The organism is Pseudomonas sp. NPDC089396, assembly GCF_044749545.1.
Taxonomy (GTDB): Bacteria; Pseudomonadota; Gammaproteobacteria; order Pseudomonadales; family Pseudomonadaceae; genus Aquipseudomonas.
The window spans coordinates 1-111686 of the sequence record NZ_JBIVIC010000002.1; the positions used below are offsets into that span (position 1 = coordinate 1).

General features: G+C 63.3%; 103 protein-coding genes, 6 tRNA genes and 2 rRNA genes (1 of these 111 running past the window's edge). 58 read left to right on the top strand and 53 right to left on the bottom strand.

What is annotated here, in order from left to right:
- The 5 genes from ACIPZB_RS02995 to ACIPZB_RS03015 form a co-directional block, all read left to right on the top strand.
- A 23S ribosomal RNA gene (locus ACIPZB_RS02995) occupies positions 1 to 74 on the top strand; the annotation flags it as partial.
- 135 nt (positions 75 to 209) lie between these two features.
- Positions 210 to 325, top strand: a 5S ribosomal RNA gene (rrf, locus tag ACIPZB_RS03000).
- Between the two features lie 154 nt (positions 326 to 479).
- Positions 480 to 1130 (top strand): paraquat-inducible protein A, encoded by a 651-nt coding sequence (locus ACIPZB_RS03005; RefSeq protein WP_400638951.1) that lies wholly within the window; start codon positions 480 to 482, stop codon positions 1128 to 1130.
- Positions 1117 to 1740: a paraquat-inducible protein A gene (locus tag ACIPZB_RS03010; RefSeq protein WP_400638952.1), complete on the top strand. Its 624-nt coding sequence runs from the start codon at positions 1117 to 1119 to the stop codon at positions 1738 to 1740. The genes ACIPZB_RS03005 and ACIPZB_RS03010 overlap by 14 nt, the downstream gene beginning before the upstream one ends.
- Positions 1733 to 4033: an MlaD family protein gene (locus ACIPZB_RS03015; RefSeq protein ID WP_400638953.1), complete on the top strand. Its 2301-nt coding sequence runs from the start codon at positions 1733 to 1735 to the stop codon at positions 4031 to 4033. Before ACIPZB_RS03010 ends, ACIPZB_RS03015 begins: the two co-directional genes overlap by 8 nt.
- A 186-nt stretch (positions 4034 to 4219) precedes the next feature.
- On the opposite strand, the gene rpsT is transcribed toward ACIPZB_RS03015, so the two are convergent.
- A complete protein-coding gene (gene rpsT / locus ACIPZB_RS03020; RefSeq protein ID WP_003247625.1) occupies positions 4220 to 4498 on the bottom strand; it encodes a 30S ribosomal protein S20 in 279 nt (92 codons plus the stop codon).
- Positions 4499 to 4747: 249 nt separating this feature from the next.
- On the opposite strand from rpsT, the gene murJ reads away from it, so the two are divergent.
- The 6 genes from murJ to ispH all read left to right on the top strand — a co-directional run bounded on the left by murJ (position 4748) and on the right by ispH (position 12083).
- Entirely contained in the window at positions 4748 to 6286 is a 1539-nt protein-coding gene (murJ, locus tag ACIPZB_RS03025) for a murein biosynthesis integral membrane protein MurJ (protein WP_400638954.1), read from the top strand.
- A gap of 118 nt (positions 6287 to 6404) precedes the next feature.
- Complete coding sequence (ribF, locus tag ACIPZB_RS03030) at positions 6405 to 7355, top strand: bifunctional riboflavin kinase/FAD synthetase (RefSeq protein ID WP_008090097.1); 951 nt, start codon at positions 6405 to 6407, stop codon at positions 7353 to 7355.
- Positions 7352 to 10183 carry an isoleucine--tRNA ligase gene (ileS, locus tag ACIPZB_RS03035; protein WP_400638955.1) on the top strand — a complete coding sequence of 944 codons (2832 nt, stop codon included), beginning with the start codon at positions 7352 to 7354 and terminating at the stop codon, positions 10181 to 10183. Before ribF ends, ileS begins: the two co-directional genes overlap by 4 nt.
- Positions 10176 to 10691, top strand: coding sequence for a signal peptidase II (gene lspA / locus ACIPZB_RS03040; protein WP_008090100.1), 516 nt, complete (start codon positions 10176 to 10178; stop codon positions 10689 to 10691). Before ileS ends, lspA begins: the two co-directional genes overlap by 8 nt.
- Positions 10684 to 11121: an FKBP-type peptidyl-prolyl cis-trans isomerase gene (gene fkpB, locus ACIPZB_RS03045; RefSeq protein WP_008090102.1), complete on the top strand. Its 438-nt coding sequence runs from the start codon at positions 10684 to 10686 to the stop codon at positions 11119 to 11121. Before lspA ends, fkpB begins: the two co-directional genes overlap by 8 nt.
- A 14-nt stretch (positions 11122 to 11135) precedes the next feature.
- Complete coding sequence (gene ispH, locus ACIPZB_RS03050; protein ID WP_400638956.1) at positions 11136 to 12083, top strand: 4-hydroxy-3-methylbut-2-enyl diphosphate reductase; 948 nt, start codon at positions 11136 to 11138, stop codon at positions 12081 to 12083.
- Here ispH and ACIPZB_RS03055 read toward each other — a convergent pair whose 3' ends face one another.
- Entirely contained in the window at positions 12084 to 12560 is a 477-nt protein-coding gene (locus ACIPZB_RS03055) for a GspH/FimT family pseudopilin (protein WP_400638957.1), read from the bottom strand.
- A gap of 109 nt (positions 12561 to 12669) precedes the next feature.
- Between ACIPZB_RS03055 and ACIPZB_RS03060 the strand changes: the two genes are divergently transcribed.
- Genes ACIPZB_RS03060 through thiO form a run of 5 tightly spaced genes read left to right on the top strand, consistent with a single transcriptional unit; the run spans position 12670 to position 15510 of the window.
- Positions 12670 to 12861, top strand: coding sequence for a prepilin-type N-terminal cleavage/methylation domain-containing protein (locus tag ACIPZB_RS03060; RefSeq protein ID WP_400638958.1), 192 nt, complete (start codon positions 12670 to 12672; stop codon positions 12859 to 12861).
- Complete coding sequence (locus ACIPZB_RS03065; protein WP_400638959.1) at positions 12851 to 13498, top strand: PilW family protein; 648 nt, start codon at positions 12851 to 12853, stop codon at positions 13496 to 13498. Before ACIPZB_RS03060 ends, ACIPZB_RS03065 begins: the two co-directional genes overlap by 11 nt.
- Positions 13495 to 13968: a hypothetical protein gene (locus tag ACIPZB_RS03070; RefSeq protein WP_400638960.1), complete on the top strand. Its 474-nt coding sequence runs from the start codon at positions 13495 to 13497 to the stop codon at positions 13966 to 13968. The genes ACIPZB_RS03065 and ACIPZB_RS03070 overlap by 4 nt, the downstream gene beginning before the upstream one ends.
- Before the next feature lies 1 nt (position 13969).
- Positions 13970 to 14359, top strand: a complete 390-nt coding sequence (locus ACIPZB_RS03075) for a type IV pilin protein (protein ID WP_400638961.1) — start codon at positions 13970 to 13972, stop codon at positions 14357 to 14359.
- 53 nt (positions 14360 to 14412) lie between these two features.
- Positions 14413 to 15510, top strand: a complete 1098-nt coding sequence (gene thiO, locus ACIPZB_RS03080) for a glycine oxidase ThiO (protein ID WP_400638962.1) — start codon at positions 14413 to 14415, stop codon at positions 15508 to 15510.
- A 124-nt stretch (positions 15511 to 15634) separates the two neighbouring features.
- On the opposite strand, the gene ACIPZB_RS03085 is transcribed toward thiO, so the two are convergent.
- From ACIPZB_RS03085 to ACIPZB_RS03130, 10 genes are all read right to left on the bottom strand, one after another.
- Complete coding sequence (locus ACIPZB_RS03085) at positions 15635 to 17044, bottom strand: amidase (RefSeq protein ID WP_400638963.1); 1410 nt, start codon at positions 17042 to 17044, stop codon at positions 15635 to 15637.
- Position 17045: 1 nt separating this feature from the next.
- Complete coding sequence (locus tag ACIPZB_RS03090) at positions 17046 to 18323, bottom strand: Zn-dependent hydrolase (RefSeq protein WP_400638964.1); 1278 nt, start codon at positions 18321 to 18323, stop codon at positions 17046 to 17048.
- A 154-nt stretch (positions 18324 to 18477) separates the two neighbouring features.
- Positions 18478 to 19173, bottom strand: a complete 696-nt coding sequence (locus ACIPZB_RS03095) for an ABC transporter ATP-binding protein (protein ID WP_400638965.1) — start codon at positions 19171 to 19173, stop codon at positions 18478 to 18480.
- The gene (locus ACIPZB_RS03100; RefSeq protein WP_400638966.1) at positions 19173 to 19925 is read right to left on the bottom strand and encodes an ABC transporter ATP-binding protein; all 753 of its coding nucleotides are present in this window, start codon (positions 19923 to 19925) and stop codon (positions 19173 to 19175) included. The genes ACIPZB_RS03095 and ACIPZB_RS03100 overlap by 1 nt, the downstream gene beginning before the upstream one ends.
- Positions 19925 to 20944, bottom strand: a complete 1020-nt coding sequence (locus ACIPZB_RS03105) for a branched-chain amino acid ABC transporter permease (protein ID WP_400638967.1) — start codon at positions 20942 to 20944, stop codon at positions 19925 to 19927. The genes ACIPZB_RS03100 and ACIPZB_RS03105 overlap by 1 nt, the downstream gene beginning before the upstream one ends.
- Before the next feature lies 1 nt (position 20945).
- On the bottom strand, positions 20946 to 21806 hold the full coding sequence (locus ACIPZB_RS03110) for a branched-chain amino acid ABC transporter permease (RefSeq protein WP_400638968.1): 861 nt from the start codon (positions 21804 to 21806) through the stop codon (positions 20946 to 20948).
- A gap of 65 nt (positions 21807 to 21871) precedes the next feature.
- Positions 21872 to 23074: an ABC transporter substrate-binding protein gene (locus ACIPZB_RS03115; RefSeq protein WP_400638969.1), complete on the bottom strand. Its 1203-nt coding sequence runs from the start codon at positions 23072 to 23074 to the stop codon at positions 21872 to 21874.
- Positions 23075 to 23164: 90 nt separating this feature from the next.
- The gene (locus tag ACIPZB_RS03120) at positions 23165 to 23929 is read right to left on the bottom strand and encodes a FadR/GntR family transcriptional regulator (RefSeq protein WP_400638970.1); all 765 of its coding nucleotides are present in this window, start codon (positions 23927 to 23929) and stop codon (positions 23165 to 23167) included.
- A 242-nt stretch (positions 23930 to 24171) separates the two neighbouring features.
- A complete protein-coding gene (locus ACIPZB_RS03125; protein WP_008090119.1) occupies positions 24172 to 24402 on the bottom strand; it encodes a PP0621 family protein in 231 nt (76 codons plus the stop codon).
- Positions 24403 to 24495: 93 nt separating this feature from the next.
- Positions 24496 to 25515 carry an outer membrane protein assembly factor BamD gene (locus ACIPZB_RS03130; RefSeq protein WP_008090121.1) on the bottom strand — a complete coding sequence of 340 codons (1020 nt, stop codon included), beginning with the start codon at positions 25513 to 25515 and terminating at the stop codon, positions 24496 to 24498.
- A gap of 147 nt (positions 25516 to 25662) precedes the next feature.
- On the opposite strand from ACIPZB_RS03130, the gene rluD reads away from it, so the two are divergent.
- The 6 genes from rluD to ACIPZB_RS03160 all read left to right on the top strand — a co-directional run bounded on the left by rluD (position 25663) and on the right by ACIPZB_RS03160 (position 30872).
- A complete protein-coding gene (rluD, locus tag ACIPZB_RS03135) occupies positions 25663 to 26625 on the top strand; it encodes a 23S rRNA pseudouridine(1911/1915/1917) synthase RluD (protein WP_043272812.1) in 963 nt (320 codons plus the stop codon).
- The gene (gene pgeF, locus ACIPZB_RS03140; RefSeq protein WP_400638971.1) at positions 26622 to 27362 is read left to right on the top strand and encodes a peptidoglycan editing factor PgeF; all 741 of its coding nucleotides are present in this window, start codon (positions 26622 to 26624) and stop codon (positions 27360 to 27362) included. The genes rluD and pgeF overlap by 4 nt, the downstream gene beginning before the upstream one ends.
- Positions 27363 to 27610: 248 nt before the next feature.
- Complete coding sequence (gene clpB, locus ACIPZB_RS03145) at positions 27611 to 30175, top strand: ATP-dependent chaperone ClpB (protein WP_400638972.1); 2565 nt, start codon at positions 27611 to 27613, stop codon at positions 30173 to 30175.
- Between the two features lie 458 nt (positions 30176 to 30633).
- A tRNA-Asn gene (locus ACIPZB_RS03150) sits at positions 30634 to 30709 on the top strand.
- Positions 30710 to 30713: 4 nt separating this feature from the next.
- Positions 30714 to 30790: transfer RNA gene (locus tag ACIPZB_RS03155), tRNA-Pro, on the top strand.
- 6 nt (positions 30791 to 30796) lie between these two features.
- Positions 30797 to 30872: transfer RNA gene (locus ACIPZB_RS03160), tRNA-Lys, on the top strand.
- A 315-nt stretch (positions 30873 to 31187) separates the two neighbouring features.
- Here the strand turns inward: ACIPZB_RS03160 and ACIPZB_RS03165 are convergent.
- The 3 genes from ACIPZB_RS03165 to ACIPZB_RS03175 all read right to left on the bottom strand — a co-directional run bounded on the left by ACIPZB_RS03165 (position 31188) and on the right by ACIPZB_RS03175 (position 33503).
- The gene (locus tag ACIPZB_RS03165) at positions 31188 to 32483 is read right to left on the bottom strand and encodes an NAD(P)/FAD-dependent oxidoreductase (protein WP_008091950.1); all 1296 of its coding nucleotides are present in this window, start codon (positions 32481 to 32483) and stop codon (positions 31188 to 31190) included.
- A gap of 84 nt (positions 32484 to 32567) precedes the next feature.
- Positions 32568 to 32741 (bottom strand): DUF3094 family protein, encoded by a 174-nt coding sequence (locus ACIPZB_RS03170; protein ID WP_400638973.1) that lies wholly within the window; start codon positions 32739 to 32741, stop codon positions 32568 to 32570.
- A gap of 132 nt (positions 32742 to 32873) precedes the next feature.
- A complete protein-coding gene (locus ACIPZB_RS03175) occupies positions 32874 to 33503 on the bottom strand; it encodes a DUF1780 domain-containing protein (RefSeq protein ID WP_008091953.1) in 630 nt (209 codons plus the stop codon).
- Positions 33504 to 33577: 74 nt separating this feature from the next.
- Here ACIPZB_RS03175 and ACIPZB_RS03180 point away from each other — a divergent pair, with 74 nt between their 5' ends.
- Positions 33578 to 34285, top strand: coding sequence for an energy-coupling factor ABC transporter permease (locus tag ACIPZB_RS03180; protein WP_400638974.1), 708 nt, complete (start codon positions 33578 to 33580; stop codon positions 34283 to 34285).
- 174 nt (positions 34286 to 34459) lie between these two features.
- On the opposite strand, the gene yacG is transcribed toward ACIPZB_RS03180, so the two are convergent.
- The 4 genes from yacG to ACIPZB_RS03200 are packed head-to-tail and all read right to left on the bottom strand — an operon-like array spanning position 34460 to position 37354.
- The gene (gene yacG, locus ACIPZB_RS03185; RefSeq protein WP_008091956.1) at positions 34460 to 34660 is read right to left on the bottom strand and encodes a DNA gyrase inhibitor YacG; all 201 of its coding nucleotides are present in this window, start codon (positions 34658 to 34660) and stop codon (positions 34460 to 34462) included.
- Positions 34657 to 35280 carry a dephospho-CoA kinase gene (gene coaE, locus ACIPZB_RS03190; protein ID WP_400638975.1) on the bottom strand — a complete coding sequence of 208 codons (624 nt, stop codon included), beginning with the start codon at positions 35278 to 35280 and terminating at the stop codon, positions 34657 to 34659. Before coaE ends, yacG begins: the two co-directional genes overlap by 4 nt.
- Positions 35280 to 36146, bottom strand: coding sequence for a prepilin peptidase (locus ACIPZB_RS03195; RefSeq protein ID WP_400638976.1), 867 nt, complete (start codon positions 36144 to 36146; stop codon positions 35280 to 35282). The genes coaE and ACIPZB_RS03195 overlap by 1 nt, the downstream gene beginning before the upstream one ends.
- The gene (locus ACIPZB_RS03200; RefSeq protein WP_400638977.1) at positions 36146 to 37354 is read right to left on the bottom strand and encodes a type II secretion system F family protein; all 1209 of its coding nucleotides are present in this window, start codon (positions 37352 to 37354) and stop codon (positions 36146 to 36148) included. The genes ACIPZB_RS03195 and ACIPZB_RS03200 overlap by 1 nt, the downstream gene beginning before the upstream one ends.
- 215 nt (positions 37355 to 37569) lie before the next feature.
- Here ACIPZB_RS03200 and ACIPZB_RS03205 point away from each other — a divergent pair, with 215 nt between their 5' ends.
- Positions 37570 to 37980, top strand: a complete 411-nt coding sequence (locus ACIPZB_RS03205; protein ID WP_400638978.1) for a pilin — start codon at positions 37570 to 37572, stop codon at positions 37978 to 37980.
- A 70-nt stretch (positions 37981 to 38050) separates the two neighbouring features.
- Positions 38051 to 38126, top strand: a tRNA-Thr gene (locus tag ACIPZB_RS03210).
- A 1605-nt stretch (positions 38127 to 39731) separates the two neighbouring features.
- Here ACIPZB_RS03210 and ACIPZB_RS03215 read toward each other — a convergent pair.
- The 4 genes from ACIPZB_RS03215 to ACIPZB_RS03230 form a co-directional block, all read right to left on the bottom strand.
- The gene (locus ACIPZB_RS03215) at positions 39732 to 40688 is read right to left on the bottom strand and encodes an arsenic resistance protein (protein WP_400638979.1); all 957 of its coding nucleotides are present in this window, start codon (positions 40686 to 40688) and stop codon (positions 39732 to 39734) included.
- Positions 40689 to 40818: 130 nt separating this feature from the next.
- Entirely contained in the window at positions 40819 to 41412 is a 594-nt protein-coding gene (locus tag ACIPZB_RS03220; RefSeq protein ID WP_400638980.1) for a hypothetical protein, read from the bottom strand.
- Between the two features lie 133 nt (positions 41413 to 41545).
- Positions 41546 to 42799: a serine hydroxymethyltransferase gene (gene glyA / locus ACIPZB_RS03225; RefSeq protein ID WP_400638981.1), complete on the bottom strand. Its 1254-nt coding sequence runs from the start codon at positions 42797 to 42799 to the stop codon at positions 41546 to 41548.
- 314 nt (positions 42800 to 43113) lie between these two features.
- A complete protein-coding gene (locus tag ACIPZB_RS03230; RefSeq protein WP_400638982.1) occupies positions 43114 to 46944 on the bottom strand; it encodes an EAL domain-containing protein in 3831 nt (1276 codons plus the stop codon).
- Positions 46945 to 47195: 251 nt separating this feature from the next.
- Here ACIPZB_RS03230 and ACIPZB_RS03235 point away from each other — a divergent pair, with 251 nt between their 5' ends.
- The 3 genes from ACIPZB_RS03235 to gdhA all read left to right on the top strand — a co-directional run bounded on the left by ACIPZB_RS03235 (position 47196) and on the right by gdhA (position 51187).
- The gene (locus tag ACIPZB_RS03235) at positions 47196 to 47591 is read left to right on the top strand and encodes a hypothetical protein (RefSeq protein ID WP_008091995.1); all 396 of its coding nucleotides are present in this window, start codon (positions 47196 to 47198) and stop codon (positions 47589 to 47591) included.
- A gap of 262 nt (positions 47592 to 47853) precedes the next feature.
- Positions 47854 to 49521 carry an energy-dependent translational throttle protein EttA gene (gene ettA, locus ACIPZB_RS03240; RefSeq protein WP_400638983.1) on the top strand — a complete coding sequence of 556 codons (1668 nt, stop codon included), beginning with the start codon at positions 47854 to 47856 and terminating at the stop codon, positions 49519 to 49521.
- Between the two features lie 325 nt (positions 49522 to 49846).
- The gene (gdhA, locus tag ACIPZB_RS03245; protein WP_400638984.1) at positions 49847 to 51187 is read left to right on the top strand and encodes an NADP-specific glutamate dehydrogenase; all 1341 of its coding nucleotides are present in this window, start codon (positions 49847 to 49849) and stop codon (positions 51185 to 51187) included.
- Positions 51188 to 51307: 120 nt separating this feature from the next.
- Here the strand turns inward: gdhA and ACIPZB_RS03250 are convergent, their stop codons facing one another.
- The 4 genes from ACIPZB_RS03250 to ACIPZB_RS03265 all read right to left on the bottom strand — a co-directional run bounded on the left by ACIPZB_RS03250 (position 51308) and on the right by ACIPZB_RS03265 (position 54859).
- Entirely contained in the window at positions 51308 to 51805 is a 498-nt protein-coding gene (locus ACIPZB_RS03250) for a GreA/GreB family elongation factor (RefSeq protein ID WP_400638985.1), read from the bottom strand.
- A 68-nt stretch (positions 51806 to 51873) separates the two neighbouring features.
- Positions 51874 to 52230 carry a hypothetical protein gene (locus ACIPZB_RS03255; RefSeq protein ID WP_400638986.1) on the bottom strand — a complete coding sequence of 119 codons (357 nt, stop codon included), beginning with the start codon at positions 52228 to 52230 and terminating at the stop codon, positions 51874 to 51876.
- Between the two features lie 214 nt (positions 52231 to 52444).
- A complete protein-coding gene (locus ACIPZB_RS03260; protein WP_400638987.1) occupies positions 52445 to 54298 on the bottom strand; it encodes a DUF4105 domain-containing protein in 1854 nt (617 codons plus the stop codon).
- A 72-nt stretch (positions 54299 to 54370) separates the two neighbouring features.
- Positions 54371 to 54859, bottom strand: coding sequence for a DUF3015 domain-containing protein (locus ACIPZB_RS03265; protein ID WP_400638988.1), 489 nt, complete (start codon positions 54857 to 54859; stop codon positions 54371 to 54373).
- Positions 54860 to 55113: 254 nt separating this feature from the next.
- Here ACIPZB_RS03265 and ACIPZB_RS03270 point away from each other — a divergent pair, with 254 nt between their 5' ends.
- The 5 genes from ACIPZB_RS03270 (at position 55114) to ACIPZB_RS03290 (ending at position 59950) form a co-directional block, all read left to right on the top strand.
- Positions 55114 to 57552 (top strand): Lon protease family protein, encoded by a 2439-nt coding sequence (locus ACIPZB_RS03270; protein WP_400638989.1) that lies wholly within the window; start codon positions 55114 to 55116, stop codon positions 57550 to 57552.
- A gap of 163 nt (positions 57553 to 57715) precedes the next feature.
- Positions 57716 to 58054, top strand: coding sequence for a hypothetical protein (locus ACIPZB_RS03275; RefSeq protein ID WP_008092007.1), 339 nt, complete (start codon positions 57716 to 57718; stop codon positions 58052 to 58054).
- Between the two features lie 148 nt (positions 58055 to 58202).
- Positions 58203 to 58691 carry a TIGR00645 family protein gene (locus tag ACIPZB_RS03280; RefSeq protein WP_008092009.1) on the top strand — a complete coding sequence of 163 codons (489 nt, stop codon included), beginning with the start codon at positions 58203 to 58205 and terminating at the stop codon, positions 58689 to 58691.
- A gap of 250 nt (positions 58692 to 58941) precedes the next feature.
- Complete coding sequence (locus tag ACIPZB_RS03285; RefSeq protein ID WP_008092011.1) at positions 58942 to 59247, top strand: DUF6482 family protein; 306 nt, start codon at positions 58942 to 58944, stop codon at positions 59245 to 59247.
- Positions 59248 to 59332: 85 nt separating this feature from the next.
- Positions 59333 to 59950 carry an FKBP-type peptidyl-prolyl cis-trans isomerase gene (locus tag ACIPZB_RS03290; protein ID WP_008092012.1) on the top strand — a complete coding sequence of 206 codons (618 nt, stop codon included), beginning with the start codon at positions 59333 to 59335 and terminating at the stop codon, positions 59948 to 59950.
- A gap of 91 nt (positions 59951 to 60041) precedes the next feature.
- Here ACIPZB_RS03290 and ACIPZB_RS03295 read toward each other — a convergent pair whose 3' ends face one another.
- The 3 genes from ACIPZB_RS03295 to ACIPZB_RS03305 form a co-directional block, all read right to left on the bottom strand.
- Positions 60042 to 60287 (bottom strand): hypothetical protein, encoded by a 246-nt coding sequence (locus ACIPZB_RS03295; RefSeq protein ID WP_008092014.1) that lies wholly within the window; start codon positions 60285 to 60287, stop codon positions 60042 to 60044.
- A gap of 82 nt (positions 60288 to 60369) precedes the next feature.
- Positions 60370 to 60711: a zinc ribbon domain-containing protein YjdM gene (locus ACIPZB_RS03300; RefSeq protein WP_008092017.1), complete on the bottom strand. Its 342-nt coding sequence runs from the start codon at positions 60709 to 60711 to the stop codon at positions 60370 to 60372.
- 162 nt (positions 60712 to 60873) lie between these two features.
- A complete protein-coding gene (locus ACIPZB_RS03305; RefSeq protein ID WP_400638990.1) occupies positions 60874 to 61842 on the bottom strand; it encodes a polyprenyl synthetase family protein in 969 nt (322 codons plus the stop codon).
- Positions 61843 to 62087: 245 nt separating this feature from the next.
- Between ACIPZB_RS03305 and rplU the strand changes: the two genes are divergently transcribed.
- The 5 genes from rplU to ACIPZB_RS03330 all read left to right on the top strand — a co-directional run bounded on the left by rplU (position 62088) and on the right by ACIPZB_RS03330 (position 65779).
- Complete coding sequence (rplU, locus tag ACIPZB_RS03310) at positions 62088 to 62402, top strand: 50S ribosomal protein L21 (protein WP_008092021.1); 315 nt, start codon at positions 62088 to 62090, stop codon at positions 62400 to 62402.
- A 38-nt stretch (positions 62403 to 62440) separates the two neighbouring features.
- Complete coding sequence (gene rpmA / locus ACIPZB_RS03315) at positions 62441 to 62698, top strand: 50S ribosomal protein L27 (RefSeq protein ID WP_008092023.1); 258 nt, start codon at positions 62441 to 62443, stop codon at positions 62696 to 62698.
- Positions 62699 to 62888: 190 nt separating this feature from the next.
- The gene (gene cgtA, locus ACIPZB_RS03320) at positions 62889 to 64115 is read left to right on the top strand and encodes an Obg family GTPase CgtA (RefSeq protein ID WP_008092024.1); all 1227 of its coding nucleotides are present in this window, start codon (positions 62889 to 62891) and stop codon (positions 64113 to 64115) included.
- 87 nt (positions 64116 to 64202) lie between these two features.
- Positions 64203 to 65321, top strand: coding sequence for a glutamate 5-kinase (proB, locus tag ACIPZB_RS03325; RefSeq protein WP_400638991.1), 1119 nt, complete (start codon positions 64203 to 64205; stop codon positions 65319 to 65321).
- A gap of 17 nt (positions 65322 to 65338) precedes the next feature.
- Entirely contained in the window at positions 65339 to 65779 is a 441-nt protein-coding gene (locus tag ACIPZB_RS03330; protein WP_177324902.1) for a CreA family protein, read from the top strand.
- A 122-nt stretch (positions 65780 to 65901) separates the two neighbouring features.
- On the opposite strand, the gene mksF is transcribed toward ACIPZB_RS03330, so the two are convergent.
- The 3 genes from mksF to mksB are packed head-to-tail and all read right to left on the bottom strand — an operon-like array spanning position 65902 to position 70704.
- Positions 65902 to 68733 (bottom strand): Mks condensin complex protein MksF, encoded by a 2832-nt coding sequence (gene mksF, locus ACIPZB_RS03335; RefSeq protein WP_400638992.1) that lies wholly within the window; start codon positions 68731 to 68733, stop codon positions 65902 to 65904.
- Complete coding sequence (gene mksE, locus ACIPZB_RS03340; RefSeq protein WP_008092029.1) at positions 68730 to 69437, bottom strand: Mks condensin complex protein MksE; 708 nt, start codon at positions 69435 to 69437, stop codon at positions 68730 to 68732. Before mksE ends, mksF begins: the two co-directional genes overlap by 4 nt.
- Positions 69427 to 70704, bottom strand: a complete 1278-nt coding sequence (gene mksB / locus ACIPZB_RS03345; protein ID WP_008092032.1) for an Mks condensin complex protein MksB — start codon at positions 70702 to 70704, stop codon at positions 69427 to 69429. The genes mksE and mksB overlap by 11 nt, the downstream gene beginning before the upstream one ends.
- Before the next feature lie 285 nt (positions 70705 to 70989).
- On the opposite strand from mksB, the gene ACIPZB_RS03350 reads away from it, so the two are divergent.
- The 3 genes from ACIPZB_RS03350 (at position 70990) to ACIPZB_RS03360 (ending at position 72895) form a co-directional block, all read left to right on the top strand.
- On the top strand, positions 70990 to 71778 hold the full coding sequence (locus ACIPZB_RS03350) for an energy transducer TonB (RefSeq protein ID WP_400638993.1): 789 nt from the start codon (positions 70990 to 70992) through the stop codon (positions 71776 to 71778).
- A complete protein-coding gene (gene rimI, locus ACIPZB_RS03355) occupies positions 71775 to 72230 on the top strand; it encodes a ribosomal protein S18-alanine N-acetyltransferase (protein WP_008095185.1) in 456 nt (151 codons plus the stop codon). Before ACIPZB_RS03350 ends, rimI begins: the two co-directional genes overlap by 4 nt.
- 83 nt (positions 72231 to 72313) lie before the next feature.
- Positions 72314 to 72895: a D-Ala-D-Ala carboxypeptidase family metallohydrolase gene (locus tag ACIPZB_RS03360; protein ID WP_400638994.1), complete on the top strand. Its 582-nt coding sequence runs from the start codon at positions 72314 to 72316 to the stop codon at positions 72893 to 72895.
- Here ACIPZB_RS03360 and ACIPZB_RS03365 read toward each other — a convergent pair.
- A complete protein-coding gene (locus tag ACIPZB_RS03365; protein WP_400638995.1) occupies positions 72835 to 73749 on the bottom strand; it encodes a LysR substrate-binding domain-containing protein in 915 nt (304 codons plus the stop codon). The two genes, ACIPZB_RS03360 and ACIPZB_RS03365, sit on opposite strands and share 61 nt — an antisense overlap.
- 227 nt (positions 73750 to 73976) lie before the next feature.
- Here ACIPZB_RS03365 and ACIPZB_RS03370 point away from each other — a divergent pair, with 227 nt between their 5' ends.
- Positions 73977 to 74588: a LysE family translocator gene (locus ACIPZB_RS03370; RefSeq protein ID WP_400638996.1), complete on the top strand. Its 612-nt coding sequence runs from the start codon at positions 73977 to 73979 to the stop codon at positions 74586 to 74588.
- Between the two features lie 69 nt (positions 74589 to 74657).
- Here ACIPZB_RS03370 and ACIPZB_RS03375 read toward each other — a convergent pair.
- Both ACIPZB_RS03375 and ACIPZB_RS03380 read right to left on the bottom strand, forming a co-directional pair.
- Positions 74658 to 74734 (bottom strand) — tRNA-Met (locus tag ACIPZB_RS03375).
- Between the two features lie 94 nt (positions 74735 to 74828).
- Positions 74829 to 75761 (bottom strand): FecR family protein, encoded by a 933-nt coding sequence (locus ACIPZB_RS03380; protein ID WP_400638997.1) that lies wholly within the window; start codon positions 75759 to 75761, stop codon positions 74829 to 74831.
- A 182-nt stretch (positions 75762 to 75943) separates the two neighbouring features.
- Here ACIPZB_RS03380 and ACIPZB_RS03385 point away from each other — a divergent pair, with 182 nt between their 5' ends.
- The 4 genes from ACIPZB_RS03385 to ACIPZB_RS03400 all read left to right on the top strand — a co-directional run bounded on the left by ACIPZB_RS03385 (position 75944) and on the right by ACIPZB_RS03400 (position 81461).
- Positions 75944 to 77155 (top strand): MFS transporter, encoded by a 1212-nt coding sequence (locus tag ACIPZB_RS03385; RefSeq protein ID WP_008095194.1) that lies wholly within the window; start codon positions 75944 to 75946, stop codon positions 77153 to 77155.
- 185 nt (positions 77156 to 77340) lie between these two features.
- Entirely contained in the window at positions 77341 to 77484 is a 144-nt protein-coding gene (locus tag ACIPZB_RS03390) for a hypothetical protein (protein WP_176512188.1), read from the top strand.
- A gap of 86 nt (positions 77485 to 77570) precedes the next feature.
- Positions 77571 to 78740: an MFS transporter gene (locus ACIPZB_RS03395; RefSeq protein WP_008095196.1), complete on the top strand. Its 1170-nt coding sequence runs from the start codon at positions 77571 to 77573 to the stop codon at positions 78738 to 78740.
- A 318-nt stretch (positions 78741 to 79058) separates the two neighbouring features.
- The gene (locus tag ACIPZB_RS03400) at positions 79059 to 81461 is read left to right on the top strand and encodes a DUF3772 domain-containing protein (RefSeq protein ID WP_400638998.1); all 2403 of its coding nucleotides are present in this window, start codon (positions 79059 to 79061) and stop codon (positions 81459 to 81461) included.
- A gap of 103 nt (positions 81462 to 81564) precedes the next feature.
- On the opposite strand, the gene ACIPZB_RS03405 is transcribed toward ACIPZB_RS03400, so the two are convergent.
- From ACIPZB_RS03405 to ACIPZB_RS03420, 4 genes are all read right to left on the bottom strand, one after another.
- Positions 81565 to 82782: a DUF3422 domain-containing protein gene (locus tag ACIPZB_RS03405; protein ID WP_400638999.1), complete on the bottom strand. Its 1218-nt coding sequence runs from the start codon at positions 82780 to 82782 to the stop codon at positions 81565 to 81567.
- Between the two features lie 217 nt (positions 82783 to 82999).
- A complete protein-coding gene (locus tag ACIPZB_RS03410; protein WP_400639000.1) occupies positions 83000 to 84430 on the bottom strand; it encodes an aldehyde dehydrogenase family protein in 1431 nt (476 codons plus the stop codon).
- A gap of 13 nt (positions 84431 to 84443) precedes the next feature.
- Complete coding sequence (locus tag ACIPZB_RS03415; RefSeq protein ID WP_400639001.1) at positions 84444 to 85943, bottom strand: purine-cytosine permease family protein; 1500 nt, start codon at positions 85941 to 85943, stop codon at positions 84444 to 84446.
- Between the two features lie 91 nt (positions 85944 to 86034).
- Positions 86035 to 86424, bottom strand: coding sequence for a YybH family protein (locus tag ACIPZB_RS03420; RefSeq protein ID WP_400639002.1), 390 nt, complete (start codon positions 86422 to 86424; stop codon positions 86035 to 86037).
- A gap of 360 nt (positions 86425 to 86784) precedes the next feature.
- Between ACIPZB_RS03420 and ppk2 the strand changes: the two genes are divergently transcribed.
- From ppk2 to ACIPZB_RS03450, 6 genes are read left to right on the top strand one after another with little or no spacing between them, the layout of a single operon-like run.
- Positions 86785 to 87603, top strand: a complete 819-nt coding sequence (gene ppk2 / locus ACIPZB_RS03425) for a polyphosphate kinase 2 (RefSeq protein ID WP_400639003.1) — start codon at positions 86785 to 86787, stop codon at positions 87601 to 87603.
- Between the two features lie 35 nt (positions 87604 to 87638).
- Positions 87639 to 88835, top strand: a complete 1197-nt coding sequence (locus ACIPZB_RS03430) for a monovalent cation:proton antiporter-2 (CPA2) family protein (RefSeq protein ID WP_400639004.1) — start codon at positions 87639 to 87641, stop codon at positions 88833 to 88835.
- 40 nt (positions 88836 to 88875) lie between these two features.
- Positions 88876 to 89973 carry an AI-2E family transporter gene (locus ACIPZB_RS03435; RefSeq protein WP_400639005.1) on the top strand — a complete coding sequence of 366 codons (1098 nt, stop codon included), beginning with the start codon at positions 88876 to 88878 and terminating at the stop codon, positions 89971 to 89973.
- Positions 89970 to 91487: an efflux transporter outer membrane subunit gene (locus tag ACIPZB_RS03440; protein WP_400639006.1), complete on the top strand. Its 1518-nt coding sequence runs from the start codon at positions 89970 to 89972 to the stop codon at positions 91485 to 91487. Before ACIPZB_RS03435 ends, ACIPZB_RS03440 begins: the two co-directional genes overlap by 4 nt.
- Positions 91484 to 92587: an HlyD family secretion protein gene (locus ACIPZB_RS03445; protein ID WP_400639007.1), complete on the top strand. Its 1104-nt coding sequence runs from the start codon at positions 91484 to 91486 to the stop codon at positions 92585 to 92587. Before ACIPZB_RS03440 ends, ACIPZB_RS03445 begins: the two co-directional genes overlap by 4 nt.
- Positions 92577 to 93587, top strand: a complete 1011-nt coding sequence (locus tag ACIPZB_RS03450; protein WP_400639008.1) for a DUF2955 domain-containing protein — start codon at positions 92577 to 92579, stop codon at positions 93585 to 93587. Before ACIPZB_RS03445 ends, ACIPZB_RS03450 begins: the two co-directional genes overlap by 11 nt.
- A gap of 104 nt (positions 93588 to 93691) precedes the next feature.
- Here the strand turns inward: ACIPZB_RS03450 and ACIPZB_RS03455 are convergent, their stop codons facing one another.
- The 9 genes from ACIPZB_RS03455 to ACIPZB_RS03495 form a co-directional block, all read right to left on the bottom strand.
- Positions 93692 to 95413 (bottom strand): SulP family inorganic anion transporter, encoded by a 1722-nt coding sequence (locus tag ACIPZB_RS03455; protein ID WP_400639009.1) that lies wholly within the window; start codon positions 95411 to 95413, stop codon positions 93692 to 93694.
- 209 nt (positions 95414 to 95622) lie between these two features.
- Positions 95623 to 96723 (bottom strand): redox-regulated ATPase YchF, encoded by a 1101-nt coding sequence (ychF, locus tag ACIPZB_RS03460; protein WP_008099042.1) that lies wholly within the window; start codon positions 96721 to 96723, stop codon positions 95623 to 95625.
- Between the two features lie 22 nt (positions 96724 to 96745).
- Positions 96746 to 97330 (bottom strand): aminoacyl-tRNA hydrolase, encoded by a 585-nt coding sequence (gene pth, locus ACIPZB_RS03465; protein ID WP_008099045.1) that lies wholly within the window; start codon positions 97328 to 97330, stop codon positions 96746 to 96748.
- A gap of 76 nt (positions 97331 to 97406) precedes the next feature.
- Entirely contained in the window at positions 97407 to 98003 is a 597-nt protein-coding gene (locus ACIPZB_RS03470) for a 50S ribosomal protein L25/general stress protein Ctc (protein WP_400639010.1), read from the bottom strand.
- 118 nt (positions 98004 to 98121) lie between these two features.
- Entirely contained in the window at positions 98122 to 99063 is a 942-nt protein-coding gene (locus ACIPZB_RS03475) for a ribose-phosphate pyrophosphokinase (protein WP_016391678.1), read from the bottom strand.
- A gap of 48 nt (positions 99064 to 99111) precedes the next feature.
- Positions 99112 to 99186, bottom strand: a tRNA-Gln gene (locus tag ACIPZB_RS03480).
- 19 nt (positions 99187 to 99205) lie between these two features.
- Complete coding sequence (gene ispE / locus ACIPZB_RS03485; RefSeq protein WP_400639011.1) at positions 99206 to 100066, bottom strand: 4-(cytidine 5'-diphospho)-2-C-methyl-D-erythritol kinase; 861 nt, start codon at positions 100064 to 100066, stop codon at positions 99206 to 99208.
- Between the two features lie 3 nt (positions 100067 to 100069).
- The gene (gene lolB / locus ACIPZB_RS03490) at positions 100070 to 100687 is read right to left on the bottom strand and encodes a lipoprotein insertase outer membrane protein LolB (RefSeq protein WP_400639012.1); all 618 of its coding nucleotides are present in this window, start codon (positions 100685 to 100687) and stop codon (positions 100070 to 100072) included.
- A gap of 4 nt (positions 100688 to 100691) precedes the next feature.
- On the bottom strand, positions 100692 to 102413 hold the full coding sequence (locus tag ACIPZB_RS03495; protein WP_400639013.1) for a tetratricopeptide repeat protein: 1722 nt from the start codon (positions 102411 to 102413) through the stop codon (positions 100692 to 100694).
- A 201-nt stretch (positions 102414 to 102614) separates the two neighbouring features.
- Between ACIPZB_RS03495 and ACIPZB_RS03500 the strand changes: the two genes are divergently transcribed.
- Positions 102615 to 102776, top strand: a complete 162-nt coding sequence (locus ACIPZB_RS03500; protein WP_400639014.1) for a hypothetical protein — start codon at positions 102615 to 102617, stop codon at positions 102774 to 102776.
- 476 nt (positions 102777 to 103252) lie between these two features.
- Here the strand turns inward: ACIPZB_RS03500 and ACIPZB_RS03505 are convergent, their stop codons facing one another.
- Together ACIPZB_RS03505 and ACIPZB_RS03510 are read right to left on the bottom strand one after the other, a co-directional pair.
- The gene (locus ACIPZB_RS03505; protein ID WP_400639015.1) at positions 103253 to 104227 is read right to left on the bottom strand and encodes a hypothetical protein; all 975 of its coding nucleotides are present in this window, start codon (positions 104225 to 104227) and stop codon (positions 103253 to 103255) included.
- Between the two features lie 10 nt (positions 104228 to 104237).
- Positions 104238 to 104726 (bottom strand): Hcp family type VI secretion system effector, encoded by a 489-nt coding sequence (locus tag ACIPZB_RS03510; protein ID WP_400639016.1) that lies wholly within the window; start codon positions 104724 to 104726, stop codon positions 104238 to 104240.
- Between the two features lie 531 nt (positions 104727 to 105257).
- On the opposite strand from ACIPZB_RS03510, the gene hemA reads away from it, so the two are divergent.
- From hemA to murI, 5 genes are read left to right on the top strand one after another with little or no spacing between them, the layout of a single operon-like run.
- The gene (gene hemA, locus ACIPZB_RS03515) at positions 105258 to 106535 is read left to right on the top strand and encodes a glutamyl-tRNA reductase (RefSeq protein ID WP_400639017.1); all 1278 of its coding nucleotides are present in this window, start codon (positions 105258 to 105260) and stop codon (positions 106533 to 106535) included.
- Entirely contained in the window at positions 106532 to 107614 is a 1083-nt protein-coding gene (prfA, locus tag ACIPZB_RS03520) for a peptide chain release factor 1 (RefSeq protein WP_008099067.1), read from the top strand. The genes hemA and prfA overlap by 4 nt, the downstream gene beginning before the upstream one ends.
- Positions 107614 to 108444, top strand: coding sequence for a peptide chain release factor N(5)-glutamine methyltransferase (prmC, locus tag ACIPZB_RS03525; protein ID WP_400639018.1), 831 nt, complete (start codon positions 107614 to 107616; stop codon positions 108442 to 108444). The genes prfA and prmC overlap by 1 nt, the downstream gene beginning before the upstream one ends.
- A complete protein-coding gene (locus tag ACIPZB_RS03530) occupies positions 108438 to 109193 on the top strand; it encodes a molybdopterin-synthase adenylyltransferase MoeB (protein WP_400639019.1) in 756 nt (251 codons plus the stop codon). The genes prmC and ACIPZB_RS03530 overlap by 7 nt, the downstream gene beginning before the upstream one ends.
- A complete protein-coding gene (gene murI, locus ACIPZB_RS03535) occupies positions 109186 to 109983 on the top strand; it encodes a glutamate racemase (RefSeq protein WP_400639020.1) in 798 nt (265 codons plus the stop codon). The genes ACIPZB_RS03530 and murI overlap by 8 nt, the downstream gene beginning before the upstream one ends.
- Before the next feature lie 10 nt (positions 109984 to 109993).
- On the opposite strand, the gene ACIPZB_RS03540 is transcribed toward murI, so the two are convergent.
- Positions 109994 to 110692: an SDR family oxidoreductase gene (locus tag ACIPZB_RS03540; protein ID WP_400639021.1), complete on the bottom strand. Its 699-nt coding sequence runs from the start codon at positions 110690 to 110692 to the stop codon at positions 109994 to 109996.
- A 20-nt stretch (positions 110693 to 110712) separates the two neighbouring features.
- Positions 110713 to 111686: the 3' portion of a deoxyribodipyrimidine photo-lyase gene (gene phrB, locus ACIPZB_RS03545; protein WP_400639022.1), read on the bottom strand. It continues 445 nt past the right edge of the window; the window shows 974 of its 1419 coding nt (coding positions 446–1419); its start codon lies beyond the right edge, outside the window — the gene reads right to left on this strand; it ends in the stop codon at positions 110713 to 110715.

Below are 111686 nucleotides of genomic sequence, written 5' to 3' on the forward strand. Positions count from 1 at the left end.
GTTGATAGGTTGGGTGTGTAAGCGCTGTGAGGCGTTGAGCTAACCAATACTAATTGCCCGTGAGGCTTGACCATATAACACCCAAGCAATTTGCTTCTGCAGATTGCGGTGGTGAAGACGAAAGAACCGAAAGTTCGAAACGTAACCCACAAATATCGCATATCCGAATTCGCTGGGCTGTCCATCTGGACATTCTGGCTACCGAATTTCTTGACGACCATAGAGCATTGGAACCACCTGATCCCATCCCGAACTCAGTAGTGAAACGATGCATCGCCGATGGTAGTGTGGGGTTTCCCCATGTGAGAGTAGGTCATCGTCAAGATTCATTTCGCAAAACCCCTATCTGCGCGAGCAGGTAGGGGTTTTGTCTTTTCTGCCCGAAAAACACGCTATCTGCCAAACCTGTGCCTTGGTCATCTCCCACAATTCGAGCTGGGCCACTAGAATAGTCCGACGTACCTATTCAGAATTCCGAGATGCCTGAAACCGAAGCCCTAGAGCAGTTGCCACTGGATGAGCTGGTCGCCTGTCACGAGTGCGACCTGTTGATGCGTAAACCTTCCCTGCAGCATGACGAAAAGGCCCAATGCCCTCGTTGTGGCTATGAGCTGTACGCCCACCGGCACAATGTGGTCAACCGTAGCCTGGCCCTGGTGCTGACGGCCCTGCTGCTTTTCGTACCCGCCAATTTCCTGCCAATCATGCAGTTGCACCTGCTAGGCCAGACTTCAGACGATACGGTCTGGAGCGGTGTGGTGGGCTTGTACAACTCCGAGATGCGCGGCGTCGCTGTCGTTGTATTCCTCTGCAGTATGGCCATCCCGTTGCTCAAGCTGTTGTGCCAACTGGCAGTGTTGCTGAGCATTCGCCTGAACATAGGGCGCAGCTATGGCCTGCTGTGTTACCGCATTTATCACCACCTACGTGACTGGGGCATGCTCGAGGTCTACTTCATGGGCGTGCTGGTCGCGATCGTCAAACTGGTGGATCTGGCTGAGCTGAGCGTCGGCTTGGGCCTGTTCTGCTTCATCAGCCTGCTGTTGGTTCAGGTCTGGCTCGAGGTAGTGATGTCTCCACACCAGATCTGGAGCGCGTTGTCGGGGGAGGATCTCCATGCGGGCGATTGATGCAGGCATCCTGGTCTGCAATGAATGTCATGAATTGAACCGTCAGGAAGGCGAGGGCAGTTCGCAGACCTGTACGCGTTGCGGGGCCATCGTGCACGCGCGCCGGCCCAACAGCATCGTGCGGACCTGGGCGCTGCTCATAGCCGCGTCGATCCTGTACATCCCGGCCAACGTGTTGCCGATCATGACCATCAGTGCCTTGGGGCAAGGTAGCCCGGACACCATCATGTCCGGCGTCATTGCCCTGCTCAAGCACGGCATGGTGCCGATTGCCGCGGTGGTTTTCATCGCCAGCATTCTGGTGCCGACGTTCAAGCTGATCGGTATCGGCCTGCTGCTGTATTCCGTCCAGCGTCGCCAACCGCTGTCGGCGCGGCAACGGATCCTGATGTACCGCTTCATCGAGTTCATAGGGCGCTGGTCAATGCTGGACATCTTCGTCATTGCCATTTTGGTGGCGGTGGTGAATTTCGGCCGCATCGCCAGTGTCGAAGCCAACCTGGGCGCTGTCGCCTTCGCAACTGTGGTGATTCTCACGATGCTCGCTGCTTTAACTTTCGATCCCCGACTGATTTGGGATAACACGGAGTCGGATGACGACCATGAGTGACTTGCCTACGGCCAAAACCCGCCCCGCCTCCAATTGGTCGGCAATCTGGATTCTGCCGCTGATCGCGCTGATGATCGGCGGCTGGCTGGCCTGGCAGGCTTACCGCGATGCCGGCGTGGAAATCGAGGTTCGTTTCGAGAGCGGCGAGGGTATCGTCGCCAACAAGACCGAAGTCATCTACAAGGGTATGCCGGTCGGCAAGGTGAAGAGCCTGGTGCTCGATGCCAAGGGCGAAAAGCAGGGCGTCATCGCCACCATCGAGATGAACAAGGCTGCTGAGCCGCACCTGACCAAAGGCACGCGTTTCTGGCTGGTCAAACCCAGCGTCAGCCTGGCGGGTATAACCGGTCTTGAGACATTGGTGTCCGGCAACTACATTGCCGTCAGCCCGGGGGAGGGTGAGCGGACCAAGCGCTTTACTGCGTTGAAGGTGGCGCCGCCGCTTTCGGACAGCGAGCCGGGCCTGCACCTTACGCTCAAAGCCGATCGGCTGGGATCGCTCAATCGCGATAGCCCGATCTTCTACAAGCAGATCCAGGTCGGCCGGGTAAAGAGCTACCGCCTCTCCGATGACCAGAGCACGGTCGAGGTCAAAGTCTTCATCGAGCCGGCCTATGCCAGCCTGGTGCGCAAACACACGCGCTTCTGGAATGCCAGCGGCATCAGCATCGACGCCGACCTGTCCGGTGTGAAGGTGCGCAGCGAGTCGCTGTCCAGCATCGTCGCTGGCGGTATTGCCTTTGCTACCCCGGAATACCGCAAGGACAGTCCGCCCACCGACCCCAGCTTGCCGTTCCGTCTCTACGAAGACTTCGATGCGGCCCAGGCGGGGATTCGGGTAAAGGTCAAGTTGAACGATTATGAGGGCCTGCAAGCCGGTCGCACGCCGGTGATGTACAAGGGCATTCAGGTCGGTTCGCTGAAAGCGCTGAAGATGGAAAACAACCTGTCCGTCGCCATGGCCGAGCTGACGCTTGACCCGCTGACCGAAGACTACCTGGTTGATGGCACGCAGTTCTGGGTGGTCAAACCGTCCATCTCGTTGGCGGGAATCACCGGCCTGGAAGCCTTGGTCAAAGGCAACTACATCGCCATCCGCCCCGGTGAGAAGGGCGCAACGCCTCAGCGCGAGTTCGAGGCCAGGCCCAAGGCGCCACCGCTCGACCTCAGGGCGCCAGGCCTGCACCTGGTGCTGTTCGCCGATACCCTGGGTTCGTTGGAGGTCGGCAGTCCGGTCATGTATCGCCAGGTCAAGGTCGGCAGCGTGCAGAGCTATCAGTTCGCCCACAACAGCAATCGCATCCTGATTGGCGTGCATATCGAGAAAGAGTACGAAAAGCTGGTCAACGGCTCCTCGCGCTTCTGGAACGTCAGCGGCATTACCCTCACCGGCGGCCTGTCTGGTATCAAGATCAAGAGTGAGTCACTGCAGACCCTCATGGCGGGCGGTATCGCGTTCGACACACCGACCCCGAACGTAGCGCTCAAGCGCCACATTCCGCGTTTCCGCCTGTTGGAAAGCCAGGAAGCGGTGAACCGCAGCGGCACCTTGGTCACGATCCGTGTCGATCGCGCTGACGGCCTCAAGGCAGGCACGCCAATCCGTTTCCGTGGCCTGGATGTGGGCAGTGTCGAGCGTGTCGACCTGACCAAAGACCTGCAAGCAGTGCTGCTGCGTGCGCGCATCACCGAAGCGGCCGACCGCATCGCGCGGGTGGGTACTCAGTTCTGGGTAGTCAAGCCGGCACTTGGCCTGGTGCGTACCGAGAACCTCGACACCCTGATTGGTGGGCAGTACCTGGAAGTGCAGCCGTCAGCCAAGGATAGAGGCCCGCAGCGCGATTTCATCGCCTTGGCCGAAGCGCCCGAGGTGGTGGGGCAGGAGATCGGTTTGCCGCTGACCCTGAGTGCGCCTCGACGTGGCTCGATCAAGCCAGGGGTGCCAGTGACCTATCGTGAAGTCGCCGTAGGCAAGGTCACCGGCTATGAACTGGGCCAGAGTGCTGACCGGGTGCTGATCCATATCCTGATCGAGCCGCGTTATGCCGCCTTGGTGCGCAGTGGCAGCCGATTCTGGAACAGCAGCGGGTTCGGTTTCGACTGGGGGCTGATCAAAGGGGCTACGGTGCGTACCGAGTCGCTGGAAACGCTCATGGAAGGCGGCATTGCGTTCGCCACGCCCGATGGCGAGCAGATGGGCAACCCGGCCCGACCGCAGCAGACCTTTGCCCTGTTCGACCAGGCGCAGGATGAGTGGCTGCAGTGGGCGCCTAAGATCCAGATCGCCAAGTAGTGCAGGGGGGGGGCGCTATGCGCCCCAATCGCCGGCAAGCCGGCTCCCACAGGAATGTCACAGTTACAAGAACTGTGGAGTACCTGTGGGAGCCGGCTTGCCGGCGATGAGGCCGGTACAGGCAAGATCATCAAATCGCAGGCAATAAAAAACCGACCCTAGGGTCGGTTTTTCGACAAGCGTCGCTTAGGCAGCTGCTGCTTCTTTCAGCGCCTTGATGTGGCCATTCAGACGGCCTTTGTGGCGAGCTGCTTTGTTCTTGTGGATGATACCCTTGTCGGCCATACGGTCGATTACAGGTACAGCCAGAACGTAAGCGGCTTGCGCTTTTTCGGCGTCTTTTGCGTCGATGGCTTTAACTACATTCTTGATGTAGGTGCGGACCATGGAACGCAGGCTGGCGTTGTGGCTGCGACGCTTCTCAGCCTGTTTTGCACGTTTCTTGGCGGAAGGTGTGTTGGCCACCGTCGAGCTCCTCGAAAGACTTTAGGTAAATAGCAAACAAAATAGGCCGCGAATCATGCCGATCAGTCGAGCGGATGTCAAGGCCACCTGCAGGGTTCCGCCGAGCGGTGCGCCAACAGGAGGGAAAGATTCCTTTCTGCTGCGCGACCTGTAAACTCGGGAATTTTGGCTTCCCTGCGAAGGCGCGGGAGTATCGCACATTCGGACGCTGTCTGGCAGCGTCCTCTGTCTCTGGCGTGAATCTTTTCGATGAATCTGCTCAAATCACTGGCTGCAGTCAGCTCCATCACCATGATTTCCAGGGTGTTGGGCTTCGTGCGCGATACCATTCTGGCCCGTGTATTCGGTGCCGGAATCGCCACCGACGCGTTTTTCATCGCTTTCAAACTGCCCAACCTGTTGCGTCGCATTTTTGCCGAAGGGGCCTTTTCCCAAGCATTCGTGCCGATTCTTGCCGAATACAAGACTCAACAGGGCGAGGAGGCGACGCGTACTTTCATCGCTTATGTCAGCGGCCTGCTGACGCTGGTCCTGGCCCTGGTCACGGCCATCGGCATTCTCGCAGCCCCCTGGGTGGTCTGGGTGACCGCACCCGGGTTTGTCGACAACGCCGAGAAATATGAGCTGACCACCGACCTGCTGCGGGTGACCTTCCCTTATATATTGCTGATTTCCCTGTCGTCCCTGGTAGGCGCCATTCTCAATACCTGGAACCGCTTCTCGGTGCCGGCCTTCACGCCGACGCTGCTGAACGTGGCGATGATCGCGTTTGCCGTGCTGCTCACGCCCTATTTCAACCCGCCGATCATGGCTCTGGCCTGGGGCGTGCTGGCAGGGGGGCTGGCCCAGTTGCTGTACCAGCTGCCGGCGCTGAAGAAAATCGGCATGCTCGTGCTGCCACGCCTGAACCTGCGCGACACGGGCGTGTGGCGGGTGCTCAAGCAGATGCTGCCGGCGATCCTCGGCGTCTCGGTGAGCCAGATCTCGCTGATCATCAATACCATCTTCGCCTCCTTCCTGGTGGCCGGCTCGGTGTCCTGGATGTACTACGCCGACCGCCTGATGGAGCTGCCCTCGGGCGTGCTCGGTGTGGCGCTGGGCACCATTCTCCTGCCGACCCTGGCCAAGACCTACGCCAACAAGGACCGTGAAGAGTATTCGCGGATCATGGACTGGGGCCTGCGCCTGTGCTTCCTGCTGGTATTGCCCTGCACCCTGGCCCTGGCGATTCTGGCCGAGCCGCTGACTGTGGCGTTGTTCCAGTACGGCAAGTTCAGCGCCTTCGATGCGGCCATGACCCAGCGCGCACTGATCGCCTATTCGGTCGGCCTGCTGGCAATCATTCTGGTCAAGGTACTGGCACCGGGCTTCTATGCGCAGCAGAATATCCGCACGCCGGTGAAGATCGCGATCTTCACCCTGGTCTGCACCCAGCTGTTCAACCTGGCGCTGGTCGGCCCGCTCAAGCACGCCGGCCTGGCCCTGGCGATCAGCCTCGGTGCCTGCCTGAACGCCAGCCTGCTGTTCTGGAAGCTGCGCAGCCAGCAGTTGTTCCAACCCCAACCGGGCTGGACGATGTTCCTGCTCAAGCTGGTGCTGGCGGTGACGCTGATGTCCGCGGTCCTGCTATTGGGCATGCACTATCTGCCGGCCTGGGAACAAGGCAACATGCTTGATCGCTTCGTGCGTCTGGGAGCGTTGATCCTGGCAGGCGTCGTGACTTATTTCGGTTGCCTCTACCTGTGCGGCTTCAGGCCCCGGCATTTCGCCCGCAAGGCCCTGCACTGAGGCGCGAGGCGGGTCAGGCGTCGGTTTTTCGTATTCCACGCCGCCCCCGGGCGCTGCTGCCTGTCACCAGCGCCCGGGTGTGGTTATAATCGGCCACTTTATGAGCAAGAAGCGCGTTATGCAGCTGGTTCGAGGTCTTCACAACCTGCGCCCCGAGCACCGGGGCTGTGTCGCCACCATTGGCAACTTCGACGGGGTTCACCGTGGCCACCAGGCTATCCTGGCGCGTCTGCGCGAGCGCGGCCAGGCTTTGGGCCTGCCGACCTGCGTGGTGATCTTCGAACCGCAGCCGCGCGAGTATTTTGCTCCCGACACCGCACCGGCCCGCCTGGCGCGCCTGCGCGACAAGGTCGAGCTGCTGGCCGCGGAAGGGATCGACCGGGTGTTGTGCCTGGCTTTCAACCAGCGCTTGAGCAAGCTCAGCGCCGATGAATTCGTCAAGGCGATCCTGGTCGACGGCCTGGGTGTGCGTCACCTCGAAGTAGGCGACGACTTCCGCTTCGGCTGCGACCGTGCCGGCGATTTCGCCTTCCTGGTCGACGCCGGCAAGCAATACGGGTTCACCGTCGAGGCCGCCAACACGGTGATCCAGGATGGCCTGCGGGTCAGCAGCACCGAGGTGCGCAAGGCGCTGTCCGAAGGCAACTTCGAGCTGGCCGAGCACTTGCTGGGCCGCCCCTATCGAATCACCGGGCGCGTGTTGCACGGCCAGAAGCTGGCCCGCCAGCTGGGTACGCCCACCGCCAACATCCAGCTCAAGCGCCGCCGCGTGCCGCTGTCCGGGGTATACCTGGCCAGCATCGAAATCGACGGCAAGGCCTGGCCGGGTGTCGGCAACATCGGGGTACGCCCCACCGTGGCCGGTGACGGCCGCCCGCACCTCGAGATTCATCTACTGGATTATGCCGGCGATCTGTATGGCCGGCGCCTGACGGTGGAATTCCACCACAAGCTGCGTGAAGAGCAGCGATTCGCCTCCCTGGAGGCGCTGAAGTCGGCGATCGATGCGGATATCGCCGCCGCACGTGCACATTGGCACGCTCAACCGCTAACGAAGAGCCTGAAATGACCGACTACAAAGCCACGCTTAACCTTCCGGACACCGCCTTCCCCATGAAGGCCGGCCTGCCTCAGCGCGAACCGCAGATCCTGCAGCGCTGGGACAGCATTGGCCTGTACCGGAAGCTGCGCGAAATTGGCAAGGATCGTCCCAAGTTCGTCCTGCACGACGGCCCGCCCTATGCCAACGGCAAGATTCACATCGGTCATGCGCTGAACAAGATTCTCAAGGACATGATCGTCCGCTCCAAGACCCTGTCGGGCTTCGACGCACCCTACGTGCCGGGCTGGGACTGCCATGGCCTGCCGATCGAGCACAAGGTCGAAGTCACCCACGGCAAGCACCTGACCGCCGACCGTACCCGCGAGCTGTGCCGCGAGTACGCTGCCGAGCAGATCGAAGGGCAGAAGACCGAGTTCATCCGTCTGGGCGTGCTGGGTGACTGGGATAACCCTTACAAGACCATGAACTTCGCCAACGAGGCCGGCGAAATCCGCGCCCTGGCAGAAATGGTCAAGCAAGGTTTCGTGTTCAAGGGCCTCAAGCCTGTGAACTGGTGCTTCGACTGCGCATCGGCACTGGCCGAGGCCGAAGTCGAGTACGCCGACAAGAAGTCCCAGACCATCGACGTGGCCTTCCCGGTCGCCGACGCCGACAAGCTGGCCGCTGCGTTCGGCCTGCCAGCCCTGGCCAAGCCTGCCGCCATCGTCATCTGGACCACCACCCCGTGGACCATCCCTGCCAACCAGGCACTGAACATCCACCCGGAGTTCAAGTACGCCCTGGTCGACACCGGTGAGCGCCTGCTGGTGCTGGCCGAAGAGCTGGTCGAGTCCTGCCTCAAGCGCTACAACCTGGAAGGCTCGGTCATCGCCACCGCCCAAGGTTCTGCCCTGGAGCTGGTCAACTTCCGCCACCCGTTCTACGACCGCCTGTCGCCGATCTACCTGGCCGACTACGTCGAACTGGGCGCCGGTACCGGCGTGGTCCACTCCGCGCCTGCCTACGGTGAAGACGACTTCGTCACCTGCAAGCGTTATGGCATGGTCAACGACGACATCCTCACCCCGGTGCAGAGCAACGGCGTGTACGTCGAGTCGCTGCCATTCTTCGGCGGCCAGTTCATCTGGAAGGCCAACCCGGCCATCGTCGAGAAGCTGAGCGAAGTCGGTGCGCTGATGCACACCGAAACCATCAGCCACAGCTACATGCACTGCTGGCGCCACAAGACCCCGCTGATCTACCGCGCCACCGCGCAGTGGTTCGTCGGCATGGACAAGCAGCCGAGCACTGGCGAGCCGCTGCGCGAACGCGCACTGAAAGCCATCGAAGACACCAAGTTCGTCCCGGCCTGGGGCCAGGCACGCCTGCACTCGATGATCGCCAACCGCCCGGACTGGTGCATCTCGCGTCAGCGCAACTGGGGCGTGCCAATCCCGTTCTTCCTGCACAAGCAGACCGGCGAGCTGCACCCGCGCACCGTCGAGCTGATGGAGCAAGTCGCCAAGCGCGTCGAGCAGGAAGGCATCGAAGCCTGGTTCAAGCTGGACGCCGCCGAACTGCTCGGTGACGAAGCCGGCCAGTACGACAAGATCGCCGACACCCTGGACGTCTGGTTCGACTCCGGTACCACGCACTGGCACGTCCTGCGCGGTTCGCACGACATCGGCCATGCCACCGGTCCGCGCGCCGATCTGTACCTGGAAGGTTCCGACCAGCACCGTGGCTGGTTCCACTCGTCCCTGCTGACCGGTTGCGCGATCGACAACCACGCGCCGTACCGCGAGCTGCTGACCCACGGCTTCACCGTGGACGAGAGCGGCCGCAAGATGTCCAAGTCGCTGGGCAACACCATCGAGCCAGAGAAGGTCAACAACACCCTGGGTGCCGACATCCTGCGCCTGTGGGTCTCGGCCACCGACTACTCCGGTGAAATGGCCGTTTCCGAGCAGATCCTGCAGCGCAGCGCCGACGCTTACCGTCGAATCCGCAACACCGCGCGCTTCCTGCTCTCCAACCTGTCCGGCTTCGACCCTTCCCGCGACTTGCTGGCGCCGGAAGAAATGATTGCCCTGGACCGTTGGGCCGTGGATCGCACCCTGCTGCTGCAGCGCGAGCTGGAAGAGCACTACGGCGAATACCGTTTCTGGAACGTCTACTCGAAGATCCACAACTTCTGCGTGCAGGAGCTGGGCGGCTTCTACCTCGACATCATCAAGGACCGCCAGTACACCACCGGCGCCAACAGTGTCGCCCGCCGTTCCTGCCAGACCGCGCTGTACCACATCAGCGAGGCGCTGGTGCGCTGGATCGCGCCGATCCTGGCCTTCACCGCCGACGAAATCTGGCAGTACCTGCCGGGCGAGCGCAACGAGTCGGTCATGCTCAACGGCTGGTACGAAGGCCTGAGCGAGCTGCCGGAAGGCACCGAGCTGGACCGCGCCTACTGGGACCGCGTGATGGCGGTCAAGGCTGCGGTGAACAAGGAGCTGGAAAACCAGCGCACCGCCAAGGTCATCGGCGGCAACCTGCAGGCTGAAGTCACCCTGTTCGCCGACGAAGGCCTGAGCGCCGACCTGGGCAAGCTGGGCGACGAGCTGCGCTTCGTGCTGATCACCTCCGCCGCCAGCGTGGTGCCGTTCACCCAGGCGCCGGCCGAAGCGGTGGCCACCGAAGTCGAGGGCCTCAAGCTGAAAGTGGTCAAGTCCGGTCACGCCAAGTGCGGCCGTTGCTGGCACTTCCGCGCCGACGTCGGCAGCCACCCGGAGCACCCGGAAATCTGCGACCGTTGCGTCGACAACCTGAGCGGTTCGGGCGAGGTGCGCCACTATGCCTAACCCTGCAGCGGGGCGCTTCGGGCGCCTTGCCTGGCTCTGGCTAAGCCTGGTGGTACTGGTCCTGGACCAGGCCACCAAGCTGTATTTCAACAATGCACTGAGCATGTACCAGCAGATCGTGGTCATCCCTGACTACTTCAGCTGGACCTTGGCCTACAACACCGGCGCCGCGTTCAGCTTCCTGGCCGACAGCTCCGGCTGGCAGCGCTGGCTGTTCGCCCTGATCGCCGTGGTGGTCAGCGGTGTGCTGGTGGTCTGGCTCAAGCGCCTTGGGCGCAACGAGACCTGGCTGGCGGTTGCACTGGCGCTGGTGCTTGGCGGCGCGCTGGGTAACCTCTACGACCGCATCGTGCTAGGCCATGTGGTCGATTTCATCCTGGTGCATTGGAAGAATATTCATCATTTCCCGGCCTTCAACCTGGCCGATAGCGCCATCACCGTTGGTGCGGTGATGCTGGCGCTGGATATGTTCAAGAGCAAGAAGTCCGAGGATCCGGTCCATGACTGACACCCGTATCGGCCAGAACACCGAAGTCACCCTGCACTTCGCGCTGCACCTGGAAAACGGCGACACCGTCGACAGCACGTTCGACAAGGCCCCGGCCACCTTCAAGGTTGGCGACGGCAACCTGCTGCCAGGGTTCGAGAGCGCGCTGTTCGGCTTCAAGGCCGGTGACAAGCGCACCGTGGTAGTAGCCCCGGAGAATGCCTTCGGCCAGCCCAACCCGCAGAACGTGCAGGTCATGCCGCGGTCCAATTTCGAAGGCATGGAGTTGTCCGAGGGGTTGCTGATCATCTTCAACGATGCCGCCAACACCGAGCTGCCGGGTGTGGTCAAAGCGTTCGATGACGACCAGGTAACCATCGACTTCAATCACCCACTGGCTGGCAAGACCCTGACCTTCGAGGTGGAGATCCTCGGGGTGAAGGCCCTGTAAGCCTGGAGCCCAGCATGCAAATCAAACTCGCCAACCCACGCGGCTTCTGCGCGGGGGTCGACCGGGCGATCGAGATCGTCAACCGTGCGCTGGAAGTCTTCGGCCCGCCGATCTATGTGCGCCATGAAGTGGTGCACAACAAGTTCGTGGTGGAAGACCTGCGCAACCGCGGCGCCATCTTCGTCGAGGAGCTGGACCAGGTGCCGGACGATGTCATCGTCATCTTCAGTGCCCATGGCGTTTCCCAGGCCGTGCGCCAGGAAGCCGCCGGCCGTGGCCTGAAGGTGTTCGACGCGACCTGCCCGCTGGTCACCAAGGTGCATATCGAGGTGGCCAAGTACAGCCGTGATGGTCGCGAAACCATCCTGATCGGCCATGAAGGGCACCCGGAAGTCGAAGGCACCATGGGCCAGTATGACGCCCGCAACGGCGGCGCCATCTACCTCGTCGAAGACGAAGAAGATGTCGCCAAGTTGCAGGTGAAAAACCCCGACCACCTGGCCTTCGTCACCCAGACCACGCTGTCGATGGACGACACCAGCCGGGTTATCGACGCCCTGCGTGCGCGCTTCCCGAACATCGGTGGCCCGCGCAAGGACGACATCTGCTACGCCACACAGAACCGTCAGGACGCAGTCAAGCAATTGGCTGACGAGTGTGACGTGGTGCTGGTGGTGGGCAGCCCCAACAGCTCCAACTCCAACCGCTTGCGTGAACTGGCAGAGCGCATGGGTACCCCGGCCTATCTGATCGACGGTGCCGAGGATATGCAGCGCGACTGGTTCGACCAGGCGGCGCGGATCGGCATCACAGCCGGTGCTTCGGCTCCCGAAGTACTGGTACGTGGCGTGATCGACCAGCTCAAAGCCTGGGGTGCCACTGGCGCCGAAGAGCTGGATGGGCGCCCGGAGAACATCACGTTCTCCATGCCCAAAGAGCTGCGGGTTCGCTCGCTGATCTGATCAGCGGCTTGCGCACAGGGGATTCTCCCGGTCCTCCGTGCGCAGGCTTATCCTGCCGGCGCTTGCCAGTACCACGTGATACTGGCTGCCACAGATTTCCAGCGTTGCGCCTGTGAAGTTATTGGTTGGCCCCAGGGGTACCCCCAGCGCACTGAACCTCACCCGCCCACCGGTATTGCTCGCGATGATCAAGGGTCGTGCAAGGCGGTGTTCGCGTAACAACTGGTGGTTGCTTTCAAGCATTACCCGCCAGCCTTTCCCCCAGTCGTTTTCCAACGGCTGCACCATCACCGGCTGCCCCTGCAGCATGGCGTGGCTGCGCGCGCTTCGCAGTGCATTAGCCAGATCCCGGGCTGCTGCCGCTCTGTGCAGGTCATCGCTCAACCTGGCGTAGGCCGGCATCCCGAGCTGTATCAGCAAAGCGGCCGTGGCCATGGCAAACATCATTTGTATCAGTGTTACCCCTCGTTGCTTCACCGTGCATTCCTCCCTGGAAGTGCTTCGCTGTAGCTTCACGGTCGGTGGACATGAGGTCCAGTCGAGCAAGTTCAGGGCAATTGCGGGAAAAGACGCAGGAGGTGCAGGGATGCACACAAAGCAGCGGGGCATGACGCTTTTGGAGGTGCTGTTGGCAGTGCAGGTGGTGGCCGTGGGCATTTTTGCCGCAGCTGCCTTGCAGCTCAAGGCGCTGCAGGCCGTCGACAGTGCTCGTCGCGATGGGCAGGCGGCGATGGCGGCGCACAGTGAGTATGAGAGGGGCGCCGGCAATGAGGCGTAGTCAGCGTGGTTTCAGTTTGCTCGAAGCCACGCTGGCGCTGGCCATCGGGCTGATGGTGCTGGCGGCGACCACTCAACTGTTTGCCACCGCCCACCAGAGCTGGCGCCTGCAAAGTGCTGCATTGCGCTTGCAGGATGACGCACGGTTGGCGCTGTTGCGCATGGCACAGGATATCCGCCAGGCCGGAATGTTCGGTTGCCTGCAACTGCAGCCAGGTGACTTCAAGGCTCCGACAGCCTGGCGGGCCTTTGCCCGTCCGCTGGAGATTGGTCCTTCCAGCCTGAGTCTGGTCGTCGCCGAGTTGCCTGGACATACCGGAGCGGCGGACTGGACTCTGCTGACGGACTGTAGCCGGGAGGCACGGGTGGAAAACGGGCGCTACCCGGGCACAGCCGAACTCATGGCAATCCCCATCAGCCGCACTCGCTACGCGTTGTCAGGCACCACGCTCATGTTCACAAGGCGCAATCAGAGCCAGTCTCTAGTCGATCATGTTCGTGAGCTGCATGTGGCACTTGTACAAAGTCCGCAAGGGCAGAGGGTCGACCTGCAACTGAAGATGTATGAGCCCACGCTTCAGATCGAGCAACACCATGAGCTGAGCGTAGCGCTGCGCAACCCGGTGCTCGGGCCATGAACCGCCAGCGGGGTGTGGTCTTGCTGCTGGCGCTGGTGCTGTGCCTGATATTGAGCCTGTTGTCTGCCTCAGCCCTGCGCGATGCGCTGGTTGAAACACGAATGACAGGCGTCATGCGCGATGGCTTGTTGGCATTCGAGCAGGCAGAGGCCGCACTGCTGGCTGGTGAGGAGGCATTTCAACGGGTGCCGCCTGAGCTTTGCGAAGGTTGCCTGCCGCCGCCGAGGCCTCACGAACTGCAAGGGCCATGGCAACGCACCAACAGCGGCTACTACCAACTACAGAACCTGGGCGTCACCCGCAAAGCCGCGCATATGCCGGAAGGCGAGCAGGTCACCTTGTACCGAGTGACCGCGGTCAGCCAGCAACTGGCAGCCAGGCAGGTGTTGGAAGCCGTCTATGCCGTGCCAACCGCTCAAACCCAGGCGCCCCGGCGCATCCTCTGGCGCCAGAGACTGAGGGAGGACTGATATGCAGCAAGGCCTTAGCCTGATCGAGTTGTTGATTGTCATGGCCGTCACCGGCATTCTGGCAGCCATTGCCTACCCCAGTTACAGCGACCAGCTCCGGCGAGCCGCACGCAGCGAAGTGGTCGGCCTGCTGCATGACGCCGCCCTGCGCCTTGAGCAGCATCGCGTGCGCACCGGCCAGTACGCCGAAGGCGACCCTGCGTTGCCCGTCGCCAATCGTCATTACCGCCTGCAGGCCATGCGTGGCAGCGACACCTTCACGCTGCTTGCCCGGCGCTTGCCGCATGGCCTGATGGCCGACGACCGCTGTGGCGATTACCAGCTGGACCAGGCGCTCGTGCGCAGCAATCCGGGCGGCGTCGAGGCCGGCGAGCGCTGTTGGGGAAGCTGAGGGGTGAATGATGCCCATGCATCGCGGTTTTACTTCAGGTGTTGGATCGACAGATGAGCAAGCAAGTAGTGGTGGTCGGCGGCGGGGTGATCGGCCTGCTGACAGCATTCAACCTGGCGGCGAAGGTCGGACAGGTGGTGGTGTGTGATCAAGGCGAAGTCGGCCGCGAGTCGTCCTGGGCCGGTGGCGGTATCGTCTCGCCGCTGTACCCTTGGCGTTACAGCCCGGCGGTGACTGCCCTGGCACACTGGTCGCAGGACTTTTATCCACAGCTGGGCGAGCGCCTGTTCGCCAGCACGGGCCTCGATCCGGAAGTTCACACCACGGGCCTGTACTGGCTCGACCTGGATGACGAGGCCGAGGCCCTGGCCTGGGCCGAGCGCGAGGGGCGGCCATTGAGTGCTGTGGATATCTCGGCCGCTTATGATGCTGTGCCGGTACTTGGCCTGGGTTTCAAGCATGCGATCTTCATGGCGGGCGTGGCGAACGTGCGCAACCCTCGGCTGGTCAAGTCGCTCAAGGCGGCGCTGCAGGCAATGCCCAACGTGACGTTGCGCGAACACTGCCAGATCACCGGCTTTGTTCAGGAAGGTGGGCGCATCACCGGCGTGCAGACCGAAGAGGGTGTGTTGCAGGCCGATGATGTCGTGCTCAGCGCCGGCGCCTGGAGCGGCGACCTGCTGCGCACACTTGGCCTTGAGCTGCCGGTGGAACCGGTGAAAGGCCAGATGATCCTGTTCAAGTGCGCCGAGGATTTTCTGCCGAGCATGGTCCTGGCCAAGGGGCGCTATGCGATCCCGCGTCGGGATGGGCATATTCTGGTGGGCAGCACCTTGGAGCATGCCGGGTACGACAAGACCCCGACCGAGGATGCGTTGGCCAGCCTGAAGGCCTCGGCAATCGAATTGCTGCCCGAGCTTGAGGGCGCCGAAGTGGTGGGGCACTGGGCTGGATTGCGGCCAGGTTCACCCGAAGGTGTTCCGTATATCGGGCGGGTGCCTGGGCATGACGGGCTGTGGCTGAACTGCGGGCATTACCGCAATGGGTTGGTGCTGGCGCCGGCTTCGTGCCAGTTGTTTGCTGACCTGTTGACGGGCGTAGAGCCGATTATCGATCCGGCGCCGTATGCGCCGGAAGGGCGTCTGGGCTGAGATCCTCGGGCCCGCTTGGCGGGCCAATCGCTGGTAAGCCAGCTCCCACAGGTACTGCACAGAACTCGAAACCCGCGCTGTACCTGTGGCAGCCGGCTTGCCGGCGATGAAGCCAACAAAGCCTTCAGCCAGTAATCGGTGCCTGCAAATGCCGGCTCGGATAATGCTGCTCGTACACCTTGCACACCCGCAGCACCTGCTCATCGGCAAAACGCCCCGCCACCACCTGCAACCCCACCGGCAACCCCTCGCGGGTGAACCCGCACGGCACCGAAGCCGCCGGCTGCTGAGTCAGGTTGAACGGGTAGCTGAACGGCGTCCACTCCATCCACTGCGCCATCCCCGACCCCGGCGGCACGTTATGCCCTGCCTCGAACGCCACCAGCGGCAGCATCGGCGAGACCAGCACGTCGTAACGTTGGTGGAAGGCATTCATTTTCGCGATCAGGTCAGCCCGCGCCTCCAGTGCCAGGGTGTATTCGCCCAGGCTGATACGCGCCCCCTGCTCGGCAATCCAGCGCAGCCCAGGGTCGAGCTGCGCCCGTTGTTGTTCGGTAAAACCACTGGCCAGCCGCGCCGCACCAGCGAACCACAAGGTATTGAAGACCTCCAGCGGGTCGTTGAAGCCTGGATCGACTTCTTCCACCTGCGCGCCGAGCCGCGCCAGGCGCTGTACCGCCTGCGCCACCAGCGCCTGGATCTGCGGGTTGACCTGGACGTAGCCGAAGTCGGCACTGTAGGCGATGCGCAGGCCGCTCAGGTCCTGCTCCTGGCCCAGCCAAGGTGTCTGCCTGGGCGCCCCGGCGAGGCCGTCGCGGGCATCTGGGCGAGCCACGCAGTCGAGCATCAATACTGAGTCCTCGACGGTGCGGGTCATCGGCCCCAGGTGCGAAAGCACGGTCATGGCGCTGGTCGGCCATTGCGGCACATAGCCAAAGGTGGGCTTGATGCCGAAAGTACCGGTAAAGGCACAGGGGATGCGAATCGAACCGCCGGCATCACTGCCCTGGTGCAGCACGCCGAGGTTCAGCGCGGCAGCAGCGGCAGCGCCACCGGACGACCCGCCGGCCGTCAGCCGCGTGTCCCAGGGGTTGCGGGTGATGCCGTACAGCGGGTTGTCGGTCACGCCTTTCCAGCCGAACTCGGGCGTGGTGGTCTTGCCCACCAGCACCGCACCCGCTTCACGCATGAATGCACTGAATGGCGCATCCACGTCCCACGGGCCGGCAGCCGAAGTGGTGCGTGACCCCTTGCGCGTGGGCATGCCGCGGGTCAGGGTCAGGTCCTTGATCGAGGCCGGCACGCCATCCAGCCGGCCACAGGGCTCACCGCGCTGCCAACGTTGCTCGCTGGCGCGGGCGGCGGCGCGGGCACCTTCGGGATCCACATGGCAATAAGCGTTTACCGCCGGGTTGTGCTGGTCGATACGCGCCAGTACATCGTCGACAACCTCGACCGGCGACAGTTGCCGGCGCTGAAAGAGGTCGAGCAGTTCGACGGCGGTGAATTCTCCAATGGCAGTCTTGCTGGGCATCTCAATGGGCTCCCTGATTGGCGGCCTGGAACATGGCACACAGCAGCACATCACAGCCGTCGGCCAAATCCTGCGGCGCGGCGTTTTCGATTTCGTTGTGGCTGATGCCGCCCTCGCACGGCACGAAGATCATCCCGGCCGGGCCCAGCTCGGCGAGGAAGATGGCGTCGTGGCCGGCACCGCTGACGATGTCCATGTGGCTCAGGCCCAGTTCGCGCGCGCCCTGGCGCACGGCATCGACGCACTGCTCGGCAAAGTACAGCGGCGGGAAGTCGGCAGTGGGCGTTAGCTCGAACTGCAGGCCATGCTTGGCCGCGCTGCTCTCGATGGCTGCGCGCACCTCGTCGACCATGGCTTGCAGATGGCCGGGGTCGAGGTGGCGCAGGTCGATGGTCATGTTCACCTGGCCGGGGATGACGTTGCGCGAGCCCGGATGCAGGCTCAGGCAGCCGACCGTGCCACAGGCATGCGGCTGGTGGGCATGAGCCACACGGTTGACCGCTGCCACCACTTCGGCTGCGCCGACCAGTGCGTCCTTGCGCAGGTGCATCGGCGTAGGGCCTGCGTGAGCCTCGACACCGGTGAGCACCAGGTCGAACCACTTCTGCCCCAGGCACCCCTGGACCACGCCAATGGTGGTGCGCTGGTCTTCCAGCACCGGGCCCTGTTCGATGTGCGCCTCGAAGTAGGCCCCCACCGGGTGACCGGTGGGCACGCGCGGGCCGGCATAGCCGATACGCGACAGCTCGGCGCCGACCGACAGTCCTTGGTCATCGACCTTGTCCAGGGTTTCCTGCAGGCCGAACTTACCGGCGAACACCCCCGAACCCATCATGCATGGCGGGAAGCGCGAGCCTTCCTCGTTGGTCCACACCACCACTTCCAGCGGTGCCTCGGTGGTCAGCTGCAGGTCGTTGAGGGTGCGCATCACCTCCAGGCCGGCCATCACCCCGTAGCAGCCATCGAACTTGCCGCCGGTGGGCTGGGTGTCGATATGGCTGCCGGTCATCACCGGTGACAAGGCCGGGTTGCGCCCCGGGCGGCGGGCGAAGATGTTGCCGATGGCGTCGATGCTGACCGTGCAACCGGCTTCGGTGCACCAGCGTACGAACAGGTCGCGGGCCTGGCGGTCGAGGTCGGTCAGGGCCAGCCTGCACACGCCGCCCTTGGCGGTGGCGCCGAGCCGGGCCAGGTCCATCAACGACTGCCAGAGGCGCTCGCGGTTGACCAGGGCGCCCTGGCCGAGCAGGTGCTGCGAGGGATCGATGCGGGTATTCATGGGGCGTCTCTCCAATGGCGAGGATCTGCGTTGTCAGGGCTGGCCCCATCGCCGGCAAGCCGACTCCCACAGGTCCAGTGCAGGCCTTGCGGGCGGCACTGATCCCTGTGGTAGCCGGCTTGCCGGCGATAGCGCCGGTACTGACACCACAAGGTCAGGCACTCAGGGCCAGGTAGCGGTTCTTGATGCTCGGGTCTTCACGGAACTGGGCAGCGCTGCCCTGGTAGGCCACGCGTCCTTGTTCGAGCACGTAATGCCGGTCGGCAAGGGCGTCGCAGACCATCAGGTTCTGTTCCACCAGCAAGATCGACAGGCCTTCGCCCTTGATCCGCCGCAGAATCTTCACCAGCTCGTCGACGATCACCGGGGCCAGGCCTTCGGTGGGCTCGTCGAGGATCAGCAGCTTGGGGTCGTTAAGCAGGGCGCGGGCAATGGCCAGCATCTGCTGCTCGCCGCCGGAGAGCGCGAAGCCGCCGTTGCGCCGGCGCTCTTTCAGGCGCGGGAACATGGTGTACACATCCTCCAGCTGCCAGCGGCTGTCCTTGCGCACGGCGATCTTCAGGTTCTCCTCGACGCTGAGCTGGCGGAAGATGCCGCGATGCTCCGGCACCAGGGCGATGCCCTGGCGGGCGATGTCGAAGATCTCGCGGCCAACCAGTTGCTGGCCGTTGAAGCTGATCTGCCCCTGGCGCGGCCGGACGATGCCGAGGATGCTGCGCAACGTGGTGGTCTTGCCAGCGCCGTTGCGCCCCAGCAGTGTGACCAGCTCGCCGTCCCCGACCTGCAGCGAGACGCCTTCGAGCACATGGCTCTTGTCGTAGTAGGAGTGGATCGATTCGACGTTGAGCATCAGGCGGCCTCTCCAAGGTAGGCGGTGCGCACGCGCTCGTCGTTGCGCACCTGTTCCGGGGTACCCTCGACCAGGATCTGGCCGTGGCTCATGACAGTGATGCGCTGGCTGATCGACATGACGATGCTCATGTTGTGCTCGATCAGCAGCACGGTGTGGTCGCGCCCCAGGTCGCTGATCAGCTCGGTCATCACCGGAATGTCGTCAATACCCATGCCCGAAGTGGGCTCGTCGAGCATCAGCAAGGTGGGCTTGGCGCAGATCGACATGCCCACTTCCAGCACCCGTTGCTGGCCGTGGGACAGCTCGCCGGCCAGGGTGTCGGCGCGGGCGGTCAGCTTGAGGCGTTCCAGCACCTGGTCGGCGGTGTTCCAGTGGCTGCGCTTGTGCTCCACGCTGCGCCAGAAGTTCAACGCCCCCAGGCCGTCGCGACCTTGGGCGGCCAGGCGCAGGTTCTCGCGCACCGAGAGGTTCTGGAACAGGCTGGTGAGCTGGAACGAACGAGCCATGCCCAGCGCCACCCGGCCGTGGGACGGCTTGCGGATGATGTCCTGGCCGTTGAGCAGGATCTTGCCTGCGGTGGCCTGGCGTTCACCGGTCAGGCAGTGGAACAGGCTGGTCTTGCCGGCACCATTGGGGCCGATCACCGTGTGGATGGTGCCGGCGCGCACCTTCAGGTCGACACCGGCAACGGCCTTGAACGGCCCATAGGCCAGCTCGAGATGGCGGGTTTCCAGGAGGTAGTCGCTCATCACAGGGTCTCCTTGGTCTTGGCGGGAGTCTTGGCCGGGTCACGGCGCGACGGTCGCAGGCGCTTGCCCAGGTCGGCCAAGCCGCCCCACAGGCCGCCGCGCATGAACACCACCACCAGGATCAGGATCGCCCCCAGCAGCATGAGCCAGCGCGGCCACAGTTCCGACAGCACATCGCCCAGCACGACGATAGCGCCGGCCCCCAGCAAGGAGCCGAACAGCGAGCCGGTGCCGCCGACAATGGTCATGATCAGGATGTTCTCGCTCATCATCAGGTCGATGTTCGACAGCGGCGCAAAGTGCAGCAGCATCGCGTAGAGCGCCCCGGCGATGCCGGTGATGGCGCCGGACAGCATGAACACCAGGATCTTGAAGTGACGGGTGTCATAGCCGATGGCCGCGGCGCGGGTTTCGTTCTCGCGGATCGCCAGCAGGGTGCTGCCGAACGGCGAGCGGATCACCCGCAGGGCACCGGCGAAAATCAGCAGGAACAGCACCGCGACGAACACGTAGAAGTGCCGAGGGTCGGCCAAGTCGACCAGCACATGGCCGGCGATCTCGATGTTCGGCCGCGGCACGTCGAGCAGGCCATTGTCACCGCCGGTCCAGCCGCTCAGGGTGTAGGCCAGGAAGTAGGCCATCTGGCTGAAAGCCAGGGTCAGCATGACGAAGTAGATGCCCTTGCGGCGGATGGCCAGGGCACCGACCAGCAGCGCCAGGAAGGCGCCGAACACCGCCGCGCCGAGCAGCGCACTGAACATTCCCCATTTCAGATGGATCATGAGCAGCGCCGCGCCATAGGCACCCACGCCGAAGAAGATGCCCTGACCGAATGACAGCAGGCCGGTGTAGCCGAGCAGCAGGTTGCAGGCCAGCGCCGCGAGGGCAAAGATCAGGATCTCGGTGGCCAGGGTCGCCGACGGCAGGATCAACGGCAGCGCCACCAGGCTGGCGATAACCAGCAACAGCAGCGCAGGTGCGCGGCCCTTGGCGACGGGCAATGGATTTTTCTCGCTCATGTCATGCTCTCCCGAACAGGCCGTAGGGACGAACCAGGATCACCGCCGCCATGGCGCCGTAGATCATGAGGCTGGCGCCTTGCGGCCAGAGGCTGGTCATCATGCTTTGCACCACGCCCACCAGCAGGCCGCCCACCAGGGCGCCGCCAAACGAACCCATGCCACCGATGACCACCACTACGAAGGCGATGCCCAGGATTTCCGGGCCGACGAACGGTTGAGCGCCGCGCAATGGTGCGAACAGCACCCCGGCGACACCGGCCAGGCCCACGCCCAGGGCGAAGGTCAGGGAGAACAGGCGGAAGATGTTGGTGCCCAGCAGCGACACGGTCTCGGTGCTTTCGCTGCCGGCACGCACCAGGGCACCGAAGCGTGTGCGCTCCAGCAACAGCCACAGGCCCACGCCGATCAAGGCGGCGAAGCCGATCAGGAACAGGCGGTAGTAGGGGTAGATGAAGTCGCCGATGATCAGCACCCCGCGCAGCTCGGGCGGCACGGCGATGTTCTTGCCGACCGGGCCCCAGATCAGCACCGAGGCTTCCTGGATGATCAGCGCTATCCCCAGCGTGACGAGGATCTGGAAGGTATGCGGCAGGTGGTAGATCCGTTTGATCAATAGACGCTCCACTGCCCAGGCCAGTGCTGCCACCGCCAGCGGCGCGATCAGCAGCGCCAGCCAGAAGTTGCCGGTAACGGCCACGGCGGTGTAGCACAGGTACGCGCCGAGCAGGAAGAAGGCGCCGTGGGCGAAGTTGACGAAGTTGAGCAGGCCGAAAATGATCGTCAGGCCCACGGCGATGAGAAAGTAGATCATCCCCAGGCCCAGGCCGTTGAGCAGTTGGAACAGGTACAAATCGAGCATGAGTGTGCCCTCGACAGCACGCGGTGCGGCTGCCTGTACGAGTGTTTTTGACGAACGCCGCGGCTTCAGGCCAGGGCGCAACCGGTGTGGTCGACCTCGACGAACGAACGGCCCGAGCTGATGACTTCAGCCAGGTCGTCCTCGTCGCGCATCTGCCCCTGGGGCTTGCCGCGCAGCAGGTAGTAATCCTTCATGACCTGGTGATCGCCAGGGCGGATCAGCTCTTCGCCGGTCGGGCCCTGGAAACGCATGCCCTGCAGGGCAGCAGCTACGCTGGCGCCGTCGAGGGTGCCGGCCTTGCTGATGGCGTCGAGCATGACCTTGGTGCCGATGTAGTCGGCCGCCAGCGGGTAGTTGGGATTGATGCCGTAGGCCTTGCGGGTGGCTGCGACCAGCTGCTGGTTCATCGGGGTATCGACCTGGTGCCAGTACTGGGCGCCCAGGTACACACCTTCGAGCACGTCGCTGCCCAGCTCCTGGAACTGGTCGAGCCCGGCCGACCACACCAGCAGCACTTTCATGCGGTCCTTGATGCCGAAGTTCACCGCCTGGCGCAGGGCGTTGGACGACTGGCTGCCGAAGTTGAGCAGCACCAGCACGTCGGGTTTCGCGGCGATGGCGTTGGTCAGGTAGCCGGAGAACTCCTGCTCCTGCAGGGAGTGGTAGCTGTTGCCGATGTGCTCCACGCCGAACTCGGCGAACACCTTGCGCGCGTTGTCCAGCAGTGCGTCGCCGAACACATACTGCGGGGTGATGGTGTACCAGCGCTTGGCCTGGGGCAGTTGGCGAATCATCGGCACCAGGGTCTCGCGGATGGCGCCGTAGGTGGGCACCGACCAGCGGAAGGTCGAGGCGTTGCAGTCCTTGCCGGTGATTTCATCGGCGCCGACCGGCGTCATGAACACGCCGCCGGCCTTGTGGATTTCCTTCGACACCGCCAGCGCCGAGGACGACAGGGTGCACCCCTGGAAAAAGCGTGCGCCGTCCTGGCCGATGGCTTCCTGCACCTTGCGCACCGCCTTGCCGGCATTGCCTTCGGTGTCGATGACTTTGTACTTGAGCGGGCGGCCGAGCAGCTGCGGGTACTCGGCGATGGCCAGGCGCGACCCCATGTCGGCGTACTTGCCGTAGCTGGCAAAGGCGCCAGACATGGACTTGAGCCCGTAGAAGGTCAGCGGTTCGTCGGCGAATGCCCGGTGCGCTCCGAAAGGGAGGCTACCGATGGCACCCAGGGCAAGGCCTGCCTTGAGCAGGGTACGTCTTTGCATGGGTAACTCCTTGGTTGTGGTTATTAGGCAGGAGTGGCAATGACAAAGCGGGTACGGCCGGGCCTGTGTGCAGGCCTCTGTACAGGCGGATCAGCGGTTGTGTTCGAACTCCAGGAGGAAGTGGCGGGCGACCTCGCCTTCGAGGGCGGTCATGTGGTGCTCGGCGTCGCACATGTGTTCGTGCATCAGCCGGCGTACAGCGGGCTCGTCGCTGGCACGCAGGGCCAGCATCAGCTGTTTGTGGTAGTCGATATTGGCTGCGGCGAACTGCTGGCGCTTGGGCAGGTAGGCCTTTTTCAGCACTACCAGGTCGCGCAGCAGGTCGTTGAGGAACACCGCCATGAAGCGCAGCAGCGGGTTGGGGCAGCGGTGCGCCAGCAGGGTATGGAACTCGAGCTCCGCCAGGCGCTGCTCGCGCTGGCCCTGTTCGCTGTCTTCCGGGGCACTGCAGAAGTCGATGTTGGCCTGCAGGGCGGCGTAGTCCGCTTCGCTCAACTGGCCCATGACCGACACTGCCAGCTCGACCTCGATGACCTTGCGCAGCTGGTACACCTGCTCGCCGTCCAGGTGCTGGAAGTGCAGGTAGTTGCGCAGCGCACGGCTCGCCGGTTCAGTGCCGACTTCATTGAGGTAGGCGCCGCCGCTGGGGCCGGTGCGGGTGCTGACCAGGCCCTCGACTTCCAGGGCCTTGAGCGCCTCGCGAGCGGTGCCCTTGGAGCATTCGAAGTGCTCCATCAGCTCGCGCTCGGTGGGCAGGCGGTCGCCGGGGTGCAGGGCCTCGGTCACGATCGAGCGCTTGACCGATTCGACGATCATGTCGGACAGCTTCTGGCGCTTGCGTTTGGGTTTGAGCATTTCGCTATTTTTCATATTTATGCGGATAAATAGGATTTAGCGAACTTTGCTGGGGCGGGTCAATGCTGGCGGTGGGGACGGGGTCGCAAATGGTGCGAAAGGGTCGGGGAGGGATATGTGAGGTTGTTTTTGCTGGCCTTATCGCCGGCAAGCCGGCTCCTACAGGTACGGCCCACGCCTCAAGGCATGTGTCGTCGGTGTGGGAGCTGGCTTGCCAGCGATAGGGCCAGTGAGGTCGGCAGTCAGCCCTGGCGCCCGGGCCCCTGCTCCAGGTGCGCCGGGCTGCAATACCACTCGTTACCCCGGTGCAGCGCCCGGTCATTGGGCAGGTGCACCCCGCAATGGGCGCAGCGCACCATTTTCAGCGGGGCGTCGAGCTTCGGTTCGGAAGGCGATTGCTGGCTGATCTTGAATTTGCGCCACAGCCAGTACGCGGCGGCGATCACGGCGATCCAGAAAAGTAGACGAACCATGGTGTCCAGCTTGTCGAATGATGAAGGCGACAGTCTAGGATGCTGCCAATAAAAAAGGGAGGCCCTGGGCCTCCCTTTCTATTAGCGCTTGAATCAGTCGAACAGACCAAAGGTCATGTAGCTGAACCACGAGCGGTCTTTCTCGGCTTCCTTCGGCCCTTCCGGCAGGATCGGGTCGCCGTTCTCGTCCTTGGGCAGCAGCTCTTCCGGCATTTCGGAGCGGGCGTCCTGGAACTGGCGGACCACGTCCTGGTTGGCGCGGGTTTCGCCCGGTGGCAGCGGGGTATCGGTCTCGATCATGCCCAGGGTGGCCTTGGACAGCCAGCTGCGGCCATCAGACTCGGTCTGCTTGGGCTCGAACTGGCCATCGACCAGGCTCGGGTGGTTCGGGTAGTTGAGCTTGAGGGTTTCCAGGCTGGTGGCGGCCAGGTCGTCCAGGTGCATCTTCTGGTAGGCCTCGACCATCACTGCCAGGCCGTCGCCGACCGATGGGGTTTCCTGGAAGTTCTCTACCACGTAGCGGCCACGGTTGGCGGCGGCGACGTAGGCCTGGCGGGTCAGGTAGTAGTCGGCCACGTGGATTTCGTAGGCGGCCAGCAGGTTGCGCAGGTAGATCATGCGCTGCTTGGCGTCTGGCGCGTAGCGGCTATTGGGGAAACGGCTGGTCAGCTGGGCGAACTCGTTGTACGAGTCGCGGGCGGCACCCGGGTCACGCTTGGTCATGTCCAGCGGCAGGAAGCGCGCCAGCAGGCCACGGTCCTGGTCGAACGAGGTCAGGCCCTTGAGGTAGTAGGCGTAATCGACGTTCGGGTGCTGCGGGTGCAGGCGGATGAAGCGCTCGGCAGCCGATTTGGCGGCCTCGGGCTCGGCGTTCTTGTAGTTGGCGTAGATCAGCTCGAGCTGCGCCTGGTCGGCGTAGCGGCCGAACGGGTAACGCGACTCCAGGGCCTTGAGCTTGTTCACTGCGCTGGTGTAGCTGGAATTGTCCAGGTCAGCCTGGGCCTGCTGGTACAGCTCGGCCTCGCTGAGGTTCTCGTCAATGACTTCCTTATTGGAGGAACAGGCCGCGGTGAGCCCGAGGATGGCGATCAGCAGCAGGTGTTTCACTTGCATGGCGGCTTGCGTCCCTTTGACGGCCGCTGTCTTGGGCGGAGCCGTCCTGTTATGATGAGCGCCCCGGCCAACCCCGGGACAAAAGAAGCCGTATTTAACCACAAGCGTGCAGTCGAAACCAAAGGCTGTACGCCCGCCGAATCGAGCATGTCCGAGATCATTCAACTTAGCGCAGAGGTACCGTCCGAACTGGGCGGTCAACGCCTCGACCAGGTCGCCGCCCAATTGTTCGCAGAGTACTCGCGTTCGCGGCTTACTTCGTGGATCAAAGAGGGTCGCCTGACGGTCGATGGCGCGGTCCTGCGCCCTCGAGATACCGTCCATGGTGGCTCGCTGCTTGCCCTGGAGGCCGAGCAAGAGGCCCAGGGCGAGTGGGTGGCCGAAGACATCGAACTGGACATCGTCTATGAAGACGACCAGATCCTGGTGATCAACAAGCCAGCCGGCCTGGTGGTGCACCCGGCTGCCGGGCATGCCAGTGGCACCCTGCTCAACGCGTTGCTGCACCATGTGCCGGATATCATCAACGTGCCGCGTGCGGGCATTGTCCACCGCCTGGACAAGGACACCACCGGTCTGATGGTCGTCGCCAAGACCCTGCAAGCGCAGACCAAGCTGGTCGAGCAGCTGCAAAGCCGCACGGTCAGCCGGATCTACGAGTGCATCGTGGTCGGGGTGGTGATCGCTGGGGGCAAGATCGATGCGCCAATCGGCCGTCACGGTGGCGTGCGCCAGCGCATGGCGGTAACTGAAGGCGGCAAGCCTGCGGTCAGCCACTACCGGGTGCTCAAGCGCTTCCGTTCGCACACCCATGTGCGGGTGAAGCTGGAAACCGGCCGTACCCACCAGATTCGTGTGCACATGGCGCATGTGGGTTATCCGCTGGTCGGCGACCAGACTTACGGTGTGCGTTTCCGCATTCCGCCGGCGGCCAGCGTGGCCATGGTCGAGGCGGTCAAGAACTTCCCGCGCCAGGCGCTGCACGCCCGCTTCCTGGCACTGGATCACCCGACCACCGGTGAACGGATGGAATGGGCTTCGCCGCTGCCGGACGACTTCACCTGGCTGTTGTCGCTGCTGAATCAGGACCGCGAGGCGTTTATCGGATGAGTGGTCTGACGCAGTCGCTGCTGTTTCCCGACTGGCCGGCCCCGGCCTCGGTGCGCGCCTGCGTTACCACGCGTCAGGGCGGCGTCAGTGTGCCGCCCTATGAGACTTTCAATCTCGGTGACCACGTGGGCGACGACCCCGCTGCGGTCGCCGAGAACCGACGCCGCCTGAGCGACGCGTTCGCCATCCAGCCGGCCTGGCTCAAGCAGGTGCATGGGCGGGTGGTGGCGGATGCCGACCCGGCCGTGTTGGCCGAAGCCGATGCCAGCTGGACCGACCAGCCCGGCATTGCCTGTACCGTGATGACCGCCGATTGCCTGCCCGCGCTGTTCTGCGACCGCGCCGGTACGCGCGTGGCTGCCGCCCATGCCGGCTGGCGTGGGTTGGCGGGTGGTGTACTGGAAGCCACCCTCGATCGCCTGGCACTGCCGCCTGAAGAGGTGCTGGTGTGGTTGGGCCCGGCCATTGGCCCGCAGGCGTTCGAGGTGGGGCTGGAGGTGCGTGATGCCTTTACCGCGGTGCATCCGGAAGCGGGCAGGGCGTTTGTCGACGGCGAGCGGCCGGGCAAGCTGATGGCCGACATCTATGAACTGGCGCGCATTCGTCTGGCGGCGCGTGGGGTCACTGCCGTTTATGGCGGGGGCTACTGCACGGTCAGTGATGAGCGGTTCTTCTCCTATCGCCGTACCCCGCAGGGTGGGCGCTTCGCTTCAATGGTCTGGCTGGATCCTCGCTAGTCAGTACCGGCCGCATCGCCGGCAAGCCGGCTCCCACAGTTACAGCGCAAGCCTCAGGCCATGTGGGATCCCTGTGGGAGCCGGCTTGCCGGCGATGAATCCCCACTAATCCATCAGACTGACCCCGGTCAACCCCGCTACGCTTGAATCTTCCAGAATCAGCCTTATCTATAAGGTCATCTCAGGCAGGTTTCTTCATTAAAGGCGCTGTCCATCGCTCCGACCTGCCCTTACAGGAAGGTATCCCCATGCGAATAGACCGTTTAACCAGCAAGCTGCAACTTGCAATATCCGATGCCCAATCCCTGGCCGTTGGCATGGATCACCCTGCCATCGAGCCCGTGCACCTGCTGCAGGCGCTGATCGAGCAGCAGGGCGGCTCCATCAAACCGCTGCTGATGCAGGTCGGTTTCGACATCAACAACCTGCGCCAGGCATTGGTCAAAGAACTCGATCAACTGCCGAAAATCCAGAACCCCACCGGCGACGTGAACATGTCGCAGGACCTGGCGCGCCTGCTCAACCAGGCTGACCGCCTGGCCCAGCAGAAGGGCGACCAGTTCATCTCCAGCGAGATGGTGCTGCTGGCGGCCATGGACGAGAACAGCAAGCTCGGTAAGTTGCTGCTCGGCCAGGGCGTGACCAAGAAGGCCCTGGAAAACGCCATCAACAACCTGCGCGGCGGTGCGGCAGTCAACGACGCCAATGCCGAAGAGTCGCGCCAGGCGCTGGACAAGTACACCGTCGACCTGACCAAGCGTGCCGAAGAGGGCAAGCTCGACCCGGTGATCGGCCGTGACGACGAAATCCGCCGTACTGTCCAGGTGCTGCAACGCCGTACCAAGAACAACCCGGTCCTGATCGGCGAGCCCGGCGTGGGTAAGACCGCCATCGCCGAAGGCCTGGCCCAGCGCATCATCAACGGCGAAGTGCCCGATGGCCTCAAAGGCAAGCGCCTGCTGGCGCTGGACATGGGTGCGCTGATCGCCGGTGCCAAGTACCGCGGTGAGTTCGAAGAGCGCCTCAAAGGCCTGCTCAACGAGCTGTCCAAGCAGGAAGGCCAGATCATCCTGTTCATCGACGAACTGCACACCATGGTCGGCGCCGGTAAAGGTGAGGGCGCCATGGACGCCGGCAACATGCTCAAGCCGGCCCTGGCCCGTGGCGAGCTGCACTGCGTTGGCGCCACCACGCTCAACGAATACCGCCAGTTCATCGAGAAGGACGCGGCGCTGGAGCGTCGCTTCCAGAAAGTGCTGGTGGAGGAGCCGAGCGAGGAAGACACCATTGCCATCCTGCGCGGCCTGAAAGAGCGCTATGAAGTGCACCACAAGGTGGCCATCACCGACGGTGCGATCATCGCTGCGGCCAAGCTCAGCCACCGCTACATCACCGACCGCCAGCTGCCGGACAAGGCCATCGACCTGATCGACGAAGCGGCCAGCCGCATCCGCATGGAGATCGACTCCAAGCCGGAAGTGCTCGACCGTCTCGACCGTCGCCTGATCCAGCTGAAGGTGGAGTCCCAGGCGCTGAAGAAGGAAGAAGACGAAGCGGCCAAGAAGCGCCTGGAGAAGCTGACCGAGGAAATCGAGCGGCTGGAGCGCGAATATTCCGACCTGGAAGAAATCTGGGCGTCGGAAAAAGCTGAAGTTCAAGGCTCGGCCCAGATCCAGCAAAAGATCGAGCAGGCCCGCCAAGAGCTGGAAGCCGCCCGTCGCAAAGGCGACCTGAACCGCATGGCCGAACTGCAGTACGGGGTGATCCCGGACCTGGAGCGCAGCCTGCAGATGGTCGACCAGCACGGCAAGACGGAGAACCAGTTGCTGCGCAACAAGGTGACCGAGGAAGAGATTGCCGAGGTGGTCTCCAAGTGGACCGGCATCCCAGTGGCCAAGATGCTCGAAGGCGAGCGCGAGAAGCTGCTGAAGATGGAAGACCTGCTGCACCAGCGCGTGATCGGCCAGAACGAAGCCGTCACCGCCGTGGCCAACGCTGTGCGCCGTTCGCGTGCCGGCCTGTCCGACCCGAACCGGCCGAGTGGTTCGTTCCTGTTCCTCGGCCCGACCGGTGTGGGCAAGACCGAGCTGTGCAAGGCCCTGGCCGAGTTCCTGTTCGACACCGAAGAGGCCATGGTGCGTATCGACATGTCCGAGTTCATGGAGAAACACTCCGTGGCTCGCTTGATCGGCGCTCCACCAGGCTATGTAGGTTATGAAGAGGGCGGTTACCTGACCGAAGCGGTACGGCGCAAGCCTTACTCGGTGGTGCTGCTGGACGAGGTGGAGAAGGCCCACCCGGATGTGTTCAACGTGCTGCTGCAGGTGCTCGAAGACGGCCGCCTGACCGACAGCCATGGACGCACCGTGGACTTCCGCAACACGGTGATCGTGATGACCTCCAACCTGGGCTCGGCGCAGATCCAGGAGCTGGTGGGGGATCGCGAAGCACAGCGTGCGGCGGTGATGGATGCGGTGGGTTCGCACTTCCGTCCGGAGTTCGTCAACCGTATCGACGAGGTGGTGGTGTTCGAGCCATTGGGCCGCGACCAGATCGCCGGTATCACCGAGATCCAGCTTGGCCGCCTGCGCAGCCGTCTGCTCGAACGCGAGCTGGCGCTGAGCCTGAGCCCCGAGGCGTTGGACAAGCTGATTGCCGTGGGTTACGACCCGGTGTATGGCGCACGGCCGCTGAAGCGGGCGATCCAGCGCTGGATCGAGAACCCGCTGGCGCAACTGATCCTGGCCGGCAAGTTCCTGCCTGGTTCGGCGATTACCGCCAAGGTGGAAGGCGACGAAATCGTGTTTGCCTGATCCCTGCTGTAAAAAAGCCCCGCCTCTGCGGGGCTTTTTTTTGCCTGAAATCGCGCTGCCCCCATCGCTGGCAAGCCAGCTCCCACAGGTACAGCACAGTTTCAAAGACGGGCAGGGACCCGTGTGGGAGCCGGCTTGCCGGCGATAGGGCCCGCCCAGACCCCGCAAAACCTAGGCCTTCCAGCCTTTTTTGATAACTTGCTGAAAATTTTGAAATTTTTGCTTGCATCAAATTCAGAGTGCCCCTAATATACGCCGCGTTGTCAGCCACTAAGCGAATCACTAGCAACAACGGTGATCGCAAAACAACTTACAAATCAGTAAGTTGAATGAAAAAAAGGGGTTGACAAGCAAAACGAAGAATGTAGAATAGCCGGCCTCAGCAGCGACAAAGCGAAAGCGAAGAAGCTAAAGAGTCCGAAGCGAACACAGTCTTCGGAGTTGTACCGAAGTTCAGTTCCGCGATAGCTCAGTCGGTAGAGCAAATGACTGTTAATCATTGGGTCCCTGGTTCGAGTCCAGGTCGCGGAGCCAATCTCGGGGTGTAGCGCAGTCCGGTAGCGCGCCTGCTTTGGGAGCAGGATGTCAGGAGTTCGAATCCCCTCACCCCGACCACTTTCCGGGTCGTTAGCTCAGTTGGTAGAGCAGTTGGCTTTTAACCAATTGGTCGTAGGTTCGAATCCTACACGACCCACCATGTAAAGAGGGCATCTCGACAGAGATGCCCTTTTTCTTTTGCCTCGAATTTATCCCGCGCATAAAAAATGCACCTTTCGGTGCAGATCTTCTGTAGTCATTCAGCCATGGCACGGGCTGCTGTTGGTAGGCGGGCTGCTGGCCCTATCGCCGGCAAGCCGGCTCCCACAGGTGTTTCACAAGCCTTGAATGCTGTGCGTACCCTGTGGGAGCAACTGTCTTGCTCAATTTCTAATAGTTGACGCGATTCCTGTGGGAGCCGGCTTGCCGGCGATGAGGCCAGTGCAAACAACCTGACCTCAAGCCACTTCCAAAATCAGTGCAGCTTCAACCGCGGCTCAGTGCCCCGCCCAATCTTGCTCCCCAGCATCATCAACGCCGTGCGGAAGAACCCATAAAGCGCCATCTGGTGCATCCGGTACAGCGACACATAGAACATCCGCGCCAACCAGCCCTCCAGCTTCACGCTGCCCATCAGGTTACCCATCAAGTTGCCCACCGCCGAGAAGCGCGACAGCGACACCAGCGAGCCGTAGTCCTTGTACTCGTAAGTCGGCAGCGCTTTGTTCTCCAGCCGCGCCTTCAAGCTCTGCGCCAGCATCGAAGCCTGCTGGTGTGCCGCCTGGGCCCGTGGCGGCACATTGCGGTCGCTGCCCGGTTGCGGGCACGCGGCGCAGTCACCGAAGGCGAAGATGTTGTCGTCGCGGGTGGTCTGCAGGGTAGGGCGCACCACCAGCTGGTTGATGCGGTTGGTTTCCAGCCCGTCGATGTCCTTGAGGAAGCCCGGCGCACGGATACCCGCCGCCCACACCTTCAGGCTGGCCTGGATCACTTCACCGTCTTTGGTTTTCAGCCCGTCTTCGGTCACTTCGCTGACCGCAGCGTTGGTCATCACCTTCACCCCGAGTTTTTCCAGGGTCTTGTGCACCGGCACACTGATGCGCTCAGGCAGGGCAGGCAGTACCCGCGGGCCGGCCTCGATCAGGGTGATGTGCATGTCCTGGGGCTGGATGCGGTCCAGGCCATAGGCCGCCAGTTCGTGGGCGGCGTGGTGCAGCTCGGCCGCCAGTTCCACACCGGTGGCACCGGCACCGACGATCGCCACGCTGATCTTCTCGCTGGCCACGTCGCCGGCATGGGCGCGCAGATAGTGGTTGAGCAGCTGCTGATGGAAGCGCTCGGCCTGCTTGCGGGTATCCAGGAACAGGCAATGCTGCGCCGCGCCCAGGGTGCCGAAGTCGTTGGTGTTGCTGCCCACGGCGATCACCAGGGTGTCATACGCCAGGGTACGCGCAGGCAGCAGCTCGCGGCCCTCTTCGTCGAGGGTGGCGGCCAGTTGAATCTGCTTGCCTTCACGGTCCAGGCCGCTCATGCGCCCCAGCTGGAAATTGAAATGGTTCCACTTGGCCTGGGCCACGTAGTTCAGTTCGTCATCCGAGGAGTTCAGCGAGCCGGCGGCCACTTCGTGCAGCAGTGGCTTCCAGATGTGCGTGAGGTTGGCGTCGACCAAGGTGATTTCGGCCTGCTTGCGCTTGCCCAGGCTTTTACCCAGGCGGGTCGCCAGTTCCAGGCCGCCGGCGCCGCCGCCGACAATCACGATGCGATGAGTCATGGGAATATCTCATAAGGTTTACGGAATTCGTGGCCATGCCGGCCGGCCGCAAACTGCACGAGGGGAGGGCGAGCGCGAAGCAGCTCATAGCACCAGTCCACTCAACAGGCGGCTGATGAGACCCAACCCGATGGTCACCACCAGCACCAGCACAAGGAGCAACCAAGGCCGGAATGGCCTGCGCTCGACTTGGTGCTGGGGGGCTCGCAGATACTCATCGACACGACGCTGATCTTCCGGATTCAGTCGGCTGGTCATGGTGGGCCTCGTCAGGTAGACGTATGTGACTGCATGGACGCTACAGCGTTCATGCAAGCGCTTGAATCAAATGATAATGCTTTCTATCCCTGGCGCCGAGTGTACGCCATCGCAAAGACTCTCGGCACTGGATCAAAGACTGATGCCCACGTCGAAAACGATGCTGCGCCCCAGGTTGCCGCGCAGGAAGTCCGGCGCGTCCGGGTGGGCGAACAGCACTCGGGCAAACGTCGGCCCGACCAGCGACAGCGAGCGCCAACCCTGGCGCAGGTATTCGGTGGGCGGCGGAAAGTGGGTGTTCAGGTCGAGCACTTCGCGCTTTAGGCTGGCGAAGGCGATGATGTCCAGCTCGTTCAGGTCCAGCCCACGTTCACGGTAGTTGTGCGCCTTCTTGCGCAAGGTCGGTGCCAGACGCGCCAGCAGCTCGCTGGCGGCGATCCGCCTGGGCCGCGCCTCGCGGCGTACCAGCTGGGCCAGGGAGAAGGCACTGCGCCGACGCTGCAGCTCTTCGCGCCATTCGTCATTGAGCCGGCGCCCTTCATCCAGCACGAAAAACACCTCGAATGCGGCATCGCGGAACAGCACGTCTGGCGGCTCCTGGCCGGCCGGGGTGAAGTCCTCGCTGCGATAGGGAATGTTCAGCCCCTGCAGCAGGCGCTGGCATACCCAACGTTCCCGCTCCCACTTGCGTGCATTGGAGAGGAAAGCATTGGCTTGTTCGGCCTGGATGGTGAGCAGGCGCAGGTAGTCTGAGTCATCCATGCAGACAAGCTTAGTCGCTAAACCATGACGATAAGATGCTGTTTTCCAATGGGTGTAGACTCAGGCATATCCACATGCCAGCAAGGGGTATGCGTCAGGTGATCAGTGCGCAGGTGTTGTCCGACACCAGCCTCAGCGTCGGCTGGCTGGGTTACGTTCCTTTGTTGCTGTGGGCGGCCAGCCGCACCCGCTGGGTGGAACTGTTCGCCGACAGGCGCCGTCAGCATTTGCTGTTCGGCACGGTGTTCTGCCTGTTTGCCCTGTGGCTGGTGCGGCGCGACTTCGATACCGGCGTGTCGTATCACTTCATTGGCATGACTGCGGTGACCTTGCTGCTGGATTGGCCGCTGGCGATTCTGGGGGGATTCTTCGCTCAGCTTGGCTTGCTGGCGCTTGGCCGGCAGGACCTGGCTGCGCTGGGCGTGAACGGGTTGTTGCTGGTGGGACTGCCGGTGCTGATTACCGAGGTGTGCGCCATTCTGGTCGAGCGCGCGCAGCCGCGGAACCTGTTCGTCTATATCTTCTGTTCGGGTTTTTTCCCGGCCGCGCTCACGGTGTTGGTGTGCCTGTTGGCGGGGCTGGGTTTGCTGTGGCTGGACGGGCGCTTCGCCATGCCGGAGTGGCTGAGCGACTTTGTGGGCTACCTGTGGTTGATGATGTTCCCGGAGGCGTTCATCAACGGCATGGTGATCAGTGCCCTGGTGGTGTTTTGCCCGGAGTGGCTGGAGACGTTCAACCGCACCCGTTATCTACAGGCGCCGTGGAAGGAGGATGAGCGGTAATTTGTACTGGCCTCATCGCCGGCAAGCCGGCTCCCACAGGTTACAGCGTTGGCCTGAGCATTGCGCGGTACCTGTGGGAACAAAGGTCTTGCACATAATCTGAAAGCTGATGCAATCCGTATGGGAGCCGGCTTGCCGGCGATGGCCTGCAAAGCAGGCCCCTGGCCACTCAACTCAATGCCGCGGCTCCAGATCCCCCGAATACAGCTCATCCTCAGACTCTTCAGCCCCCGGAATCTTGTGCTCCTCAGCCGCCCAGGCCCCCAGATCGATCAACTTGCAACGATCAGAACAGAACGGCCGGAACGCGTTCTTCTCGTTCCATTCCACAGGTGCGCCACAGGTCGGGCAATCGACGGTCAATGGCTTGCTCATGGCTGGCCTCCTCGTAAAGTCAGGTAAAAGTGGTGCAAACGGTCGATCTGCCCATGCAACGCGGCCAGGTCGCTGTCGTTGACCACCACATCATCGGCATGGCGCAGGCGCTCCTCGCGGGCCAACTGGGCCTTGAGAATCGCCTGCACCTGCTCGGCGCTGGTGTTGTCGCGCTGCAAGGTGCGCGACACCTGCAGCGCCTGCGGCGCATCGATCACCAGCACGCGCTGGGTCTTCAGGTGCTGGCCAGACTCGATCAGCAGCGGCGACACATACACCGCATAAGGCGATTCGGCCTTGGCCAGGTAGCTGAAGATCTCCTGCCCGATCAGCGGGTGCAGCAGCTGCTCCAGCCATTTGCGCTGAGCCGGGTCGGCGAAGATCAGCTGGCGCAAGGCCGCACGATCGAGCTGGCCATCTTCCAGCAGCACGCCAGGGCCGAAGCGCTCGACGATGCTCGCCAGGGCCGGTCGGCCAGGTTCGACGACCCAGCGCGCCGCCTGGTCGGCATCGACCAGGTGCACGCCAAGCTCGACGAAGCGTTCGGCGGCGGCGCTCTTGCCGCTGCCAATGCCGCCGGTAAGGCCGAGAATCCAAGGGGTGAAGGCCGCAGTGGTCATCAGAATCCAAGCAGTTGCAGGTATGAGGCGTATATTTCATCACCCCAGAGCACAGCAATCCACCCCGCAATGGCCAGATAAGGGCCAAAGGGTATCGCCACGCTCACCGGGCGGCGGCGCAGGCGCAGCAGGCACAGGCCGATAATCGCGCCCAGCAGCGACGACAGCAGCAGGGTCAAAGGCAATATCTGCCAACCTGCCCAGGCACCGATCAGCGCCAGCAGCTTGAAGTCGCCATACCCCATGCCTTCCTTGCCGGTCACCAGCTTGAACAGCCAGTACACCGCCCACAGGCTGAGGTACCCGGCCACCGCGCCCCACAGGGCCTCGGTCAATGGCACGAAGACGCCGAATGCATTGACGATCAGCCCCAGCCACAGCATCGGCAGCACCAGCACGTCCGGCAGCAGGCCGTGGTCGGCATCGATCAGGCTCAGGGCCAGCAGGCACCAGGTCAAGGGCAGCGCCAGCAAGGCTTCGAGCGAGGCACCGAAACGCCAGGCCACCACCAGAGACAGCAACGCGCAGGCAACTTCCACCAGTGGATAACGCAGGCCGATCGCGCCTTTGCAGGCCGAGCAGCGACCGCGCAATGCCAGGTAGCTCAGCAGCGGGATGTTCTCCCACGCGCGAATGCGGTGCCCGCAATGCGGGCAATGGGAGGCGGGCAGGCACAGATCGAAGCGCGCGTGCTCATCGGGTACCAGTCCCAGCACCTCCTGGGCTTCACGCTGCCATTGACGGTTCAGCATGATCGGCAGGCGATACACCAGCACGTTGAGAAAGCTGCCCACCAACAGGCCGAGCAAGGTCGCCAAGGTGATGAAGTACGCCGGCTGCTCAGCCAGGAAAGTCGATAAAGTCATCAGATCAAACTACCCATCTGGAAGATCGGCAGGTACATCGCCACCACCAGGCCGCCCACCAGCACGCCCAGGATCGCCACGATGGCCGGCTCCAGCAGGCTGGTCAACTGCTCCAGTGCCTGGCTGACCTGTTCCTCGTAATGGCTGGCAGCTTTATCCAGCATCTGGTCCAGGGTGCCGCTGGATTCGCCGATGGCCGTGAGCTGTATCAGCAGCGGTGGAAACATAGCCTCGGCCGCCATCGCCTGGTGCAGCCCCTGCCCATTGGCCATGCCCTGGCGCAGGCGCAGTACCGCCTGTTGCTGCAGGTCGCCACCACAGGCACCGGCCACAGTGCCCAACGCATCCAGCAACGGCACCCCGGCGGCATACGCCGTCCCCAGGCTGCGCGCAAAGCGCGCCAGCGCGGCCTGCCCAATCAACCGGCCGAACACCGGTAAACGCAGCACCTGTCGAGATATCCACAGGCGTGATGGCGCATGCTGGCGATACAGCGCGTTCACACCCAGGCACAGCGCCACGGAAGTTATCAACAACAGCGGCGCATGGCGCCCCAGCCCTGTGGACAAGTCGATGACCCATTGGGTGAAGGCCGGCAATCCTGCATCGAAGCCGGCGAACAGGCTCTGAAAACGTGGAATCACTTCCAGCAACAAGATCGCCGATACGCCCAGGCCGGTGAGCAACAGCAGCAGGGGATAGAGCATCGCCTTGCGCACTTTCTTGTACAGCGCCTGACGTTGCTCCAGCATGCTCGCCAGCTGTTCCAGCTGCCGGTCCAGCGTGCCGGACTGCTCACCCACCCGCACCAGGTTGCAGTACAGCCCGTCGAACCAGCCCGGGTGGCGCTGCATCGCATCCGCCAGCCCCAGCCCCGCGCTTACATCCTGTTGCAACCGCTGCAGCAACGCCGCTCGCCCGGCATCGCAGCCGCTGCGGCCCATCACCTCAAATGCTTGCAGCAGCGGCACACCGGCCTTGAGCAAGGTCGCCAACTGCCGACTGAAGCCCGCCGGGTCACGTTTCTCCCGCGCCTTCGGCCAGCGCCAGTCCAGCCCACCGGCCGGCCGCAAGCGCGCAACGCGAATACCCTGGCGCTGCAGCCCGGCACGCACATACGCCGGGCTGCGCCCGCTCATCTGGCCACTGACGGCTGCGCCACTGGCATCGGTGCCGTGCCAGGCGTAACGCTGAGTCGAATGCTTCATGCAAAGGTCCTTTTTTGCCCATGCGACAAGCCTGGAAACAGCTTGCCGAGTCCCTGGAGGGGCGCACTTCCCTGATGCTCACTAGAGTAGTTCAGCGACGCTGACGCCCGGACGGGCAGGGGTGACAAAAGGTGTCTGTTCAGGCCTACTGCGCCGCTGCCAGCCGGGGTCGAGCCTGACCTCACCGAGTATGCGAATCAAAAAGGAAAACGTTCATGAAAGGGCAACGCGGTATCACCCTGATCGAACTGATGATCGTCGTGGCGATCATCGGCATTCTGGCGACCATCGCCATCCCGATGTACACCAACCACCAGGCCCGCGCCAAGGCGGCTGCCGGGTTGCTGGAGATTTCCGCGCTGAAGACCGCGATGGACCTGCGCTTGAACGAAGGCAAGGACGTGGCCGACGTAGCCGCATTGGGCGGGCAGGCTGCCACTTCCCATTGCGCCATTACGGCACGCGGCACCGCCGCAGATGGCAGCGCCACCATCGACTGCACCCTGGCCGATGCGCCGGCCATTGTGCTCGGAAAGACTCTGACGCTGACCCGCTCGGCCACGGGGTGGGGCTGCACGACCAACATCGAGGAAGACCTGGCGCCGAACGGCTGCAAGGCGCCTTGAGGGCGGGGTAATTAGTCAGGGGAAACAGGGGTTTGCGTAACGGCTGCGGCAGTGGTACGTTGCGCTACACGCCGGTGTAGCTCAGTCGGTAGAGCAGCGCACTCGTAACGCGAAGGTCGCAGGTTCGATTCCTGTCTCCGGCACCACATACAGTTGGCCCGATGCAGCTTTCCTTGCGTTCGGCCCCTCCAAAAAAGCCCGCCTTGTGCGGGTTTTTTTGTTATTGAGCCGAACAGTTTTAAGTCGCAAGCTACCCTCCAAAGCCGAAACTTCATTCGAGTTAGCGGTTCGTTATTTTCTACTTCGGATTGGACTGTTTTAAAGATAATGGTTTGCTGGCGCTTGGCTCTGACTCAGTGTTTACGGGCCTCTCAGCGAAAATTTTAGAGATGTCAGCATCGCCGACTAAAGATAATTTCTAAATGGGCAAGTTTTTTGCCATGTTTTCGGCTGCTCAATTTCCTCCCCTGCTCGCCTCTGGTTGACGGCCTTGACGAGCTTTCTGCTCGACCTCTGACCGCCAATCTTAGTCATGCTCTTTTCCTACGACAGGCGAAGCCTTTGCGCAGGGCCTTGAAACTTGCTCAACCAGAGCCAGAGGGATAAATTGCCTCGAAGCATCGGCGACGCGACCTTGGCCGGTCGGAATCGAAAGGCGCAGCAGCGCCAAGTCTTCATCGCAGTCGCTTTTTTTGTGCCCGCGATGTTGCGTTATGGCGGTGGTGCGCGGGACACCTTCGGGTGTGCCGGGCTCCTTTCGTCCCGGTCGGCCAACCCGCGCACTGCAGCCACCCTAACTTGCTTGGCCGCGAGCGGTGGCAGTTCCACAACGAAAGGAACTCATGCATGACCACCAGAAATCCGTTCAAGATCCTCGCATTCGTTCTCTGCCGCCGCACCCCTCCGGCGCCTCCCAAACCCCACCGTTTCTACCCCATCTGCAACCAGTCGCCTGCGGAAGGTTCTGTGGACTCACTGATGCTTTCGCGGGTAATTCTGACTTTAAGAAAAAGATAGGGTGGCAGCGGCACGCAGGTTGGCGAACCGAGGAAAAGAACCGGTAGACCCGAAAGTCTCCCACGCGCTGCTACCGTCACAAGAAACTGAGAGCGCAAAAAAAAGCGCCTGCAATCGTGATCGGGCGCTTTTGCTTGATCTCAGTTGGCTTGGATCTTAACCAACTATGGGTCGTTGAAGTGGCATTGGCACGTTTCGGCTTCATTCCTACAAAACTTCAAGACGCTTCCTACAGCCCTAAACCTTGCCCTCTCTAAGAAGCGGGGATAAATTTCCCCAGTCGCGGCAAATTCCGCGACCGGGCGTAGGAACCCGTTGGTAAACTTGGCGCATGCACTAGGCGCCCCTGCACCACAGCTGGCGCTTTTTTTGTGCCTGCCGTGCTGTGTCATGGCGGCTGTGTGTGGGCAGGCTTCGGCCTGGCCGGGTTTTCAAGTTTCCCGGTATTCCTACCCCATACACAGCTGCCACCCAATCCCGTAGGAAGGATCGTGGCAGCTCCAACTAAAACTTGGAGTCTCATGCATGCCCACCTTAAATCTATCCAGGATCCTCGCATTTGTTCTCCGGCAAAACTTGACCAGAACAGCTTGCCGGCGATGAGGCCGGTGCAGGCAAAACCCGCTTTGGCCGGCAGGCGCAACACTGTCGCCTTGCAGGGTCTGTTCGGGCCCTATCGCCGGCAAGCCGGCTCCCACAGGTACGCCATAGCTTTCAAAATTTGGGGTGTAGCATCAGTCGCGTAGCAGGGCAGGGATGGCTCTTACGTAAACCAGCTCACTCACTAACTCCACCAACGTCTGGGTAATCACCGCCGCCGCCGCCAATCCGCGCAATTCCTCCGGCAGCGCCAACGCCAACGGCAACACCACCAGCGAATTGCGCGTCGAGGCGCTGAAGGTCACCGAGCGCGCCTCGGTCACCGGCAAACACAGCAGCCGCGCAGCGACGAAGCCGAGCACCGGTGCCAGCAACATGTAGCCGACATACACCGGAATCACCGGCAGCAGCCGGTCGAAGTCGTGCCACACCACGGCAATCTGCGAGCCGATCACCGTCATCAGCACCAAGGCCATCGCCGGCACCGGCATCCACGCCCAGGCGTCGTTCCACACCGACACCACCCGAGAACGCCGAGCACCAGCGCTGGTGAGCACGGCGAGGATCATGGGCAACACGATCAGCAATACAAAGGCTTCCACGAACGGTGCAATGGCAATCTTCACCTCGCTGCTGTCGCCGAGCATCAACGCCAGGTACACCGGTAGCAGCACCAACTGCACCAACAACAACACGGGCGTGGCAGCGAGGGTCAGGCGTGAGTCGCCTTTGCCGATGTGAGTGAACACCACCACGTAGTCGATGCACGGCGTCAGCAATACGAGCAGGGCGCCGATGAGGATTGCCGGGTGCGCGACCAGGCCGCGGGTGATGGCCCAGACCAGCAACGGCACGAGGATGAAGTTGGCGAGCAGCAGGGCAGCCATGAAGCGACGGTTGCCCAGGTTCTGGCGCAGGTCGAGGAACGGGATCTGCAGAAACATTGCATACATCAGCACTGCGATGGCGGGGGTGACCAGGGCTTGGAGGTGCTGCGCGGTGCCCGGAGCCAGGAGGCCGAAGGCGACGGCGGCGATCACGGCGGCGAAGTAGATCGGGATCTGGTGGGTTTCGAGTTGTTCTCTGGTCAAGGCGGCGCCTGTGCTCGGTGGGCTGAAATGGCACAGGGTAATACGGAAGGGCGCTAGCGTGCTCGTCGCAACGTGGAGGCCCTGCGGGTTCGACAACGTATGCGCCTGCAGGGCCGGATTCAGCGCTCGATCAGTCGGTGTTCAGCCAATCGACATTGCGCGCCACGATGGACAGTCGCAATGTGCTCTTGCCCGCGGCAGCGTGGCAGACCAGGTAGCCACCCACGGGATACAGGCCGTGAACCTGCAGCGGATGGCCGTGGCGGTTGGTCAGTTGAATGTCCTGGCTATCGCCCTCGGTTTCAGTCACGTCGAATGGCTTGCCGCTTTGCTCATGTGTGATGAGCCACAAGGTTGGATCTGTCGCTTCGATCAACTGGGCATTCACCACACCATAAGCATTGCAAAACACGCCCTCTCCAAGGTGCGTACCGTTACGTATGTAAAGCCGGTAGCCGGCCTGGCTGTAGCGGAAATACAGCATCAAGGGTGCAGGTTCTGGGCCTTTGCTGAAGGTGACCAGCCCTTGCTCCTGGCCAAGTTGCCAGTCTGCGTCGCTGCCATCGAGCAAGCCCAGGGTGCGTGCACCGTCGATGGCGAAGGCGGGGGTCTGGTTCGGGCTTTCGAGTATTACAGGGCCGGTGGTCATGGCGTCGAAGACGTTGATTGGCGACCCGTCGTGTTGCAGGGTAGCGATGAACGAGCGTGCGACATCGGTGCTCATGGGCGTGCTCCAGGTTGAAGGAGCGCAAAGGCTAGGTGGCCTTGGCGGCGCAACCCATGTGGAACGTTTTCCGCACCCAGGCACAAAAAAGCCCGGCACAAGGCCGGGCTTTTGCACATCAGGCGATTGCCGATCAGTTGCCGTAAACCGGCAGCTTCTTGCAGATGGCCTTGACCTTCTCACGCACGGCGTCGATCACCGCTGCGTTGTTCAGGTCGGCGAGGATGTCGCAGATCCAGCCAGCCAGTTCCTTGCACTCGGCTTCCTTGAAGCCACGGGTGGTGACGGCTGGGGTGCCGAAACGCAGGCCCGAGGTCACGAACGGCGAACGAGGGTCGTTCGGCACCGAGTTCTTGTTGACGGTGATGAAGGCTTTGCCCAGCGCGGCGTCGGCGTCCTTACCGGAGATTTCCTGCTTGATCAGCGACAGCAGGAACAGGTGGTTCTGGGTGCCGCCGGAAACGACGTCGAAACCACGCTCGATGAACACGCTGGCCATGGCCTGGGCGTTCTTCACCACTTGCTGCTGGTAGGCCTTGAACTCAGGCTGCAGGGCTTCTTTGAAGCAGATGGCCTTGGCGGCGATCACGTGCTCCAGCGGGCCGCCCTGGGCGCCTGGGAAGACGGCGGAGTTCAGCTTCTTCTCGATGTCGGCGTTGGCACGGGCCAGGATCAGGCCGCCACGTGGACCGCGCAGGGTCTTGTGGGTGGTGGTGGTGACCACGTCGGCGAACGGCACCGGGTTCGGGTACACGCCTGCGGCAACCAGGCCAGCGACGTGGGCCATGTCGACGAACAGGTAGGCACCGACCTTGTCGGCGATGGCGCGGAAGCGTGGGAAGTCCAGCACTTGCGAGTAGGCCGAGAAGCCGGCAACGATCATCTTCGGCTTGTGCTCGACAGCCAGGCGCTCGACTTCGTCGTAGTCGATCAGGCCGTTGGCGTCGATGCCGTACTGGATGGCGTTGTACAGCTTGCCCGAGGAGCTGACGGAAGCACCGTGGGTCAGGTGGCCACCGTGGGCCAGGCTCATGCCCAGGATGGTGTCACCGGCCGACAGCAGGGCCAGGTAGACGGCGGCGTTGGCCTGGGAGCCGGCGTGCGGCTGGACGTTGGCGTAGTCGGCGCCGAACAGTTCCTTGGCGCGGTCGATGGCCAGTTGCTCGACCACGTCGACGTACTCGCAACCACCGTAGTAGCGCTTGCCTGGGTAGCCTTCGGCGTACTTGTTGGTCAGCACCGAACCCTGGGCTTCCATGATGGCTGGGCTGGTGTAGTTTTCCGAAGCGATCAGCTCGATATGCTCTTCCTGGCGCAGAGCTTCTTGCTGCATGGCTTCGAAGAGCTCGGCGTCGTACTTGGCAATGGTCAAATCACGGCTGAACATAACGGTCCTCAAGGATCGGGCGGGATTGGGGGGGCATTCTAACCGATTGATTCGCGCCTGGCATATGAACTGGCGTCAAGTCGCGGACCAATGGGCTTCATGTTGCATCCCGCGCCGTTTCTGGGCTGGCGTGGGGGAGGGAGTTGACTTTTGGGTCCGCTTTTTCAGGCGCTGGCGTGGTCCTGTAGGAGCGGCCTTGTGTCGCGAAAGGGCTGCGCAGCAGCCCCAGGGTTTCAGCAGCGCAGCAGAAATAGCTGGGGCTGCTGCGCAGCCCTTTCGCGACACAAGGCCGCTCCTACACAAGACCGCGTTGGCTACTGGAACATGAACAGCGTCTCGTTGGCGAACTGCGCCTCGAACTGGTTCGCCGGCATCGGCCGCCCGAACAGATACCCCTGCACCTCGTCACAACCATGCTCGCGCAGGAACTCCAGCTGCTCATGGGTTTCCACCCCCTCGGCGATCACCGCCAGGTTGAGGCTGTGGGCCATGGCGATGATCGCCCGGGCAATCTGCGCGTCCTGCTCGCCTTCGGGCAGGCCGTCGACGAAGGTGCGGTCGATCTTCAGCACGTCGATGGGGAACTGCTTGAGGTAGTTGAGCGACGAGTAGCCCGTGCCGAAGTCGTCGACCGCAATGCTCAGGCCCAGCACCTTCAGGCCATCGAGTATCTGCATCGCTTCGTAGACGTCGCGCATCAGGATACTTTCGGTCAGCTCCAGTTCCAGGCACGCCGGCGGCAGCCCGGTTTCCTCAAGGATCCTGGCGATGCGGTTGCCCAGCTGACCGTCGGAGAACTGCCGCGCCGAGATGTTCACCGACACCTTCGGCACGCGCACCTTGGCCTTGTGCCAGGCCTTGAGCTGGCGGCTGGCTTCGCGCAGCACCCAGTCGCCGACGTCCACCACCAGGCCCAATTCCTCGATCACCGGGATGAAGTCGCCCGGCGGCACCAGGCCGCGGGTCGGGTGGCGCCAGCGCAGCAGCGCCTCGGCACCGGTCAGACGCTTGCCGTCACCGCTGAACTGCGGCTGGTAGTAGAGGATGAACTCGTTCTGCTCCAGGGCGTGGCGCAGGTCGCTTTCCAGCTCAAGGCGCTCCAGGGCGCTGGCGTTCATTTCGGCCTGGTAGAACTGGAAGTTGTTCTTGCCGCGCTCCTTGGCGTGGTACATGGCGGTGTCGGCGTTTTTCATCAGCTGGCTCAGCTCGCTGCCGTCCTGCGGGCTGAGGGCGATGCCGATGCTGGCCGTGACGAAGAACTCGCGGTTTTCCAGCACGAACGGCCGCACCAGGCTGGCGAGGATGTTCTCGGCCACATGGATGGCGCGGTTCAGCGCCATCTCGCGGGTGGCGCGCGGTTGCAGCAGCAGGGTGAACTCGTCGCCGCCCATGCGCGCCACGGTGTCGTCATCGTCGACGCAGGCCAGCAGGCGCAGGGCCATGTCCTTGAGCATGCGGTCGCCCGCGGCGTGGCCCAGGGAGTCGTTGATCGGCTTGAAGCGGTCGAGGTCGAGGAACATCAGCACCACCCACGACTTCTGCCGCTCGGCCTGCTGCAGCGCCGTGTGCAGGCGGTCCTGGAACAGCGTGCGGTTGGGCAGGTGGGTGAGCGCGTCGTAGTAGGCCAGGCGGTGGATGCGCTGTTCGCTGGCCTTGCGCTCGCTGATGTCGGTGAAGAAGCACACGTAGCTGGCCAGGTCGCCCTCGTCGTCCAGCACCGCGGTAATGCCGACCCAGGCCGGGTAGTGGTCGCCGTCGCGGCGCTTGAGCCACACTTCGCCTTCCCAGCTGCCCCGCAGGTGCAGCTGCTTGAGCACATAGCGCAGGTGGCTTTCCTGCTGCTCGTCGACCGTGAGCATGCCGGGCAATTGGTCGAGCACATCGCTCACCGCATAACCGCTCACGCGGCTGAAAGCTTCGTTGGCCTGCACGATGTAGCCGGCCGGGTCGGTGATGAGGATCGCCGAGGTGGAGTGCTCGAACACCGTCGCGGCCATGCGCAGGTCTTTTTCCGCTCGGCGCTGCTGGCTGATGTCGCGGCCCACGCCGAGCACGCCCTCGAAACGTTCGTGATCGTCCCATACCAGCACCAGGCGCAGCTCGATGGGGATCTTGCGGCCATCGGCGCGCAGGCAGTCGAACAGGAACAGCTGGGTGGGCAGGTGCTGGCGCAGTTGTGCCAGTTGTTCGCGGTCGCCCATGGCCCGGCTGACCCGCTCCATCAGGCTGTAGATGCCGGTGAGCTGGGCGGGGTTGGCGACGATCGACTGCCAGCCGTTGTCGAAGATCCACTCGGCCGGGTAGCCCAGCACCGCTTTAACGGAGGGGCTTACATAGTTGAGCTGCAGCTGGCTGTCGGTGGAGAAGATCACATCGCTGATGCTCTCGGCGAGCATGCGGTAGCGCTGCTCGCTGTCGCGCAGCGACTGGCTGGCTTCGATCTGCACGGTGACGTCCTTGCCCACGCCGATGATGCGGGTGACCTGGCCGTCGCCGTCGCGGGTCAGCACTTGTTCGCGAATGTCGTAGCAGCGCCAGCCGCCGTCGCGGTGGCGGAAGCGCAGTTGGGTATGCAGCGCCTGGCTGTGGCCGTTGTCACGCTGCTGCTGACGCAGGGCCTGGTAGTTGGCGGCGTCCTCGGGGTGCAGCAGCAGCTCCCAGAAGCGCTCGCCCATCTGCGTCAGCTCGGTGCGGTCGTAGCCCAGGGTCTGGCCGAGGTGGCGGTTGGCGAAGATCATCCGCTGGCTGAACACGTCCTGCACGTACAGCTGATCGGGAACGGTCCGCACCACGTCCGACCAGAAGCTTTCCCGCTCCAGCAGCGACAGCTCCACCTGCTTGCGGCTGGTGATGTCGCTGATGCTGAGAATCACCGCCTGGTAGTCACGGCGCTGCTGCGGCAGGCGGGCCATCAGCCACAGGTGCAGCTCGCCGCCCAGCGGCGCCGGCAGGCGCACCTCCAGTTCGAGCAGCGGGCGCTGTTCGATCAGCGCGTCGATCAGTTGCATGCCGATGCTGTCGCGGCCATCGCCGCTGCCATCGATCAGCCGTTGCCAGGCGCCTTGGTGGCAGTCGACGTTGAGCAGTTGGCGTGCGACCTGGTTGATTTCGGTGATCTTCAGCTCGTGCAGCAACGTGCGCCGCAGGTTGCAGTCCAGGGCCAGGCTCTGCTTGAGCGCCGCGCGGTTGCGCAGGTGGTAGCGGTCGAGCTGCCCGGGCAGGCTGGCCAGGTCGAGCACGCACAGGGCCACGCCGGTGCCCTCGAAGATTTCCTGATAGCGCCGGCGGTCTTCCTGCAGCGCGCGCTGGCGGCGGCGCATCTTGAACAGCGCCAGCACCGGCAGCAGGGCGCAGAACAACGCCAGCAGGCACTTGCCGAGCAACGCCGGCAGCAGCTTTTCCCGGGCCAGGGCTGCGTCGTACAGGCCGCGAAGCTGCCAGGTGCTGTTGTCGATGTAGGCCAGCATCACGCTTTGCAGTGGCTGGTCGCTGGTCGCTGCCGGGCCATGGCGTTCCAGCACGTCGCCGCTGCGGCTGTTTTCCAGCAACCACAGCGGGTGGCCGGGGCCGTCCAGGTGCACGGTCAGGGTGCGGTAATAGTCGCTGGACAGGCGCAGCAGCCAGTAGCCGCGGTCCTGTTCGCTGGCTTGGCGCAGCAACAGGTAGAGGGTGCGGTTGTCTGGCGAGTTGGTGAAGAAGAATGAACGGCCCTGGTTCAGCATCAACAGCTCGTCAATCAGCTGGCGGTCGGGGCTGCCGGCCAGGCTGTCGCTGCTCAGTTGTCCGCTGTTGTCGATCCAAACCATGTCGCGCAGGCTGGGCAGGCGTTCGCGCAGGGTGGCCAGCAGGCTGGGCAGGGCTGCCGGTGTCGGCGCCTTGACGTAGGGCTGCACCACATTCAGTGCCTGCTGGGCCTGCAGCGCCATGTTCAGGCTCAGGTGGTCGGCAAGTTCCGCGCTTGCCTCCAGGTTCTGCTGGCGCTGGTCGGCCTGGGTATGGCGAAACTGGGCGAACAGTTGCCACAGCAGCAACGCCAGCAGGACCAACGCGAGCAGGGCCAACGCACCCTTGATCGAACCGCGCAGGGACGCGACCGGGGCCGAGGTGGCAGGGCACAGCGACGACGGATGATTGAGATTGGTCAAGCGGCGGTCCTGCGATTGGGCTGGCGATGGCAGGGATAGATATGCACGGTGTATGCCGGTGCCCGCAGGCGCCGGGACCGTGGTGGCGCACTATAAGCCGGGCACCCGAAACGGGCCAGTATTATGGCAAAGTGCCAGTTCGCTTGTCTGCTGCCGGCGGTCGTGGTCGGGGGCGGTGGGTTCGGCAAGACCCTGCTTCCTGTGCGAGAATGCCGGCCGCTTCAATGACAACGCTTCGGAGATGTTCGGTTTTGGTTACTCACTTTTCCACCAATGGCCTCGATTCCGCCTGTGGGCGCAGCAGTCAGACCCTTGTCAGCACTGCCGTGACCGAGGACGTATCGTGCAAGTCGTGCCAGCGCTCGCTGGTCAAGCCTGAGGCGGCAGCTGCCGCGAAGAACAAGACGCCATCGCTGGCCGAACTGCGCAAGACCGCCAAGGCGGCGGCAGAACCGGCTGCGGTTGCAGCGGTGGCCAAGCCCGCGGCCAAGGTCGCCAGCGCACCGGCTGCCAAGCCGGCCAAGGCCGTTGAACAGCCTGCCCGCAGTGGCGGCTTCAGCGTGAAGGCCGCCTATGCCGCGCGCCTGGCCGAGCAGGGTGACCGTTGCCGGTTGCCGCGGGGCAAGGCCAAGCAGCGCCACGTCTGAATCTTGTGAGGTCGGCGCTGGCTCCATCGCCGGCAAGCCGGCTCCCACAGTCACCCCAGCTCCCAGCAGCTGTGGGAGCTGGCTTGCCAGCGAAAGGGCCGCACAGCGGCCCCAATCCCCCCACCATCCGACCACCCTGTGAAACGCCGCGCGTTGGCGTAGAATGGGCGTCTTTGTTCATTCACACCCCGTAAACACATCGCCCTGGCCCAAGCCGGGGCGATCGTCGATGTCTTTATCTATCTGATTAGAGGGCTTGGTTTTGGCTCAATACGTCTACACCATGCATCGGCTGAGCAAAGTCGTGCCGCCGAAGCGGGAAATTCTCAAGAACATTTCCCTGTCGTTCTTCCCTGGCGCCAAGATCGGCGTGCTCGGCCTGAACGGCGCGGGTAAGTCGACCCTGCTGCGGATCATGGCGGGCGTCGACAAGGAATTCGACGGCGAAGCCCGTCCGATGCCCGACATCAACGTTGGCTACCTGCCCCAGGAGCCGCAACTGGACCCGAACAAGTCCGTGCGCGAAGTGGTCGAGGAAGCGGTCAGCGTGATCAAGGACGCCCAGGCGCGCCTGGACGAGGTCTACGCGGCTTACGCCGAACCGGATGCCGACTTCGACAAGCTGGCTGCCGAGCAGGCCAAGCTCGAATCCATCCTGCAGGCGGCCGACGGCCACAACCTGGAGCGTCAGCTGGACGTCGCCGCCGACGCCCTGCGCCTGCCCGCCTGGGATGCCCGCATCGAGCACCTGTCCGGTGGCGAGAAGCGCCGTGTGGCGCTGTGCCGCCTGCTGCTGTCGGCCCCCGACATGCTGCTGCTCGACGAACCGACCAACCACCTGGACGCCGACTCGGTGGCCTGGCTTGAGCGCTTCCTGCACGACTTCCCGGGCACCGTGGTAGCGATCACCCACGACCGTTACTTCCTCGACAACGTCGCCGGCTGGATCCTCGAACTGGACCGCGGCGCCGGCATCCCGTACGAAGGCAACTACTCGGGCTGGCTGGAAGCCAAGTCGGACCGTCTGGCGCAGGAATCCAAGCAGCAGAGCGCCCACGAGAAGGCCATGAAAGAGGAACTGGAGTGGGTGCGCAAAGGCGCCAAGGCCCGCCAGTCCAAATCCAAGGCCCGTCTGCAGCGCTTCGAAGAAATGCAATCGCAGGAATTCCAGAAGCGCAGCGAAACCAACGAGATCTACATCCCGGCCGGTCCGCGCCTAGGCGACAAGGTCATCGAATTCAAGAACGTCACCAAGGGCTATGGCGATCGCGTGCTGATCGACAACCTGTCGTTCGCCATGCCTAAAGGCGCGATCGTCGGCGTGATCGGTGGTAACGGTGCCGGTAAGTCGACCCTGTTCCGCATGCTGATGGGCAAGGAGCAACCGGATTCGGGCAGCATCGAGATCGGTGAAACCGTGCAGCTGGCCTGCGTGGACCAGAGCCGTGAAGACCTGGACGGTGGCAAGACCGTGTTCCAGCAGGTTTCCGACGGTTCGGACATGATCCGCATCGGCAGCTACGAGATCCCGTCGCGTACCTACGTTGGCCGCTTCAACTTCAAGGGCGGCGACCAGCAGAAGTTCGTCAAGGACCTCTCCGGTGGTGAGCGTGGCCGTCTGCACCTGGCCCTGACCCTGAAGGAGGGCGGCAACGTCCTGCTGCTCGACGAACCGTCCAACGACCTCGACGTCGAAACCCTGCGTTCGCTGGAAGAAGCCCTGCTGGACTTCCCAGGCGCCGCGATCGTGATTTCCCACGACCGTTGGTTCCTGGACCGTGTGGCTACCCACATCCTGGCTTACGAAGACGACTCGAACGTGGTGTTCTTCGAGGGCAACTACACCGAGTACGAAGCGGATCGCAAGAAGCGCCTGGGCGATGCTGCTGCCCAGCCGCACCGTGTACGGCACAAGAAACTGGCGCAGTAAGCCGGTTTCGGATGCACAAGAATGGGGCCCTCAGGGGCCCCATTTTTGTGCGTGGCCTAAAAGGTGGTGTCCCCTTCGCGGGGCAAGCCCGCTCCCACAGAATCTCCCATGATTTCAGGGGTTCTGCAGTCCCCCTGGGGAAGCGGGCTTGCCCCGCCAAGGGGGCGGTTTTGCCAACACGAATCCTGGTGTTTTGTATACATTTATATAAAACGCACCAAATAATTTCAAAAAAACGACATTTCGCCCTATTCCCGTGCGATTGCTTCTTGGTACATTGCGGAAAAAACCAATAAGTCCAATCCCTCTTGGTGAGATGTCTACCATGATCGAATCTGTCGACCATTTCCTTGCGCGTCTGAAACAACGCGATCCTGCCCAGCCTGAATTCCACCAGGCCGTCGAAGAGGTGCTACGCAGCCTCTGGCCGTTCCTCGAAGCCAACCCTCACTACCTGCAAGCCGGCATTCTCGAACGCATGGTCGAGCCCGAGCGCGCTGTGCTGTTCCGCGTGTCGTGGGTCGATGACCAGGGCAAGGTCCAGGTCAACCGCGGCTACCGCATCCAGATGAGCAGCGCCATCGGCCCGTACAAGGGCGGCCTGCGCTTCCACCCGTCGGTGAACCTGGGCGTGCTCAAGTTCCTGGCCTTCGAACAAGTGTTCAAGAACTCCCTGACCTCGCTGCCCATGGGCGGCGGCAAAGGTGGCTCGGACTTCGACCCGAAAGGCAAGAGCGATGCCGAAGTCATGCGCTTCTGCCAGGCCTTCATGAGCGAGCTGTACCGCCACATCGGCGCCGACGTCGATGTGCCGGCCGGTGACATCGGCGTGGGTGCCCGCGAGATCGGCTTCATGTTCGGCCAGTACAAGCGCCTGGCCAACCAGTTCACTTCGGTGCTGACCGGCAAGGGCATGACCTACGGCGGCAGCCTGATCCGCCCTGAAGCCACCGGCTACGGCTGCGTGTACTTCGCCGAAGAAATGCTCAAGCGCCGGGACCTGCGCATCGATGGCCGCCGCGTAGCCGTCTCCGGTTCCGGCAACGTTGCCCAGTACGCTGCGCGCAAGGTCATGGACCTGGGCGGCAAGGTGATCTCGCTGTCGGACTCCGAAGGCACCCTGTACGCCGAAGCGGGCCTGACCGACGCCCAGTGGGACGCGCTGATGGAGCTGAAGAACGTCAAGCGTGGCCGTATCAGCGAGCTGGCCGAGCAGTTCGGGCTTGAGTTCCGCAAGGGCCAGACCCCGTGGAGCCTGCCGTGCGACATCGCCCTGCCGTGCGCCACGCAGAACGAGCTGGACAGCGAAGACGCCCGCACCCTGCTGCGCAACGGCTGCATCTGCGTGGCCGAAGGCGCCAACATGCCGACTACCCTGGAAGCGGTGGATATCTTCATCGACGCCGGCATCCTGTATGCCCCGGGCAAGGCCTCCAACGCCGGTGGCGTTGCGGTGTCGGGCCTGGAGATGTCGCAGAACGCCATGCGCCTGCTGTGGACTGCCGGTGAAGTGGACAGCAAGCTGCACAACATCATGCAGTCGATCCACCATGCTTGTGTGCACTACGGTGAAGAGGCCGATGGCACGATCAACTACGTGAAGGGCGCCAACATCGCGGGCTTCGTCAAGGTAGCCGACGCCATGCTGGCTCAGGGCGTGGTCTGATGTAGTTGGGGCTGCTTTGCAGCCCCAATCGCCGGCAAGCCGGCTCCCACAGGTACAGCAGCGCCGCTGATCCTGTGGGAGCCGGCTTGCCGGCGATTGGGGCGCGCAGCGGCCCGCCTTTCAGGCTTCAATACCAATCTCGATGATCTCGATCGACTGATCCCCCGCAGGCCGCCGCCACACCACTTCATCCCCAGTCCCTGCGCCCAACAACGCCCGCCCCAGCGGCGACCCCCAATTGATCAGCCCCCGGCCAGCATCGGCCTCATCCTCCCCCACCAGTTGCACCACATGCTCCTGGTCCTGCTCATCGACAAACCTCACCCGACTACCAATCTGCACCTTGTCCGTCGAGGTGGCGGCAGGCACCACCTGTGCGCTCTGCACCCGAGCGCTGAAGTAGCGCAGATCGCGCTCGGTATCCGCCAGGCGCTGCTTGTCCGCACCCTCACCCTGGGCCTGCAAATCGCTGCGTAGCGCATTGAGTGCGGCCACGCGCTGCTGCAGCTGGCGCAGGCCACTGGCGGTGACGTAGTTGGGTTGGTCGCTGACGCGCCGCTCTACCGGTTGATCGGCCTGGGCGGCAGCCTGGTCCTCGTTGACGAATGCTCGGCTCATGGGCGGGCCTCCTTGTGCTGGAGACCATGGTGACAGGTCGCAGGTTGCAACGGATGTCCGTTTGCGACCTAGTCGTGACGATAGGCACGCGCGGCGTCGCGGTCTTTCTCCTGCTGCCATTCGCGGTCACGCTCGTCCCAGTAGCGGTCACGGTACTGGCGTTCATCCTCGCCATTCTTCATGGCATTGCACTGGCGAAAGCCATCGTCCCAGCCGGTTTCGTACTGGCGGTTGTGCAGGTAGCGCGGGACATCCTTGCGAAAGTCGCCAGCCATGACCCCGGCGGCCTGGCGGCCGCTGCTGCAGCCGTCCTGGAAGCCGTCGGCGTAGGAGGGTGGATAGCCTTGGCTGAGCATCTGCTCGTGGGTGGTTTCGCAACCTGACAGCAACAAGGCAATGCATAAGCCGAACCAGTACCGCGACATGAACTTCGAGACCCTCTGCGTGATACAGGAAAGTCTAGGTGGCCAGTTGTCGTGGGGCTGTCAAAACAGTGTCAAAGCGTCGGTTGGTTCACATTGGCAACTGGCCCTTTCGCCGGCAAGCCGGCTCCCACAGGTACAGCACAGTATTTGAAACCTGTGTTGTACCTGTGGAAGCCGGCTTGCCGGCGATAGGGCCAGTACAGTCAACCTCAACTCAGTAGTGATACCACTTCAACTCCAGCATCACCTCATTCTGCGCCGTCGCCAAATGGCTGAACTCCCGCGAAGCACTCAGTCTCAGCCCAAGGTTCTGGCTGATCTCCCACTGCTGGTTCAGGCTCACACTGCGCCGCACCTCGCCATTGGTGAAGTAGTCACCCTTGGCCTCCAGCGTCAGGTTGCCCAGCCCATTACGCCACAACAGCCCGCCATTGAACCCCGCCGCCGGTGCGATGAACTGGGCGAAGTCGTTGTGGTGCTCGATCCGCACCGTCCCCAGGGCAAAGCCCAGCAACCCATCGGCCAACTGCCAAGTGCCCCCAGCACCGCCGTTCACATGACTCACCAGCACCTCGTCATCATGCTTGCCCGGCACCCGCTCCAGGCCGCCGGCAACCTGCCACGACCAGGGCTTGAGCAGCGCGTTGCGCGGCGTCAGCGAGCGAATGGTGGCCAGGTCCAGGCGCTGCACCTGCCAGTCGTTGCCTTCGTACTGGCGCAGCTTGAGCTGGAGGATTTCGATCTGGGCGCCAAGTGGGAAGCCATAGGCGTTGTCGTTGAGGTCGTGATAGGCCATGCGCAGGCCGTACTCGGCATAAGCGCGGTCTTCACGGGTACCGACCCCCAGCTGCCAGGTGCGCGAGTCGTGCCCGTCTTCAGGCAGGCCGGGGCGTTCGATTTCCAGTGGCGGCGGCGGGTTGCGGTTGATCGCCCGTAGCAGCTCGAAACTGCGGGCTGCCTGGCCGGGGTCGCGCTCCTGGCCGTTGGCGCGGTAGCGCTCCAGGCGGTAGGCGGCATCCTGCACCAGCGCCTGGCGCTCGCGGGGCAGGGCGGTGAACGCGGGGCTTTGCAGTTGCGCCGTGTCGGCACTCACCGCCAGCACTTGGCGCTTTTCGTCGGGGGCCAGCGGCTCGGCGCGGGCGAGCAGTTCGCGTTCGCGCGAAGGGCGGTAGGTCTCACTGGCCACCAGGCCCGATTGCTTGACGGCCTTGACCGTGTCGGTGGGGATGGCGGTGATCGGGAACTGCGAAGTCAGGTCCAGGCTCGGCCGGGCCACCTGCAGGAGCTCCAGCAGGCGGTAGGAGCAGTTTTCGTCGAAGAAGAAGTAGTCGAACTGGATCTGCTTGAGCTCCCACACATGCTCGACCATGCGTCCGGTCTCCTCGGGCGTCAGGTCCAGCTGGTACTCCCACAGGTCACGGTTCTCCAGGCTGCGGTACTCGGAGAGTTTTTCCTGGTAGGGCATCAGCGCGAACAGGCCCGGGTAGCCGCCCATCAGGCCTTTCCAGGCATACAGAATGCTGTTGTCGCTGCCTTCGATATAGGCACCGAAGTTGATCGCGTAGCTCAGCAGCGTGGTGTCGTCGCTGCGGGTAGTGGACTGATCGATGCGCAGCAGGGTATGGCCGAACATCGACGACGGGCTGTTCAGGTAGGCTGCCGGGAAGATCAACGCGGCGCTGTGCGGGTCGATCGACTGGTACCAGGTCTTGAACTCCTGACAGTCCGGCTGCGGCAGGCCTTGCAGGTCAAGCTGCTCGCGCAGCCAGCGGGTGCGCGCGGGGAACACGCATTGGGCGTGTTTGTCGCCCAGGTTGGCCGGGGCATAAAGCGCCTGCACCGTGGCCCGCAGTTCCTGGTCCGGGTGGTGCGCGCCGTCCTCGGCGAGGAAGAATGCGTCATCGTCCACATAGCTGCGCCAACCCCCGAGCTTGGCGGTTTCGTAATGGCCCAGGGCGATCCAGTAGGGGGTGTTGGCCAGTTGTTGCACACGGGCGTCGTCCAGCGCCGGTGCAGCCTGAACGGGGGCGCAGATACACAGCGCCAGGTAAGCGAGGCGTTTGAGCATGTCGGGCAACTACTTCTTAACGATGCCGAAAAAGGCGAAACCCGCCCCGGGGTGGGGCGGGAGTAGCTGCGTTTAGGCCTCGGTAGCGTACTTGGCCAGACGCGGGTCGTTCTTCAGAACGGCGAGGGTGTTGCTGTGGACAGTCTCGGCAGTCACGTCGGCGCTGCTGAAGATCTGGTTGAAATGCTGGTGGGCAACCGAGGCGAAGTAGCCGCGGTCTTCCGGTGCCACGCCCAGGACCACGGCGTAGGTGGTCAGGGCTTCGCCCTGGCCCATGGCCATGTCTTCGGACAGTTCGTTCATCATGCCGTTCATGGCGAACCAGGACTTGCCGCCGTAGGTCAGCGAGGCCTTGGTGGAGCAGCCGTTGGTGCCGGAGGTCATGCCGAAGGTGGCGTTGCCGGAGGTGCCGTTGGTGGTGGAGGCCAGGAAGTGAGCCGGGGTGCCGCGCTGGCCTTCGAACAGCATGTTGCCCCAGCCGCAGTTCGGGCCACCTGGCGCTTCGGCCATGGCGTTGAGGGAGACCACGGTGAACAGAGTACCCAGAAGAATCCGTTTCATAGCATTTGTTCTCTATTTGTCTTAACCAAGGGTCAGGGTTTCTGGCAACTCGGTTGCCAGGTCGGGAAAGCGTTTCACCCACCCGCGCAGCTTGGAGTTTAGGCACGATCTAAAGGTTGCGTCGTTCATTGCGAAAAATTTGCTCCTGTACTATCGCGTGGGCGCTGCGACATAAAGTCCCGCCGAGCCTTGCAAGGCGCGCGCGGGCAGCGCCAGAATGCTGCGTATCCGCCCCGCCGAAGTAAGGAAACCCAATGCCCGATCCTGTCGCTGCGCGCCTGCGTCTCGCGCCTGAAGCCCTGACCCGGCGTTTCTCCCCCGAGCAGTTTGCCTTTACCCATACCGACGATCTGGAGCCGTTTCGTGGCGTCCTGGGCCAGGAGCGTGCCGTCGAGGCCCTGCAATTCGGCGTGGCCATGCCGCGCCCTGGCTACAACGTGTATGTGATGGGCGAACCCGGCACCGGCCGCTTCTCGTTCGTCAAGCGCTACCTCAAGGCCGAGGGCAAGCGCCAACAGACCCCGGCCGACTGGGTCTACGTCAACCACTACGACGATGCACGCGAGCCGCGTGCCCTGGAACTGCCCTCGGGCAGCGCCGCGGCGTTCATCAGCGACATGGGCGGGCTGATCGACAACCTGCTGGCCACCTTCCCGGCGGTGTTCGAGCACCCGTCGTACCAGCAGAAGAAGGGCGCCATCGACCGCGCCTTCAATCAGCGATACGACCGCGCCCTGGATGTGATCGAGCGCGCTTCGCTGGAAAAGGACGTGGCCCTGTACCGCGACGCCAGCAATGTCGCCTTCACCCCGATGGCCGATGGCAAGGCGCTGGACGAGGCCGAGTTCGGCCAGCTGCCGGAAGAGGTGCGTGAGCAGTTCCACGAGGACATCGCCCTGCTCGAAGAGCGCCTCAACGAGGAGCTGGCGAGCCTGCCGCAATGGAAGCGCGAGTCGAACAACCATCTGCGCCAGCTCAACGAAGAAACCATCACCCTGGCCCTGCAACCCCTGCTGGCGCCGCTGTCGGAAAAGTACGCCGAGAACGCGGCGGTGTGTGCCTACCTGCAGTCCGTGCAGCTGAACCTGCTGCGTACCGTGGTCGAGCAACTGGTCGATGACAGCAAGACCGACGCTGCCGCGCGCAAGCTGCTCGAAGAGCAGTACGCCCCGAGCCTGGTGGTGGGCCACAACGCTGACGGTGGCGCGCCTGTGGTGTTCGAGCCGCACCCGACCTACGACAACCTGTTCGGCCGGATCGAATACAGCACCGACCAGGGCGCCCTGTACACCTCCTACCGCCAGCTGCGCCCGGGTGCGCTGCACCGTGCCAACGGCGGGTTCCTGATCCTCGAAGCCGAGAAAATGCTCGGCGAGCCGTTCGTGTGGGATGCGCTCAAGCGTGCCCTGCAGTCGCGCAAGCTGAAGATGGAGTCGCCGCTGGGCGAGCTGGGCCGGGTTGCCACCGTCAGCCTGACGCCGCAGATGATCCCGCTCAACGTCAAGCTGGTGATCATCGGCTCGCGCCAGCTGTACTACGCGCTGCAGGACCACGACTCGGACTTCCAGGAGATGTTCCGGGTGCTGGTGGACTTCGACGAAGACATGCCGATGGTCGACGAGAACCTGGAGCAGTTCGCCCAGTTGCTGCGCACCCGCACCAACGAGGAGGGCATGGCGCCGCTGACCAGCGATGCGGTAGCGCGCCTGGCCACCTACAGCGCGCGCCTGGCGGAAAACCAGTCGCGCCTGTCGGCACGTATCGGTGACTTGTTCCAGCTGGTCAGCGAGGCCGATTTCATTCGCCAGCTGGCCAGTGACGAGATGACCGACGCCGGGCATATCGAACGTGCGCTGAAGGCCAAGGCCACCCGCACCGGTCGCGTCTCGCAGCGGGTGCTGGACGACATGCTCGCCGGCATCATCCTGATCGACACCGAGGGCGCGGCAATCGGCAAGTGCAACGGGCTCACCGTGCTGGAAGTCGGCGACTCGGCGTTCGGCATGCCGGCGCGTATTTCCGCCACCGTCTACCCGGGCGGCAGCGGTATCGTCGACATCGAGCGCGAGGTCAACCTGGGCCAGCCGATCCACTCCAAAGGGGTGATGATCCTCACCGGTTACCTGGGCAGCCGCTATGCCCAGGAATTCCCCCTGGCGATTTCGGCGAGCATCGCCCTGGAGCAGTCCTACGGCTATGTGGACGGCGACAGCGCTTCGCTGGGTGAGGCCTGCACGCTGATCTCGGCACTCTCGCGCACACCGCTCAAGCAGTGCTTCGCCATCACAGGTTCCATCAACCAGTTCGGTGAAGTGCAGGCGGTGGGCGGGGTCAACGAGAAGATCGAAGGCTTCTTCCGCCTCTGCGAGGCCCGTGGCCTGACCGGCGAGCAGGGGGTGATCATCCCGCGCGCCAACGTCGCTACCCTGATGCTCGATGAGCGGGTGCTGCAGGCGGTGGAGAACGGCCAGTTCCATGTCTACGCGGTCAGCCAGGCTGACGAGGCGCTGAGCCTGCTGGTGGGCGAGGACGCCGGGGAGCTGGACGACAAGGGCCAGTTCACCGAAGGCAGCGTCAATGCCCGGGTGGTCGAGCGCCTGCGCGAGATCGCCGAGATGATCAGCGAAGAAGAGATCGAGAGGGCGGAAAAGGAGCGCCTGGAAGAGGTGATTGCCCAGGCCAAACCCGCCTGAGTCAATAAATCGGCGCTGGCGGCCATGTGCTACCGTTCAGCGCCGGTTTTCAATCTTTCTGTGCTGTTCTTCTATGATGGAACCTAAGGACGGCATCAGCGTTCAGGATGGAAACAGCCTGGGAGCTTCGGGCTGAACAGGGCTCATTGGAGGGGACGCGACCATGCGCAACCTCAGCCTTACTCGCCAGTGCCTGGGCCTGGTGACCCGCATCGAATGCAGCATCCGTCCGCTGGCCGGGGACAACGGCATGTGGACCTTGCTGTTCGCCGCCGGCATGTCCGGTGAACAACCCTCGGCGATCAAGGCACAGGGGCCTTTCCATGGGCCGCTGGTGGCCGAGTCGGTGCTCAACGCCATCGTCGACAGCCTGACCCTGCATGGGTATCAGGTGACCGAGGGGCCGCAGATCTGGACCCTGCATTTGCAGGCACAGTTGCGGCGAATCAATGGCGAGCGCTGCCGCAACCTTGGGGACTACCAGTTCCATCCTGAATCCTGAGAGCAGGGCGCACCGCAGTCTTTGTGGGAGCCGGCTTGCCGGCGATTGGGCTGCACCGCAGCCCCTCCAATCCGGGCTTTTGCTGTCACAGGCGGCTGGCTATACTCGCGCTCGCTTTTCCAGTCACCTGACGAGTCCCAAACCCTCCATGGAACGTATTCTCGAAAACGCGATGTATGCCTCGCGCTGGCTGCTCGCCCCCATCTACTTCGGTTTGTCCCTCGGCCTGCTGGCCCTGGCGCTGAAATTCTTCCAGGAAGTCATCCACGTCCTGCCCAACGTCTTCGCCCTGAGCGAAGCCGACCTGATCCTGGTGATCCTCTCGCTGATCGACATGTCGCTGGTCGGCGGCCTGCTGGTGATGGTGATGATCTCGGGCTACGAGAACTTCGTGTCGCAGCTGGACATCGACGACAGCAAGGAGAAGCTCAACTGGTTGGGCAAGATGGACTCCTCGTCGCTGAAGATGAAGGTGGCCGCCTCGATCGTGGCGATTTCGTCCATCCACCTGCTGCGGGTGTTCATGGATGCGCAGAACATCTCCACCGATTACCTGATGTGGTACGTGATCATCCACATGACCTTCGTGGTGTCGGCGTTCTGCATGGGCTATCTGGACAAGCTCACCAAGCACTGAGTCCTTCGCTGCGCGGTTGTTGTAGGAGCGGCCTTGTGTCGCGAAAGGGCTGCGCAGCGGCCCCAGGATCTCAGCTTCGCAGCAAGGATTATCAGGGCCGCTTTGCGGCCCTTTCGCGACACAAGGCCGCTCCTACAGCGATTGCCATGCTGTGGCCAACTGACGAGCGGCGTCAGTTATGCCTTGTGTAATCCCAATCCCTGTACAAAAAATGAGCACTCATGCCTGGTTCCACCAGCGAGGTGCTCCCATGAACCTGCATCAGCTCAATACCGAGGCCAGGGCTGGCCATGTCGACGAAGTCAACCTGATCGCCATCGAAGGCGGTGACTATCTGATCGAGGCCCGGGTCAAGGGCCGCGCCCACCCTCTGGCCGACACCCGTGGCGAGCGCCTGCGGGTACATTCGGTGGAGGATGCGCGCAAGTTGTTGCAGACCATCCCGATGGTCTCGATGAACCTGGTGCACTGGTCCGTGCAGGATGAAATGTGCGGTATGGGTTCCCACCCCGAAGAAGACCTCAAGGTGCCGATTTCCCAGCGTTCGGCCTGGTAGCTGCTCGCAGCTTCCCAGTGTGCTAGGCTGCTCGCCCTTTTCATCAAGGGCGCGGCTGCACTGCGCCCTGCAGTGGAGCACGACAATGTCCGAACTCAACCTGTCTACCGACGAAACCCGCGTTAGCTACGGCATCGGCCGTCAGCTGGGCGGCCAGCTGCGCGACAACCCGCCACCGGGCGTGAGCCTGGAAGCCATCCTGGCCGGCCTGACCGACGCCTTCAACGGCGCCGACAGCCGCGTCAACGAAGCCGACCTGTCGGCCAGCTTCAAGGTCATCCGTGAACTGATGCAAGCCGAAGCTGCCGCCAAGGCCGAAGCTGCTGCTGCCTCGGGCAAGGAATTCCTGGCCGAGAACGCCAAGCGCGAAGGCATCACTACCCTGGCTTCGGGCCTGCAGTTCGAAGTGCTGACCGCAGGTGACGGCGCCAAGCCGACCCGCGAAAGCAACGTGCGCACCCACTACCACGGCACCCTGATCGACGGCACCGTGTTCGACAGCTCGTACGACCGTGGCCAGCCGGCTGAATTCCCGGTGGGTGGCGTGATCGCTGGCTGGACCGAAGCACTGCAGCTGATGAATGCTGGCAGCAAATGGCGCCTGTACGTGCCGAGCGAGCTGGCTTACGGCGCCCAGGGCGTTGGTAGCATCCCGCCGCACAGCGTACTGGTGTTCGACGTCGAACTGCTCGACGTTCTGTAAGAACGCAATCGCCGGCAAGCCGGCTCCCACAAGGTATCGTGCACGCTGCGCGGTCACTGTGGGAGCCGGCTTGCCGGCGATGTGTCCTACCTCAGTTCCAGTCTGTTCCCGCAGGGCGCAACGCCCGCGCATAGCAGAACAGAAACAGATTTCGCACCAACTCCTTGAGCACCACCGGCTCGCTCGAATTCAGCCCTTCAAGGTCCAGGTCACCCTGGTCGCGCAGTTCATCCAGCGCTTCTTCTTCGAGCACGGCGCACACTTCACCGGTTTCACGGTGCAGGATGCGCAGGTAGGGGTGGGGGCGGTCCAGCCAGGCGTCGATCAGATAAGTCATGGCTATTCTCCTTGGATAGCGGTTCCAATGAGAATAATTCTTATTATCAGAATAGCAAGCGCCAATTGGCGGATTTGTGCAATCAGACCTTGCGCACGAATTCCGACTTCAGCTTCATGGCGCCGATGCCGTCGATCTTGCAGTCGATGTCGTGGTCGCCGTCGCACAGGCGGATGTTCTTGACCTTGGTGCCGACCTTGACCACCAGGGATGAACCCTTGACCTTGAGGTCCTTGATCACGGTGACGGTGTCACCGTCCTGCAGCACGTTGCCGACCGAATCCTTCTTCACCACGTCGTCGCTGGCGGCTTCGGCTTCGCCGTTGGCCGACCACTCGTGGGCGCATTCGGGGCAGATCAGTTGAGTGCCATCCTCATAGGTGTATTCGGAGTTGCATTTTGGACAGGCTGGCAGAGTGCTCACTTCGGTTCCTTAAACAGACAGGCGGTAAAGGCCCATATTGTATAAGGTTTTCTCCAGGAAGTGTTTTGTCTGCACAAAAGCATCGCGGGCAAGCCCGCTCCTACAGGGGACCATGCAGATCCTGTAGGAGCGGGCTTGCCCGCGATGAAGGCGACGCGATGTTTAGTGCGTACGCGCTACGGCAAACTCGCTCAGCTCAACCAGCGCATCCCGGTATTCGCTGGCCGGCAGCACTTCCAGGCACTCGATGGCCTTGGCCACGTAGTCGCGAGCCAGCTGCGCGGTGTAGTCCAGGGCGCCGGACGCTTCCACCGCCACACGAATCTGCTCCAGGTCTTCCAGGCCACCCTTCTGGATCGCCTGGCGAACCAGTGCCGCCTGCTCAGGCGTGCCTTCACGCATGGTGTAGATCAGCGGCAGGGTCGGCTTGCCTTCGGCCAGGTCGTCGCCGACGTTCTTGCCCAGGGTCTGCGAGTCGCCCTTGTAGTCGAGCAGGTCGTCGACCAGCTGGAAGGCCACGCCCAGGTGGTCACCGAAGGTGCGCAGGGCCTCGCGTTGCTGCTCGGTGGCCTCGGCCAGCGCGGCGGCGCTGTGGGTCGAAGCTTCGAACAGCATCGCGGTCTTGCCGCGGATGACTTCCATGTAGACGTCTTCGGTGGTGCTGGCATCGCGAACACGCGACAGCTGCAGCACTTCGCCCTCGGCGATCACACGGGTGGCCTTGGAAAGAATCTGCATGACCGGCATCGAGCCCAGCTCGACCATCATTTCGAACGAGCGCGAATAAAGGAAGTCGCCCACCAGCACGCTCGGCGCGTTGCCCCACAGCGCGTTGGCGGTGGAACGGCCACGGCGCATGCCGGACATGTCGACCACGTCGTCGTGCAGCAGGGTGGCGGTGTGCAGGAATTCGATGGTCGCGGCCAGCAGGCGCAGGTCATCGCCCTCGCGACCCAAGGCCTTGCCGCACAGCAGCACCAGCAGGGGGCGCAGGCGTTTGCCGCCGGCGGACGTGATATAGTCGCCGATCTTCGATACCAGCGGCACGCGCGAGGTCAGCTGCTTCTTGATGATCTCGTCGACGGCGCTGAAATCGTCAGCTACCGCGCGGTAGAAGGTTTGGGGTTGCATCGGCTGCTCCAGTGAGGTTGCGCGGCATGCTAGGTCGCAGGTCCCGGTGTGTCAAGGCGCGCTGCCCGTGGGCCGGGGCCGGTACTTGCAAGCAAAAGCCGGGTTGCGTACAATCGCGCACCCTAACTTCCTGGGCAGCACCTGCCTTACGCAATTGCACAGGGCCGTTCCAGCCCCATGCAGCCATGCCAGCCAATACTCATCATATAAAGCGCTGGGTGAGCAGGATTATCGGAGAAATACCCATGTCTTACGCAGTAATCGTTACCGGCGGCAAGCAGTACAAAGTCGCTGAAGGTGAATTCCTCAAGATCGAAAAACTGGAAATCGCCACTGGCGAGTCCGTGACTTTCGATCGCGTTCTGCTGGTTGCCAACGGTGAAGAAGTCACCATCGGCGCACCAGTCGTCGCTGGCGCTAAAGTTGTTGCCGAAGTCGTTTCGCAAGGCCGTCACGATAAAGTACGCATCATCAAGTTCCGTCGCCGTAAGCACCACATGAAGCGTATGGGCCACCGCCAGTGGTTCACCGAGATCAAAATCACCGGCATCCAGGCTTAATCCCCTAGATCCCCTGAATTTATTTGGAGAATTGAACCATGGCTCACAAGAAGGCTGGTGGTAGTACCCGTAACGGTCGCGACTCAGAATCGAAACGCCTTGGCGTGAAGATGTATGGCAGCCAGGTCGTCAAGGCCGGCAACATCATCGTCCGTCAGCGCGGCACCCAGTTCCACGCCGGCTACGGCGTTGGCATGGGCAAGGATCACACCCTGTTCGCCAAGATCGAAGGCGTGATCAAGTTCGAGAAGAAAGGCGAGTTCAACCGCCGTTACGTGAGCATCGTCGCCGCTTAATCGCGACGTCGCTCCAGAAGCCCCGTCATGCGACGGGGCTTTTTCGTTTGTGGTGAGCCTCTTGCAAAGCTGTTTGTATGGGCTGCCGGCGTGGGTTTCTACGGTCGTACGGGGCCGCCGCGCTCATTTTTGCAAGAGCCTCAGGTTTTTTAAGTCTTCAACTCGTCGATCGACGAGAGGCGGTTTTTGAATGAAGTTTGTTGACGAAGTATCCATTCGGGTCAAAGCCGGTGACGGCGGTAACGGTTGCATGAGCTTCCGTCGCGAGAAGTTCATCGAGAACGGTGGCCCCAACGGCGGTGACGGTGGCGACGGCGGCTCGGTGTACATGGTTGCCGACGAAAACCTCAACACCCTGGTGGACTACCGCTATACCCGTCACCACGAAGCCCAGCGCGGCTCCAACGGTGGCAGCACCGACTGCACCGGCAAGAAGGGTGAAGACCTGTTCCTGCGCGTGCCGGTCGGCACCACCGTGATCGACGCCTCGACCCAGGAAGTGATCGGCGACCTGGTCACTCCAGGTCAGAAGCTGATGGTCGCCCAAGGCGGCTGGCACGGCCTGGGCAACACCCGTTTCAAGTCCAGCACCAACCGTGCGCCGCGCCAGACCACCCCAGGCAAGCCGGGTGATCAGCGCGACCTGAAAATGGAACTGAAGGTATTGGCCGACGTTGGCCTGCTGGGCTTGCCGAACGCCGGCAAGAGCACCTTCATCCGTTCGGTCTCGGCCGCCAAGCCGAAAGTCGCCGACTACCCGTTCACCACCCTGGTACCAAACCTGGGCGTGGTCAGTGTCGACCGCTGGAAGAGCTTCGTCATCGCCGACATCCCCGGCCTGATCGAAGGCGCCTCCGACGGTGCCGGCCTGGGTATCCGCTTCCTCAAGCACCTGGCGCGTACCCGCGTGCTGCTGCACCTGGTCGACCTGGCGCCGCTGGACGGCAGCAGCCCGGCCGATGCCGCCGAAGTCATCATCAACGAGCTGACCCGCTTCAGCCCGTCGCTGACCGACCGTGAGCGCTGGCTGGTGCTGAACAAGGCCGACATGCTGATGGACGACGAGCGCGACGAGCGCGTCAAGGAAGTCGTCGAGCGCCTGCAGTGGGAAGGCCCGGTCTACGTGATCTCGGCTATCTCCAAGCAGGGCACCGAGCAGCTCAGCCACGACCTGATGCGCTACATCGAAGACCGCGCCGACCGCCTGGCCAACGACCCGGCCTACGCCGAAGAGCTGGCCGAGCTCGACCAGCGCATCGAAGACGAAGCCCGTGCACAGCTGCAGGCCCTGGACGACGCCCGCACCCTGCGCCGTACCGGCGTCAAGAGCGTGCACGACATCGGCGACGACGATGCCTGGGACGATGATTTCGAGGACGACGAAGACGGCCCGGAAATCATTTACGTGCGCGACTGATCGGTTGCAGTACACTAAACGCCGCTCTTTGGAGCGGCGTTTTTGTATCTACGGTATCTACAGATTCGACATAGGTTGGAAGACAAGATGCGAAGCAAGGTGACTGGCGCCAAGCGCTGGGTCGTGAAGATCGGTAGTGCGCTGCTCACGGCGGATGGCAAGGGCCTCGACCGTGGCGCCATGGCCGTGTGGGTCGAGCAGATGGTCGCGCTGCGTGAAGCAGGCGTGGAGTTGGTACTGGTCTCCTCCGGGGCCGTGGCTGCCGGCATGAGCCAGCTGGGCTGGACTTCGCGACCGAGCGCGATGAACGAGCTGCAGGCCGCTGCCTCGATCGGTCAGATGCGCCTGGTGCAAGCCTGGGAGTCGAGCTTCGGCGAGCACGGCAAGCACACCGCGCAGATCCTTCTGACCCACGACGACCTGTCCGACCGCAAGCGTTACCTGAACGCGCGCAGCACCCTGCGTACCCTGGTCGACCTCGAAGTGGTGCCGGTGATCAACGAAAACGACACCGTGGTCACCGACGAAATCCGCTTCGGCGACAACGACACCCTGGCCGCGCTGGTGGCCAACCTGGTCGAAGCCGACCTGCTGGTGATCCTCACCGACCGCGACGGCATGTTCGACGCCGACCCGCGCAACAACCCCGAAGCGCAGCTCATCTACGAAGCCCGTGCCGACGACCCATCGCTCGATGCCGTGGCCGGTGGTACCGGTGGCGCCCTGGGCCGTGGCGGCATGCAGACCAAGCTGCGCGCCGCGCGCCTGGCGGCCCGTTCCGGTGCCCACACCATCATCATCGGTGGCCGTATCGAGCGCGTGCTCGACCGTCTCAAGGCCGGCGAACGCCTGGGCACGCTGCTGTCGCCCGAGCGCGGCATGCTGGCGGCGCGCAAGCAATGGCTGGCGGGCCACCTGCAGACCCGCGGCACCCTGGTGCTCGACACCGGTGCCGTGCAGGCGCTGCGTGAGGCCAACAAGAGCCTGCTGCCGGTCGGCGTGAAGGCCGTACAGGGCAGCTTCCGCCGTGGCGAGATGGTGGTCTGTGTCGGTCCGGATGGTCTCGAAGTGGCCCGTGGCCTGGCCAACTACAGTGCGCTGGAAGCACAGAAGATCATTGGTCAGCCGTCCGATGCCATCGAGTCCCTGCTGGGTTACAGCGCAGAGCCGGAGCTTGTGCACCGCGACAACCTGGTGCTGGTATGAGCGTGCTCAAGCGGGCGATGGCCGTGTTGGCGCTGGCGTTGCCGATGGTTGCCGGGGCCGAGGAAATTGGCCAGGTGTCCACCGTGTTCAAGTTCGTCGGGCCGAATGATCGCATCGTCGTCGAGGCTTTCGATGACCCGAAGGTTCAGGGCGTGACTTGTTACCTGTCGCGGGCCAAGACGGGGGGTGTGAAAGGCGGCCTGGGGCTGGCGGAGGACCGGGCGGAGGCGTCGATTGCTTGCCGTCAGGTTGGGCCGATCAGCTTTAGCGGGGAGTTGAAGGACGGCGAGGAAGTGTTCAAGGAGCGCACTTCGCTGGTGTTCAAGACCATGCAGGTGGTGCGCTTCCTGGACAAGAAGCGCAATACGCTGGTGTACCTGGTGTATAGCGACCGCATGATCGAGGGCAGCCCGCAGAATGCGGTGACGGCGATACCGATCCTGCCTTGGGCGCACTGAGGCCCTAGGGAGGCCTTTGGTCTCCTTTCGCGACACAAGGCCGCTCCTACAGGGTTACGCATTCCCCTGTAGGAGCGGCCTTGTGTCGCGAAAGGGCCGCAAAGCGGCCCCAATACCCCGAATCAGACCAATTCCTCAGCCTCATCCTCGCGCACGACCGCCTTCACCTCATCCAGCCGACTGATGAACTTCCAGTCCGCCTCGTCGATGTAGATGCCATTCGGCCCGCTACCCCCTTCCAGATCGATCGCCACATGCGCCGACACTTGCGGCTTCACGCTCGCCAGAATCGGCACGAAGCCCAGCTGCAGGCTGGTCTCCAGCAGCGCCGCCTGGTTGCGTTCGTCGATGTCCGCCGCCTCGTCGAGGTAGTACGGCAAGCGAATGCGTCCGGCCAGGTCGCGGTCCATCAGGTGCAGCAACAGGTACATGTTGGTCAGCGCCTTGATGGTCATGGTGGTGCCGTTGGAGGCAGCGCCATCGATGTCGGCGTGGATCACTGGCTGGCTGTTGATCTTGGTGATCTCGAACGCCAGTTCGAACAGGTCTTTGAGCCCCAGCTGGTTGTGGTTGGCCGCCACCAGCCGTGCCAGGTATTCCTTGGCCTCTTCGTTCTTGTGGTCCTGATCGGCACTTTGCGTCAGGTCGAACACCGACAGGGTCTCGCCTTCCTCGTATTGGCCGGCGCTGTGGATGATCTGGTCGATGTGCTTGAGCGCTTCCTTGTTCGGCGCCAGCACCACGCGGAAGCTCTCCAGGTTGGACACCTGGCGCTTGTTGATCTCGCGGTTGAACAGGGCCAGCTGGTGCTCGAGGCTGTCGTAGTCGCTGCGGATGTTGCGCAGGGTACGGGCGATGTCGGTGACTGCGGCGCGGCGTGCCTTGGCCAGGGTCAGGGCCTCGTCGGTACGGTGCGCATAGGCGTTCACCAGCAGCTGCAGGCGGCGCTCCATGTCGTCTTCGCTGTCGAACTTGGCCACGCCCTTGAGGCGCACCTGGGCGTACAGGGCTTCGATCTGGTTGTCGACGCGCTGCAGGCCCTGCCAGCTGTCCTGGTAGTCGTTGAGCAGCGGCAGCAGGTTGTCCATGGAGTCGTCGACCGCTTCCATGAACGGCGTGCCGTACGGCAGGTCGGCCGGCAGCAGCTGGCGACGACGCAGGGCATCTTCCAGGGTGCGCTGCTTGGACTCCAAATCGCCGATCTGGCGGCCGACCAGCTGCAGCTTGGCCGACAGTTGCTGGACGCGCTCGGTGAACGCATCGCTGGAGCGCTTGAGCTCGTCCTGGGCAGCTTCCAGCTGCGCCAGTTGCTCCAGCTTCTCGGGCTCTTCGGCAGCCAGGGTTTCGCTACGGCGGTAGTCTTCCAGCGCCTTCTGGGCATCCAGTACCTGTTGGTACAGGGCTTCGGTCTGCGCCTTGGAGGCGGTGCGGTCGGCGGCCACCGATTGCTGGGTCTTGAGCTGCTTGAGCTCGCGATCCAGGCGGTCTTTCTGGTCGCGCAGCGCGGCGCGGTCGGCCAGGGCCTGCAGGGCCGGTGGGTCGATGTGCGAGATATCGATGGAAATGCCAGGTGCTTCGAAGCGCTCGCCCTTGAAGCCTTCGAGCACCGCTTCCAGGGATTTCACCCACAGGTCGCTGTCATCCAGCTCGATGCCGCGGTCGCCCAGCGGCAGGCTGAACAGCGCACCGTTGAACAGGCGCATCAGGCGGTCGACGTCCTGCTGCGAGAACTCTTCGCGCAGGCGTGCGTAGCTGTTGTTGTCGGCGTGGTCGAGCTGCTGCTTGACCTGCCTCAGGCGTTTTTCCAGGTCGCGCACGCGCTCGTCGAGGTCTTCGGCGGAGAACTGGCGCGACTGGGCCAGGGCGCCGGCCAGTTCGTCGTGGGCGTCCTTGGCCGCCAGCAGCTGCTGCTCCAGGACCTTGACGTCATCGACCAGGGCGAAGCGGTGCTTGAGCACCGACAGCTCGCCCAGCCAGCGCTGGATGCCGGTGATTTCACGCTCCAGGCGCATCAGCTCCTGGGTGCCGCCACGCTGGTCGTTCTGCAGGCGGTCCTGCTCGCCGCGGTAGTGCTCGGCCTGGATGACCAGCTCTTCCTTGCGCGCCATGGCGTATTCCTGCCAGGTGCCCAGCAGGTTGTCGAGCAGTGGCGAAAGACGGTGCAGCTTGCCGCGCAGGATGTCGCGCTGGGCCACGCCGCCGGCCAGGGCCTCGACCAAGGGTCCAGCGGCGACCAGGGCGTTGTAGTCCTGCTCCATGCGGCGCACGTCGCGGAAGGCTTCTTCGCAGGCGGCGATGTAGTCGACGCTGCCCGAGCGCAGGCTGTGCTCGAAGGCATCGAGGAACAACTGCTTGAGCTTGGCGGCGGTGATCTCGCGCATGTGCAGCAGGTTGATGAACAGTGCGCGGAAGGTTTTCAGGCTTTGCTCGCTGGTCGAGCGCAGCGGGATCATGGTCAGGTCCAGCGGCACCGAAGTATGGCCACCGACCAGCAGCCGGCGCAGTTCGTCGGGCTTGAGCTCATAGGCTTTCAGGCCCAGGCGCTCGAGGTTGGTGAACAGCTCCTTCTGGCGCAGGCAGGTGTCGTTCTTCTGATAATGGGCCAGGTCCAGCTCGCCTTTGTAGGCGAAGAACTGGTGGCCGAAACCGCCACCTGGGCCACGGCCGACCACGCCGATCACGTGCGGGCCGTGGGGCAGGTTCAGTTCGCAGAGGATGTACGAGGTGTCGCTGGCGAAGTAGAAACGACGCGACTGCTCCAGGCTGTACTTGCCGAAGCTCATGTCGGACATGCGCGCCAGGATCGGGAACTGCAGGGCGTTGATCGACGCCGATTTACCCAGGTTGTTGGCGCCGTAGACCGACAGCGGGTGCTCCAGGGGGAACAGGCCAAGGCTGTAGCCGGCGGTGTTGAGCAGCGCGAAGCGGCGGATGCCGTAGCGTTCCTGGCTCATGCATCAATCTCCTGTTGCTCTTCGCGGATGGCCCGGGCCAGGGCCTCTTCTTCGCTTTCCTCGGCCTCGAACGGGGTCAGGTCGAGCGGGTCGTCGGTGCGCGCCAGTGCTTCGGCGCTCTCTTCCTCGACCAGTACCGGGGTCGGCAGCGGCAGGTCGCTGTGCAGGCTGGCGGCCAGGTCGCGGTCCTGCTGCACCGACAGGCACACGTCGAGGAAGCGGTGCATCGGCGGCAGGAAGCGGTAGATGCCGCCTTCTTCATGGGCGAAGCCGAGCTGGGTCATGCGGCGCATGATCTTTTCTTCCAGCTCGTCGACGGTCTGCACTTCGGCCTGAAGGAACAGGTCGCGGTACTTGTCCAGCAGCGAGGGCAGTTCGTCGCGGCCGATGCTGCCACCGTCGAGCACGGCCATCGGGTCGCGGCCCTGGTCGGCCAGGTGCTCGACCAGGATGAAGGTGAACAGCGACAGGCGCTGGGCAGTCTTGTTGACCTGCGCGGCAGCCTGCTCGGGAACGAAGTAGTAGAAACCGCGGGTATCGCAGACCAGCTCGAAGCCCAGGGCCTTGAACAGCGTGCGGTACTGGTCCTGGAAGTTCGACAGCTGGGCGTACATTTCCGGGTCGCGGCGGCTGACGTGGAAACCTTTGAACAGCTCGCGGAAGATCGGCGCGAGCTGGGACAGTTCGGAAAGATCAAGATGCATGGGCTGGGCTCGCGTTGGTTTCAGGTTGCGCTTCGCGGCCGGACGACAGGGCGAACGAGCGCAGGCTGACCAGGTGTTCTTGGGTGGTGTACTCACGCCGTTCCAGGCGCTCGCGCTTGAAGCGCTTCTCTCGCGACAGGCGCGAGAACCAGTACAGCAGTTCGTCGGTGGCGCCTTCGGGTTCCTGCTCCAGCAGCCAGACCATCAGGTCGGGCAGCGGCAGGGCGCCTTCGCAGCGTTCGAGCATTTCCTTGACAGTGCGTGGCGCGCGCGGCAGCGGGCCGCTCTGGGTCTTGTGGGCCTTGGGGAACTTGGCCGGTTTCGGCTCGAAGCGGGCCAGGGCGTAGACATACGCCTCGACCTGGCTGGCGCTGCCGAGGAAGGTGCTCTGCGGGCGGGTGAACAGCGGCATGGCGGCCTGGGGCACAGCGTCGATGCCCTTGCGCCGGATCACCGACAGGGCCAGCGCGGCACCCCGGGTCACGGCGTTGTGCCGGCGCGCTTCTTCGCGCAGCGGCAGCAGCAGCTCACGGGCATGGCGCAGGGTCAGCTGGGCGCTGGTCTGCATCTCCAGGATCCGCGCGTGGGTGCGCAGCAGCATGTCGTCGTCGACCAGGTGGCCCAGGCGTGCCTGTTCGCCCAGCAGTTTCAACAGTACCGTCTCGACCTTGCGCACGCCCTGTTCGAAGGCGCCGTCGGCGTTGACCAGCTGGATCATCGGCTCGACGTACTCGTCCCAGGTCGCGAGCACCTCGGCATAACGCTGGCGCAGCGGAATCTGCCGGTTGCTGGTCTTGGCCCGTTCGGCCACGGCGACCAGTGCCTGCTCATCGTTGTCGAGCTTCTTCAGGACATCCCGCACGCGCATGTCGAGCAGACGCAACTGGCGCGCCAGGTCGTCGCTGTCGCGGTTGTCGAAGGCGTCCTGGATGTGCCCGGCAAGGCGCTCCAGGTGGCGCAGGTAAGCCTCGATTTCCAGGCACAGGCCCAGACGGTGCTCGCGGCGCAGGTAGGCGAGGAAATCGTGGATCTGGGCGTTGAGCTCGAAACGGTTCGGGCTCTTGGCCACTGGCACCAGGATATCCAGGCGGATCCATACGTCGAGCAGCTGGGTGATGTCCTGCGGCGTGCTTTCCACCTGCTGGCGACCCACTTGCTGGCGCAGTTCGACCAGGCTCAGGGTGCCCTGGTCGAAGCGCTCGCACAGCGGCTCGATCAGTGCCCAGTGTTCGGCTAGGGCGCGCAGGACGCGCTTGGGTTCGATCATTGGCGTCTACTCGTTGCCAAGTAAAAAGGGGGCGATTGTACTGCATCCCGGGGGGAGGATTTCACCCCTTGGTCTGTAATGAGGGATAACCCTGGTTTATCTGGGGGATTCTCCGGCCTCATCGCCGGCAAGCCGCCTCCCACAGGTGCAGTGGGGGCCCTGTGGGAGCCGGCTTGCCGGCGATGAGGTCAGTGGAGACAACAACTTTCTGCCGACCAGTTGCGGCGCTCAAAGGCCAACAGCGTTAGAATGCCCGATTGATTTAGCCCCCCGGATACCCGTGCCTTGCTGACCGAGTCCCGCCGCCGCGCCTACCTTTCCGCCATGCAAGTGGTGCATTGGCTGCCGCGCGCCGAACTGCCGTTCGCCGCACCGTCGCGCCCCGAGCTGCTGTTGCCGCAGGTTCCGGTCGAGGAAGCCGAATTCGAGGTCAGGCCCTTCGCACCGGCTGCCAACGAGGCACCGGCCGCACCCCAGGCCCGCTCCGGCGAACGCCCGAAAATCGAAATCCCGCGCCCAGGCAGCACGCCCAAGCCTGTTGCCAAGCCGGTCGAGGCTGAGCAAGAGGCCCCCGCGCCACGACCAGCACCGGTGCCGCCCCCACGCTTCTCGTTGCAGCTGCTGCGTGCCGGCAGTTGCCTGTTGCTGGTGGAGCTGGCCACCGCACAGCCGTTCCAGAGCCGCGACCCGTCCTACCTGCTGCTCAAGGACATGCTGCGCGCCGCTGGCTTGCCCGATGCGCCGCAGATCATCGGCGAGCCGGTGCGCTGGCCGCTGCTGGTGCGCGGCAACATGGACCAGGGCCCCGGCGCCGCGCGTGATTTCGTCCAGGGCTTTATCCAGGCGCGCCTGGAAGAAGCACCCTGCACCTGCCTGTGGCTGATCGGCCTGCCGGCCCTGCGCTTCGCCGCCGGTGTCGAGGACCAAGCCTATTACCAAGTACTGAAGCTCGACGGCCTGGGCGACGCCTGGGCCTTACCGGGCCTTGAACTGTTGATGGACGAGCCGCAGCGCAAGGCGGACGTCTGGAAAGCGATGCGCCAGCTGATGGCGCGCTGGAAGAGCGTTGAATGAGTGAATCGATCAGTTTCCGCCCGATGACCGAGGCGGATCTGGATGCCGTGCTTAAGATCGAATATGCCGCGTTCAGCCATCCCTGGACCCGCGGCATCTTCCAGGATGCGCTCAAGTCCTACGAAGTGTGGCTGATGTTCGATGGCCAGCAGCAGGTTGGGCATGGCGTGATCAATGTGATCATCGACGAGGCGCACTTGCTCAATATCACCGTCAAGCCCGAGAACCAGGGATGTGGCCTGGGACTGCGCTTGCTCGAACACCTGATGGCGCGGGCCTATCAGCTCAATGGGCGGGAGTGCTTCCTGGAAGTGCGGGCCAGTAACCAATCGGCGTATCGGTTGTATGAGCGCTATGGTTTCAATGAGATCGGGCGGCGGCGTGACTACTATCCTGTTGCAGGTGGGCGCGAGGATGCGCTGGTGATGGCGTGTACGTTGCTCGAAGACTGACCTTGGGTTGACTGCGCGGGCCCTATCGCCGGCAAGCCGGCTCCCACAGGGGTCGCGTGAAAGGCCATGGAGCGGGGGCAGGGATGGAGCGGGCAAGAGGATGGCTGATAGCAGTGGCGTTGCTCACGGGGGCGGCCCAGGCCGATGAGCGGGACCTGTGGATGTTCGCCCAATGGGCCGGGGACCATCAGACCCGGCCTTTTCGCGAGATGCTGGTAGACGCCCGCCTGTATGGTGTGGTGCCGATTCACCAACTGCTGCGCTCGGCGTCCGACTGGAAGCTGTGCCGGGCCTCGCCATTCGCCGTGCCGCCTTCCGCCAACTGGCCTGCGGTACGGTCCACGCTGGCGCTGATCAAGACCCTCGACACGCAAGGCATCCTGCGCCAGTTCGAAGTGGTGTCGGCCTACCGCGACCCAAGCCTCAACCGCTGCGCCGGCGGTGCCGTGGCCAGCGCCCACACCCGAGCCTTTGCGGTCGATATCCTGCTGCCGGGCTGGGCCGACCCCAATCCGTTGTGCCGCTTCTGGCAGCAATACGGACAGACCTGGAACATGGGCCTGGGGCGCTACCCGAGCGGGCGCATCCATATCGATACGGCGGGCTATCGAACCTGGGGGGGTGATGGCAGTTCCGGGTCGTCGTTCTGCAGCAAGCCCAGCTGAGCGAGGCAGGTCTGGCTTTCGCTCATCACCCACTCGGCGAAGCGTTGGCGCTTGCCGCCGTCGCTGAGGGGCTGCGGACTCAGTAGGTGGTACGCAGAACCGTCACGCAGGAAGTCGAACGGTGCCTGCAACTGGCCGCTGTCGAGTTCGTCGCACACCATCAGTGCCGAGGCGATGGCCAGGCCCAGGCCAGCGCTGGCGGCCTGGAGCGACAGGTAGAAATGCTCATAGTCGCTGCGCTCGCTGTGCCGCGCGTGCTGGCCGCTCAGGCGCAGCCACGCGGGCCATGCGCTTGGTCGCGTATTGCTGTGTAGCAGGCGCTGGCCATCGAGCGATGTACGGGAATCGCTACCCACCGGGCCGATCCATTCATCACAGATCTTCAGGCTGTGCAGTGCCGGCGGCCAGTGGAAGTCATCGCGCCTTAGTGCCAGGTCGACCCCACTGCGCGCAAAATCCACGGGCCCACCAGCGGCCACCAGGTGCAGCTGCAGGTCCGGGTGGGCGGCATGGAAGCGCGGCAGGCGTGGGATCAGCCAGCGCATGGCGATGGTCGGCTCGCAGGACAGTACCAGTACGTTGTCGCGTTCCTGCTGCTGCAGGCGCTGCACGGCGCCTTCGAGCTGTTCGAAGATCGCCTGGGTGGTGCCGTGCAGGGCGCGGCCGGCGGCGGTGAGGTAGATGGCGCGGTTGCGTCTTTCGAACAGTTCGATGCCCAGGCTTTCCTCCAGTTGGCGCACCTGGCGACTGACGGCGCCGTGGGTGACATGCAGGCGCTCGGCGGCGCGCACGAAGCTTTCGGTTTCGGCGGCGATGTCGAAGTAGCGCAAGGCGGTGAGTGGGGGCAGTTTCATGGGGTCCTGTTTCGTCAGTGCTGGCCTCATCGCCGGCAAGCCGGCTCCCACAAGGCTCGGTGGTGTACCTGTGGGAGCTGGCTTGCCAGCGATAGGGCCAGCACCAACAACGCATTTCTGTGAGAAAACCTAGCGAATCTGCCTCACTATAAATCGATTTTCCCTCGAATGAGCCCCCTCGATAATGAACGCCTCTGTGCATTTTCATCGCCTATCGAGGATCCCCCGTGACCGAACTGCTCGCCGTTGCCCTGTTCACCATCCTGGCCGTCATCAGCCCCGGCGCCGATTTCGCCATGGTCACCCGCAGCAGTTATGCACAGGGCCGCAAGGCCGGCCTGGCGGCTGCGGTGGGGATTGCCCTGGGCGTGCAGGTGCATGTGCTGTACACGGTGCTGGGCATTGCGCTGATCATCAGCCAGAGCCCAGCGCTGTTCCTGGGCATGAAGGTGCTCGGGGCCGGCTACCTGATCTACCTGGGTTACCAATCACTGACCAACTCGGCCCGCATCAACCTGGAGGGCCAGCCTTCAGGTTCGAGCTTGCTGGCCGTGTTGCGCACGGGCTTCCTGACCAACGCCCTCAACCCCAAGACCATGCTCTTCGTGATCAGCGCCTACACCCAGGTGGTGCAGCCGGGCAGCCCGCTGGCGCTGGATTTTGCCTACGGTGCATTCATGTCGTTCGCCCACTGGGCCTGGTTCAGTCTGGTAGCCGTGTTCTTTTCGAGTGCGGGGCTGCGCAAGGCGATGATCGAGCGACAGCAGGTAGTCGACCGCGTGATCGGTGTGGCGCTGATCGGGCTGGGTCTGGCTGTGGTGGTGGCGGGCGTGCGCTGAGGGGAGGGCGCTGAACTTTTCTGCAGGCAAAAGAAAAGGGCTTACCTTGCGGTAAGCCCTTTTCAAGTTTGGTGGCTACACAGGGACTTGAACCCCGGACCCCAGCATTATGAATGCTATGCTCTAACCAACTGAGCTATGTAGCCAATGGCGCGCATTATTCCCTTGTGATGCCCCTGTGTCAACACTCATTTCAAAAAAAATTTGCACGCTTTCAAAAACTTAGCCGCCAAGCGCGGTTTAGCGCACGATCAGCCACTGGCCGAGGACGTCGTATAGCTGCAGTTGCTGCCCGGCAGCCAGCGTCTGGAGGGTTTCGCCGGGGCGGTCGAGGTTGAAATCGCCGCTCACGCGCCGATAAGCGGTTTGTTCGTCCATCATCCACACACGCCGCCCCTGGTAACTGGCCAAGCGCTCGATGACCTGGCCCAAGGGCATGTCGCTGGCGCGCAGTAGGCCCATGCGCCAGGCGTGCGCTGCTTTTACATCGGCCTTGTGCACCGGATCGATCCGCGCCTCGTTGAACGTCACGCGTTCACCGGCCGCCACCAGGCGCTGGTCAGCGCCCTGAACGATCATCGCTTTACCGTTGAACACCACCAGTTCGTCATGCCCGGCATGGCGTGCCACCATCAGCCGTGTGCCGAACACCTGGATGCGCGTATCGTCTACCTGCACCTCCAGGGCGCGGCCATCGAGCTTCACCTCCAGGTACACCTGGCCCTGCACCAGCTGCAGCACTCGGGTACGCGCACGCAGGTCGACATTCATCGCGCTGGCGCTGTCCAGGTGCAAGGTCGAGCCGTCGGCCAGGCGCACGCTGCGGCGTTCGCCGGCGTCGGTATACAGTTCGCTGCCCAGGCGCTGCATGAGCGGCCAGTAAAGATAGGCCAGCGCACCCAACAGCAGCAGGAACAGCAAGGCCAGACCCAGCCCGTGGCGGCTGCGTTTTACATCGGTCTCCCGAGGTCGTGGCCGCGCGGGGGGCGGTTGCAGTTGCTGCCAGCAGGCTTCGAGCGTGGCATAGGCGTGGGCATTGCGCGGGTCCTGGCACCAGCGGCCGAACGCCTGACGTTCGCGTTCATCGCAGCCAGGTTGGCGCAGGCGTGAAAACCATTCCAGAGCTTCCTGCTGGGGATCGGCCTGAATCTGCGTGACGGGCATCGGGCTCATCGGTCGGTGTGCTCGCATAAGGGCGGTTTCGCCCAACGATTACGGGGGAAAGTGGTGCAAAGATGCTAATTGTATTGAGAACCATTTACAAGTACGCGACGAGCGAGGGACAAAAAAGGTAGCTATGTATCTATTTGTTTCCTGATAATCGGATCCCAAACCTGCGGACGGAACTCAAGCTCATGGCCATCAGCAGCACCTCCACCGCCAGCACCGGTTCGGCGAGCCAAGCCAACCCGCTGGTGATGCGCATCATCACCTTCTGCGCCCTGGCGCACCTGATCAACGACCTTATCCAGTCGGTGCTGCCGGCGATCTACCCGATGCTCAAGGCCAACTACAACCTGAGCTTTGCCCAGATTGGCCTGATCACCCTGACCTTCCAGATCACTGCTTCGCTGTTGCAGCCCTGGGTCGGCTTTTTCACCGACCGTCGGCCGGCGCCGAATCTGCTGCCGCTCGGCACCCTGTGTACCCTGGTGGGCATCGTCATGCTGGCCTTCGTCGGCAGCTTCCCGATGATCCTGCTGGCTTCGGCACTGGTGGGCATTGGTTCGTCGACCTTCCACCCGGAGACTTCGCGCATTGCACGTCTGGCCTCGGGTGGGCGCTTTGGTCTGGCGCAGTCGACCTTCCAGGTCGGTGGCAACGCAGGTTCCGCGTTCGGCCCCTTGCTGGCGGCCGCCATCGTCATCCCGTTCGGCCAGACCCACGTGGCCTGGTTCGGCGTTGCCGGGCTGCTGTTCTTCGCCGTCACCCTGATGCTGCGCCGCTGGTACAAGGAGCACCTCAACCAGGCCAAGGCGCGCAAGGCCGTGCAGGCCACCCATGGCATTTCGCGCCAACGGGTGATCGCGGCGTTGATCGTGCTGGGTCTGCTGGTGTTCTCCAAGTACTTCTACATGGCCAGCTTCACCAGCTACTTCACCTTCTACCTGATCGAGAAGTTCGACCTGTCGGTGGCCAGCTCGCAGTTGCACCTGTTCCTGTTCCTTGGCGCGGTGGCCGCAGGCACGTTCTTCGGTGGGCCCATCGGTGACCGCATCGGGCGCAAGGCGGTGATCTGGTTCTCGATCCTTGGCGTGGCGCCGTTCACCCTGGCATTGCCCTATGCCGACCTGTTCTGGACCACCGTGCTCAGCGTGGTGATCGGCTTCATCCTGGCGTCGGCGTTTTCGGCGATCGTGGTGTATGCGCAGGAGCTGGTGCCGGGTAGCGTGGGGATGATTGCCGGGATCTTCTTTGGGCTGATGTTTGGCTTTGGCGGGATTGGTGCGGCGTTGCTGGGTTACCTGGCGGACTTGCGGGGGATCGAATACGTGTATGGGCTGTGTTCGTTCCTGCCGTTGTTCGGGTTGTTGGCGGTGTTCCTGCCTAATACCAGCAAGCGTTGAGACCGTTGGGGCTGCTTTGCAGCCCAATCGCCGGCAAGCCGGCTCCCACAGGAAAGAACAGTGGGGTACCTGTGGGAGCCGGCTTGCCGGCGATTGGGCCGCACAGCGGCCCCCAGCAATTGACGACTCAACCCGGCTGGCCTAGAGTGCCGCCTCTTTTTCCACAGCTGCGTAGTCTCAAAGCAATGCGCCGTACCCAGAGCCTCCCCCACGCCCGCCAGCCTGCCCTCCAGGCGATGCGTCGCGCGTGGCCGAGCGACACGGTGCTCAAGCGTCGACGCAGCGTGCTGTTCGCCTTCACCTTCTCGCCACACCTTGCCCTGAACTGACCCCGCGCCTCTGCGTCGTCCGCCCTTGCGGCGTGCGCGTGGGCGCCTGTATCTGCGCGTCTTTTCAGTTTTGCTTGGAGTGGTACATGAACATGCGTTTGCTGGTGGGCCTTCTGTTCGCCGTTTCGGTCGTCGGCTTCAGTTTGGGAGCCAGCCTGCCACTGGTGTCGTTGCGCTTGCATGAAGCCGGCGCCGGGACCCTGGAAATCGGCATCATCTCGGCCATTCCCGCCGCAGGCATGATGCTTTCGGCCTTCATGGTCGACGCCTGCTGCCGCCTGCTGACCCGGCGCACCATCTACCTGCTGTGCTTCAGTCTGTGCACCGTGAGCATCGCGTTGCTCGAATCGGCGTTCGATTCTCTCTGGCTGCTGGCCGTGCTGCGCCTGGGCCTGGGCATCGGCATGGGCATCGCCATCATTCTCGGCGAGTCCTGGGTCAACGAACTGTGCCCGGACCATAACCGCGGCAAGATCATGGCGCTGTATGCGACCAGTTTCACCGGCTTCCAGGTGCTCGGCCCGGCGCTGTTGGCGCTGCTCGGTGCCAACAGCCCGTGGATCACCGGTGTGGTGACGGTCTGCTATGGCCTGGCCTTGCTGTGCATCCTGCTCACCGTGCCCAACGACCATGTCGAACATGGCGAGGAAGGCGAGAAGAGCTTTGGCCTGGCCGGTTTCTTCCGGGTCGCGCCGGCGCTGTGCGTGGCGGTGCTGTTCTTCTCGTTCTTCGATGCGGTGGTGCTGTCGCTGCTGCCGGTGTATGCCACCAGCCATGGGATTGCCGTTGGCGTGGCGGCGTTGATGGTAACGGTGGTGTTCGCCGGTGACATGGTCTTCCAGATGCCGTTGGGCTGGCTGGCCGACCGCGTCGAGCGGACGGGGCTGCACCTGGTGTGCGGGCTGGTGGCGATGGCAATCGGTATCGCCTTGCCATGGCTGCTGCACATGAACTGGCTGCTGTGGCCTCTGTTGGTCGTGCTTGGCGCGGTGGCGGGGGGGATCTATACCTTGGCGCTGGTGTTGATCGGGCAACGCTTCAAAGGCCAGGACCTGGTCACGGCCAATGCCAGCGTCGGCTTGCTGTGGGGCGTCGGCAGTCTAGTCGGGCCGTTGGTCAGCGGGGCAGCGATGGATGTGGCGCCGCACGGGTTGCCGATGGCGCTGGCGATCATGGCCGGGCTGTTCGTGTGTTTTGCCCGGCAGTCGTATCGACGGGTGGGCAAGCTGCGGGCGGTGGCGGACCTGGGGGAGTGATGTGGGCAGTGCTGGCCTTATCGCCGGCAAGCCGGCTCCCACAGGATCACCACAGATTTCAAGAGCGGTGGGGTACCTGTGGGAGCCGGCTTGCCGGCGATAGGGCCAATACGGCCAGTAGCGATCAGAAGGTCCCCGGCGTACCGTGAATTCTGTGCAGGGGCGGGGCTGCAGCGCCATTCTATTCTAGGCTTCATCCGATCACTTTCTTCTGCCTCGAGGTAATGGCCTTAGATTGTTGCGAGAAACGGCACTCTTCTGATTGCCACAAGCCGCGTAGAATCCACGGCCAGATTTAAGTGTAAAGAGGAATACCCGATGAGGCGTTGCAGCCTTTCCCGTTTTTACCTTGGGATGTTGGCCCTGATGCTGGCATTGGCCACCCCGGCCTGGTCGGCACCCGCCACGCCGGTGTCCAGCCTGGCCGCCGCCGAACTGCCAGCGCTGGATGAGGACGCCAGCCTCGCGCAGTTGAGCGATCGGCTGGACCAGATTCGTCAAGGCGTGACCAGCAGTGCCAACGACGACGTGCTGTCGCAGTTGCGCCTGGCTGCCATGCAGGTCCAGCGTCAGGCCGAGGCCCTGAGCGTCTTGCGCGCGGCCGATGTGCAGAAACTGGACGACAAGCTCAAGGTCATCGGCCCCCTGCAACCGGACGAAGCCCAGAGCCTGACCTTGCAGCGCAGTGAGCTCGAAGCCGCGAAGAAGTCGGTGCTCGGCGAACAGGAACAGGCCACCAAGCTGACGCAGTCGGCCCGCGACCTGTCCACGCAGATCGTCAACCTGCGCCGCAGCCAGTTCAACTCGCAGGTCACCAGTCGCGCGGCCAGCCCACTGACGCCGGCCTTCTGGAAGTCGCTGATCCGTCCCACCGACGAAGACGTGGTGCGCCTGCGCGACCTGCGTGGCGAGGCCGCCGATGCCGTGGCCAGTGCCTTCAGTGCCGGGCAACGCTGGTTCTTCCTTACCAGCCTGGTGGCGGCGATCCTGGTCTGGACGCTGGTACGCCGGGTGCTCGAACGTCTGCTCGCCGACGCCATGGTCCGCTGGCTGCCGGAAGGTCGCCTGCGCCGAAGCGCACTGGCCTTGAGCGTGAGCCTGGCCACCTTGGGGACCATCGCCGGCTCGGTTTCGTTGCTGCGTTGGGGCCTGGAAAGCAGCTCGGAACTGGGCTCCGATATCGCCAGCCTGACCAACCATTTCCTCGCCCTGGTGGTGTTCAGCGCCTTCATTTCCGGGCTGGGTCGCGCCATGTTGATGCTGCAGCGCCCGTCCTGGCGCCTGCCACCGATCGATGACGAAGTGGCTAACGCCCTGGGTTGGTTCCCCAAGCTGCTAGCCCTGTCGCTGATGGTGATGTTGACCATGGAGCGCATCAACAGCACGATCGGCACCAGCCTGGCGCTGACCGTGGCGACCAACGGCCTGACTGCGCTGGTGGTGGTGGTGATCTTCTCGGCGGCACTGGTGTGTTACCGCCGCACCCGGCGCAAGCATGGGCTGGAGCGCCCAAGCGGCCTGGCCGGGTTGATTCCGTTCGTGGTCGTGGTGTGGGTCGCGCTGATCACGCTGGCGCTGTTGGCTGGCTACCTGACCCTGGCCTATTTCCTTGCGGCCAAGCTGTTGTGGATCGCCGTGGTAGCCACCTGCGCCTACCTGTTGACCACCTTCCTCGGCGACCTTTGCGAAACCTTGCTGTCGCCCCGCCAACCCGGTGGCCTGGCGCTCGCCTCGACGCTGGGACTGGCGCCACGCCACCAGGCGCAGGCCAGCACCATACTGAGCGGTATCGCCCGCACCACGCTGCTGCTGCTCGCCGTGTTGCTGGCGCTGATGCCGTCGGGCACCAGCCCGAGCGAGCTGTTGCTGAGCCTGGGCGACTGGGACGGCACGGGTGGCAAGCTGCTGGGCAACTTGAACATCGTCCCCCGGGACATCCTGCTCGCCGTGGTGATCTTCTTCGGTGGCCTGTTCGCCATTCGCGTACTCAAGCGCTGGCTGAGCGAACGCCTGCTGCCGGAAACCGACATGGACGCCGGCATGCGTGCCTCGCTGGTGACCCTGGTGGGCTACCTGGGCTTCCTGTTCCTGGCCATGCTGGTGATGTCGACCTTGCACATCAACCTCACCAGCCTGACCTGGGTGGTCAGTGCGCTGTCGGTCGGTATCGGTTTCGGCTTGCAGCAGATCGTGCAGAACTTCATTTCCGGCCTGATCCTGCTCACCGAGCGCCCGGTCAAGGTGGGTGACTGGGTGAGCCTGGCCGGGGTCGAGGGTGACATTCGCCGCATCAACGTGCGCGCCACCGAGATCCAGATGTCCGACCGCTCCACGGTGATCGTGCCCAACTCGCAGTTCATCTCGCAGAACGTGCGCAACGTGACCATGGGCAACGCCCTGGGCGTGGTGGGCATTACCCTGACCTTGCCACTGGAGACCGATGCCAGCCGGGTACGTGAGGTATTGCTCAAGGCCTTCAAGGAACACGAGGCGGTGCTCGATGCGCCGGCGACGTCGGTGACCTTCAAGGACCTGACCACCAGCGGCATGGTGATCGGGGTCAGTGGTTATGTGGCGGGGCCGCGGCAGGTGTCGGGGGCGCGCAGCGACTTGCTGTTCACCATCCTCGGCCAGTTGCGCGACGAGGGCATTTCCCTGTCTTCGCCGCAGAGCATGGTGCTGGTGCAGGAAGGGGCGCGCCCGGCTGACGAGCCGGCGTGACCCCAATCGCCGGCAAGCCGGCTCCCACAGGTATCCCACCGTTCTTGAGCGCTGTGATTACCCTGTGGGAGCCGGCGATTGGGCCGCAAAGCGGCCCCCAGCCTCAATGCTGTTTCGCCTGCCTGATCCGCAACAGGATCACCAGCAGCACCAGCAACACGGGCGGTGCCATGCCCAACAGGGCATCGCGCGCCGTCAGCCCTACCCCCAGCAGATTCAACCCGCCATACAGCAGCTTGAACAGGTTCAGCAGGTAATAGGTGATGGCAATGATCGACAGCCCCTCCACCGCGCGCTGAATCTTCACCTGGGCATCGGCCCGGGCATTGAGGCTGCGCAGGATCTCGGCATTCTGCTCTTCCATCTCTACCTGCACACGCGCTTGCAGCAGGTCGCCCAGGTTGGCGACGTTCTTGGCCAACTGTTCCAGGCGTTGCTCGGTGGCGGCGCAGTAGCGCACGGTCGGTTTGAATCGGCGCTCGATGAACACGCCCAGACGCTGGCAATCGCCGACATGGCTCTCGCGCAATTCACCAAGGCGCTCGAACACCAGCTGTGCATAGGCCTGCGTGGCACCGAAACGATGGCGGGTCTTGACCGTGCGGCTGACCACCTGCCGCGACAGCTGGGCGATGGCTTCGAGCAGGCCCTTGGCGTCGTGGCCATCGCCCCCGGCACTGCGTTCGGAAAGGCTGACCAACGTCTTGTCGAAGGCGTCCAGCTCCTGGCTCAGCGCCTTGGCCGTGGTCAGGGTCAGCGAGGCCATCATGCGATACGTCTCGATCTCCAGCAGGCGGCGGATCATGCGGCCCTGGCGGTAGGCATTGAGCCGGCGGTTGATGAACAGGAAGCGGTTGGTGCCGTCGGCGGTCAGGCGAAAGTCGCTCCACACCACCGCATCACCCCCGCCGACGCAGGAGCCGCTCGGGTCCTTGAAGCCGTAGCGGGGCAAGTCCAGGCCTTGCTCGTCGCGCACCAGCACCTGTACCGCGTTGATCACCTGGGCGGCCTGCGGGGCGATGGCATCGGCCAGCACGGGCGGTAGCGCTTGCCATTCGGTTTCGGCGCTGGAGCAGGGCACCACCAGGGTCAGGGTGAAAAATTCCGTGTGCCGTTCCCACTTGAAGGGGTGCCCGTTCAGCGCGCTGATGCCTTGTACGGCCTGGGCATCGACGGCATCGGGGCAGCAGCGTTGCAACAGCGCGGCGCAGGCTGCATCGCCGCCGAGCAGGGCCAGGTGGAAGACATGCGCCGGGCCGTCGAAATACAGTGACGGGCGGGCGTGCAATTCGTTGTGCAAGGCGGTGCGTTGAGGGTGCATGGTGGTCCGGCCTGGTCTTGTGATTGTGGGGGTACCAGGGAGTGGGACTTGGCAGGGAGGTGGGAAAGTCACTTGATCAAGTGGAGATTTCTGCAGCTTGGCGAGGGCTTTGCCCTCGATCGCCGGCAAGCCGGCTCCCACAAAGACGGCGTCGGTTGCATTACCTGTGGGAGCCGGCTTGCCGGCGATTGGGCCGCAAAGCGGCCCCCTGCGGTCGTCAGCCCATGCACCGCGTCACATGTTTCACCGACAGATACCCAGACAACCCCCAGGGCCCGAGCTCTCGCCCGATCCCACTGCCCTTGGTGCCGCCCCACGACGTTTCGACGAACACCGCCTGCACCGAGTTGATCCACACATGCCCGACCTCCAGCGCATCGGCCACGCGCTCGGCGCGTTCCAGGTCGGCGGAGCAGACGGTGGCGACCAGGCCGAAGCGGCTGTCGTTGGCTTCGGCAATCGCTTGCGCCTCGGTCGAGAAGCGACGCGCACACAGCACCGGGCCGAAGATCTCTTCGGTCCACAGGCGGCTGTCCACAGGCACATCGGCATACAGTGTCGGGCTGACGAACCAGCCCTCGCGGTCCAGCGCCTTGCCACCGGCCAGGCACTGCAAACCCTCTTCACGGGCCGTGGCGAAGTAGCTGGCAACCTTCAGCCATTGCGCCTGGCTGGTGAGCGGCCCCATGTCCACTTCTTCGCTCGATGGATTACCGACGCGCAGCGTTTCCAGTGCCTGCTGCAGGCGGGGCAGCAGTGCATCGGCAATGCCGTCCTGCACCAGCAGGCGCGAGGTCGCCGAGCACATCTGCCCGGCATTCCAGGTGATGCCAGCGACGATCCATTCCACCGCCTGGCCCACGTCGCAATCATCGAACACCACGATCGCCGACTTGCCACCCAGTTCCAGGGTCACCGGCCGACACTGTGCCGAAGCACTGCGCATCACCTGGCTGCCAACGCTGTTGCTGCCGGTGAACGACAACTTGTCCAGGCCGTTGTGGCTGCTCAGGGCCGCGCCGGTCTCGGCCTTGCCGTTGACGATGTTCAGCACGCCGGCAGGCAGGCCCAGGGCCTCGGCGATCTGGCCGTAGGCTTGTTCGATCAGCGGGGTGACTTCCGAGGGCTTGAGCACCACGGTGCAGCCCGCGGCCAGGGCCGGGGCGAGTTTCCACGCGCTGGTCACCAGCGGGAAGTTCCACGGCACGATCAGGCCGACCACGCCCACCGGTTCCAGGCGCGTGCGGGCAGTGAAGCCGGGAGCGGCCAGTGGCACTTCACGGTTCTTTTCCGGCAGTTGCTCGGCCAGCTCGGCGTAGTAGGCGAAGGTGGCGATGGCGTCGTCCAGGTCGATTTCGGCCTCGTGGCGCGGCTTGCCGTTGTTGCGCATCTGCAGGGCGATCAGCGCTTCGCGGCGTTGGCCGAGTTGCTCGGCAAAGCCGCGCAGAAACGCTGCGCGGGTGGCTGCGCCGAGGTTCTTCCAGGACGGCAAGGCCTCGCGTGCAGCCGCCACGGCCTGGTCGACCTGGGCAACGCTGGCGGCCATCATCTCGGCGAAGGGCAGGCCCAGGGCCGGGTCGTTGACGCTGATGCAGTCGCTGCCTTGGCCTTCGACCCAGCGGCCAGCGATGTAGTGGGAAGTGGTCATGGTGGTATTCCAGTCAGGCCATTTCGGCGGTGGTCACCGGCATGTGCCGGGTGCTCTTGCAGCGCACCCAGCGCGGGCCATTGGGGCCATACACGCCAGCAGGTTCAGGGAACAGGTTGAGCAGCAACAGGTACAGCAGGCAGGCGATACCCAGGGTGACCGGCAGGCTCAGGTCGATGCCGCCGGCCAGGTCGCCCAGCGGGCCGACGAATTGCCCCGGCAGGTTGACGAAGCACAGGCCGACCGCCGCGCTGGGGATCCACGCGCCCATGCCGCGCCAGTTCCAGCCATGCAGGAACCAGTAGTGGCCACCGCGCTGGCCGCGGGTGAATACCTGCAGGTCGTCGGCGTGGTAGAAGCCGCGTCGAGTGATGAGGCCGAGGATCATGATCACCATCCAGGGGCTTGTGCAGGTGATGATCAGCACCGCGAAGGTGGACACGCTCTGTACCAGGTTGAAGGTGAAGCGGCCGATGAAGATGAAACCGATGGCCAGCACGCCGATCAGCAGGGTGGCGCCGGCGCGGCTGAGCAGGCGCGGGAACACGCTGGACATGTCCAGCCCGGTGCCGTAGAGCGCGGTGGTCCCGGTAGACATGCCGCCGATCACTGCAATCAGGCACACAGGGAGGAAGAACCAGCTCGGCGCCACGGCCAGCAGGCCGCCGACGTAGTTGTTGGCGGCGATGTAGTCCGGTGCCTGGGTGGCCACCAGGGTGGCGGTGCACAGGCCGAACAGGAACGGAATCAGCGTGGCGGCCTGGGCGGCGATGACCGCCAGCATGATGCGTGCCTTGGGGGTCTGGCGCGGGATGTAGCGCGACCAGTCGCCGAGGAAGGCACCGAACGACACCGGGTTGCTCATGGCCAGGATCGCCGCACCGACGAATGCTGCCCAGAAGCCGGCCTGGCCGAGGCTGACGCTGCCGGCGAAGCCCGCATCGAACGGCCCGGCGAAGGCGAAGATGCCCAGCAGGAACAGCAGGCTCGACGCCCAGACGGCGATCTTGTTGACCCACAGCATGAAGCGGAAGCCGAAGATGCACACCACCAGCACCAGCACGGCGAACAGGCCGTAGGCCAGGCCCAGGGTCAGGTCGGTTTCCGGCAGCCCGGCCAGGCGCTTGGCGCCGCCGACCAGGGCATCGCCGGAGCTCCACACCGACAGCGAAAAGAACGCCACGGCGGTCAGCAGCGACAGGAACGAGCCGACGATGCGCCCGTGCACGCCGAAGTGGGCGCCGGATGACACGGCGTTGTTGGTGCCGTTGAGCGCACCGAACAGGCCCATGGGGGCAAGGATCAGCGCGCCTACGCCGACGCCGAGCAGAATCGCCCAGACCCCAGCCTGGAACGACAGCCCGAACAATACCGGGAAGCTGCCCAATACAGCGGTGGCGAAGGTGTTGGCGCCGCCGAAGATCAGGCGGAACAGGTCCAGCGGGGAGGCGTCGCGTTGATCGTCGGGGATCTGTTCGACGCCATTGGTCTCGATACCGGTCGAGTGGCTCATGGTGATGCTCCAGCGCGTAGTTGTAGGCCGGTGCAGTGCACGGGCCCTATTGTGGGTGCGATGGCAGGGCGGCAGGGCCGCGTAAAAAGGGTCAGGCTGCGCTGACGACCGACAGGTGCTCGTGGCAGGCCAGCCAGCGTTCGCCCTGGCGGCGGAAGACGATGGTCTCGCGCTCGCTCAGCTGGTGTTCCTCACCGGCGATGCGCAGATGCGTGGCGACATCGTGCATGAAGATCGCCACGTCACCTTGCAGGCTCACCTGGGTATTGCTCGACGCGCAGTCGAGCACGGCGAAGCCTTCGGCCTGCCATTGGGCCCAGAGGTCTTCGTAGGCGCGGCGCGACAGCAAGGGTTGCGGCAAGGTGTGGAAAAGGAAGGTGGCATCTTCGCTGAAACAGGCGAAGTAGCGTGCGGTGTCGTTGCTGGCGAAGGCGGCTACGAGGTCGGCGGCGGCCTGCCGTACCTGGAGTGTCTGGTCCACGGGAGTGGCCTCACGGTTATTGTGATTGTGGTGAGCGATTCTGGTGGGGAGTGCGGAGGGGAAAAATCGCTGGGGGGAAATAATTAGTTCAGGAATTTGTGAAGTGTTCGACTCGGCCCTTTGGGTGACCATGCGATCGAGCGCCGCCCGCGCGGCGCTCGATCTTCCTGTCAACCGAGAACTCATGACATGCCCCGCAATAAACGCATCAAAAATAATTTTTGATTTGGATTTTCAGACTTTCCGTACTTATATCGCGCGCTTATCTGGTTGACGCACGTCACGCAGCGCCTGCAAGCGAAACGGCTACTCTTCGTGGATCGACCATAATGACTCTTCATTCGCTGTAAGGAGTACGTGATGTCCAAGACGCCCAGGAAGAAAGACCTCGATGCCGCTACGGAAAAGCTCGGTCGCAAGGCCTACGAGAATGAACTGAAAGACCTGCATGTCGAGCTCGTGAAGCTGCAGGAGTGGGTCGTGGCCAAGGGCCTCAAGGTGTGCATCGTGTTCGAAGGCCGTGACGGCGCTGGCAAGGGTGGCACCATCAAGGCCATCACCGAGCGCGTCAGCCCACGGGTGTTTCGTACGGTGGCGCTGCCCGCGCCGACCGAGCGTGAAAAGAGCCAGATGTACGCCCAGCGTTACCTCAACCACCTGCCGGCCGCCGGCGAAGTGGTGATCTTCGACCGCAGCTGGTACAACCGCGCCGGCGTCGAGCGGGTAATGGGCTTTTGCACGCAAGACCAGGCCGACAAGTTCCTGGCGGTGACGCCGTTGCTTGAGAAGCTGATGGTCGAGTCGGGGATCATCCTCCTCAAGTACTGGCTCGAAGTCAGCCCCGATGAACAGACCCGCCGCCTGCAGGACCGTATCAACGACGGCCGCAAGCTGTGGAAACTGTCGCCCATGGACCTCAAGTCGTACACCCGCTGGGACGATTACACCCGCGCCCGCGATGCCATGTTCGCCGCCTCGGATACCTCATGGGCACCCTGGTTCATGGCGCCCTCCGACGACAAGCGTCGTGCCCGACTCAACATCATCAGTCACCTTCTGACGCAAGTTCCGTACAAGGACATCACCCGCGAGGAGGTGGTGAAGCTGCCTAAACGCGGCAAGATCGGCAAATACAAGGCCGTAGACTACCCCTTCAAAGTTATCCCTGAACGCGTATGATGCGCCCCCTTCGAAAAACCTAGGGAGTCGCTTCCATGCCACATGATGGCAGCCTGTTACAGGCGACAGTCGTTTTTCTGTTGGCCGTGGTGCTTCTGGTACCACTGGCGCAACGGTTGAAAATGGGCGCGGTGCCAGGCTACCTGCTGGCCGGCATCCTCATTGGCCCATCGGTATTGGGTCTGCTGGGCAACCCGGACAACGTCGCACGCCTTTCGGAAATGGGCGTGGTGATGTTGTTGTTCGTGATTGGATTGGAGCTTTCGCCACGACGGCTGTGGACCATGCGCCGGGCGCTGTTCGGCATCGGTTCGCTGCAGGTGGGGCTTACCGCCGTGATGCTGGGTCTGCTGGCGTACTTTCTGTTCGATCAGTCCAAAGCGGCGGCGATAGTCCTGGGCGTGGGCCTGGCGCTGTCGTCCACCGCTTTTGGCCTGCAGGTCCTGGCCGAGCGCAAGGACCTGAGCAAGCCGCACGGGCGCCTTGCGGTCGCCATCCTCCTGTTCCAGGACATCGCCGCTATCCCGCTGATTGCCGTGGTGCCGATGCTGGGTGGTGGTGCCAGTGTCGTCGACGAACGTAACTGGCCGATGCTGGCGGTAGCGGGGGGCATCGGGGTGGTGATCGTCTGTGGCCGTTACCTGTTGACCCCGGTGTTCAAGTGGACCGTGGGTTCCGGCCTGCCCGAGCTGTCCACAGCCATGGCATTGCTGGTGGTACTGGGCACCGCCTGGATCATGGAGCATGTCGGTGTGTCCATGGCGCTGGGCGCTTTCCTCGCGGGCGTACTGATGGCCGATTCACCCTTCCGTCACGAACTGGAGACCCAGATCGAACCGATCAAGGGCCTGCTGCTCGGGCTCTTTTTCGTCGGCGTAGGGATGAGCGCTGACCTTAACCTGTTGTTTTCCATGCCCTGGGTTGTTCTGGGGCTGACCCTGCTGCTGGTCAGCATAAAGATGCCGGTGTTGTTTGCCTTGGGGCGCTTCGCTGGGGGGCTTAACCACCCCGAGGCGCTGTGCCTGGGCATCGTTTTGGCGTCTGGCGGCGAATTTGCCTTTGTAGTGTTCAAGCTGGCGCTCGATCACCAGGTGCTGACGCAGCAGGTGCACGATTTGCTGGTGCTCGCCATCACCCTGTCAATGGCAGTGGTGCCTCTGGTGATGCTGGGCCTGGCGCGTCAGTTACGGGACGACACCAACGCTCAGCGTGTACCCGAAACCGGCGAGTGAACGACGCCCTATGGCGTCCTGAATGTTCGGAGATTGAACAATGCAACAAGGTTTGAAGTTGGACAGCGCCCTGTCACGGGGTTTGCTTGATGTGCTGATCAAGGCCGGGTTGATTGCCGCGCTGGTGATCTTCTCCTTCCAGGTGTTCCAGCCCTTTCTGGAGCTGATGCTGTGGGCGGTGATCCTTGCGGTCACGCTGTACCCGCTGCAGCAGCGGATCAGACGCGGCACGGGCCTCAAGGACGGTTTTTCCGCGACCCTGGTGGTGCTGTTGATGCTGGTCGTGCTGCTGGTACCGATCTACCTGGTGGTGGTGTCCATCAGCGAGTCGGTGGAAAGCATGGTGACCCTGCTCAAGAGCGGCGCCTGGAGCGTGCCGACACCGCCTGACTCGGTTGCCAGCTGGCCGCTGATCGGGCCTAAGGTGCATGCCTTGTGGTTGTCGGCCTCCGAAAGCCTGGCGCCGGTGCTGAACAACATGATGCCTTACCTCAAGGGCGCCGGCCTGGGCATGCTGGGCGCGGCTGCCAGTGCGGGCGGTGCCTTCCTGCTGTTCATCGCGGCGGTCATCATCTCCGGGGTCATCATGGCCTTTGGCGAGCGCGGCGAGATCGCGGCGCAGCGTATTGCCATGCGCGTTTCCGGTGAGGAGCGTGGCAAGCCGATCGCCAGACTGTGCACCGCGACCATTCGCGCAGTGGCCCAAGGGGTGATCGGCATCGCCTTCATCCAGATGCTGCTGATTGGCGTCGGCTTCGTGGTCAAGGGCGTACCAGGGGCAGGGATGCTGGCCATCGCCGTGCTCATGCTGGGGATTGCCCAGGCCCCGGCGACCTTGATCACGCTGCCGGTGATCCTGTATGTCTTCCATGCCGACGGTTTCACCGCCGCGACCATCATCTTCGCCGTCTACACCTTCGTTGCCGGTCTCGCCGACAACGTGCTCAAGCCGCTGCTGCTGGGGCGCGGGGTGGATGTGCCGATGCCGGTGGTGCTGATCGGTGCCTTGGGCGGCATGGTGGTCAAGGGCATCATCGGCCTGTTCATCGGCCCGGTGATTCTCGGCGTGACCTACGTGCTGTTCTGGCAATGGGTCGCCCTGCAAGTGCCGGAAACCCCTGTTGAGCCGGACGCGTGAGACACTGCATCAAATGGCCTTTTGCCTGTAACGCCGTTAGCCTGCTCGCCCTGCTGGCAGGCTGCACCCAGGTCGGCCCGGACTTCCAGGCGCCGAAAGACGCTTGGTTGGCCGACTGGAACACACCGGTGCTGGAACAGGCCGGGCAGCGCGCGGCGACGCCCGACCTGCAACAGTGGTGGGCGGTGTTCGCCGACCCGACCCTGGATGCACTGATTGCCGAAGCCGACGCGCACAACACCAACCTGCGGGTCGCAGGCCTGCGCATTGCCGAGGCGCGCGCGCAGTTGTCGATCGTCCAGACCGGGCGTTATCCACAGCTGCAGCAGATGCGTGCGCAAAGCTTGTACCTCAAGCAGGACCAGTCGGGCGCGTCCAGCGCCCGCGATTCGGTGTTCTGGCAGTCCAGCGTAGGCTTCGACATCGGTTGGGAGATCGACTTCTGGGGCCGCTTCAGCCGCGCCATCGAAAGCGCCGACGCTGCCTACTTCGCCTCCCAGGCCAACTACGCCGACGTCATGGTGCTGCTGCGCGCCCAAGTGGCCGATACCTACTTCGCCGTGCGCACCACCGAAGCACGGCTGGCCATTGCCGAAGAGAACGCCAAGCGCCAGGCCCGTAGCCTGGAAATCACCGAGCGGCTGTTCCGCCACGGCGAGAACGATGAGCTCGACTGGCAACAGGCGCGCACTCAGTACCTTGCAACCCAGGCCACCATCCCCGAGTTCGAAAATCAGCTCAATGCCTTGCGCAATGTGCTCAGTTCCCTGCTTGGCCGGGCACCTGGGCCGTTCCCGGAGTTGCAGGCGCGCCACGGCCAGTTGCCGATGCCCGACCGGGCATTGCTGCAGGACGTGCCTGCCAACCTGTTGCTGCGCCGCCCGGATGTGCGCGCGGCCGAGCAGGCAGTGGCGGCGCAATCGGCCTTGGTCGGTGTCGCCGAAGCGGACCTTTATCCACAGCTGAGCCTGCTCGGCAGCATTGGCTGGAGTTTCCTTTCGGCCAATAACCTGCCCAACAGTTTCGACATCGCCGCCGGGCCAAGCATGATCTGGAACCCGTTCGACTACGGCCGACGCAAGAACGCCGTGCGCGTGGAAGATGCGCGCCTGCAGCAACTGATCGAGCTGTACCACCAGGGCGTGCGCGAAGCGGCGCGCGAGGCCGACGATGCCGCCAGTGGCCTGGTGCGCTCGCTGCAAAGTGCCACTATCCGGCACGACGCTTCCGAGGCTGCCCAGCGCTCACTGAACCTGGCCAGCTCGCAATACCGCGAAGGTTTCGCCGACTTCCAGCGTGTGCTCGATGCCCAGCAATTGTTGCTGCAGCAGCAGGATGGCTACCTGGTCAGTCGGGGCAACGCAGTCAGCAGCCTGGTGAATTTGTACAAGGCGTTGGGCGGGGGCTGGGATGCCCAGCACGCGCCCATCGACCGCGAAACGCGTCAGCAGATGCAGCAACGTACCGACTGGGGCGATCTGCTCGACGAACCTGAACAGGGTGGAACGCAATGAGCGAAGTAAAGAATGTGTCCGCTGCAGAGGCACAGGCACCCGATCGCGGCATTCACTGGGTGCTGTTGTTGATTGTCGTGAGCCTGGTCTGGTACCTGCTCGCCGACCGTTTCACGCCCTACACCCAGCAGGCTCGCCTGCAGGCCTACGTGGTCCCGGTGGCGCCCGAAGTGGCAGGGCAGGTCAAGCGTGTGGCGGTGGGCAACAACCAGGAAGTGCGTCGGGGCGATGTACTGTTCGAGCTGGATCAGGACCAGTACCGCATCGCCCTGGCCCGTGCCGAGGCCGACCTCGATACCGTAAGGCGGCAGGTGGGCGCCAGTACGGCAGGCATCGATTCGGCCAAGGCCTCGCTGGTGGCGGCGCAGGCCAACGAGCGCAAGGCGCGCCAGGATGCCGAGCGGCTCAAGCGGCTGATCGAAGAAGACCCGGGCACGGTGTCGGTACGCCGTCTGGAAGGGGCGCAGGCCACCCGTGACCAGGCCATCAGCAAGGTGGCGGCGGCTCGCGCCGAAGTGGCACGGGCACGTGAGCAGCAAGGGGGGGACGACGCCGACAACGCGCAGTTGCGCAGTGCGGCAGCGAACGTGGAAAAAGCCCGCCTGGACCTCGCCCGCACGGTCGTGCGCGCCGACGCCAACGGGCTGATCACTGACCTGCGTACCGACGTTGGCCATTATGTCGGCGCCGGTACGCCGATGATGACCCTGATCGCCATCCATGATGTGTGGATCAGTGCCGACATGACCGAGAACAACCTGGGTCGACTGCGCCCTGGTGTGCCGGTACTGGTGATCCTCGATGCCATGCCCGGTGAGGTGCTGAAGGGGCGGATCCGCAGCATCGGCTATGGCGTGAGCGTCGGCCAGGCTGCGCCCCCTGGCAGCCTGCCAACGGTGCAGAACAGCCGAGAGTGGCTGCGCTCGGCGCAACGCTTCCCGGTGATCGTCGAACTCGACGCCGACCAGTTGCAGGACAGGTCCGGGTTGCGTGTGGGCGGCCAGGCCGAAGTCATGGCCTTGCCCGGCGAGGGCAACCCGTTGAACCTGTTGGGCCGGATGTTCATGTGGCTGATGAGCTGGTTGGCCTATGCCTATTGAGTTGCGCCGCCTGCGGGCCTTGCGCCTGGCCTGGGGTGTAGCGCTGTGCCTGGCGGCGAGCTTTGGCCTGGGGCTGCCGGTGCCGATCCTGGCGCCGGTGTTCGCGGTATTGCTGCTGGCCATGCGCAGCGCGCCGCTGCCGGTGCGCGCCGCACCGGCGCTGGCGGTGCTGGTGCTGCTCAGTTGCGGCAGTGGTCTGTTGTTGATTCCGCTGTTGCGTCATGCCCCGTTGAGCGGGGTACTGCTGGTCGGCGTCGGGGTGTTCCTGGTGCTGCGTTACGCGCTCAAGGGCGGTAATGGCTTGCTGGCCAACTTGTTGGTGATCGGCTTGACCATGATTGCCGCGGCCGGCACCAGCGATTTCACCCTGGCGCTTTCGGTGGTCGAGGCCTTGGCCAAGGGCATGATGCTGGCGACGCTGGCGACTGCCGTGGCCCATGTGCTGTTCCCCGAGCCTGCCGATGCGCCTGCGCAACCCTCGCCGCCATTGCTTCCCCCCGAGGCGGTCAGCTGGGTCGCCTTGCGCGCCACGTTGATCGTGATGCCGGCGTTCCTGCTGGCAATGATTGCCCCGGATCAGTTCATGCCGCTGATCATGAAGTCGGTGAGCCTGGGCCAGCAGGCCGAGGAAACCCGCGCCCGGCACGCCAGCCGCGAGCTGATCGGCTCGACCTTGCTGGCCGGAGTGCTGGCCATTCTGATGTGGGGGGCGTTGAGCCTGTTCGCGCACCTGTGGATGTTTTTCCTGTGGGTGCTGCTGTTCACCCTTTGGCAGGCGCGCCGGCTCTACCGCGTGGTGTTGACCCGGCACAGCCCGGGCTACTGGGTCAGCTGCCTGACCACCATGCTGATCCTGCTTGGCCAGTCGGTGCAGGACAGCGCCAACGGCCAGGATGTGTATGGCGCCTTTGCCGTGCGCATGGCGCTGTTCCTGGCGGTGTCGCTGTATGCCAGTGCCATGTTGACCTGGATTGATCGGCGCCGGGTTCGGGCTGCCTAGTTGTCGGTACCGGCCCTATCGCCGGCAAGCCGGCTCCCACAGGCACACCACAGGCTTTGAAATGTGGGAGCCGGCTTGCCGGCGATAGGGCCGGGACTGGCTACCTAGGGCTGCCAGTCGACGCCGCTGTCTGCAAGGTAGGCATCCACTGCAGCCCCGACCGTTGGGTGAAAGGCGTTCTCGCCCATGTGCTGGAACAAGCCAAAGCGTTTCATCTTGTCCTTCACCGGGTCCTTCATCTCGGCAAACTGCAGCTCCACCCCCCGCGCTTCCAGCGCCCGGTCCAGCTCGGCGAGCATGTCTGCGGAAGTGACGTCGATGCTGGTCACCGGCTCCGCCGCGATCACCAACCGCTGCACGGGGGTAGGGGATTCATCCACGGCAGCGAGCACCGTGTGCTGGAACTGCTCGGCGTTGGCGAAGAACAGCGGCGCGTCCCAGCGCAGCAGCACAAAGCCCGGGATTCGCCGGGCCTGTGGATAGCGTTGCACATCATGGTAGCCACGGGTGCCGTCGACCCGGCCGAGCACCGCGTAGTGCGGGCGCCAACCGTCCCAGAGGAACTCGATCACCGAGATCGCCACGGCAATGCAGATGCCGGGGATGGCGCCGAACACCGCGACCCCGACGAAGCAGGTGAACGATAGCCAGAACTCCCATTGCTGCATGCGGAAGATGCGCTTGAGGTCGGCGAACTCGAACAGCCCCAGGGCTGCGGCAATCACCACGGCGGCCAAGGCACTGTTGGGCAGGTGCTGCATCAGGTTGGGCGCCACCAGCAGCAGCAGGGTGACCGCCAGTGCACCAATGATGCCGGTGAGCTGGGTTTTCGAGCCTGCCGCTTCAGCCACCGGCGTACGCGACGAGCTGCTGCTGATGGGGATGCCCTGGAACAAGCCGGCGGCCAGGTTCGCCACGCCCAGGCCGAACATCTCCTGATTCGGATCGACTGGGGTTTTCAGGCGTGCGGCGTAGGTGCGCGACAGCACGCTGGTGTCGGCGAACGACACCAGGGCCACGGCGATCCCGCCCAGCAGTACTTCGACCAGGTCGATGTCGCTTACCCAAGGGAACACGAAGCTCGGCAGGCCCTGAGGCAGCTCGCCGAGCACCTTGACGCCCAGCTGGTCGAGCTTGAACAGGCTTACCGCCAGCGTTGCCAGCACCACGGCGATGAGAATGCCCGGCAGGCGCTTGAAAGGCTTTAGCAGCAGGATCAGCGCGAGGCTGCCGGCACCGATGGCAAAACTGGGCCAGTGACCCTGGCCAGCCAGCAACGCCTGGGCCAGTGTCCACAGGTCGCGCACTGGCCCCTGGCTGTCGAACGAAAGGCCGAACAGCTTCGGCAACTGGCTGATCAGCACCGTCAGGGCGATGCCGTTCATGTAGCCATAGCGGATCGGTTTGGACAGCAGTTCGGTGATGAAGCCCAGGCGCAGTAACCCGGCGATCACACAGAAAGCACCGGCCACCAGGGCCATCATGCTGGCGATGGCGATTGCCCGTTGTGGGTCGCTTGCCGCGTACTGCACCACCACCGCGAGGATGGGTGCAGCCAGTGCCGAGTCCGGGCCGAGCACGAGGATTCGACTGGGGCCGAACAGGGCGTAGGCGAGCAGGGGGATGATGGTGGCGTACAGGCCATAGATGCCCGGTACCCCGGATGCTTCGGCGTAGGCGATGCCGACAGGCACCAGCATGGTGGTCAGCACCAGGCCGGCAGCGATGTCCTTGGGCAGCCAGGCCGCTTGATAGTGCAGCAGCGTGGCCAGGCCGGGGAGCCAGCGCTTCCAGTCGAAGCGAGGGCGGGGAGGCGTTCCATGCATGGTCGAGGCTCCGGACAGAGGACGCATGAACCGCGTCGAGCCATTCTGAGCCTTGGCTCAGGGAAGCAGCAAGTGCTTTTCCAGGGCTGAAACGGCGGCGCCCCGATCGCCGGCAAGCCGGCTCCCACAGGTACCCCACTGTTCTTGAAGTCAGTGTTTTTACCTGTGGGAGCCGGCTCGCCGGCAATCGGGGCGCCGCTGATGTTGCGTTATACGTTGAAGCGGAAGTGCATCACATCGCCGTCTTTAACGATGTAGTCCTTGCCTTCCAGGCGCCACTTGCCGGCTTCCTTGGCACCGCCTTCACCCTTGAACTGGATGAAGTCGTCATAGGCCACCACTTCGGCGCGGATGAAGCCCTTTTCGAAGTCGGTGTGGATCACGCCAGCGGCCTGCGGCGCGGTAGCGCCGACGCGGACGGTCCAGGCACGCACTTCCTGCACGCCGGCAGTGAAGTAGGTCTGCAGGTTGAGCAGTTCGTAACCGGCGCGAATCACGCGGTTCAGGCCAGGCTCTTCCAGGCCCAGGGCCTCGAGGAACATGTCTTTTTCTTCGCCGTCATCGAGCTCGGCGATTTCGGCTTCGATCTTGTTGCACACCGGTACCACGACCGCGCCTTCTTCCTCGGCGATGGCCTTGACCACGTCCAGGTGCGGGTTGTTGTCGAAGCCGTCTTCGGCGACGTTGGCGATGTACATCACCGGCTTGCTGGTCAGCAGGTGGAAGCCACGGATGACGGCCTTTTCGTCGTCAGCCATGTTCTTCATCAGGCTGCGCGCCGGCTTGCCCTCGGTGAAGTGCGGGATCAGTTTTTCCAGGATGGCCTTCTGCGCCAGGGCTTCCTTGTCGCCGCCCTTGGCGTTGCGGGTGACCTTCTGCAGTTGCTTCTCGCAGCTGTCGAGGTCAGCGAAGATCAGCTCCAGGTCGATGATCTCGATGTCGCGCTTGGGGTCGACGCTGTTGGAAACGTGAATCACGTTCTCGTCTTCGAAGCAGCGCACTACGTGGGCGATGGCGTCGGTCTCGCGGATGTTGGCGAGGAACTTGTTGCCCAGGCCTTCACCCTTCGAGGCACCGGCTACCAGGCCGGCGATGTCGACGAACTCCATGGTGGTCGGCAGGATGCGGTTGGGCTTGACGATTTCCGCCAGCGCCGCCAGGCGCGCGTCGGGCATCGGCACGATGCCGCTGTTCGGCTCGATGGTGCAGAAGGGGAAGTTCTCCGCCGCAATGCCAGACTTGGTCAGGGCGTTGAACAGGGTGGACTTGCCGACGTTGGGCAGGCCGACGATGCCGCAATTGAAACCCATGGGTATTCCCCTCTCTAGGAAATCAGGCCTTCTGGCTGTGCAGCTCGCGCATCGCCTTGGCAAAGTCGCCAGCGAGCACGTCCGGCAGCACGCCGAGGGCAAAATCGATGCTGGCGTCGAGCTTCTCCTGCTCGGCGCGCGGCGCGCGGCCCAGGACGAAGTTGGAGACCAGTTTGGCGTCACCCGGGTGGCCGATGCCAAGCCGCAGGCGGTGGAAGTCGTTCTGGTTGCCGAGCTGCGCGATGATGTCGCGCAGGCCGTTGTGCCCACCATGGCCACCGCCGCGCTTGAGCTTGGCGACGCCTGGAGGCAGGTCGAGTTCGTCATGCGCCACCAGGATTGCTTCCGGCTTGATGCGGAAGAAATTGGCCAAGGCCGCCACGGACTGGCCGCTACGGTTCATGTAGGTGGTGGGGATGAGCAGACGAACGTCGTTGCCCTGATGGCTGAATTTAGCCGTCAGGCCGAAATACTTGCGGTCAGCGGTCAATGAAACGCGCTGGGCGCTGGCAATGCGTTCAACGAAAAGAGCCCCTGCGTTATGCCGGGTCTGTTCGTATTCGGGGCCGGGGTTACCCAGGCCGACGATCAACTGGATGGCGGTCACGTAGGGGCTCTTCCTTGGAGTTGGTGGGTTACGGTGCGCGGCACTGTAACCCGATCAACACCGGCGCGCGAGTGGATTACTCAGCGGCGCCTGCTTCAGCTTCTGGAGCAACGCGTGGCGCGTGAACGTTGGCAACAGCTTTGTCATCACCGTGGGCCAGAGCGACGAACTCTACGCCTTTCGGAGCTTTCAGGTCCGACAGGTGGATGATGCTGCCGATTTCGGCGTTGGCCAGGTCGACTTCGATGAACTCAGGCAGGTCTTTGGCTTCGCAGGAAACTTCGATCTCGGAAACAACGTGCGAGATTTCGCCGCCTTTCTTGATCGGGGCTTCTTCGCCAACGAAGTGAACTGGAACCTTGGCGGTCAGCTTCTGGCCAGCAACGACGCGAACGAAGTCGGCGTGCATGATGAAGCCTTTGGCTGGGTGACGCTGCATGGCCTTGACGACGACGTTCTGCTTGGCACCGTCGACGTTCAGCTCGATAACGTGGCTGAAGGCAGCTTCGTTTTCGAACAGCTTGGCGATTTCCTTGGCCACGATGGTCAGGGATTGAGCTTCTTTATCGCCACCGTATACAACGGCTGGGATGTTGGCGGAGTGACGCAGGCGGCGGCTCGCACCTTTCCCCAGGTCAGTACGCGCTTGGGCGTTCAGAATGAAATCAGTCATTTTGTTTCTCCAAAATAGCCCCCCGAGGGCGTTTGCGACCAGCGCCAACGGGGATGGCAAAAAAGCCCCGCCCCAACGAATGCTGGGGCGGGGCGCTTCACATCAATACCTGTTCCGCTTAGCGGAACATCGCACTGATCGATTCTTCATTGCTGATGCGGCGTACCGCTTCAGCGACAACCGGTGCGATATCCAGCTGGCGGATACGGTCACAGGCTTGAGCAGCGGCGGACAGCGGGACGGTGTTGGTCACCACCAGCTCGTCCAGTACCGACTTCTCGATATTCTCGATCGCGCGGCCCGACAGGACAGGGTGCGTGCAGTAGGCGTAAACCTTGGCAGCGCCGTGTTCTTTCAGGGCCTTGGCCGCGTGGCACAGGGTGCCGGCGGTATCGACCATGTCGTCTACCAGGATGCAAGTGCGCCCTTCGACATCACCGATGATGTGCATCACTTCGGAGTGATTGGCCTTTTCGCGGCGTTTGTCGATGATACCCAGGTCGACACCCAGGGACTTGGCGACGGCACGTGCACGCACGACACCACCGATGTCCGGGGAGACGATCATCAGGTTCTCGAAACGCTGGTCTTCGATGTCGTCGACCAGTACGGGCGAGCCGTAGATGTTGTCGACGGGGATATCGAAGAAGCCCTGGATCTGGTCAGCGTGCAGGTCGACGGTGAGTACACGGTCGATACCCACGACAGTGAGCATGTCAGCGACAACTTTGGCGCTGATGGCTACACGTGCCGAACGCGGACGGCGGTCCTGGCGGGCGTATCCGAAGTAAGGAATCACAGCAGTGATTCGCGACGCAGAGGAGCGGCGGAAGGCATCAGCCATCACGACCAGTTCCATCAGATTGTCGTTGGTAGGGGCACAGGTTGGCTGGATGATGAAGACGTCCTTACCACGGACATTTTCATTGATCTCAGCACTGATTTCGCCGTCGGAGAACTTACCGACAGAAACATCACCCAGTGGAATATGCAGCTGACGTACGACACGCCGAGCCAGATCGGGGTTAGCGTTCCCCGTAAAGACCATCATCTTGGACACGCGCAGTACCTGAAGGCTGAGGGTATACCTGGATGAGTATAAGGAAAATGGCAGGGGCGGCTGGATTCGAACCAACGCATGGCAGGATCAAAACCTGCTGCCTTACCGCTTGGCGACGCCCCTGTATCTGTTGCTGCGAGCGCTAGGCACTCGACTTCTTGATCAGACTCTGTAGCTCACGATGCAACATCGAAACATTGCTTCCTTTCGCCACAAACCCTGTTTGGGTCTCTGAAAGAAGGGCCAGAACTTTATCAGCTTCGGCTTTGCTTGGGAAGGCCCCAAACACACAACTTCCAGTGCCGGTCAGTCGAGCCTTTGTGAATTTACCCAATGAATTCAACGCATTGCGAACTTCTGGGTAACTCTGCTCTACCACCGGTTGGCAGTCATTTCGACTGTTTCCCTCGGGAACGGGGCGCATCTTAAGGGGGAGGGAATCACGTGTCAACAGCGGATGTGAAAAAATTTCTACAGTGCTGACAGACACTTGCGGCACCAGCACGACATACCAGGGTTCCTCCGGGTCGACCGGGGTCAGTTGCTCGCCCACGCCTTGGGCGAACGCGGCGTGGCCCCGCACGAACACTGGAACGTCGGCGCCCAGGGTCAGGCCCAGGCCGGCGAGGCGGTCTTCGTCCCAGTCCAGTTGCCACAGATGAGCCAGAGCCAGCAGGGTGGTGGCGGCATCCGAACTGCCACCCCCGATACCGCCACCCATGGGCAGTACCTTGTTCAGCCAGATGTCGGCGCCCAGGCCGGTGCCGGATTGCTCCTGCAGCTTGCGCGCGGCGCGCACGATCAGGTTGCTGTCGTGGGGCACTGCGGCGATCTCGGTGTGCAGGCGGATCACACCGTCGTCACGCCGGGCGAAGGTCAGCTCGTCGCCGTGGTCGAGGAATTGGAATACGGTTTCCAGCTCGTGGTAGCCGTCGGGACGGCGACCGATGATGTGCAGCCACAGGTTGAGCTTGGCCGGGGCGGGCAGGGTGATCTTGTGCATCGATCAGTGCCCCAGCTGGCGCGGCTGCCAGTCCTTGACCACCAGGGTCACGTCCAGGTTCTTGCCGTGCAGTTTCAGGCGATCGGGCAGCCAGTAGCCGTTCTGCTCGGTGTAGCTCAGGTACTGCACCTGCCAGCCATCCTGGTCGAGGCTGGCCAGGCGGCTGTCGCCGTCCAGGGTCAGCTTGCTCTTGCTGTCGGGGGCGGGCAGGCCGCGCACCCACCAGACCAGGTGCGAAACCGGCAGTTGCCAGCCAAGCTGCTCTTCCAGCAGGGCTTCGGGGCTTTCTGCCTGGTAGCGGCCCTGGTTGGCCACTTCCAGCACCACGCCGCCAGGGCGACCGGTCAGGCGTGCGGCGCCACGGCCCAGTGGGCCGGCCAGGCGGATGTCGTAGTAGTCCTGACGCTGCAGCCAGAACAGCGTGCCGCTGCCGGAATCGCGCGGGGCACGGATGCCGACCTTGCCGTTGATCTGCCAGCCATCAAGGGTGCTCAGCTGCGCTTTATGAGCGCGCCACTGCTGTGGGTCGCCTTGGCCCTGCAGGGCTTCGCGGCTACCGAAGCCGGCGCAGCCGGCCAGCAGGGCAATCAGGGTAAAGGTGATGCAATGGCGCAAGAACATGGCGTTAGAGAGTCTCGGATCCGGTCAGGCGCAAAACGGTCTTGCGCAGGATAGGGCTGTCGGGCTGGGTTTCGAAGGCCTTGGCCCAGACCTGACGCGCTTCGCGGCGCTTGCCGTTGGCCCACAGGACTTCACCCAGGTGGGCAGCCACTTCATGGTCGGGGAAGCGCTCCAGCGCCTGGCGCAGGTAGCGTTCGGCTTCATCGAGGTTGCCCAGGCGGTAGGCGACCCAGCCCAGGCTGTCGAGCACGGCCGGGTCGTCGGGGGTCAGCTGGTGGGCCTTGTCGATCAGCGCCTTGGCTTCGCTATAGCGGGTGGTGCGGTCGGCCAAGGTGTAGCCCAGGGCGTTCAGGGCCATGGCGTTTTCCGGCTCGCGGGCAATGATGGCGCGCAGGTCTTTTTCCATCTGCGCCAGGTCGTTGCGTTTTTCCGCCAGCATGGCGCGGGTGTAAAGCAGGTTGAGGTCGTCCGGGTAGTGCTGGAGGGCTTGTTGCAGCACCTGGTTGGCCTGGGCGTCCTTGTTGTTGTTGCTGTAGCTTTCCGACTCGATCAGGTACAGCTGGACGGCGATGTCCGGCTGCGCTTCACGGGCCGCGGCAAGTTGGCGCGAGGCTTCGCTGCCACGGCCGTTGGCGATGAGAATATCGGCCTGGCGCAATTGCGCCGGCAGGTAATCGGGGCCGGGGCCGACTTGCGCATACTCGCGCAGGGCGCCCGCCGGGTCATGGCGTTCTTCGGCGATGCGGCCCAGGTTCAGGTGCGCGGCATCGACATTGCTGTCGCGTTCGATCATTTCGCGCAGGTAGCTTTCGGCCTCGTCCCAGTCCTTGTTCTCCAGGCACACCAGAGCCAGGGAGTAGCGCAGCTCATCGTCATCGGGGTATTGCTGGACCAGGCTGATGAATTCGCCCTTGGCGTCGGCGATACGGTCCTGTTCGACCAGGGTGCGCGCATAGGTCAGGCGCAGGCGTTTGTCATCCGGATTGTCGCGAATCGCCCCACGCAGCAGCGGCAGGGCTTCCGGGCCGCGGTCAAGGGCCTGGAGCAGGCGGGCGCGGAGCAGGATCGGAGCGATTTCGCTATCTTGTGTCGGGTGCGCCTCAAGCAGTTCGAGCGCCTCTTCGGTCTTGCCGTCCTGGTTGAGCAGCAAGGCCTTGCCAAACACCAGCTGACTGTTGTCCGGGTACTTGACCAGCAGGCGGTCGAAGCTCTGCATCAGACCATCGCGGGTGCCCTGGTCGGTTTCTGCGGCCGACAGGGCAAGGAAGTCGAAGTGGGTGTCGCCTTTGCCCTGCAGTACCTTCTCCATATAAGTCATGGAGTCGTCGTAGCGGCCGACACGCGCCAGCTGAATGGCGGCGGCGCGCTGGGCGTCGAGGTTCTGCGGGTCGTTGCGGGCCCAGACCAGTGCGTTGTCGAGGGCCGGCTCGTCGGCACCGAGGTATTCGGCGATGCGGTAGGCGCGCTCGGAAATGCCGGGGTCCTGGGTCTTGGCGGCCTGGTCGGTGTAGTTGGCCAAGGCGATGTCGAAGCGGTTGCGTTGCCCGGCCAGTTCAGCCACCAGCAGGCTGTACAGCGTGTCTTGCGTGAACGACCCATACGCCACGGGCTTTTGCGCCGCGTCTTTGCCGGCCTCGGCAACGGGCGGCTCGGCATTTTGCGGGGCCAGGCTCTGGCAGCCCTGGAGCAGGGCGAAGGCAAGCAGCAATGCGTAGGGTCTGTTCATATAAAGGCTTAGAAGGACTTACCGGCGGTCGGAGCATGATGACACAAGCGCGGGGGCAAACCCACCTGCGAAGGTCGAGGTTTACAGCGTGGGGCTGTATGGGTCGGACCATGGCGGGGGGCGGAGGTTCTGAGGGATCTGCCGAGGCGGTGGGAGGAACACACCACATGACTGGCGTTTCAGAAGGCCATGGATCTAGCCATGCATATGCTGCATCTGAGTGTCGAGCATATCAAGAAGCAAGAACTCACTGATCTGGGTGAGGCCATTGTCAAGGATGCGGTTACTGCTCAGGTTGAATATGTGAAAGCAGGCTGTGCACTGAGTCTGAGGGCTTTGAAAGTCGGGCCGAATACGCTCTGAGCAGATATTGAGGCGCTGAATGTCGGCTGTCTCTGCTGCAGTTTGGGCGAGGGTACTAGCTCCACTTTTAACACGCTCGCCTCGCCTTTATCTCTTGAGTTAACCTCGCTCAAAATACCTTGTGAAACCTTCGTAGATGATTAGTGATGAAACGGAGAGTATCAGGTAATACCAGAAAAACAGAAGCAGGCGCCTGGTTTTCTGCGGGATGCTTTGGATGTCAATGGGGTCTGCCAAGTTTCGGCGTATATAAAAATTTGGGGTCGAGAGCATCCCGGCGATCCCGCAGAGTCTCATCATCTTGCCGAGAATTCCTGCAGTGGAGTACATCGAACGGTTTCCTTGCACAAACTTGCAATTAATTAGCTGAGACTCAATGGTTTCGACATGTCGGCAGGCGATGTAAATGAGCGCCACAAGACTGATCATTAGTGAGATCAACATAAAAAATGAAATGAACATCCACGGCGAGCTTGTCATTTATCAAACGCCTCGTACAAAAAGTCTCCAAATTTTGTCGCCTGTCCCTTGGCGTATTCTCCAGCTACCATCCCTCCTGCTGCACCCCCAATGACTGCGCATGCCAATGTTCCCATCCCGCCGCTTGGGAGGCCGATGGCGAGGCATAGCTGCCCAAGAGCGTAGCTGCCTATGGTTGCCCCGCCAGCAGTACCAGCAAGGCTTCCCGCTAATGATGCACCCTCGATGTATTTTGCTTTTCTACAGGCCTCCTCGCGTCCTAATGTGCATGCCTTCTGGATTTCTAGTCCGGTAGCCGCAACCTCAAGCGCTATGCCAATATAGGTACCTTTCTTGATCAGATTGGCGGCCTTTGCGACTCCTGCAACCTTATCGGCATACCCTGCAATCTCGCCGGTATGCAGATAACTTTTCGTGGAAATCGCCAGCGCCCTTTTGACCGACTCTTTATTTCGCAGGCCGGCCCCGAAAGCTGCCAGCCTGCTCAATTGTTCTTCTAGCTTCACGAACAGCGCAGCTCGCCTCGCATAAAACTGGTCACGCGCCTTGAGCGTACCTGTGCCAAGGTACTCCTTATGCAGCTGTTCAATTTCCAGCAGCGTGTCCTGAATGGCCCTCAGATGCTTGCCCCATGCATCGCTGATTACGCCCGCGCCCATCGAAGCGTGGGCCAGTAGCCTCTTGAGCAGTTCGAAATTCTCCAGAAAGAATTCGTCAGCACCCTGGCCGCTGCGCATCAGGCCGATGTGCGTGATGGAGGCTTTCGCCATCAGGAAGGCTTCATGGCTGGTGCATGAGGGTGTAGACCAATCACCCATGACGACCAGTTCGCCACTTTTCACCACTGAGTTGTAGATATGCGAATTCAGCACATCGAACTTGCTGGCAGCGTGCCCCGTCAGGGCAAGGCCAGCCTTGAGCGTGTGGTAGTTCTGCATCCTGGGATTGATATAGGCGCGAGCTTGGGACATGGCGATACCCTCACGCGTACTTCTTGTTGCCGATCCGGTCCCAGCCGCCGGCGATGTTGCCGCCGCCGCTGCCGTCGATACGTTTCTGCTGGGTATAAGTGGTCTTGATCCTGCCGTAGTCGAGCTGAACCACTTCGATCGGAACGCCATCGGCTGCACTCTGGGTGTAATCGGCAATGATCACTTCTTCGAGGACAATCTCGTAATACTTGAGCTTGTCTCCGCCCGCGCGGCAGAGCGCAAGTCTGACTTCCTTGAGATGCTGGCCTGCACAGCTGGCTTCCATCAGTTTGCAGCTGGCACTGTCGAGGAACTTGGTGAACGTGAAGTTGCTTACGGCAGTACGACCCGATGTCGCACCACCGGCTGAACTTGCAGTGGCGGAAGTGCTTTGGCTGACACCGAAGTCATAGCCCGTGACTTCGATCCATTTGTTGTATTTCTCGTCCAGGGCTTCGCCGGGGATTTCGTCGATTTTTATGTAAGCGTCAAAAGCCATGCGTACCGCTCCTTGGTAATCATTGGGTGTGAGAATTTTGTATATGCGGGTGGGAACTTGCTCCGGGCAGTGATGGCAAGGCTAGGCATTGATACTGGGTAATGCAATGGCTGGGGTGCAATTTCGGAAAAGGACTACAAGTTGATGTAATAAGTCCGTGCGGATGTGTCGAAATATGTTATTGACACTCACTTTATGTAGGAAAAGTTTCGAGGCTTTGTTTAATTGTTAAACGGCTTTCGGCGGTCAGCCCAGCGCTGACTGACGCATACATGGCTCGGTGGATCAAAGCGACTTTTGTGGGAGCCGGCTTGCCGGCGATCACCGGTGAAGCCGGTGCCAGGCATTCGCGGTGCCTGCATCGCCGGCAAGCCGGCTCCCACAGGGACTTTTGCCCTCAGGGCGAGGACCTCCACACGGGCATCTGCCGGCAGGGCGCAGCCTGCCATCACTCCAATAGCGAACGGTGGTTGTTCTAAAACCTGCGAAAGAGGACAATTATCGGCTTCCCGTCACAACCAGCGACCTTGCATGGCCTTTCTTGCACTTGGTATCAACCATAAGACTGCCTCGGTAGACGTACGCGAGCGCGTGGCGTTTACCCCAGAGCAGCTGGTCGACGCCCTGCAGCAGCTCTGCCGACTGACCGCCAGCCGCGAGGCGGCGATCCTGTCCACCTGCAACCGTAGCGAGCTCTATATAGAGCAGGACCACCTGTCTGCCGACGCCGTTCTGAAGTGGCTGGCCGAATACCACCGGCTGAGCCTGGATGAACTGCGCGCCAGTGCCTACATCCACGAGGAACACGACGCCGTCCGGCACATGATGCGGGTGGCCTCGGGCCTGGACTCGCTGGTGCTCGGCGAGCCGCAGATCCTCGGCCAGATGAAGTCGGCCTACGCCGTGGCGCGCGAGGCCGGTACCATCGGCCCGCTGCTCGGGCGCCTGTTCCAGGCGACCTTCAGTGCCGCCAAACAGGTGCGTACCGATACCGCGATCGGCGAGAACCCGGTGTCGGTGGCCTTCGCCGCGGTCAGCCTGGCCAAGCAGATCTTCAGCGACCTGGGCCGTAGCCAGGCGCTGCTGATCGGTGCGGGTGAAACCATCACGCTGGTTGCCCGCCACCTGCATGAGCAGGGCGTGCGCCGTATCGTCGTGGCCAACCGCACGCTGGAGCGGGCCAGTACCCTCGCCGCGCAGTTCGGTGCCCACGCCGTGTTGCTGGCCGATATCCCCCAGGAGCTGGCGCACAGCGACATCGTCATCAGCTCCACCGCCAGCCAGTTGCCGATCCTTGGCAAGGGCGCCGTGGAGAGCGCGCTGAAGCAGCGCCGGCACAAGCCGATCTTCATGGTCGATATCGCCGTGCCGCGCGACATCGAGCCGGAAGTGGGTGAACTCGACGACGTCTACCTGTATACCGTCGACGACCTGCACGAAGTGGTCGCGGAAAACCTCAAGAGCCGCCAAGGCGCGGCCCAGGCTGCCGAGGAGTTGGTCTCGGTGGGCGCCGAGGACTTCATGCTGCGCCTGCGCGAGCTGGCTGCGGTGGACGTGCTGCGCGCCTACCGCCAGCAGAGCGAGCGTCTGCGCGACGAAGAACTGCAAAAGGCCCAGCGCCTGCTGGCCAACGGCGGCAACCCCGAGGATGTACTGGCCCAACTGGCCCGTGGGCTGACCAACAAACTCCTGCACGCGCCCAGCGTGCAACTGAAAAAGCTCTCGGCCGAGGGCCGCCTCGATGCGCTGGCCATGGCCCAGGAACTCTTTGCCCTCAATGAGGGCTCGACGGACAAAACCCCGCAATGAAAGCGTCGCTGCTGAACAAACTGGACACGCTCCAGGACCGCTTCGAGGAACTCACCGCGCTGCTTGGTGACGCCGAAGTCATATCCGACCAGACCCGCTTTCGCGCCTATTCCCGCGAATACGCCGAAGTGGAGCCGGTGATCGCCGCCTATCAAGACTGGCGCAAGGTGCAGGACGACCTCGAGGGCGCCCAGGCGCTGCTCAAGGACGCCGACCCCGACCTGCGTGAAATGGCCGTGGAAGAAGTACGCGATGCCAAGGAACAGCTGGTCGGCCTGGAGTCGCAGCTGCAGCGCATGTTGCTGCCCAAGGACCCCAACGACGGTCGCAACGTGTTCCTGGAAATCCGCGCCGGCACCGGTGGCGACGAGGCAGCCATCTTCTCGGGCGACCTGTTCCGCATGTACTCGCGTTACGCCGAGCGGCGTGGCTGGCGCCTGGAGATCCTGTCGGAGAACGAAGGCGAGCATGGCGGCTACAAGGAGGTCATCGCCCGCGTCGAAGGCGACAGTGTGTACGGCAAGCTCAAGTTCGAGTCCGGCGCGCACCGCGTGCAACGTGTACCAGAGACCGAGTCCCAGGGCCGCATCCACACCTCGGCGTGCACCGTGGCGGTACTGCCGGAGCCCGACGAGCAGGTAGCGATCGAGATCAACCCGGCCGACCTGCGCGTGGACACCTACCGCGCCTCCGGTGCTGGCGGTCAGCACGTCAACAAGACCGACTCGGCGATCCGCATTACCCACCTGCCCACCGGCATCGTGGTCGAGTGCCAGGAAGAGCGCTCGCAGCACAAGAACCGTGCGCGTGCCATGTCCTGGCTGTCGGCCAAGCTCAATGACATGCAGACCAGTGCTGCACAGAACGCCATCGCCAGCGAGCGCAAGCTCCTGGTGGGCTCCGGCGACCGCTCCGAGCGCATTCGCACCTACAACTATCCACAGGGCCGGGTCACCGATCACCGCATCAACCTGACCCTGTACTCCCTCGACGACATCCTCGCCGGTGGCGTGGACGCCGTGATCGAACCTTTGCTGGCCGAATACCAGGCCGACCAATTGGCCGCCCTGGGGGACTGATGACCATCATTGCCAGCCTGCTGCGCAACGCGCAATTGCCCGACTCGCCTACCGAGCGCCTGGACGCGGAACTGTTGCTGGCCGCGGCCATCGGCAAGTCGCGCAGCTACCTGCACACCTGGCCCGAGCGCATCGTCAGCAGTGAGGATGCCGCGACCTACGCCGGCTACCTGCAGCGGCGCCGTGGCGGTGAGCCGGTCGCCTACATCCTGGGTCAGCAGGGTTTCTGGAAGCTAGACCTGGAAGTAGCGCCGCACACGCTGATTCCGCGGCCGGACACCGAGCTGCTGGTCGAAGCGGCCCTTGAGTTGCAGCCGGCGACGCCGTCGAAGGTCCTCGACCTGGGCACCGGAACCGGTGCCATTGCCCTGGCCCTGGCCAATGATCGCCCGGCCTGGCAGGTCACTGCGGTGGACCGGGTGGAGGAGGCGGTGGCCCTGGCCGAGCGCAATCGGCAGCGCCTGGGCCTGGGCAATGTTCAGGTGCTGGCCAGCCACTGGTTCGACAACCTGGCCGGCCAGCGTTTCGACCTCATTCTCAGCAACCCGCCCTACATTGCCGCCGAAGATCCGCACCTTGTCGCGGGTGATGTACGCTTCGAACCCAGCAGTGCGCTGGTGGCGGGTGCCGATGGCCTGGACGACCTGCGAACGATCGTCAGCCAGGCACCACAGTACCTGTTGCCAGGGGGCTGGTTGCTGCTCGAACATGGTTACGACCAGGCAGCGGCAGTGCGTGAACTGCTGACCGCGCAGGGTTTCATCGAGGTTGCCAGCCGCAAGGACCTTGGTGGCCATGAACGTATTTCCTTGGGGCGTTTGCCATGCTGACCGATCAGGAACTGTTGCGTTACAGCCGGCAAATCCTGCTGGCGCAGGTGGACATCGATGGGCAGTTGCGGCTCAAACGCAGCAAGGCGTTGATCGTCGGCCTGGGTGGCCTCGGCTCGCCGGTGGCGCTGTACCTTGCCGCGGCAGGGGTTGGCGAATTGCACCTGGCCGATTTCGATACCGTCGACCTCACCAACCTGCAGCGCCAGGTGATTCACGACAGCGATAGCGTTGGCATGAGCAAGGTGGACTCGGCTGTGCAGCGCCTGCAGGCGATCAACCCCGAGATCGGCCTGGTCTCTCACCGCCAGGCACTGGACGAAGATTCCCTGGCCGCCGCCGTGGCGGCGGTCGACCTGGTGCTGGACTGCTCCGACAATTTTTCTACCCGCGAGGCGGTCAATGCAGCGTGCTTCGCCATGGGCAAACCGCTGGTCAGCGGCGCGGCGATCCGCCTCGAAGGGCAGTTGTCGGTGTTCGACCCGCGGCGCGACTACAGCCCCTGTTACCACTGCTTGTATGGCCACGGCAGCGAGGCCGAACTGACTTGCAGCGAAGCCGGCGTGATTGGCCCGCTGGTAGGGCTGGTTGGCAGCCTGCAGGCGCTGGAGGCGATGAAGTTGCTGGCCGGTTTCGGCGAGCCGCTGGTGGGCCGCCTGCTGCTGATCGATGCCCTCGGCACCCGCCTGCGCGAGCTGCGGGTCAAGCGTGATCCGGCCTGCGCCGTGTGCGGCAAGCGCGATGGCTGAGCGTTCAGCGCCGATCGGCGTGATGGATTCGGGGGTCGGCGGTTTGTCGGTCCTCGCCGAGATCCAGCGGCTGTTGCCCAACGAATCGCTGTTCTACGTGGCCGACAGCGGCCATGTGCCGTATGGCGAGAAAACCCCGGACTATATTCGCCAGCGCCTTCGGCACATTGCCGAGTTCTTCCAGGCGCAAGGTGCCAAGGCAATGGTGCTGGCGTGCAATACCGCGACCGTGGCGGCGGTTGCCGACCTGCGCGAGCTGTACCCCGATTGGCCGCTGGTGGGGATGGAGCCGGCGGTCAAGCCTGCTGCTGCAGCCACCCGTTCCGGGGTGGTGGGGGTGCTGGCTACGACCGGTACCTTGCAGAGTGCCAAATTTGCCGCCTTGCTCGACCGCTTCGCCAACGATGTGCGGGTGGTCACGCAACCTTGCCCTGGGTTGGTCGAGCGGATCGAGACCGGCGACCTGGGCAGCGAGCCATTGCGCCAGCTGCTGCTGGGCTATGTACAACCGCTGCTGGCTGCAGGTTGTGACACGCTGATCCTCGGCTGTACCCATTACCCCTTCCTGCGCCCGCTGCTGGCCACGATGGTGCCTGCTGACGTGGCCATCATCGACACCGGCGCGGCCGTGGCGCGCCAGCTGCAACGCTTGCTGGCGGCGCGCAGCCTGTTGTCCGACGGCCCTGTGCGCGAGGCCGCCTTCTGGACCAGCGGCGATCCGCAATTACTGAGCAAGATCCTCCCTGTGCTGTGGCAGGGCGCCGGCAGTGTGCAACGCTTTGCGATGTGAAAAAGCGGTGTCAGCGCGACAACGGCCATAGGCCACTCAAGTCCAACACTTCCAGCACCAGTTCAGGCTCTCGCAATGGCAAGCGCCGCAGCAGTTCCTCTGCGGCACTCTGCGGGGTCCAGGCATCGGGCGCGGCCTGCACCGATGTCACCGGTGTCTTGAGTGACTGCGGGGCTACCACCGTCAAAGTAATACCCCGTTTCGTCAGCTCGTCGCGCTCCTCGCGCAACCACTGGGGCATTGTGTTCCAGCCCGCGGTCACCTGCGTCGGTGAATACAACTGCAAAGCCGAATAGCGGTTGAAGATGGCCATCACCTGCGGGGCGTTGCCTTTCGCCAACAGTGGCAAGACCTTGGCCAGGCAATGTTCGCCGGCCAATTGATTGGTGCTGACGATGCTTTCGAACAATTCGCTGTCCGGCACATCGTCAGTCAGGTAGTCAGAGGTGCCTGCATTGATAATCAGACCATCCAGTGCTCCCCAAGCGTCGCATAGCTGTTGGCAGGCACTGGCAGCCTGCTCTTCGTCATGCAATTGCCAGGGCAACTGCAACAGCCTGCTTCCATGGCGCGACGCCAAAGCCTCCAGTGCCTTGTCGTCCTTGCCGCTGGCGGCCACCCGGTGCCCTTGTTCGAGCAATCCGTCCAGCAAAGCCATACCCAGTCCGTTGGTGGCCCCCGTAACCCAGAAACTGCGCGAGTTTTTCAAATGACGGCCCTCTGCTCCTGTCAGCGCGAAAGGCTTTTGAAGGCCTTCAGAGCGCGCTGACGACTACTTCCGAGATCGACGATCGGACTGTGATAAGAATTAATAGCTAATAGATCGTCAGACTTCACGGGCTGATGAATAGTTTTATTATCCAGTACCCTCAATTCTGGTAACCATTGACGGATAAAACGCCCCTCCGGGTCGAAGCGCTCCGATTGGGAAACCGGGTTGAACAGCCGGAAATAGGGCACTGCATCGGTGCCGGTGGAAGCGCTCCACTGCCAACCGCCATTGTTGGCGGCCAGGTCACCGTCTATCAGGTGACGCATGAAGTGGCGCTCGCCCAAACGCCAGTCGATCAGCAGGTTCTTGCTGAGGAACATGGCTACGATCATGCGCAGGCGATTGTGCATCCAACCGGTGTGCAGCAACTGGCGCATGGCGGCGTCGATGATCGGGAAACCGGTGCGCCCCTCTTTCCAGGCCTGCAGATCCTCGGGCGCATCACGCCAGGGCAAGGCTTCGGTGTGGGCGCGGAAAGCGCGATGGCGCGATACCTGTGGATAACCGTTCAGGATGTGCTTGTAGAACTCGCGCCAAAGCAACTCGTTGATCCAGGTCTGGATGCCGCTGCTACCACTGTCGAACTCACCCCGGTTGCTGGCCAGCGCAGCGTGCAGGCATTGCCGTGGCGAGATCACGCCGGCGGCCAGGTAGGCCGACAGCTGGCTGGTGCCCGCTTTGGCCGGAAGATCGCGCAGGTGTTGGTAGTCTTCGACGGTTTCGTCGAGAAAACGCGCAAGCCGCGCCTGCGCTTCTTCCTCACCGGCAGGCCAGTGCTCGCTGAGCGCACGCGCGGGTTTGTCGAAGCCCTCGATATGTTGGGGTATAGGGTCGCTGCTGATGTCCAGTGGCGCTTGCCGGTTTACCCGCTGGGCAAGCGCAGGCAGGGCACGGTGCAGGTGCTCAAGGCAGGCTTTCTTGAATTGGCTGA

What these genes read in the sequence shown, in the direction of transcription:
- ACIPZB_RS03400 (WP_400638998.1), top strand. Translation starts at nt 79,059, where the DNA reads ATGAGGCGTTGCAGCCTTTCCCGTTTTTACCTTGGGATGTTGGCCCTG.
- ACIPZB_RS03175 (WP_008091953.1), bottom strand. Translation starts at nt 33,503, where the DNA reads ATGGATGACTCAGACTACCTGCGCCTGCTCACCATCCAGGCCGAACAA.
- ACIPZB_RS03100 (WP_400638966.1), bottom strand. Translation starts at nt 19,925, where the DNA reads ATGAGCGACTACCTCCTGGAAACCCGCCATCTCGAGCTGGCCTATGGG.
- rluD (WP_043272812.1), top strand. Translation starts at nt 25,663, where the DNA reads ATGTCCGAGATCATTCAACTTAGCGCAGAGGTACCGTCCGAACTGGGC.
- rplU (WP_008092021.1), top strand. Translation starts at nt 62,088, where the DNA reads ATGTCTTACGCAGTAATCGTTACCGGCGGCAAGCAGTACAAAGTCGCT.
- ACIPZB_RS03495 (WP_400639013.1), bottom strand. Translation starts at nt 102,413, where the DNA reads ATGAACAGACCCTACGCATTGCTGCTTGCCTTCGCCCTGCTCCAGGGC.
- ACIPZB_RS03430 (WP_400639004.1), top strand. Translation starts at nt 87,639, where the DNA reads ATGCCACATGATGGCAGCCTGTTACAGGCGACAGTCGTTTTTCTGTTG.
- ACIPZB_RS03105 (WP_400638967.1), bottom strand. Translation starts at nt 20,944, where the DNA reads ATGAGCGAGAAAAATCCATTGCCCGTCGCCAAGGGCCGCGCACCTGCG.
- rimI (WP_008095185.1), top strand. Translation starts at nt 71,775, where the DNA reads ATGAGTGAATCGATCAGTTTCCGCCCGATGACCGAGGCGGATCTGGAT.
- ileS (WP_400638955.1), top strand. Translation starts at nt 7,352, where the DNA reads ATGACCGACTACAAAGCCACGCTTAACCTTCCGGACACCGCCTTCCCC.
- ACIPZB_RS03115 (WP_400638969.1), bottom strand. Translation starts at nt 23,074, where the DNA reads ATGCAAAGACGTACCCTGCTCAAGGCAGGCCTTGCCCTGGGTGCCATC.
- ACIPZB_RS03255 (WP_400638986.1), bottom strand. Translation starts at nt 52,230, where the DNA reads ATGTCGCGGTACTGGTTCGGCTTATGCATTGCCTTGTTGCTGTCAGGT.
- hemA (WP_400639017.1), top strand. Translation starts at nt 105,258, where the DNA reads ATGGCCTTTCTTGCACTTGGTATCAACCATAAGACTGCCTCGGTAGAC.
- coaE (WP_400638975.1), bottom strand. Translation starts at nt 35,280, where the DNA reads ATGACCACTGCGGCCTTCACCCCTTGGATTCTCGGCCTTACCGGCGGC.
- ACIPZB_RS03415 (WP_400639001.1), bottom strand. Translation starts at nt 85,943, where the DNA reads ATGAGCCACTCGACCGGTATCGAGACCAATGGCGTCGAACAGATCCCC.
- ACIPZB_RS03090 (WP_400638964.1), bottom strand. Translation starts at nt 18,323, where the DNA reads ATGAATACCCGCATCGATCCCTCGCAGCACCTGCTCGGCCAGGGCGCC.
- ACIPZB_RS03170 (WP_400638973.1), bottom strand. Translation starts at nt 32,741, where the DNA reads ATGACCAGCCGACTGAATCCGGAAGATCAGCGTCGTGTCGATGAGTAT.
- ACIPZB_RS03110 (WP_400638968.1), bottom strand. Translation starts at nt 21,806, where the DNA reads ATGCTCGATTTGTACCTGTTCCAACTGCTCAACGGCCTGGGCCTGGGG.
- ACIPZB_RS03365 (WP_400638995.1), bottom strand. Translation starts at nt 73,749, where the DNA reads ATGAAACTGCCCCCACTCACCGCCTTGCGCTACTTCGACATCGCCGCC.
- ACIPZB_RS03390 (WP_176512188.1), top strand. Translation starts at nt 77,341, where the DNA reads ATGCGCCGTACCCAGAGCCTCCCCCACGCCCGCCAGCCTGCCCTCCAG.
- proB (WP_400638991.1), top strand. Translation starts at nt 64,203, where the DNA reads ATGCGAAGCAAGGTGACTGGCGCCAAGCGCTGGGTCGTGAAGATCGGT.
- lolB (WP_400639012.1), bottom strand. Translation starts at nt 100,687, where the DNA reads ATGTTCTTGCGCCATTGCATCACCTTTACCCTGATTGCCCTGCTGGCC.
- ACIPZB_RS03010 (WP_400638952.1), top strand. Translation starts at nt 1,117, where the DNA reads ATGCGGGCGATTGATGCAGGCATCCTGGTCTGCAATGAATGTCATGAA.
- ACIPZB_RS03205 (WP_400638978.1), top strand. Translation starts at nt 37,570, where the DNA reads ATGAAAGGGCAACGCGGTATCACCCTGATCGAACTGATGATCGTCGTG.
- clpB (WP_400638972.1), top strand. Translation starts at nt 27,611, where the DNA reads ATGCGAATAGACCGTTTAACCAGCAAGCTGCAACTTGCAATATCCGAT.
- ACIPZB_RS03445 (WP_400639007.1), top strand. Translation starts at nt 91,484, where the DNA reads ATGAGCGAAGTAAAGAATGTGTCCGCTGCAGAGGCACAGGCACCCGAT.
- ACIPZB_RS03195 (WP_400638976.1), bottom strand. Translation starts at nt 36,146, where the DNA reads ATGACTTTATCGACTTTCCTGGCTGAGCAGCCGGCGTACTTCATCACC.
- ACIPZB_RS03275 (WP_008092007.1), top strand. Translation starts at nt 57,716, where the DNA reads ATGCGCAACCTCAGCCTTACTCGCCAGTGCCTGGGCCTGGTGACCCGC.
- ACIPZB_RS03380 (WP_400638997.1), bottom strand. Translation starts at nt 75,761, where the DNA reads ATGAGCCCGATGCCCGTCACGCAGATTCAGGCCGATCCCCAGCAGGAA.
- ppk2 (WP_400639003.1), top strand. Translation starts at nt 86,785, where the DNA reads ATGTCCAAGACGCCCAGGAAGAAAGACCTCGATGCCGCTACGGAAAAG.
- ACIPZB_RS03295 (WP_008092014.1), bottom strand. Translation starts at nt 60,287, where the DNA reads ATGACTTATCTGATCGACGCCTGGCTGGACCGCCCCCACCCCTACCTG.
- ACIPZB_RS03165 (WP_008091950.1), bottom strand. Translation starts at nt 32,483, where the DNA reads ATGACTCATCGCATCGTGATTGTCGGCGGCGGCGCCGGCGGCCTGGAA.
- lspA (WP_008090100.1), top strand. Translation starts at nt 10,176, where the DNA reads ATGCCTAACCCTGCAGCGGGGCGCTTCGGGCGCCTTGCCTGGCTCTGG.
- ACIPZB_RS03220 (WP_400638980.1), bottom strand. Translation starts at nt 41,412, where the DNA reads ATGAGCACCGATGTCGCACGCTCGTTCATCGCTACCCTGCAACACGAC.
- ACIPZB_RS03305 (WP_400638990.1), bottom strand. Translation starts at nt 61,842, where the DNA reads ATGCAACCCCAAACCTTCTACCGCGCGGTAGCTGACGATTTCAGCGCC.
- ACIPZB_RS03085 (WP_400638963.1), bottom strand. Translation starts at nt 17,044, where the DNA reads ATGCCCAGCAAGACTGCCATTGGAGAATTCACCGCCGTCGAACTGCTC.
- ACIPZB_RS03435 (WP_400639005.1), top strand. Translation starts at nt 88,876, where the DNA reads ATGCAACAAGGTTTGAAGTTGGACAGCGCCCTGTCACGGGGTTTGCTT.
- ychF (WP_008099042.1), bottom strand. Translation starts at nt 96,723, where the DNA reads ATGGGTTTCAATTGCGGCATCGTCGGCCTGCCCAACGTCGGCAAGTCC.
- ACIPZB_RS03455 (WP_400639009.1), bottom strand. Translation starts at nt 95,413, where the DNA reads ATGCATGGAACGCCTCCCCGCCCTCGCTTCGACTGGAAGCGCTGGCTC.
- fkpB (WP_008090102.1), top strand. Translation starts at nt 10,684, where the DNA reads ATGACTGACACCCGTATCGGCCAGAACACCGAAGTCACCCTGCACTTC.
- ACIPZB_RS03410 (WP_400639000.1), bottom strand. Translation starts at nt 84,430, where the DNA reads ATGACCACTTCCCACTACATCGCTGGCCGCTGGGTCGAAGGCCAAGGC.
- ACIPZB_RS03470 (WP_400639010.1), bottom strand. Translation starts at nt 98,003, where the DNA reads ATGACTGATTTCATTCTGAACGCCCAAGCGCGTACTGACCTGGGGAAA.
- yacG (WP_008091956.1), bottom strand. Translation starts at nt 34,660, where the DNA reads ATGAGCAAGCCATTGACCGTCGATTGCCCGACCTGTGGCGCACCTGTG.
- ACIPZB_RS03005 (WP_400638951.1), top strand. Translation starts at nt 480, where the DNA reads ATGCCTGAAACCGAAGCCCTAGAGCAGTTGCCACTGGATGAGCTGGTC.
- ribF (WP_008090097.1), top strand. Translation starts at nt 6,405, where the DNA reads ATGCAGCTGGTTCGAGGTCTTCACAACCTGCGCCCCGAGCACCGGGGC.
- ACIPZB_RS03330 (WP_177324902.1), top strand. Translation starts at nt 65,339, where the DNA reads ATGGCCGTGTTGGCGCTGGCGTTGCCGATGGTTGCCGGGGCCGAGGAA.
- mksF (WP_400638992.1), bottom strand. Translation starts at nt 68,733, where the DNA reads ATGAGCCAGGAACGCTACGGCATCCGCCGCTTCGCGCTGCTCAACACC.
- ACIPZB_RS03280 (WP_008092009.1), top strand. Translation starts at nt 58,203, where the DNA reads ATGGAACGTATTCTCGAAAACGCGATGTATGCCTCGCGCTGGCTGCTC.
- ACIPZB_RS03360 (WP_400638994.1), top strand. Translation starts at nt 72,314, where the DNA reads ATGGAGCGGGCAAGAGGATGGCTGATAGCAGTGGCGTTGCTCACGGGG.
- ACIPZB_RS03070 (WP_400638960.1), top strand. Translation starts at nt 13,495, where the DNA reads ATGAACCGCCAGCGGGGTGTGGTCTTGCTGCTGGCGCTGGTGCTGTGC.
- murI (WP_400639020.1), top strand. Translation starts at nt 109,186, where the DNA reads ATGGCTGAGCGTTCAGCGCCGATCGGCGTGATGGATTCGGGGGTCGGC.
- ACIPZB_RS03405 (WP_400638999.1), bottom strand. Translation starts at nt 82,782, where the DNA reads ATGCACCCTCAACGCACCGCCTTGCACAACGAATTGCACGCCCGCCCG.
- ACIPZB_RS03200 (WP_400638977.1), bottom strand. Translation starts at nt 37,354, where the DNA reads ATGAAGCATTCGACTCAGCGTTACGCCTGGCACGGCACCGATGCCAGT.
- ACIPZB_RS03395 (WP_008095196.1), top strand. Translation starts at nt 77,571, where the DNA reads ATGAACATGCGTTTGCTGGTGGGCCTTCTGTTCGCCGTTTCGGTCGTC.
- ACIPZB_RS03095 (WP_400638965.1), bottom strand. Translation starts at nt 19,173, where the DNA reads ATGCTCAACGTCGAATCGATCCACTCCTACTACGACAAGAGCCATGTG.
- ACIPZB_RS03385 (WP_008095194.1), top strand. Translation starts at nt 75,944, where the DNA reads ATGGCCATCAGCAGCACCTCCACCGCCAGCACCGGTTCGGCGAGCCAA.
- cgtA (WP_008092024.1), top strand. Translation starts at nt 62,889, where the DNA reads ATGAAGTTTGTTGACGAAGTATCCATTCGGGTCAAAGCCGGTGACGGC.
- ACIPZB_RS03120 (WP_400638970.1), bottom strand. Translation starts at nt 23,929, where the DNA reads ATGCTCAAACCCAAACGCAAGCGCCAGAAGCTGTCCGACATGATCGTC.
- mksB (WP_008092032.1), bottom strand. Translation starts at nt 70,704, where the DNA reads ATGATCGAACCCAAGCGCGTCCTGCGCGCCCTAGCCGAACACTGGGCA.
- mksE (WP_008092029.1), bottom strand. Translation starts at nt 69,437, where the DNA reads ATGCATCTTGATCTTTCCGAACTGTCCCAGCTCGCGCCGATCTTCCGC.
- ACIPZB_RS03125 (WP_008090119.1), bottom strand. Translation starts at nt 24,402, where the DNA reads ATGGTTCGTCTACTTTTCTGGATCGCCGTGATCGCCGCCGCGTACTGG.
- ACIPZB_RS03065 (WP_400638959.1), top strand. Translation starts at nt 12,851, where the DNA reads ATGAGGCGTAGTCAGCGTGGTTTCAGTTTGCTCGAAGCCACGCTGGCG.
- gdhA (WP_400638984.1), top strand. Translation starts at nt 49,847, where the DNA reads ATGATCGAATCTGTCGACCATTTCCTTGCGCGTCTGAAACAACGCGAT.
- thiO (WP_400638962.1), top strand. Translation starts at nt 14,413, where the DNA reads ATGAGCAAGCAAGTAGTGGTGGTCGGCGGCGGGGTGATCGGCCTGCTG.
- ACIPZB_RS03060 (WP_400638958.1), top strand. Translation starts at nt 12,670, where the DNA reads ATGCACACAAAGCAGCGGGGCATGACGCTTTTGGAGGTGCTGTTGGCA.
- prmC (WP_400639018.1), top strand. Translation starts at nt 107,614, where the DNA reads ATGACCATCATTGCCAGCCTGCTGCGCAACGCGCAATTGCCCGACTCG.
- prfA (WP_008099067.1), top strand. Translation starts at nt 106,532, where the DNA reads ATGAAAGCGTCGCTGCTGAACAAACTGGACACGCTCCAGGACCGCTTC.
- pgeF (WP_400638971.1), top strand. Translation starts at nt 26,622, where the DNA reads ATGAGTGGTCTGACGCAGTCGCTGCTGTTTCCCGACTGGCCGGCCCCG.
- glyA (WP_400638981.1), bottom strand. Translation starts at nt 42,799, where the DNA reads ATGTTCAGCCGTGATTTGACCATTGCCAAGTACGACGCCGAGCTCTTC.
- ACIPZB_RS03450 (WP_400639008.1), top strand. Translation starts at nt 92,577, where the DNA reads ATGCCTATTGAGTTGCGCCGCCTGCGGGCCTTGCGCCTGGCCTGGGGT.
- ACIPZB_RS03265 (WP_400638988.1), bottom strand. Translation starts at nt 54,859, where the DNA reads ATGAAACGGATTCTTCTGGGTACTCTGTTCACCGTGGTCTCCCTCAAC.
- ACIPZB_RS03530 (WP_400639019.1), top strand. Translation starts at nt 108,438, where the DNA reads ATGCTGACCGATCAGGAACTGTTGCGTTACAGCCGGCAAATCCTGCTG.
- ACIPZB_RS03270 (WP_400638989.1), top strand. Translation starts at nt 55,114, where the DNA reads ATGCCCGATCCTGTCGCTGCGCGCCTGCGTCTCGCGCCTGAAGCCCTG.
- ACIPZB_RS03015 (WP_400638953.1), top strand. Translation starts at nt 1,733, where the DNA reads ATGAGTGACTTGCCTACGGCCAAAACCCGCCCCGCCTCCAATTGGTCG.
- ispE (WP_400639011.1), bottom strand. Translation starts at nt 100,066, where the DNA reads ATGCACAAGATCACCCTGCCCGCCCCGGCCAAGCTCAACCTGTGGCTG.
- ACIPZB_RS03290 (WP_008092012.1), top strand. Translation starts at nt 59,333, where the DNA reads ATGTCCGAACTCAACCTGTCTACCGACGAAACCCGCGTTAGCTACGGC.
- ACIPZB_RS03075 (WP_400638961.1), top strand. Translation starts at nt 13,970, where the DNA reads ATGCAGCAAGGCCTTAGCCTGATCGAGTTGTTGATTGTCATGGCCGTC.
- murJ (WP_400638954.1), top strand. Translation starts at nt 4,748, where the DNA reads ATGAATCTGCTCAAATCACTGGCTGCAGTCAGCTCCATCACCATGATT.
- ACIPZB_RS03130 (WP_008090121.1), bottom strand. Translation starts at nt 25,515, where the DNA reads ATGCAAGTGAAACACCTGCTGCTGATCGCCATCCTCGGGCTCACCGCG.
- ACIPZB_RS03260 (WP_400638987.1), bottom strand. Translation starts at nt 54,298, where the DNA reads ATGCTCAAACGCCTCGCTTACCTGGCGCTGTGTATCTGCGCCCCCGTT.
- ACIPZB_RS03180 (WP_400638974.1), top strand. Translation starts at nt 33,578, where the DNA reads ATGCCAGCAAGGGGTATGCGTCAGGTGATCAGTGCGCAGGTGTTGTCC.
- ACIPZB_RS03285 (WP_008092011.1), top strand. Translation starts at nt 58,942, where the DNA reads ATGAACCTGCATCAGCTCAATACCGAGGCCAGGGCTGGCCATGTCGAC.
- ACIPZB_RS03510 (WP_400639016.1), bottom strand. Translation starts at nt 104,726, where the DNA reads ATGGCTTTTGACGCTTACATAAAAATCGACGAAATCCCCGGCGAAGCC.
- ACIPZB_RS03250 (WP_400638985.1), bottom strand. Translation starts at nt 51,805, where the DNA reads ATGAGCCGAGCATTCGTCAACGAGGACCAGGCTGCCGCCCAGGCCGAT.
- rpmA (WP_008092023.1), top strand. Translation starts at nt 62,441, where the DNA reads ATGGCTCACAAGAAGGCTGGTGGTAGTACCCGTAACGGTCGCGACTCA.
- ACIPZB_RS03500 (WP_400639014.1), top strand. Translation starts at nt 102,615, where the DNA reads ATGCATATGCTGCATCTGAGTGTCGAGCATATCAAGAAGCAAGAACTC.
- ispH (WP_400638956.1), top strand. Translation starts at nt 11,136, where the DNA reads ATGCAAATCAAACTCGCCAACCCACGCGGCTTCTGCGCGGGGGTCGAC.
- ACIPZB_RS03505 (WP_400639015.1), bottom strand. Translation starts at nt 104,227, where the DNA reads ATGTCCCAAGCTCGCGCCTATATCAATCCCAGGATGCAGAACTACCAC.